Source organism: Thermomonospora sp. CIF 1 (assembly GCF_001896795.1).
Classification (GTDB): Bacteria; Actinomycetota; Actinomycetes; order Streptosporangiales; family Streptosporangiaceae; genus Thermomonospora; species Thermomonospora curvata.
This window is the reverse complement of record NZ_MOYN02000016.1, coordinates 1-111827: the sequence shown is the minus strand read 5'-3', so window position 1 is coordinate 111827 and position 111827 is coordinate 1. Positions and strand designations below refer to the sequence as shown.

The following is a 111827-nucleotide window of genomic DNA, read 5'->3' as shown; positions in this document are numbered from 1 at the left end:
CATGGGGCTGAAGAAGATCACGGCCGTCGTCGCGGCCGTCGCGCTGGCGGGCGCGGCCTGCTCGGGCGGGCCGCAGACCACCGCCAAGGAGGCCGCGGCGCGCGGCCAGGCCGCCGCCGGCGCCGCCCGCCCGCAGATCGACCCGGCCACGGTGCGCGCCAACGAGCTCGGCCTGGTGCCGGTGCTGATGTACCACCAGATCGTGCCCAAGCCCACCACGGTCTACGACCGCACCCCGGCCGACTTCCGCGCCGAGCTGGAGCGGCTGGCCAAAGAGGGCTATGTGCCGATCACCGCGGCCGAGCTGGCCAGTGGGCGGATCGACATCCCCGCCGGACGGCACCCGGTGGTGCTGACCTTCGACGACAGCACCATCAGCCAGTTCGCGCTGGGTCCCGACGGCAGGCCCAAGCCCGACACCGCGATCGGGATCCTGCTGGAGGTCTCCCGCCGCCATCCGGGATTCCGCCCGGTGGCGACCCTGTTCGTCAACGGCGCCCCGTTCAACGACGCGGACGGCCGGCGGACGCTGGGCTGGCTGCACCGCAACGGCTTTGAGATCGGCAACCACACCCTGACGCACCTCAATTTGGGCTCGGCGAGCGCCGCGCAGGTGCAGCGGGACATCGCCGCCAACCAGAAGGCCATCACCGAGGCGGTGCCCGGGCTGACCGTCCAGACGCTGGCGCTGCCGTTCGGCATCCACCCCAGGCGGCCGGAGCTGGCACGGCGCGGCGAGCACGGGGGGATCCGCTATGAGCACCGGGGCGTGTTCCTGGTGGGGTCCAACCCGTCGCCGTCCCCGTACGCGGCCGACTTCGATCCGCTGAACATCCCGCGGATCCGCTCGCAAGGCCCGCGCGGGGAGGACGCGGAGTTCGCCTCCAGCCGCTGGCTGGACAAGCTGGCCGCCGGGGGCGACCGCTACACCTCCGACGGCGACCCGTCCGTCATCTCCTATCCGCGGGGCTCGTCCGTGCAGATCGCCCCGGCCTGGCGGAAGATGGCCCGGCCCTACTGAAGGCCCGGCGGTGGTCCGCCGCCCCGGCCTCCGGGACGGCGGACCATTGCGGATCCGGCGACGGGACGCCCGGGTCAGCGTCCGCTCGCCCGCCGCCGGACCAGGGACACCCCGCCGGCCACGGCCGCGATCACCAGCGCCGCCAGGACGACCCACAGCCAGCCGCTGGAACCGCCGCCGCTCTGGGAGGCGGCGGGGCTCGCCGAGACCTCAGGGGTCGCCGGGGCCGTCTGGGCGGGCTCGGCGGAAGCGGTGGGCGTCTGCGGCGTGCCCTCGACGGTGAACTCGTAGGTGCCGGTGATCGGGTGGCCGTCCTGGGCGACCACCCGCCAGCTGACCGTGTAAGTCCCCGGCTCCAGCGTCCCTTCGATCGCCTGGATGACCTTCACGCCGTCGACCTGGGCCGACCCGCTCTGGTGCGTGGCGCCGCCGGCGTCGGTCACCACCACCCGCGGCACCATCACCTCGTCGTTGAAGGTCAGCACGATCTGCGAGGGCGGCGGCACCGTGGAGTCCTTGGCCGGCGAGGCCTCCTTGAGCGTGGTGTGGGCCTGCGCCGGGGCGGCCGCGACCAGCACGGCCGCCAGCGCGCAGAGAACCGCCACGACGACCCCGGCCGCGCCGCGACGGCGGGCGTCAGCACGCGTCATGAACATCACACAACCTCTTTCGTCCGGTTTCACCTGGTCAAAGCAGCGCGAACACCGAACGAGGAGGACTGCGCAGCCCCACCGAATGCCGCAGCAGCGCCGCCCGCACCCGCACGCACGGCGCCCGCCACCCGCCCACCACGGGCCGCCGCGGAAGCGGAGCCGCCTCCAGCAGGGCGAGCACGGCCCGCAGCGAGAACGCGGCGACCCGCCGCGCCAGCGCCCAGGCCAGGCGCTCCCCCCGCCACAGCCACCAGGCCGAGACCGCCGCCGCGACCAGGTGCGCCAGCGTCATCCCGGCGCCGCCCGACACCGTCTCCGGCACACCGCTTCCGTGCCCGGCATGCCCCGCGGCACCCCCGCACTGCACCGCCGCGAACAGCACGTGCAGCCCGAACTGCCCGCCCAGCAGCCCCGCCAGGATGGTCACCGCCGACCGCTCATGCCCCGCCAGCAGCCAGGCGACCCCGAGCACCCCCAGCCCGCCGATCCCGGCCGCCGCCCACGGCACCGCCTCCTGAGAGGCCCCGACGTGCCCGGCCACCGTCAAGGACACGCACACGGCCGCAAAGGACGAGGCGCGCAGCAACCGGCAGGGCGGGGGCATAGCCATGACGCTCCCATCATGCCACCGGCCTCCCCGCCCCCTCCCGACACCCGAAGTCCCCCGCTCCCCGTAACCGATGCGCAAGAACCCCTCCGGATGCGCTACTCTTTTCACGCGACGGCAGACAAGCCGCCGGGGCGATTAGCTCAGTGGGAGAGCGCTTCGTTCACACCGAAGAGGTCACTGGTTCGAACCCAGTATCGCCCACCAGCGCTTACGCAGCTCATCGAAGGTCTCGGAGTCAAGCTCCGGGGCCTTTTTCGATCTTGGAGGTCGTCCGGGGCCGTCGTCACGACGGTCACACGGACCGGCTTCGGGCGAAGACCGTGTTCATGGTCTCGGCGCCCTCGGTGATGACGGGCCCTGAGCCGATGGTGATGGATCTTCTCGGTCATGGGCCGCGCCGGCGTGGCCGATGAGGTCGGCGATGGTCTCCAGGGGCATGCCGCTGTCACTCACGATCGGCACGAACGAGTGACGGAGCTTGTGGGGCGTCCAGTTCTCGCCGACGCCCGCCTTACAGGTGATCACCCGGAACGCTCGCCGGACGTTTGCAGCGTCGAGAGGATCGCCGGTGCGGGTGCAGAAGACCAAGCCGCGACCCACCGGCTCCCCTCGCTTCGAGCCGCCGGCCGACCTTCCGGAACTGCCGGGGACGAACGGCGTTCAACGAGTTGCGCTCGCGTCCTTGAAACGCTGCTTCTCCGATAGCGGCGGTGCTCTGATAGTCACAGCGAGCAGGACTTGCGGAACTCGCGAAAGTACATCTTGCAAGACGGAGAGGATGTTCTTGCTCACCTTTGGCACTGAGTGCCATCATGGCCGGGCCGTTCACCGGGCGGCCTTTTTGCAGGTGTCCGCGCTGCTCTGAAAGGCTTTGCGGGTCGGCTTGCCCGGTCTGTATCGATGGGGAGGTAGTCCATGGGGCGTCTGGCGGGCAAGGTCGCCTTCATCACCGGGGCCGCGCGCGGGCAGGGGCGGGCCGAGGCCGTCCGGCTCGCCGCCGAGGGGGCCGACATCATCGCGATCGACCTCGTCGACAACCCCAGCCGGTACGTCAAGTACCCGGCGGCCACGCAGGCCGATCTGGACGAGACCGCCAAGCTGGTGGAGCAGCAGGGGCGGCGGGTGCTGGCCCGCAAGGCGGACGTGCGGAAGCTGGACGAGCTGGAGGCGGTGGTCCGGGAAGGGGTCGCTCAGTTCGGGCGGCTGGATGTGGTGGTGGCCAACGCCGGGATCGTCAACTACGGGCGCACCTGGGAGCTGGACGAGGAGCAGTGGCAGGACCTGATCGACATCAACCTCACGGGGGTGTGGAAGACGGTCAAGGCCACCGTGCCGGTGCTCCTTGAGCAGAAGCAGGGCGGGTCGGTCATCATCATCAGCTCGGTGGCGGGCCTGAAGGGGCTGCCCTTCCTGGCCCACTACGCCGCCGCCAAGCACGGGGTGGTGGGGCTGGCCAAGACGCTGGCCAACGAGCTGGCCGAGCACGACATCAGGGTCAACACGATCCACCCGCACGGGGTCCGCACGGGCATGACCGACGACTCGATGCGGGACTTTTTGGCCCAGTCGCCCATGCTCGCGCCCATCTACATGCCGGCCCTGCCCTACCAGATGGTCGAGCCCGAGGACATCGCCAACATGGTCGCCTTCCTGGCCTCCGACGAGAGCAAGTACATCACCGGCGCCCAGCTGCCCGTCGACCTGGGCGCTCTCAACCGGTGAGCCCTTCGTGACCGGGCGTCCGGAGAAGCCGGGAACGCCCGCCTCATCGCCTGCCAAGGCAGACGCACGCCCCCGTCCCGCCGGCGGACGGGGGCGTGGCGTTTCCTCCCCTTCAAAGAGCGCGCACCGGCGCGTGAGCGATGTGCGGTGCTCCCGTGGCACCAGGCGCCGATACCCGTGCCTTCCCAGGTCATCGCATCGCCCCTGACCGCAAGGATCCCGTCCCCGCGCTGCGGAGACGACGCGGCGAAAAGGTTCGGTGGTGCAGATCGCGGTGCGGCGGGCAGGGGCGTGGGTGTTTGATCGTGCTGTCGGAATGCGCGCGATGTGCGGAGGTGGGCCCATGGATGACGCCGCCGGGTCCGGTGCGACGTCCAAGCGGGTGCTGGAGGAGCTGGACCGCCAAGAGTGCCTGCGGCTGATCGCCCCGGGCGGGATCGGGCTGGTGGCCTTCGACGACGGGGAGGGACCGGCCCTCATCCCGGTCAACTACGTGCTGGACGGGGAGTCGGTGGTCTTCCACACCTCCCTGGGCGGGCGGCTGAACCGGAGCCTGACGGCGATGCCGCACGGAACGGGGCTGCGCATCGCCTTCGGCGTGGTGCGGATCGACGAGGCCGCGCGGGAGGGGTGGAGCGTGATGCTCCGCGGCGGTGCCCACCGCATGTCCGAGGAGGAGAGCGCGGCGGCCCCGCAGGTGGAGTCCTGGCCCGAGGGCGAGCGGGAGGCCCACTTCCGGCTGACCCCCACCAGCATCAGCGGCCGCCGCGTCCGCCGGCCCTGAACGAGCCGGCCGGCGTTGTGCGCGGCGCACGCCGCCGAGCGCCTCGCATTGGCGCCGTCACAGACGGTAGGCCGAAGTGTTGACTCACGGTGATCAGGCACGGACGCTGACTGCCGACCGGGGAGATCCGGCCCCGGCGGGGCAAGGGAGGCGCGCGTGCTGGTGCGAAGACTTCTCGCCGTGATGGCGGTGGCAGTGGTGGCGAGCGCGATGGCGGCGCCGCCGGGGCACGGTGCGACCCACCGGCACAGGCCGGTGATCTTCGTCCACGGCTTCAGCGGATCGGGCGGCCAGTTCGAAACGCAGGCCCGGCGGCTGACCGGCAACGGGTACCGGGCCGACCTGATCGAGGCCCACGAGTACGACTCGCTGTTCGAGGTCAACACCCCCGAGCAGGTCTATGCGGGGCTGGACCGGCGGATCGACCGGCTGCTGAAGAAGTCGGGGGCCGACAAGGTCGATCTGCTGGCGCACTCGCTGGGGACCGCCTTGATGCAGGCCTACCTGCGCAGCTCGCCGGAGCGGGCCGCCAAGGTCGCCCACTATGTCAACCTCGACGGGGCGACCTCGCCCGACCAGCCGGGCGGCGTGCCGACGCTGGCGGTATGGGGCGAGGGCTCGCCCGAACGGCGGATCGGCGGGGCAAAGAACGTCTACTTCCCCGACCAGGCCCACACCGAGGTCGTCACCTCGGCGAAGACCTTCGCGGCGTTCTTTGAGTTCTTCACCGGGCGGGCCCCGCGCACCACGGCGATCGTCCCGGAGGCGGTGGTGCGGCTGTCGGGACGCACGGTGCTGTTCCCCAGCAATGTGGGAGCCGACGGGGCGCGCATGGAGATCTTCGAGGTGGACCCGCGCACCGGTGCGCGCAAGACCCGCCGGCCGCTGGCGGCCTACCGGATCGGCCCGGACGGGCGGTGGGGTCCGTTCCTGGGACGCGGCGGCGCCCACTATGAATTCGCGGTGATCTGGGACGAGGGCACCGTGCACCACACCTACTTCCAGCCGTTCCGGCGTTCGGACGCCCTGGTCCGCGTGCTGACGAGCCGTCCGGGCGAGGGGGTCTCCGGCCGGGTGGAGACCGGTGACCGGCACGTCAGCCTGGTGATCAACCGGCAGCGGGAATGGTGGGGCGACCAGGGGGCGGGCGGCGACGCGCTGTGGATCAACGGCCGGCAGGTGCTGAACGCGGCCAACGCGCCGCGCACCAAGCGGGTGATCGGGATCTTCGCCTATGACGCCGGCCGCGACGGGGTCACCGATCTGAGCGCCCCGATCCCGTCCTTCTTCGAGCAGCCGTTCCTGACCGGCGTGGACGTGTTCATCCCGGCGAGCGCCGCGGGCCGGCCGATCCCGGTGGTCTCCCGGCCGCGCGGCGGCTCCGGCGCGCTGGATGTGCTGGTGGTGCCGGCCCTGCCGTCCAGCAAGCACCGGTTCACCGTGCAGTTCGACGACTACGTGGGCTGACCCGGGCCCGGGGCCGCAGGCGTCCCCTGCGGCCCCGGGCGGGGCGGTCAGCTGCCGGGGGCGGCGGCCCTTCTTGAGGTCGCTCAGGACGTCGCCGGAGCGGCAGGCTTCCAGGTCGCGTCCCGCGGGGGCGTTCTGCCACTCGGCCGGCGCACCCCGCGCCGGGCGGGCGCCGCACGATGATGCGGGCGCGGTAGGGGACGTCAGTCCTTGGTCCAGGGCGTGTAGTCGACGATGTTCCAGGGCAGCGTGAACTCGTAGATCACCAGGTAGGCGATGACCAGGGCGCCCACCAGCACGCCGCCGGCCACGCCCAGGATGGTGTTGCGCCGCCGGGCCCTGGGGTCCAGGGCCTTCTCCTTGGCCTTCTCGGCGGCCGCGCGGGCCCGGCGCAGCGCCCGCTTGGCCCAGGCGAACTCGGTGGCCAAGATGGCCAGGCCGACGATGATGCCCAGCATGCCCGGCCCGGGCGTGATCATCATCACCAGGCCGCCCAGCAGCACGGTCACCCCGACGGTGAAGACGCCGATCCGCCAGGTGGTGTTGAGCAGCCGGTTGCGGCGGATGTATTCGCGGAAGCGATGGAACCTGCCGGAGACGGCCCTGGTGGCGTCCTCCACGGCCGCTTCGGCTTCCTCGACGGCCTCTCCGACGGCTGCGGCGGTCTGATCCATCAGTTCCGATGCGCCCCGCCGCTTCTCGTCACGGTCCATCGCCACCTCGAACCCCATGCACTCTCCCCCGGCTGTCGCGGGTCGAATCGGTCCTGCCCCCGTCCGGAATGCTCATCAGCGTACTCACCGGGTACCGAGGAGCTTCGGCCCCCTGGAGTGTCCCCAAGGTCGATTCCGGACGACTCACCGGTAGGACGCCGAAGATCGGACCGAAGTTCGCCACTGAGCCGAATCTGATTCTTTGGCGGTGGCCGCATCGGGCCGCCGGGCGCGCCCCGGCAACCGGCGGGGCCTGAAACACGTTCACAGTGCGGGTCCACGGTGCGGCCATGGAGGGTCCCCAGCACGTCCCCATCGCCCATCTGCAGGGCGTTTGCCCAGGTCAAACCCGGTTTTCGGGGAAGTGATATAGATCACACAACCCCCTGGAGGTGGAATGTTCCCACAAGTTCCGGCAGTTACGCGTCATAGATCGCGGGGACATCCGTGGAAAGGGAGTTCAGCTCCGGTGGTTGCCCCGCGTGCTCGCGGGACCGACGTTCGAAGGATTGGCCATGGACAGCAGTAGGACCATCTCAGCCGAGCTTGGCCTCCGGCTCGTCGTTCCCGACCGCACGACCGTTCCGCTGCTCGCCGAGGTGGAGTACGCCACCGACGATCCGTACGCCATCCGGATGTCCTTTTACGTGGGCAACGACGAACCGGTGGAATGGATCTTCGCCCGCGAGTTGCTCACGGTCGGAATCGTGCGCCGGGTCGGGGACGGCGACGTGCAGGTCTGGCCCGCCGAGCCCGGCGGCGACCGCATCGTGCACATCGCGCTGTCCTCCCCCTTCGGCGACGCCCTGTTCGAGGTGCCGCTGCCGCCGCTGGCGGAATTCCTGCACCGCACCTACCGGGCGGTGCCGGCGGGCCGGGAGGCGGAGTTCATCGACATGGAGGCCGAGCTGGAGAACCTGCTGTGGCCGTCTTGACCGGGTGAAGGACGCCGCCGGGACCGTGCGTCCTCACTCGTCCAGCAGCGCGATCTGCCGCATCTTGTTCATCGCATCCAGCGCCGCCACCTTGTAGGACTCCGCCAGCGTGGGGTAGTTGAACACCGCGTCGACCAGGTAGTCCACCGTCCCGCCGCAGCCCATCACGGTCTGCCCGATGTGAACCAGCTCGGTGGCCCCGGTACCGAAGACGTGCACCCCCAGCAGGGAACGGTCCAGCGGCGACACCAGCAGCTTGAGCATCCCATAGGAATCGCCGATGATCTGCCCGCGCGCCAGCTCCCGGTAGCGCGCCACACCGACCTCGAAAGGGATCTTGGCGGCGGTCAGCTCGTCCTCGGTGTGCCCCACGAAGCTGATCTCGGGAATGGTGTAAATCCCGATGGGCTGCAGCTCGTGAATGCCCCCGGCCGGCTCCCCGCAGGCGTGGTGAGCGGCCAGCCGCCCCTGCTCCATCGACGTGGCGGCCAGCGAGGGGAAACCGATCACATCGCCTACGGCGTAGATGTGCGGGACGGCGGTGCGATAACAGTCGTCCACGGCGATCCGGCCGCGCTCGTCGGCGGTCAGCCCCGCGGCCTCCAGCCCCAGGTCGTCGGTCATGCCGTGCCGTCCGGCCGAGTACATCACGGTGTCGGCCGGGATGCGCTTGCCGCTTTCCAGGATGGTGATCGCGCCGCCCGGGCGCTTTTCCACCGCTTTGACGTTCTCCCCGAACCGGAAGGTCACCGCCAGGTCGCGCAGGTGGTATTTGAGCGCTTCCACGATCTCCAGATCGCAGAACTCCAGCATCCGCTCCCGCCGCTCCACCACCGTGACCTTGGTGCCCAGCGCGGCGAACATGGAGGCGTACTCGATGCCGATCACCCCGGCGCCGACCACCACCATGCTGTCGGGGATGCGTTTCAGGCGCAGGATGCCGTCGGAGTCGATGATGGTCTCATCGTCGAACTCCACGGACGCGGGCCGGGCCGGCCGGGTGCCGGTGGCGATGACGATCTTGTCGGCGGTCAGCTCGCGCCGCTGCCCGCCGCCGTCGGTGACCTCGACGGTGTGCGGGTCCAGGAAACGGGCGGTGCCGGTCACCACGGTGACGCGGTTGCGGGCCAGCTGGCTGCGGATCACGTCCACCTCGCGGCCGACCACATGCCGGGTGCGCATGCCCAGATCGGCGACGGTGATCTCCTCTTTGACCCGGTAGCTCTGGCCGTACAGCTCGCGCTGGTTGAGGCCGGTCAGGTACAGCACGGCCTCGCGGAGGGTTTTGGAGGGAATGGTGCCGGTGTTGATGCAGACACCGCCGATCATGTCCCGCCGGTCGACGATCGCCACCCGGCGACCGAGTTTGGCCGCGGCGATCGCCGCGCGCTGCCCACCGGGCCCGGACCCGATGACGAGGATGTCGAAGTCACGCACCCCTCAAGTGTCGCCATACCGGAATGAACACAGAAGAGATCGTCCGGAACGTGCCAAATCGGTGACCTTCCGGGCCGGCGCGGCGACCGGGCCGGTCAGGGGTCGGAGTGCTCGGCGGCGCGGGCGGCGAAGGTCTGCATGACCTTGGCGGTCACCGGGCCCGGCGCGGCCGGCAGCACGACGTCGTCGATGGCGGCGATCGGCTGCACGTCGCGGGTGGTGGAGGTCAAGAACGCCTCCGACACGGAGGTGAATTCCGACAGCGGCAGGTTCTCCTCCTCCCCGCCGCACCACTCCAGGACCAGCTCGCGGGTGACCCCGGCCAGGCAGCCGGACGACAGCGGCGGGGTGATCAGGCGGCCGTCGCGGACCACGAAGACGTTGGAGCCGGTGCCCTCGCACAGGTCGCCGGCCAGGTTCCCGAAGATCGCCTCGCCGCCGCCGCGCTTTTTGGCGTACGCCAGCGCGATCACGTTGTCGGCGTAGGAGACGGTCTTCAGCCCGGCCAGCGCGCCGTGCTCGTTGCGCCGCCACGGCACCACGCAGACCTTGGCGGTGGGCGGGAAGGGCTTCTGCTCGGCCGCGATGATGGTGGCGGTGGTCCCCTCGGCGCCGCGGTCGGAGCCCAGCGGGCCGGGTCCGCTGGTGTAGGTGATGCGGATCCGGGCCAGCGGCCAGTCGGGGGCGGCGGCCAGCACCTCGGCCACGCCGGCCCGCAACGCCTCGGCGTCCGGCTCCGGCAGGCCCAGCCCGGCCGCCGAGCGGGCCAGCCGCCGCAGGTGGCGGCTCAGCGCGAACGGCTCGCCGTGCACCGCCTTGACGGTCTCGAAGACCCCGTCGCCCACCAGCATCCCGTGGTCCCACACCGAGACCCGGGCGTCCTCAGGGTCGTGCAGCTTCCCGTTGACCCAGACCTTCACCTGCCGCCACCTCCAACAGCCGAGCCGCCTTCAGCTCGGTCTCGCGCCACTCCCGGACGGGCTCAGAGCCCCACGTTATGCCCGCGCCGGTGCCGAACTTCAGCAGGCCCTCCTCCGCCCAGAAGGTGCGGATGCCCACCGCCAGGGCGCCTCGCCGGGCGTCGGCGTCCACCCAGCCGACGGCACCACAGTACGGGCCGCGGGGCACGGGTTCGAGTTTCTCCAGCAGGGTCAGCGCGCTGGATTTGGGGGCGCCGGTGACCGAGCCGGGCGGGAAGGTCGCCGCGATCAGCTCCGGCCAGCCGGCGCCCGGCCGCAGGCGCGCCCGCACCGTGGACACCAGGTGCACCAGCCCCGGGTGCTCCTCGGTGGCGCACAGCGCCGGCACCTGGACCGAACCGATCTCGGCCACCCGCCCCAGGTCGTTGCGGACCAGGTCGACGATCATCACGTTCTCGGCGCGGTCCTTGGGCAGCAGGTCGGCGCGGGTGCGCCCGGTCCCCTTGATCGGCCGGGACTCCACCACCCGCCCGTCGCGCGACAGGTACAGCTCGGGCGAGGCGCAGGCGATCTGGACGCCGGGCGCCCGCAGCGTCATCGCATACGGTGCGGGGTTGCCGCGGGCCAGCAGCGCGCCCAGCCCGGCGATGTCGGCGCCGGCCGGCAGCGGGGCCGACAGCACCCGGCACAAGTTGGCCTGGTAGACGATCCCGTCGGCGATGGCCTCCCGGATGGCCTGCACGCCCGCCACATAGCCGTCCCGGTCCAGCGAGCTGCGCCACTCCCCCGGCGGCCGCCAGGGGGCGCGCGGCAGCGGCGCCGGCCGCACCCGGGAGAAGCGGATGCACGTGACCTTGCCTTCGTAGGTCACCACCACCGCCCACCAGCCGCGGGAGTCCAGCGCCGCCGGATCGTCGGTCAGGTCGGCGAGGCCGGTGGCCAGCAGCCCTCCGACGTGGGCGAAAGCCTCCTGCATGCCCCAAGTGTCCCGCTGCGGCGCGCCGGCGCCGCAGCCGGGCCGCGCAAACCGGTTTGGGATCGGGCCGTAAGTTCGCTAATCTTTTCTGCGTCACCGAGCGGAGGCCCGCGGGGCGGCCGCAAGGGACGTGCGGACGTGGCTCAGTTGGTAGAGCATCACCTTGCCAAGGTGAGGGTCGCGGGTTCGAATCCCGTCGTCCGCTCTGAGAGGCCACACACCGCGGCCTCCCTCGGTGGAGTGGCCGAGAGGCGAGGCAACGGCCTGCAAAGCCGTGTACACGGGTTCAAATCCCGTCTCCACCTCTGAGGGCGATTAGCTCAGTGGGAGAGCGCTTCCCTGACACGGAAGAGGCCACTGGTTCAATTCCAGTATCGCCCACGGAGCGGGTGAACCCGCTCGCCGGCCCAGGTCGGCTCCCGGCCCCGCGGCGTTCGCGCGGGGCGTCCTCCGGGTTTCTGAGGTGCACGGTTCCGCCCATTCCCATACGGGACGGGCGTGAGGTTTCCAGATCTTGAGAGGTTCGGGGCCTGGGCGGGCCCGTCGTCGATCGCTCAAGCCGCCGGGTTCTGTGACGGCGCTCGCCGTGCCGTCCCGGAGCGCTCTGAAATCGGTGCAACCCGTGGGGACATCTCCGGTTTCTTGACCTTTCAGGGCCGGGCTTGAGGCTCTGCGGCTTTTCTTCTTGGCCACTCTTGTCTTCATTCTGAAGATTTCTGAGACCTTGGGATGTTCTGTACGGAGAGTGAACGCAGGGCGCCAAAACAGGGCGTTGGCCGGGAAGATTCACTTTTGCGATGGGCGGGTATGAAGATCGTCTGAGGAGATGTTTCCGAGGCGATCTTCCGCCCGGAACCCGGCGGGACGGCCACGCCGGGACCGAAGACCCGGCAGGGGTTTTCGGTGGAGCCGCGGCGGCCCGTGGTGGTGCATATTGGAGAGGGCGCCGCGCGGGCTGAACGGGCTTGGGAAGCGCTTTGGGTTCTCTTCACGGGCGCCTTATGCCCGCTAAGGGACACTTGCTGTGGATTCCTGGGACGTTGGTCCTTCAGGGTCCTCCGGTGAAAGTAGGAGAATGGGTTCCATGTTGATGGAAACGTGGCTTGCCGCCCTTGCCAGCAGCGGTGCCGACGCATCGGCACACGTCGGTGCGGATGGCCGGGTCACCATCGCGATCCGGGGGGAGATGGACCTGGCCAGCGCCGGGTCCTTGTACCGGCGGGCGCGTGCCGCGCTCAGCGAGGCGGACGGGGACGTGCGGGTCGACCTCGGTGGGGTGACCTTCTGCGACGCTCAGGGGCTGAGCGTCCTGGTCCGCATCGCCAACGACGCCCAGCGGCAGGGCGGGCGGGTCCTGCTGGAGCGGGTGCCGCCGAACGTGGCGCGGCTGCTGCGGATCACGGGGCTGGACCGCAGGTTCCCGATGAGCGCGGGCGCTCCGTCCATTCCCGAACCGCTCGGCTGAGAAAGCCGGCGGCTCTTTGGTCTTCTTGCATCGTCGATACGTCCGGAGGTCCGCCGCGAGAAAACCGGCTCCCAGCGGCGAGGCGGCCCGCACGCCGAAGGCCGGTGCCGGCGGTCTCCCCACCGGGTGAGCCCACCGCTGAAAGAGGTGTCCCGACTATCGGCGCGCGGCGTGCCGGCTGTTCGGGGCGCGGCGTCCATGGCGTCGGCGGGTGGTCGACGCTCACCCGGTTTTTTGATCTTCCCGTCGTCTGCGGCCCTCGAGGGCGGCATTCGTTGATCATTGCCCATGCGCACCTTGCGGGCGGGGCGGCGGATTGCGCATTTCGCCTCCGCCGCTCTCTTTTCACCACGCCGTCATTCACAGGACGAGACGGGGAGGCTCCTGCCCCGGCGGCTGAGGCCCGGTGCGAAAGGGTTCACCGGAGGTCTTCCGGCACGCCGTGATCGTTTCCGGCGTGCCGGAGGCGGCGAATCCGCTTCGCCTATTCGACGCCCCGTCTCCCCGGCAGGGGCGTCCATACGGTGGCCCGGGACGGCGCGGAGCCGCCGAGACCCCGCGTCCAGAACCTTGAGTGACCAGGGCGCCGGCCGGAGATCAGCGGCGGGGGCCGACCACGGCGACCGGGCAGGCGGCGTGGTGGATGACGCCGTGGCTGACCGAGCCGAGCAGGACGCCGCCCAGCGGGCTGTGCCCCCGGGCCCCGACCACCAGCAGGTCGGCGCGGCGGGAGGCGTCGACCAGGGCCTGCACCGGGTGCTCGCGCACCACCTCCTGGACGACGTGGACGCTCTGGTAGCGCTCCTGCCAGCGGTCCACGATCTCCTGCAGCTGAGCGCGCAGGCCCTGCTCCAGCCGGCTCGCCTCGTCCCGGTCGCCGGCCGCCAGCAGCAGCTCGGCGAGCTGGAAGGCGTACCGCACCCGCAGCCGGGCGCCGCGCAGGGACGCCTCGTCGAAGGCGTAGGCGAGCAGCTCGTCGTTGTCCCGCCCGTACAGGTCCACTCCGGCGACGATCTCGCCGTGGACGGGGTCGGGGGTGCCGCGCACGATGACCACCGGCCCCTGGGCGTGGCCGGCGACCCGCAGGCCGGTGGAGCCGAGCAGCAGGGAGGCGAAACCGCCGTGCCCGCGGTTGCCCAGCACCATGGTGAACGCCTCCTTGGCCTGCTCCAGCAGCACCACCCGGGGCAAGCCGCGTTCCAGCCGGGTGGTGACCGTCAGGTCGGGGTGGAGGTCGCGCGCCAGCTTCTCGGCCTCGGCCAGCACCTGGCGGCCGGCGTCGACCTGGTGGTCGGGCACGTCCTGCGGCCGGGGGCCGGGCAGGGGGTAATCCCGGGGGACCTCCTGGAGCACGTGCACGATCCGCAGCGGCAGCCGGCGGCGCGCCGCCTCGTCGGCCGCCCAGCGCACGGCCGCTTCCGCCTGGGGAGAGCCGTCGGTGCCGACGGCGATGGCGGGCAGGGACACGGTCATGGTCGTCCTCCTTCGGTCCGCAAGGACTCATCCGCAAGGTCGGTGCGGACGCGCGGCCGGGCGCCGGGCGGGCGCGGCAGGCGGCGGTCTGCCGTGCCAGGCCGCGCCCGCCCGATCGGGTTCGCCGGCGCCGTGCCGCTGCCCTCAGCCTCCGCCCGCCCGCGGCGGCGGGTCAGGGCCGATGGTCCCGGCCCGGCCGGACGGAGGACCCCTGCCGGGCGGTTCAGGAGGCGGGGACGACCACCACCGGGCAGCGGGAGTGGTGCAGCACCGCGTGGTTGACCCGGCCCAGCGCCATGCCGCCGGGCAGGCCGTGCCTGCGGCGCGCGCCGACCACCACCAGGGCGGCGTCTTGCGAGGCGGCCACCAGGGCGGCCGCGGCCTTGCCCTCCACCGGCCGGCGCTCGACGGTCAGGTCGGGGTACCGGCTGGTCCATCCGGCCAGCGCCTCCGCCAGGTGCATCTGCTCGCCGACGCGCTGGCGGGGCGAGCCGTAGCCGGTGCCGATGGCGTGCAGGGCGATCAGGGCGGCGCCGCGCCGGTCGGCCTCGGCGAAGGCCCAGCCGATCGCGTGCTCGGCGGAGCGGCCCTTGTCCACCCCGAGCACGATGCGCCCGGGAGCCTGCTCGGGATCGGGTGCGCTCTCGGGGACGACCATGATCGGGCAGGTGGCGCGCGAGGCCACGAACAAGCCCACCGAGCCGAGCAGCAGCCCTTCGAAACCGCCGCTGCCGCGGGCGCCCACGACGATCAGCGAGGCGTTCTCCCCGGCCTTCACCAGGGCCTGGACGGGGTCTTCGGCCGGCAGTTCGGTCTCGACCCGGCAGCCGGGCCGGCGCCGCCGGGCGCGCTCGGCGGCCCGCTCGAGCCATCCGGTGCGCTCGGCCTTGAGCGCGGTGCGGGCCTCCTCGGTCAGCGCCCCGTCCCATGCCAGCAGGCGCGAGGCGTGCACCAGCCGCAGCGGCGCGCCCAGCAGGCGGGCCTCCTCCACCGCCCAGTCCAGCGCCCGCAGGCTGCGGGCCGAGCCGTCGATCCCCACGATGACCGGCGCTTTCATCGCGCACCTCCCCCTGCCGGCGGCCGGCGCCGCCGGCTCCTCGCACCGCCACGGTATGCCCGGGTCACGGCGGGCACATGAGTCCAAGGTCCCGGTGCCGCGGAGTCGGGACGGAGGGTCCCCGGTGCGGGGACTTTCGCCCCTGATCCTGCCCGTTGCCCGGTTTTTACCGTCGAGGCAGCGGACTGAGGGAGGACGCCATGAAGGGTCGCAGAGTCCAGGAGCTGATGACCGAGAACGTCGTCAGCGTCCGTGCCGAGACCCCGTTCGTCGAGATCGTCGAGCTGATCGAAGAGCACCGCATCGACGCGGTCCCGGTGGTCGACGCCGACCGGCGCGTCATCGGCATCGTCAGTGAGAGCGACCTGCTGCACAAGCAGGAGTTCGGCGGCCCCCGGCGCACGCCCTCCGGTCTGCTGGGCGCCCTGCGGCGCCGCCGGGCGCAGGCCAAGGCCGGTGCGGTGAACGCCCGGGGTCTGATGACCACGCCGGTCATCACCGTCTCCCCGCAGGCCACCGCGGCCGAGGCGGCGCGCATCATGGCCCGCCACAAGGTCGACCAGCTGCCGGTGACCGACGACGACGGCCGCCTGGTGGGCATCGTGGCCCGCTCGGATGTGCTGCGCGTCTTCCTGCGCTCGGACGAGGAGATCCGCGAGGACGTGGTGGAGCAGGTCATCGTCCGGACGCTGTGGCAGGACCCCTCCACGGTCCAGGTGCGGGTGCACGACGGCGTCGTCCATCTCAGCGGGCGGGTGGAGACCAAGAGCCTGATCCCGATCCTCACCCGCTTCGTCGCCGAGGTCGACGGGGTGGTGGACGTGACCGAGGAGCTGACCTACGAGTTCGACGACAGCGGGCGCGTGCCCATCCCGCGGGCCTGACGAGCCCTAGGCGGGGTACGGCAGCACGCCCAGGCGGTGCAGCAGTCTCCGTCCCAGCGGGATCCGCAGGGCGGCGTCGCGGTCGTCGCCGACGTCGATGTTGAGGGCGAAGGTCCAGATCCGGCCGTCGCGTTCGACCCAGCCGACCCACCAGCCGATGCCGGGGTCGCCGGCCGTGCCCCAGCCGGTCTTGGCGAACAACGCGTAGTCCGCGGTGCGTTCGACGCGCAGCAGGTCGCGGACGAGGCGCTGGTGGCGGCGGGAGGCCGGCAGCCGCCCGGTGGCCAGGCGCGCCAGGAAGCCGGTCTGTTCGAGCGCCGAGATCGCCAGCGGCCCGTCCAGCCAGAAGCGGTCGAGCGCCGTGCCGGTCTGCCGGTTGCCGTAGCCGAGCCGCCGCAGCCAGTGCCGTTCCCGTGCCAGGCCGATCCGGCGGGCCAGGGTTTGGAACACCGGCACGTTGGAGGCCGCGATCGCCTCGCGCAAGGTCATGTCCCGTTCCCATTCGGGACGGGGCTGGGGCCGTCCCCCGTAGGGGATCACCTCCTCGGCGTCTGCGACCGCGCCCGTCTCCAGGGCGATCAGGCTGTGGGGGATCTTGAAGGTGGAGGCGGGCACGTAGCGGCGGGCGGCACGTTCGCGGCCGACCACGGTGGTGCGGCCGCTTTCCGCCTCCATCAGCACGAACGTTCCGGTGACGGAGGCCTGGCGGAAGACCTCCAGCAGATCGTCGCGGACCTGCGGGGACGCCGGCCGGCTGTGCGGCGCGGTCGCGGTGGTGCTCTGCGCGGCCCGCGGCGGGGTGGCGGGGGCCGCGCAGGCGGCGCCGAGGAGCGTCAGCGCGGTGAGGACGGCGGCGATCCGCCCGGTCCGCGGACGCCGGGGGGCCGGTGCGGGACGGTGAGGTGGCATGGCCGAAGCTCCTGTCGCCGGTGACGGGCCGGGGCGGCCCTTGCGTGCTGCAGGGTTCATCCTCGCGGCATCCGGGCGGCGGTGACCGGCGACGCCGCGGCCGGATCCGGACCCGGGTACCCCCTGGGGTATATTGGCAGACATGCGGATGAACGAGGCCCTGGTCGGTGATGCGCTGACCCGGCTCAAGCGCGCCCAGGGGCAGCTGGCGGCGGTGGTGGCGATGATCGAGCAGGGCGAGGAGTGCGAGAAGGTCCTCACCCAGCTGGCCGCGGTCTCCAAGGCGCTGGACCGGGCCGGCTTCAAGCTGGTGGCCTCCGGGCTGCGCCACTGCCAGGCGGCCCGCGAGCGCGGCGAACCGGCCCCGATGAGCGAAGAGGAGCTGGAGAGGCTCTTTTTGGCCCTGGCCTGACGGCCGCCGCCCCGGCCGGAGCCCAGCCGGGGCTTTTACGCGAGCTTTACATACCCCCGGGTGTATAGCCCCTCCCCCCGGTCACATTCCGGCCGAGGCGGCGGCATGTCCCCTAGATACCCCCCGGGGTATACGAGAGGTGATCGACGATGGAGGTCCTGTCCTTCCGCACCCCCGGCCTGGGAGACAGCACCCACCTGCTGATCCACGAGGGGATCGGGGTGCTGGTCGACCCCCAGCGCGACATCGACCGCTTCCTGGAGGCGGCGGCCGAGCGGGACGTGACGCTGCGCTTTGTGGCCGACACCCATCTGCACAACGACTACCTGTCGGGCGCGGCGCAGGCCGCCGCCCGCACCGGCGCCGAGCTGGTGCTGCCCGCCGGGGCGGCCCCGGCCTACCCCTGCACCCCCGCCTTCCACATGGAGGACCTCAAGGCCGAGGGGGGCCTGGTGCTGCGCCCGCTGCACACCCCCGGCCACACCCCCGAGCACACCAGCTACCTGGTGCTGGTGGAGGGGGAACCGGTGGCGGTGTGCTCCGGCGGCAGCCTGCTGGTGGCCGCCGCCGGGCGCCCCGACCTGCTGGGCCCCGAACGCGCCGGGACGCTGGCCCGCCTGCAGTACCGCTCCCTGCACCGCCTGGCGGGCCTGCCGCGGAACGTGCTGCTGCTGCCCACCCACGGGGAGGGCTCGCTGTGCACCTCCGGCGGGGCCGGCCGGTACGTGTCCACCATCGGCGAGGAAGTGGACTCCAACCCCCTGCTGGCCCTGGCGTCCGCCGAGGAGTTCACCGAGCGGATGCTGGCCCGGCCCCTGCCGATCCCGGCCTTTTACCGGCACATGGGACCGGCCAACCTGCGCGGCGCGCCGCCCATGCCGCCGCTGGAGGTTCCCGCGCTGCAGGCCGCCGACCTGGCCGGCCTGCCGCCTGAGGTGCAGGTGGTCGACATGCGGCCGCGGCGGGCGATGGCGGCCGGGTTCGTGCCCGGCTCCACGGGCATCGAGCTGGGCGAGGACTTCGGCCTGTGGGCGGGCTGGCTGCTGCCCCACGGCGCGCCGATCGTGCTGATCGCCGAGCCCGGCCAGGACGTGGCCGAGGCCGTCACCCAGCTGGCCCGCATCGGCTTCGACCGGGTGCGCGGCGTGGTCACCGACCTGACCGGTTCGCGCACCGCCCGTTTCGAGATCGCCGGGCTGCGGCTCTTTGCCGCGCTGGCCCGCCTGCCCGGCGCGCAGGTGCTGGACGTGCGGACCCCCGCCGAGCGCGAGGAGGTCGCGCTGCCCGGCGCGATCTGGCGTTTCCTGCCCGACCTGGTGGAGCAAGGCGTGCCCGAGGACCTGGACCCGGCCCGTCCGGTGCTGGTGGCCTGCGCCTCCGGCCGCCGCTCCACCATCGCGGCGACCGTGCTGCACCGGGCCGGGTTCGCCCCGGTGGTGCTGTCGGGCGCCGGAGTGACCGAACTGGCGGCCCTGGCCGCCCTTCCCGGCTCCGGCCGGAGGTAGCCCGGCCGGTTCCTTCCCCCTCGTTCCAAGCGACAGAAAGGTGATCTGCTTGTCCGTGATCGACGTGACCGCCGCCCGGGAACTGATCGCCGCGAACCCCGACGTGCTGCTGGTGGACGTGCGCACCCCCGGCGAGTTCGCCGGCGTGCACATCCCCGGCGCCGTCAACCTGCCCCTGGACCAGGTGGAGGCCCACCTGGAGCGGATCGTCAAGGATGCCGGGGGCCGCATGATCCTCATCTGCCGGTCCGGGGCCCGCGCCGAGCGGTGCCGGCGCACGCTCCAGACGGCCGGGGTGCACGACGCCCTGGTGCTGGAGGGCGGCATGAACGCCTGGATCGCCGCGGGCGGCCCGGTGGTGCGCGGCCGCCCCCGCTGGGACCTGGAGCGGCAGGTCCGCCTGACGGCCGGGGGGATCGTGGCCGCCTCCATCGCGGCGTCGCTGCTGTGGCCGCCGGCCCGCTTCGTCGCCGGGCTCGTCGGCGTCGGGCTGGTGGTCGCCGCGATCACCGACACCTGTGCGCTGGGAATGCTGCTGGCCAAGCTCCCCTACAACCGTCCCGCCCAGGCCGGCGGCGGCCACGAGGGTCTGGAGCGGCCGGCCGGGGCGGAGCGATGAGCGGTGCGCTGCTGCTCACCCTGGCCGCCGCGGTCGCCATCGGGCTGGCCCTGGGCGGCCTGGGCGGCGGCGGGTCCATCCTGACCGTGCCCGTGCTGGTGTACCTGGCCGGGGCCGACCCCCGGCAGGCCATCGCCATGTCGCTGGTGGTGGTCGGCGTCACCTCGGCCGTCGCGCTCGTCCCGCACGCCCGCGCCGGGAACGTGCGCTGGTCCACCGGGCTGCTGTTCGGCGCGGCGGGCATGGCCGGCGCCTACGCCGGCGGGTGGCTGGCGCAGTTCGTCCCCGAAAGGGTGCTGCTGGCGGGGTTCGCGGTCATGATGCTGGTCACCGCGGCGGCGATGCTGGGCCTGTGCTGCGCGGCCCGGTCGCCGGCCCCAGAGCGCGCCGAAGGCCGCCGGCCCTGGCCGAAGATCCTCGCCGAGGGCGCCGCCGTCGGGCTGGTCACCGGGCTGGTCGGGGCGGGCGGCGGGTTCTTGGTGGTGCCCGCGCTGGCGCTGCTGGGCGGGCTGCCCATGCCCGCGGCGGTGGGCACCTCGCTGCTGGTCATCGCGCTGAAGTCGGGCGCGGCGCTGGCGGGGTACCTGCATTCGACCACCGTCGACTGGCCGCTGGCCCTGGCCGTCACCGCCCTGGCGGTGGCCGGCAGCCTGGCCGGGGCCAAAATCGCCCGCGCCGTCCCGCCGGGAGCGCTGCGCAAGGGCTTCGGCTGGTTCGTGGTGGTCATGGGCGTCGGCGTGCTGGCCTCCCAGATCGCCGCCGCGGCCTGACCGGCGCCGCCTTGAGGAGCGGACGCGGTCTACAGGGCGGGGGCGTCCCAGATGGGGAACCAGCGCGTCAGGTCGGATTCGACCGGCAGCTCGCCTTCCAGGCGGGCGCGGATGCGCAGCTCCAGCTCATTGTCGCGGGTGTGCGGGCCGGTCTGCGCGAACGGGTAGAAGGTGCCGCGTTTGAACAGGTAGACCAGGCCCGCCCGGCGGCTCCCATCGGGCCGGTGCAGCCCGATGACGGTGCACAGCAGGCTGGGGCCGAAGCCGAAGCCCTGCAGGGTGGAGTTGACCGCGTGCAGGTCGGTGACCAGGTCGGCCGGGTCGTCCGGGGAACGGTGCAGGACGATCCAGTCATAGCCGTAGGAGTCGCGGAGGCAGGTGGCGGGCTCCTCCCCATGGTCGGCGTCGACCAATGCGATGGCCTCCTCGCGGGCCTGGGCGGCCAGGGCGCCCTCGGCGGTCTTGAAGCAGACCCCGCCGGTTCCGGTGGGCTCCAGCCCGAGCGAGGCCTGCAGCGCGACCAGGGCCGAGGGCACCGCGAACAGCACGTCCAAATTGGCCTCGACCGGTTTGGTGCGGCCCAGCAGCGCGTCCCAAAAGCCCATCAGCGGCCCGCCTCCTCGATCTCGCGGGAGAGCCGCGCCAGCTGGGCGATGCGGCGCTCCAGCGGCGGATGGGTCATCAGCAGCGCCGCCGGCCCCGCCCGGGAGGTGATCGCCGGGGCGAAGAAGAAGGCGTTGAACGCCGAGGCGGCCCGCAGGTCCCGGTCGGGGATGCGGGACATGTCGCCGCTGATGCGGGTCAGCGCCGCGGCCAGCGCGGAGGGACGCCCGGTCAGCATGGCGCCGGCCCGGTCGGCGGCCAGTTCCCGGTACCGCGACAGGGCACGGGTCAGCAGGAAGCTGATCGCATACACCGCCGCCGACACCAGCAGCACCACCGCGACCACCGGGAAGCCCTGCTGGTCGCGTCCGCGTCCGCCGCCGAAGAGGCCGGAGTAGAAGGCAAAGCGCGTCATCAGCCCGGCCAGCACGCCCAGGAACGAGGCGACCGTCATCACCGCCACGTCCCGGTGCGCCACGTGCGACAGCTCGTGGGCCAGCACGCCCTCCATCTCCCGGGCGTCCAGGCGCCGCATCAGCCCGGTGGTCACGCACACCACGGCGTTCTTGCGGTTGCGGCCGGTGGCGAAGGCGTTGGGCAGGTCGGTGTCGGCGATGGCCACACGGGGCTTGGGCATGTCGGCGGTGGCGCACAACCGGTCGATCAGGCCGTGCAGCTCGGGCGCCTGGCGCGGGGTGACCTGGCGGGCGCCCAGCGCGGCCAGGGCGATCTTGTCGGAGAACCAGTACTGCGCCAGCAGCAGCCCGCCGGCGATCAGCATCACCGCCAGCGCCGATTTCAGCCACGCGACCAGGGCGGCCACGAACAGCACGTACACCAGCCCCAGCAGGAAGACCGTCCACACCATCCGGACGGTCAGTCCCCTGTCGGGCCTGAAACGCGTGCGCACCGTCGTCCTCCCCGGCTTGTGCCCGGCGCCTTCCCCTGCCCGGTTCCCCGATCGGCGGGGTTCATGTCGCGGGCGCCGCGCCGCTCCCCCTCCAGAGCGCGGCCGCCGCCCGCCCGGGACCGGCCGGTCAGCCCGCGATGAGGCCGCGGTCGCCCAGCAGCCCGGCGACCTCCTCCAGCGCGGTCGCCCGGTCGGGCAGGATCATGTCGGAGGTGACGAACGCCTCGGTGGGCACCGGCGTGCCCAGCACCCGCACCGCGTTCAGCAGCCTCCGCAGCGCGATCGCGCACCCCTTGCGGTCGCCGGCGCGGACCGCGGCGTTCAGCTCGGCGTCCAGCGCGTTCAGCCGTGTCAGCTCGCCGTCGGGCACGTCGTATTGCCGCTCCCCCAGAATCCGGATGATCATCGCCCCACCTTCCGCGGACCGGGACTGCCCCCGTTGCCCTCATGCTGGCCGCCCCCCGGAGCGGCAGAGCAGGGTCAGAGGTCCCAACCGGTGGGGCGAAAGACCGTCCGCCGCGCCTTTCGGCACGCCGTTCCCGCAGACCGGGACGGGGATGTCACCGCCGGGAGCGAGAGCACGCCCGGCATCGGGTTCCCCGCCCCGCCTCAAGGCCCGGGCATGGCAAAGGCTCACCGGGACGGCGGGCGGGTCCGCTTCAGCGGGCCTCGACGAGCTCGGCGAGGCGGTCGTAGCTTTCCTCGACGCCTTCCCGCATGCCGGAGGCGGCCATGCCGTCGCGGTCCTCCACGGACTGGTAGACGGCGACGGTGATCAGTTCGGTCCCGCCGCCCGCGGTCCGCCGGAAGGTCGCCGTCTCCAGGGAGACGTGGCCGGGCAGGCCCTCCCACTCGAAGGTCTGCACGATGCGGTGAGGGGCCCGCACTTCGTGGAAGACGCCGTGGAAGCCGTGCTCCCGGTCTTCTGCGCGGTGGACGTACCGCCACGAGCCGCCCGGCTCGGGGGTCCAGCGGTCGATGGCCGTCTCGTATTCGCGCGGCCCCAGCCAGCGCGCCACGAGCCGCGGGTCGGTGAAGGCCTCGAACACCGCCTCCGGGGGTGCGTCGAAGACCCGCTTCATGACGATGTCCTGCCTGCCTGGTTCGATGATGAACTCGGTCTTCACGGTCCGGCTCCTTTTCTCGGGCATCCCATAGCGTTGGGATCTCCCACGTGAGCCGGTCGAACCAGCGGATTTCATGGCGCTCGGCCCGGCGGTGCCGCGGGAAGGGCCGGGGCCTGTTCAGCGCGCGCGGTCGGAGACCGGCCATACGTACGGCAGATCGTCGGGCACCCCGGGAAAGAGCGGCCCGTAATACGCCGGGTCCTTGCGCAGCAGGGACGACTGGTGGCTGCGGTGGAAGGCCGGGTCGCCCAGCCAGGGCGGCAGTTCCCCGGCCTCCGCCAGTTCCCGCTGGCTGCGCACCTCGGTGACGCCGGTGGCCGCGGCCAGCTCGGCACGCAGCGTGGCGGCGCAGGTGTCGGCCCGTCCCTGCGCGCACCACCTGCGGCAGATCTCCAGCCCGTAGCGGACGAGCGCCTCCTCATAGCCGGCCCACATCCGCACCGCCGGATGCCGCCGCCAGCCGTAGCCGGGGACGGTCAGGCCCCGCAGCACCTGGATCGTCTCCACTCGCTGCTTGCCCAGCCGCCGGGCGTCCAGCACCACGGCGGTGGCGGCGAAATCGGCATGCGGCAGGAATGTCTGCACGGCGCCGGCCTCAGCGTTCCCCGTGTCCCACCCCTCCATTGTCCGGCATGTCCTCTTCCCAGGTCAGGGTGGAGTTCCAGGGCCGGCGGCGCAGCCTGCGCCCCCGCCGCCCCGGGCGGGAAAGAATCCGGGCGAGCACCGAGAGTGATCGCTCTTTACCGAATCGTAGCCCGAGGGAGTTGCCCGTTCGCCAGGTGGCCGCCCCGGCCGGGACGGTAGAAATGATCAATGCCGGGCGTCCCCGGTCGACCACCCCATGCCACGAACGGAGCCTTCTGCCGTCATGCGCAAGCGCACGCTGCTGCGACCCCTCCTCGTCCTCGCCGGCCTGGTCGGCGCCGGAACGCTGGTGCCCCTGGCGATCTCCCAGGCCGCGGCGGTCGAGCACACCGAGACCTACCGGTACGGCTCACATGCGCGGCAGGCCCTGGACGCCTACTGGAACACCCCCAAGGAGGGCACCCAGCCGGGAATCGTCATCGTCCACGGCGGCTACTGGAACTCCGGGCGGCGCACCGACTGGAAGTCCACCGCCGAGTGGTACGCCCAGCGCGGCTTCGCGGTCTTCGCCGTCGACCACCGTTACAACACCGACGCCCCGTGGCCGGCCCCCCGCGACGACCTCTACCAGGCCATCACCTGGATCAAAAGCCACGCCGGCACCTTCCGGCTGGACCGGGACCGGATCGCGGTGATCGGTTCGCAGGCCGGGGGGCATCTGGCCACCCAGGCCGGAACCCACGCCGGCGAGGCGGCCCGGGTCCGCGCCGTGGTCGGGCTGTCGGCGGTCGTCTCCCCCGAGCGCGCCTACCGCGAGGCGCAATCGGCCACCGACGCCGCCCGCCGCGCCCTGCGCGACCAGAGCCTGATCCTGGCCGGCTGCACGCCTCTGAGCGGGGAGCGCTACTGCCTGAACCGCTTCCGCGACATGGACTCCGCCGCCCACGCCGGCGCCGGCGACCCGCCCATGCTGCTGATCCACTCCAGCGGCGACGCCGTCCCGGCCTCGCACGGCGAGTCCCTCAAACAGTCCCTGGCCGCCGCCGGGGTGCACGATGTGACGGTACGGACCGTGCCGGGATCGGCCAGCGGCGGATCCCTGCTGTCGGCCTCCCCCGAGCTGCGGACGCAGATCCTCGAGTGGATCCGCTCCCGCACCGGGGCGCGCAGCGTCCCCTCCCCGCAGGCCCCGTCCGCCGGCCGGGAGGCACTCGCGCACGCCGAACGCGTCCCTTCCAGCAGAACCGACGACGACGGCGCCCTCATCGCCGCCCGGACGCCGGTCACCGGACGGGTGGAGCGCACCTTCAGTTACGGCCCGCACCGGCGGCACAAGATCACCGCCTACTTCACCCGGAGCAAGACCCCGCGGCCGGCCGTCGTCCTCATCCACGGCGGCTACTGGTATGAGGGGGACAAGTCGTCCTACGCCGGTTTCGCCCGCCAGCTCGCCGACAAGGGCTATGCGGCCTTCGCCATCAACTACCGGCTCAACACCCAGGCCAGATGGGCGGCCCAGCGCAGGGACGTCCTCACGGCCCTGCGCTGGGTGAGGTCCCGGGCCGCCCGCTTCGCCGTCGACCCCGCCCGCATCGTGGTGGTCGGCAACTCCGCCGGCGGGCACCTGGCCTCCATCGCCGGAACCCACTCCACCAGCGCCCGCCTCGTCAAGGCGGTGGCCGCCACCTCCCCCGTCGCCAACCCCTACCGCGCCTACCTGGACGGGCAGAAACCGAACGCCAGCGCGCAAAAGCGCAAGCTCCGCGACGCCGCCGTCCTGCTGGCCGGCTGCACCCCGAACCGCAACCGCCCCGCCTGCTGGCGGCGCTGGGTCGACATGGTCAGCTTCCAGCACGTCTCCAGCGGCGACGCCCCCATGTTCCTGGTGCACTCCAAGCGCGACTTCGTCCCGCCCGTGCACAGCGCCCAGCTCTGCCGGCACCTGCGCGCCCGCTCGGTCAAGTGCACGCGGCTCACCGTGGCGGGCAACGCCCACGGTATGGCGGTGCTCTCCAAACCCGCGGTCCGCAACCGGCTGCTCAAGTGGATCAAGGCGAACGCCTGAACCGTCTTCGGCGGCGGGCGGTCCGGCACGGGCCGCCCGCCTTCTGCCGTTTCAACCGCTGAGCCTGCGCAACAGCGGCTCCACGAACCACAGCCACAGCGCCAGCAGCGCCGTCGCCACGGCGGTGAGCGTCGGCAGCACCCCGTCGAACAGGTAATCGAGCACCAGGAGCGTGGAGGCCGTCATCGCCACCGCCAGCGCCAGCGCGCCCATCCAACCGTAGAGGTTGGAGCGGTGGACGAGCGTCTCCTTCATGCCCCGGCGGAACAGGATCCGATGCTGAACCCCCGGAGCGATGAAGAACATCGAGGCGACGGCCGCCGCCACCAGCGACACGTAATACAGCCAGCGGTCCGTCTGGGACACCTTGGCGAACCCCGGGGAGAACGGCACGGTCAGCAGGAACGCGAACAGCACCTGCACTCCCGTGACGGCGACCCGCAGCCCCTGAAGGAGCTCCACGAAGTTGCGGTCGGCGCGTTCGGCGGGACTCTCCGGGCCCGAGGTGGATCTGGCCGGGGGTCTTTCAGATGCCATCTTCCTTCCCTACCTCCCCCATGGCGAGGCAAACGCGATCACCCCCCGACCTCGCCGGGTGCGCATTCAGGCGCGGATTCCGCTACAGTTACCTGTGCACGCACCGGGCAGCGCCCGGAGCAACAGGCGGACGTGGCTCAGTTGGTAGAGCATCACCTTGCCAAGGTGAGGGTCGCGGGTTCGAATCCCGTCGTCCGCTCTGAGGGGCCACGCACCGCGGCCTCCAACGGTGGAGTGGCCGAGAGGCGAGGCAACGGCCTGCAAAGCCGTGTACACGGGTTCAAATCCCGTCTCCACCTCTGAGGGCGATTAGCTCAGTGGGAGAGCGCTTCCCTGACACGGAAGAGGTCACTGGTTCAATTCCAGTATCGCCCACTCGGACCTGGGACCAGTGTGGTCGGCGACTTCGGTCGCCTTCCCCGCTGGTCCTCGTTTGTGTTGGCCCGGGGGGCGACCCCCGGACCCCCGGTGTGGGGGCTCTGCCCCCACGCCCCCGGTTTCTGCAGGGCTCCCGTTGCTTTTGATTTTGACAGGGGTGTGAGGTTGGGAGCTCTGAGTCTCCGTCGTTGGTCACACGTCCACGGTCGCTGTGCAGTGCCAGCCGTTTGGGGTCTTGGTGACGTGCAAGTCGGCTCGGGAGACCGCTTTGGGGACGGCTCCGAGGGTGGGGAGGCGGGTGGTGTCGGTCATGGTGCATCTCGCCTGAGAGCCGTGCAGGGTGATCGATAGCGGTAGTTCGGCGTGGGCGTCCATTCGGTAGATGAGTTCCTCCAGGAGCGACAGCAGCAGGTTTTCCGGGTCGTTGTTTTCCAGGGGGAACTCGCGGACGGCGGTGGGCTTGGCGTGGGAGAGGTCGGTGAAGCTCTCCACCATGGCGCGGGCGGCCTCGGTGAGGCATTCCTGCAGGGTGGGCGCCCACGCTTCGATGCGCATGTCCGCGGTGTGCGGCAGGGTGCGGTGGCCGGCGGCGGGTGTGCCGTCGGGGTTGCGTGGAGCGGGCTGACCGGTTCGGTCGGGTGAGGAAGCCACGCGTCCTCCCTTTTGGGCTTGTGCTTTCGTGCCGGTTTCCTTGGCCGGGTTCTGGCGGCCGGTGGTTTCGGTTTCGCGGAGACCTCTGCCCGTGGGCGGGCGGGGGTCACGTGCCGCTGGAGCGCCGGGAGGGGGCAGGAGGCCGGTGAAGGGGTGTCTTCGGGGTCATCGGTGGGGCTTGGGCGGGTAGGGGGGTCGTGTCCGGTCCGGTGACGGGCCTTGGAGAGCCGATGAGACGGCTTGCGGAGACGCCTCTGGCTGGTGATGGGGATGCGGATCGTCCGGGAGAGTCCATACCGGGTGCGGATCGAGCGGGAAGGGGACATGCGCGTGCCGGGGGTGGTGTTCGCCTCCCGCGCGCTGCTGCCGGATCCGGTCACCGACCGGTCTCTGCTGCAGGTCGTCAACGTGGCGACGCTGCCCGGCATCGTGGTCGCCTCGTTTGCGATGCCGGACGTGCACTGGGGGTACGGGTTCCCGATCGGGGGCGTGGCGGCCACCGACGTCGACGCCGGAGGCGTGGTGTCGCCGGGGGGCGTCGGTTTCGACATCTCCTGCGGGGTGCGGCTGCTGGCCGCCGGCCTGGAGCGGGCGGAGCTGAGCGGGCGGGTGCTCCAGAAGCTGATGGACGAGCTGGGGCGGGCCGTTCCGCGCGGGCTGGGGCGGCGGGCCGTCTGGCCGCTGGCCGGGCGGGCGCAGCTGGAACGGGTGCTGGCCGGTGGTTCCCGGTACGCGGTCGAACAGGGGCACGGCACGCCGCGCGACCTGGAGCGGTGCGAGGACGGGGGCGCGGTGGGCGGGGCCGATGCCGCCGCGGTGAGCGCGCGGGCGATGGAACGCGGGCTGGGGCAGCTGGGCAGCCTGGGGTCGGGCAACCACTTTCTGGAGGTGCAGGCGGTCTCGGAAGTCCACGACGAGATCGCCGCCAAGGCGTTCGGGCTCGGTCCCGGCCAGATCTGCGTGATGATCCACAGCGGGTCCCGCGGGCTGGGGCACCAGATCTGCACCGACCATGTGCGGGCGATGGAGAAGGCGATGCGGCGCCATTCCATCAGCGTTCCGGACCGGCAGCTGGCCTGCGCCCCGGCCGGCTCCCCGGAAGGGCGGGCCTACCTGGCCGCGATGGCCGCCGCCGCCAACTACGGGCGCGCCAACCGCCAGCTGCTCACCGAAGCCGCCCGTCGGGCCTTCCGCGGCGTCTGCGGGACGGATCTGGAGCTGGTCTACGACGTCTCGCACAACCTCGCCAAGATCGAAACGCATCGGGTCGACGGGACGGCGCGGCGATTGTGCGTGCACCGCAAGGGCGCCACCTTGGCCCTGCCGCCCCGGCACCCGGACCTGCCGGAGGACCTGGCCGACGTCGGGCAGCCCGTGCTCATCCCCGGCAGCATGGGAACCGCCTCCTACGTGCTGGCCGGGGTGGCGGCCAACCCGGCGTTCAACTCCACCTGCCACGGCGCGGGCCGGCTGCACAGCCGTCACCAGGCGGCCAAGGCGGTGAGCGGGCGGGAGCTGCGCGACCGGCTGGAGGGCGCGGGCATCGCGGTACGCGGCGCCTCCTGGCGAGGCCTGGCCGAGGAGACCCCGGAGGCCTACAAGGACGTCGATGCGGTCGTCGCCGCCGCCGAAGGGGCCGGGCTGTGCCGGACGGTGGCCCGTCTGGTGCCGCTGGGAGTCGTCAAGGGCTGACGGGCGGCCTCCTTTCAGCGGGGTGCACCACGGCGACGGTGCAGGGGGCCAGCTGGAGCATGGCCAGGGTCGTCCCGCCCAGGATCTGCGGGTGCAGGCCGCGGACGCCCCGGTCCCCCACCACCAGCAGGTCGGCTCCCTTGGCCGCCGCCAAGAGGGCCTGGCGGGGTTCCTCCTCCACCAGCGAGTTGCGGACGTCGACCTGGGGGTAGCGGTCCGCCCAGGGGGCCACGGCGCGCCGCAGCCTGGTGCAGCACAGCCGTTCCAGCCTGTCCCGGTCGGCGAACAAGGTGATCTCGATGTCGGCCATTCCGCCGGGCTCCCAGTAGCCGTACAGGGCCTCCAGGGTCCAGCCGCGCAGCGCGGCCTCTTCGAAGGCGAACTCCAAGGCGGCGTCGGCGCCGGCGGAGCCGTCCACGCCGACCACCACGCGGCCCTCGGTGCCGCCGCCGGGATCCCGGACGACCATGGCGGGGCCGTGGGCGCGGGCCGGGACCTGCAGGGCCGCGGACCCCATGGACAGCTCGTCCCGCTCGCGGGAGCCGATCACGATCAGCCCGTCGCCGGCCTCGCGCAGCAGCGCCGAGGAGGCCGGGCCGTCGGTCAGGACCGGGCGCACCCGCAGGCCGGGGGCCAGGCTCTCGGCGATGTCGACGCCGCGCTGCAGCAGATGTTCGCCCGTCCGCCGGACGATGGCGACGCCCCCGAGGTCGACATGGCCGGCCGGGTAGGGCCAGTGCCAGGCATGGCAGACCGTCAGCGGCAGCCCGCGGGACCGGGCCTCCGCCACGGCCCAGCGCAACGCCAGCTCGCTCCCCCTGGTGCCGTCATAACCGACGAGCACATGCCCGTGAACGGCCATCTCTCCCCCCGGCGGGGCACATCCCCCTTCAGCGGGGGCCGAATCATCGGAGCCCAACGGCGGCTCCCCCGGTGACCAAGGTCCCTAGGGGCGCGGCTGCAAAAAGAGAAGTCTGAAAAGCGCAAGGAAGCCCAGGCCCCGTGGGGGCACGGCGCAGGGAGTCGGCAATGAGCAGGCAGATCACCACCGGTCTCTCCCCTCCGTCGGCGGAGTCCCTGGAGCGGCGCATCGCGGCGCTGGAGGCCGCCGTCGCCGCCCTGACCGAGACCGTGACGCTCCTGGTCCGGGGCCGAGCGCACGCCCTCGACCAGGACGCGCGGGGAGAGGGAGACCTGTTCCCGCCCGCGGCCGGGCCGGATCTGCGTTCTGGGATCTGACCCGTCCGGCCCCTGTCAGCCCGGCCCACCCGAGGAGATTGCGTTGACCGACCGTACCGGACCGCTGCCGGAGATCCGCTTTTCGACCTCCAAGCACGTTTCCCGACACGACGTGGAGCGGGCGCGCGAGGTCTTCACCCGCGTGCTGGCCCACGCCCCCGAGCCGGTGCTGGCGGTCCAGGTGACGCTGAGCGTGCTCACCGATCCCGCCGCGAAGAACCCTTCGATGGCCTCCATCCGGGTCGACCTCAACGGCCGTCCGGTGAACGCGCACGCCGCGGCGCCCGCCATGGGCCAGGCCATCGCGATGACCGGGGACCGGCTGCGCATCCGCCTGGAGCGCATGGCCCGTCACTGGGAGGCGCGCCGGGACCGGGCCTTGCGTTCGCTCCCCCGCCAGGCTCAAAGCGCATGACGGGGGCCGCCGGCCCCGGTGGCGGCGGGGGACGCCGGGGCTGGGAGCCCACGCGCCGGGCCGCGGCGCGGGCTCAGCACTCGGGTGAGCAGATGCGGCGGGACATGGCCTGCAGCAAGAGCCTGCCGGCGTCCTCGGGAGTGCGGGCGATCTGCACCAGGCCGCCGGTGGCCTCGGTGAGGGCGCGCAGCTCGGGGACCGACACGTCGGGGCCGTAGCCCTGGATGATGAGCTGGACCGGGCGGTTGGGGTCGTGCTCGCGGCGCAACGCCGCCACGGTCTGCGCCAGGGTGGGGCCGTCGGCGTCCTGGTTGCGGCCGTCGGTGAAGACCAGCACGGTGTTGACCATCTCGGGTTTGTAGCCCTCCCGCATCCGGCGGACGGCCGCCAGCACCGACTCGTGCAGCCCGGTGCGCCCCTTGCGCTCGGCCCGGATGCGGCCCAGCTCCGACAAGATCAGCTGGCGGCGGGTGACCGAGCCGACCCGCTCGCCCAGCGGCCCCACCGGGACCACCTCGCGCCAGTCCCGCCCGCCCTCCAGGTCGGTGGAGAACAGCCAGATGCCCAGCTCACTGTCGTCGGGCAGCAGCGGCAGCCCGCTTTGGGCGACGCGGGCGGTGGCCTGCAGCCGGCTCAGGCCGGGGGCGACCCGCCGCCGCATGGAGCCGGAGACGTCGAACAGCACCAGCATCCGCGTGCTCAAGGTCAGCTTGGACCAGGTCTGCATCAGATCCCGCACGGCCTGCGGCGGCGGAGCGGGCAGCCGGCGGGGCGGGTCCAGCCTGACCCCGGTGAACGGGCCGAAGTGCGGGACGTTGCGGCCATCGGGGCCGCGGAACCCGGCCCGGCGCAGCTCGGCGGCGGCGACCGGGCTGCGCAGTGCCCGCTCCAGCGCCCGGGCCGCCTCCAGCCGGGCGGCCTCGCCGGTGGTCATGGCGAACGGGTAGTCCAGCGACAGCGTGCCCTCGCGCGGGTAGAGGGCGATGATCCGTTCGGCCGGGCGGTTGCCGTTGTGGGAGAAGATCGCCTGTTCGGGGACCAGCAGCACGGGGTGGCGCTTGCGCTCCCGGCCGTCCAGCGACCGGAACTCCGCCTCCACCGAGGGAACGGTGTTCTCGCGCACGGCGCGCACCAGCGCGGTGAAGATCTCCTGCCGCCCGGACCGGCCGGTCAGCAGCCGGTCGGCCACGACCAGGGCGCTCATCCCGGTGGCGCTGCGGGTGGGGTCGGGCACCTGCGGGCGCACCAGGCCGGGCGGCACCGCCGAGGCGCCGCCCGGGACGCCGGGGACGGCGCCGAGCAGCAGGTTCCAGGAGGGGTCGGCGGTGACGCCGCGGTTTCTCAGCTCGTCCACCAGCCCCTGCGGCAGGCCCAGCACGACCGGGCTGTAGGCCAGCGGGCCGTGGCTGACCTGCAGCGGGCCGATCCGCTCCGGTGAGGTGTTCACCAGGGACGTCCACAGCGAGGAGTCGGGGATCCACACATCCGGCCGCTGCAGGGAGCCGGAGGCGCCCTGGCCGGACAGCAGCACCGCTATCGCGGCCGGGTCGACGGGGCGCACGAGGGCGTGCACGCAGGTGTCCTGGGCCTCGTTGAAGCGGTCGATCGCCCTGGTGAGGGCGGGAGCGATGTCGGGGGCCGCGGCGACGGTCAGCGGCCCGCCCGCGCCCTCGCCGCGGCAGCCGGCCGCGTTCAGCACCGTGCGGCAGCCGATGGCCACCGCCAGCGCGGCGGCGAGGAGCGCCACACCGGTGCGCAGGCCCGGCCGTGGGATGCGGCGCCGGGGCGGCGCGGCCGCGCGCCCGAAGATGTCACCAGAGCCGGTTCCGCCCACGGATGCCTCGTTTCTGGACGCCCCGATCCCATGACGACATCGTGCGGTCGCCGCACCGAATTAGAGAGAACATTCCGACAGATGTCAAGGAAGGGAAAGTTTTCGGCACAGCCGGGCTTTCCCAGCCCCAGATCGTGTGGAATGAAAGGCCATCCCGGCCCCGAAGGAGCCCACCGCCGGGCGCTTTCGGCGGCGTTCGGGCGTACGGTGGTGGCGTGCGAGCGTGGAGTGTGACGGCTCCGGGCCCCATGGCCTCCGGGCCGCTGCGTCTGATCGAGACCGACGTGCCCGAGCCCGGAGCGGGCGAGCTGCTGCTGCGGGTGCGGGCCTGCGGGGTGTGCCGCACCGATCTGCACGTGGCCGAGGGAGATCTGCCGGTCCGCCTGCCGGGCGTCACGCCCGGCCACGAGATCGTGGGTGAGGTGGTGGCGGCCGGGCCGGGCTGCCTGCACTCCCCCGGCGACCGGGTGGGCGTGGCCTGGCTGCGGCACACCTGCGGCCGGTGCGCCTACTGCCGGCGCGGCGCGGAGAACCTGTGCCCGCACTCGCGGTACACCGGCTGGGATGCGCACGGCGGGTACGCCGACTACGCCGTCGCCCCCGACGCCTACGTCTATGACCTGCCCGCCGGGCGCGACGACCGGGAAGTGGCGCCGCTGCTGTGCGCCGGGATCATCGGCTACCGGGCGCTGCGCCGGGCCGAGCTGCCGCCGGGCGGACGGCTGGGGATCTGGGGGTTCGGCGGGTCGGCCCACCTGACCGCCCAGATCGCCCTGGCCCAGGGCGCCGAGGTCTACGTCTTCACCCGTTCCCCGGCCGCCCGCAAGCTGGCGCTGGAGCTGGGCGCCGCCTGGGCGGGCGACTCCTTCGATCCCTCTCCCGAGCCGCTGGATTCGGCCATCGTGTTCGCCCCGGCCGGGGAGCTGGTGCCCGCCGCGCTGGAGCGGCTGGACCGGGGCGGCACGCTGGCCATCGCCGGGATCCATCTGACGGACGTGCCGGCGCTGAACTACCAGCGGCACTTGTTCCAGGAGCGGCAGGTGCGGTCGGTGACCTCCAACACCCGGGCCGATGGCCAGGAGTTCCTGCGCCTGGCCGGGCGGCTGCCGATCCGGGTCGCCACCGTCGGCTATGACCTGGCCGACGCCGACCGGGCGCTGGCCGACCTGGCCGCCGACAAGGTCAACGGGGCCGCGGTGCTGCTGCCCGGCTGATCCCGCCGGGGCTCTCCCGCCCGCCGCGTGGACGGCCTGCAGGCCCCGGCCGGGCGAGGACCGTCCATCCGGCGGCAGGCCGCACGGCGTGTCCCGCTGGCCGCAGGTGCGGTGGCGCGGCCCGCTCGGCCGGGGAAGGCCGGCCGCGTCCCTCCGGCCCGGGGGGAGCTCAGATCTCCAGCAGGGTTTTGCCGACGGTGGCGCGGGACTCGAGGGCGGCGTGGGCGTCGGCCGCCCTCTCCAGCGGGAAGCGCTGGCCGATCACCGGGCGCAGCCGTCCGGCGGCGGCCTCGGCGAGGGCGTGCTCGGTGGACAGGCGTATCTCCTCGGGGGTGGGGTTCAGCGACAGCAGGGCGATGCCGCGTTCGCGGGCGGTCTGCTCGGGGACGGCGGTCCACTCGCCGCCGGCCCGCCCGTAGCGGAGCATCCGGGCTCCCTGCCCGCCGGTGGCGGCGAGCAGGTCGAAGGCGGCCCGCCCGACGGCGCCGCCGACCCCGTCGAAGACCACGTCCACCCCGCCGACGGCGGCGCGGACCTGCTGCGTCCAGGACGGGTCGCGGTAGTCGACCGCCACCTCGGCGCCCAGCTCGCGGGCCAGCGCGCCTTTGCGCCCGCCGCCGGCCGCCGCCACCACGCGGGCGCCGGCGGCCCGCGCCAGCTGGACCAGCAGCGTGCCCACCCCGCCGGCGGCGGCCTCCACCAGCACCCGCTCCCCGGGACGCGGCGCGACCGCCCGCATCAGCATGACCGCGGTGCGGCCGTCGGCCAGCAGCGCCGTGGCGGCGTCCAGCTCCAGTCCCGGCGGCACCGGGAAGACCCCGGCGGCGTCCACGGCGACCCGCTCGGCGTAGCCGCCCGAGCCTCCGGTGCTGGTGACGACCTTCCTGCCGACCAGGGCGGGGTCGGCGCCCGGCCCCACGGCGGTGATCACACCGCCCACCCCGTTGCCCAAGATCACCGGCGGTTCGAGGCGGAACGGGCCCTCGGCGCCGGCCCGGATCTGCGTCTCCACGAACGTGACGCCGGCGAAGGCCACGTCCACCAGCGCCTGACCGGGGCCGGGCACCGGTTCCGGCGCCTGCCCGGCGACCAGCGCCTGGGGGCCGCCGAACTCCTTCAGCCACACCGCACGCATCGGCCGTCCCTTCCGTGAGCGGATCTCGCCCGACCAGGGTGCGACCTCAAGCGCACTTGAGGTCAACCCGGATTCCGGCCGGAACGTCCCCGCAGGCGCTAGCCTCGGCCGGGTGCGGGAGCTGATCACCGACCGGCTGGTTCTGGAGCCGTGGCGCGAGCGCCACGCCGCGGAACTGGTGCGGCTGTCGGCCGACGAACGGGTGATGCGCCATATCGGCACCGGCGTGTGGACGGCCGGGTACGCGGCGCGGCGGCATGTGCGGGCGCTGCGGCACTGGGCCGAGCACGGCTTCGGCTGGCGGGCCGTGCTGTCCCGGCAGGACCGGGCGTTCCTGGGGCTGGTGTCGCTGATCCGGCTCGGCACCCCGGTGGAGGGGGTCGCCGAGCCGGCGCTGGAGATCGGCTGGTGGGTGGACCCGCGGGTCTGGGGGCGGGGCATCGCCACCGAGGCCGCCGCGGCGATGCTGTGCGAGGCGTTCTGCCGGCTCGGCGCCGAGAGCGTGGTGGCCCGCTACCAGGCCGCCAATCTCGGCTCCGCCCGGGTCACCGCCAAGATCGGCATGTCCCCGTTCCGGGAGAGCACCGACCCGCAGGGAAGGCCGATGCGGATCTGCGTCATCAGCAGGGACGATCACCGGCGCGCTTGCCCGCGGGCCGATGCGGCAAGCGGCCGGGGGTGAGCCTTTTCGGCACGCGGTTTTCGCAGGTTGCGACGGGCGCGCCGGAGCCGGGAACCCTCGAGGTCCTCCCGGTCACCGGCGCCCGAGGTCGCATGCCGAAACGGCTCGGCGAGCCGGCCTCTCACCGAGCGGGCGGGACGTGCGGCCTATGCGTCGGAGGTCTTGCGCGCCCGGCTGGTGCGCCGCCGGTTCTCCTTCTTGATCGCCTGGATGAGCTCGTCCTTGGACATCCTGGAACGCCCGTGGATGCCCAGGCTCTTGGCCACCTCGTACAGGTGCTGTTTGCTGGCGTTGGCGTCCACTCCCTCGGCGGTGGGCGCCCGGTGCGAACGAGGAGTGGCGGCCTGCTCATCGGAGGGGCCTTTGACCTTGCCGGCGCCCTTCTTGCCGCCCTTGGGCAGCCACCGGTCGCCGACTTTCTCGAAGGCGCGTTTGAGGGCGCTGAAGGCCGTCTGGTGGGCGCGTCTGCCCTCGCCGTACTCCTCGACGGCCGCGTCGTGGGCCTTGACCCAAGTCCGCTGGGCCTTTTGCGGGGAGCGCCGTACCGTCGCGGGAAGTTCCTCACGGCCGGGCATCTGCCTCTCCCTTCCTCGCTCCGCTGCGGCACTTCCCTACCCGGGCGGGAGGCGGTCAACCGGCCGCAGGCCACCGAAATGCGCGGAAGGGACGCGGAAGGGACGAGGCCCCTGCTTCAGGAGGCGGCGTCGTAGGCGCGGACGGCGGCGACCAGGTCCGCCGCCAGATGGGGGTCGCGGGCGGCGATGAAGGACACCGGATGCCGGTGCATGGAACGCCGCACGCCCAGCGGCTCACCGTCGAAGTCCACCACATGGCCGCCGAAGGACTCCACCAGGAACATGCCGCCGCACACATCCAGCAGGGCGGCGTCCCGGCAGACCATCGCATCCAGCGCCCCGGAGGCGACCAGGGCCAGGTCCATCGCCGGCGCCCACAGGTTCACCAGCCGTTTGCAACGCGGGCTCATCCAGCCGGTGAAGCCCTGGCCCCAGCGGCGCCCTTCTTCGGCGTACCCGGTGACCAGGGACACCGTCGCGCGGCGCAGCGGCACCTCATAGCAGGGGGACGCCGGCGGGCTGGTGCGGCCGTCGCCGGTGGCGGAAAAGAACCGGTCGGTGACCGGGTCGGCGATCACGGCCAGCACCGGGACGTCGCCGTGGAAGAGGGTGATGGCCACCGCGCAGTGGGCGATGCCGTAGCCGAAGTTGTTGGTGCCGTCCAGCGGGTCGACCGCCCACAGGAACTCCTCGGCCTCCCAGGTGCCGTGCCCGCCCTCCTCGGCGACGATCCCATAGTGGGGGAAGGCCTCCCGCAGCGACTCCACGATCACCTTCTGGGCGATGACGTCGGCGGTCAGCTGGACGTCGTGAGGGCCTTTGTACTCGTTGATGAGGCGCTGCCCGAACTGGCCGCGGATCGCCTCGCCCGCCGCCCGCGCGGCCTCCTCGGCCGCCGCGAGCTGGGCAGTCCAGGTGGTGAGGAACTCCTTGGTCAGATTCATTCCAGGCCCTCCCTGTCCCGGCCGGCCCGCGCCCGGCTCCGCCTTATTCGATATTCCTCGGCGATGATGCTCGGCGCCAGTGCTCCCACCACTGTGACCACAAGTGTGGTCGCCCCGGCCAGCACCTTGTCACGGCCGGATTCGGACTGCAGACCCCGCAGCACCCCCAGCTGGCCCAGCACCAGCAGCGCCACGGTGACGGTCAGCAGCGCCAGCCACACCGTCGTCAGCCTGCGGCGCCACACGTGCCCGGGGCGTTCGGCCGCCGCGCGGCGGCCGATCATCCCGCCCGACAGCCAGGACAGCGTGCGCAGCTCGGCGTCGCGGTGGGCGGACAGGACCAGGGGGGCCAGGTTCCGGGCGCCGGAGTCCAGGACGGTCCGCAGCGCGTAGACCGCGCCGTGCACCGCCCAGATGGGGGTGATGTCGGGGGCGGTCAGCGTGGAGCGCCAGCCGCCGCCGGGCCGTTCCAGCCGCAGCAGCTGCAGCGTGCCGGTCAGCACCACCGGGTGGCTGAGGTCATAGCCGCACTCGCAGAGGGCGGCCAGCACCCAGGGGGTGGCGAAATGCCGGAAGTCCATGCGGGCGAAGCGCCGGGAGTCCACCAGCGAGGTGAAGGAGGTGGACTCCCACGGTTCGGGCCGGTCGGGGCTGAAGGCGCCCAGCAGGTACTCACAGCCGGTGGTGATCACATGGTCGGTGACCGGCACGCCCGCCTGGCGCAGCGCCAGCAGCGCGGCGGCGGCATAGGCGGGCGAGGAGGAGACGGTCTCATCGGCGGCGGGCGCGGTGGCGCCCCAGCCGCCGTCCGGGCACTGGGCGTCGCGCAGCCACTGCACGCCGCGGGCGACGGCGTCCCGCTCCCCGTACAGGGCGAGGATGCGCACCGCCGAGGCGGTGGCGAAGACCAGCGACTGCTGGCCGGGCACGTCGGCCGAGGCCCAGCCGCCGTCGGGGCGCTGCCGCTCCCGCAGCCAGGCCAGCCCGCGCCGGACCGCCTCCTCGCTTTCCGGCCGGTGGCCGGCCTCGTGGAAGGCCCACAGGCAGGCGCAGGTGCTCTCGGTGATGGAGGTGTCGCTGTCGGAGCCGATCAGCGCCCGCCGGATCTGCCAGCCGCCGTCGTCGTTCTGCAGGGCGCGCAGGGTCTGCAGCGCCCGTTCCGCCAGTTCGCCGCCGGCGCGGGCGTGCAGGCAGGTCAGGATGCCGTTGGCGGTGGACAGGGTGCCCAGGGTGTCGGTGCCCAGATACTGCTCCCAGCCCCAGTGGCCGGCCTCCTCGGCGCGGTGCCGGGCCAGGAAGGCCACCGCGGTGCGCATCGAGCGCTCGATCCGGCGGCCCAGGTCGGGGGCGCAGCGGACGGCCTCATGCCAGTGCCGGGCGGTCTCCAGGTGCTCGCCGTGCTGCAGGTCGCGGCGGCGGGCGCGGGCCTCACCGACCGGCAGCAGGCGCAGGCGGGAGCCGTCCGGCACCGTCCGCAGCACGGCGGTGACGACCAGGCGCACCGCGGTGCCGCTCTCGTCGGCGGCCAGCAGCCCGATGTAGGTGATGTCCAGGTCCAGCTGCCGCCGGGCCAGCTCACGGACCAGCGCGCCGAGTTCGCCGCGGTGGTGGGGGCCGCCCGGCCGGTCGAGGATCAGGCTCGGGCAGGTCAGCCGGCCCTGCTCGTCGTGGACCGCCAGGTGCTCCCCGGAGGCGTCCAGCAGCAGCAGGTCGACGCGGGCCGTATCGACGTCCGGACGCTGCTGCGGGCGCCCCTGGGGCTTGCGAAGGTCGATCATCGCACCGCCCGGGAGGCGGCCGCCGCGTACCGCCGCCCCGGTGAGGGCCGCCGGCGGAGGTTCGCCTCGTACAGGCCGCCGCGGGCCAGGAACTTGGCCCGGCTCACGGTGACCTGGGAGAGGGCGCGGTGCACGCCGACCCGCAGGATCGGCTCGCTGTAGCGGTACCCGCCCGGCTCCACCGCGTCAAAGAACCGCCCGGCCGGGTCGACCATCGCGTAACTGCCGGTCATGGCGTCGTTGTCCTCGGGGATCAGCGCAATTCCCGCCAGCTCCACATGGAGATGGCGGGAAATGAAGGATTCGAACTGTTCGGGGGTTATCAGCAGCGGGTCCACCTTACGCGAGTTCTGGCCCTCCACCGGAAGCACTTGGAAGACCTTCCAGCGTTCCGGGCCCGCGGCGACGATGAAGCCGCTCAGATCCTCCCGCCAATTGCGGGAGGTCACCACCGTGTTCACCTTCAGCCGGAATCCCCGCTGCCGGATCCGGCGGCACAGCGCCAGATAGCCGGCCTCGTCCATCACCCGGCCCGCCGTGGCGCGCCCCAGCGACCGCAGTGTCCGGGGGCGCAGGCTGTCGATGCTGACGGTGATCCACTCCAGCGTCCCGGCCAGCCGGTCCAGCATCGCCTCATCCAGCAGGCTGCCGTTGGTGACCAGCGCCGTGGTCACCCCCAGATCGCAGGCCAGCTCGACCAGGTCGGGCAGCCAGGGGCACAGCAGCGGCTCTCCCCCGGCGAAGGTGATCTTCGAAAATCCCGCCTCGGCCAGCAGCCGCACCACCCGCTCGGCGTCCCGGCGGTCCAGGTGCCCCTGCGGCAGCACCGTCCGCCGCACATCGCGGAAGGTCGCGAAACAAAACAGGCAGCTCATGTTGCACGGCTGCCAGAGGTGGAAGTTGACGGTCTCGACCGGTACCTGCGGGGAGTTGGCCATGACCATCGATGAGCCCTTCGGCTGACGGCGGTGCGGCGGAGGGCGACCACGCCTGCAGCACATGGTAAACAGCCGGCCACGCACAAGCGAGCAAGTTCAGCCATTTATGCTCATCTGAGTAATATTACCGCTTCACTCCTCTGGCATTACGTCTTGACCGGTACGTCACGGCTCTGAAAAAGCGCCGTATGCCGCTGAACTTTTTTCAACACGTGCTCTCCGGCGGCTGAGACGGGAGCCCCGATGGCGCACGGTGCCGTGCCACCGCAGGTCACGGCCTCCTCCCCGGCGGCGACGCCCCGTCCCGAGCCGCGAAAAGGGCGTGTTGCAAAGGTTCACCGGACATCCGGGGTCCGCCGGCCGCCGGGCGGGACGGGCCGCTCGCGGGGACGGGTGCGTGAGCGCGTCCAGTCCGGGCATGCTCCCTGCGTGATCGGAGCGCATGTCCTAGTCGGCTACTCCCCCGACCCCGGGGGACGCGAGGCGCTGGAGTACGCCCGGGCCATCGCGGCGCTGACCGGCGGGCGGCTGACCGTCGCCGTGGTGTACCCGCCCGGCCGGGCGGGGGCGGCCGCCGAGGCCGGCGCGACGCTGGAACAGGCCGCCGCCCTGCTGGGAGAGGAACCGGCCGACTATGCGGTGCAGGAGAGCCGGGGCGTGGGACGCGGCCTGTCGGTGCTGGCCGGCAAGGCCGGCGCCGACCTGATCGTCATCGGCTCGGCCGCCGGCGGCGCCCACGGTCACATCGGCATCGGCAGCGCCGCCGACCATCTGCTGCACGCATCCTCCGAGGCGGTGCTGCTCGTCCCGGCCGGCTACTCCCCGGCCGAGCGCCCGCAGCGGCTCACCGTCGCCTACGTGCGCCGCCCGCAGTGCGATGAGGCGGTCCAGCGGGCCGCCGTGGCCGCCGCACGGCTGCAGATCCCGCTGCGGCTGCTCACCTTGTCGCTGGGGGATGCCGACCCCGGGCAGCTGCGCGACGACCTGGCCCTGGCCGTCCCGCTGGCGGCCGAGGCGGGGGGCCTGGAGCCGGCCGCGGTGCAGACCGAGCTGGCCGAGGCCGACGATGTGGCCGCTGCGATGGCCCGCACCGACTGGGCGGAGGGCGAGCTGCTGATCTGCGCGAGCAGCGAGGACTCCGCGGTGCACCGCGTCTTCCTGGGCGAGATGGCCCTGAAGGTGCTGCGCGCCTCCCCCTGCCCGGTCGCCGTGCTTCCCCGCGGACGCGACTGATCCGCCTTCCACCGCCATCCCCGCTTCCTGCCTGGGTAAATGGGGCGGCTAGGCTGAGGGCGATGGAGGAGCTGATCATCCCGTGCCGGTTCAACGGGCCGCCGGACTCCGGCCACGGCGGTTATGTGGCGGGCCGGCTGGCCGCCGGATGGGGACCGCAGGCGGTGGGCGAGGGCGTCACGGTGATCCTGCGCAGCCCTCCGCCGCTGGAGACGCCGCTGCGCGTCCGCGGCGACGGCGAATGGCTGCGGCTGTATCACGGCGAGCAGCCGGTGGCCGAGGCGCGGCCCGGCCGCATCGAGACCCCGCCGATCCCGGCGGTGCCGTATGAAAAAGCGCTGGCGGCCGCGGACGGATACCGCGGGGCGGGCAACGACACCCCCTACGGGATGTGCTTCGCCTGCGGCCCCCGCAGGCCGGACGGGCTGCGCCTGGCCCCCGGGCCGGTCGCCGAGGACACGGTGGCCGCGGCATGGATCCCCGACGAGTCGCTGCCCTTCGGCCCCGAACTGGTGTGGGCGGCGCTGGACTGCCCCGGCGGCTGGACCACCGACCTGATGGCGCGGCCCGCCCTGCTGGGCACGATGACCGCCCGGGTCACCGGCCTGCCCGCCGCCGGTGAACGCTGCGTGGCCATGGGCCGTCTGCTGCGCCGCGAGGGCCGCAAGTTCTTCACCGCCACCGCGCTGTACGGCGAAGACGGCCGCCTGCTCGGCCAGGCCGACCAGATCTGGGTGGAGCTCACCCCGCGCTGAGCCCGCAAGGTCACGACCAGTCCGGGTGGCCGACGGCGGGCGGGCCGACCGGACGGGCCCGTGCCTGGCCGGCGTCCACGGGCATGGCCCAGATCTGGGGGGTGGCCACCGGGCCGCGCACGAAGGCCAGCCATTTGCCGTCCGGTGACCAGCTGGGGTCCATGTCGTGGGCGGGGCCGGTGGTGAGCCTGCGGTAACCGGTGCCGTCGGCGCGGATCACCGCGATGTCGTGGCCGTGGCCCGCTTCGTTCATCACGGTGAAGGCCAGCCACCGGCCGTCGGGGGACCAGATGGGGTCGTTGGCGCCGTGGGGGGCGACCCGGCGGGTGGTGACCTGCCGCCAGCGGCGCTGCGGGTCGGCCGGATCCAGCCAGTACAGCTGCTGGGAGCCGTCCCGTCTGCTCCAGAAGGCGAGCTTGCCGTCCCGGGACCAGGTGGGGTCGTCTTTGACGCTGCGGTCGTCGGTGAGCTGCTCGACGCTCCCGTCGCTCAAGTCGATCACGCTCAGCTGCGCCCGCCCGCCGGTCCTGGTCATGGCCGCCAGGGAGGCGCCGTCGGGCGACCAGGCGACCCGGCTGCGGCCGTTGATGCCGTCCGCTTTGCGTTCGGCCCCGCCGCCGTCGGGGTTCACCACCCACACCTCCGAGGTCGCGCCGCCGCTCCAGCGGGTGAAGGCGATCCGGTCCCGCCGCGGCGACCACTGCGGCAGGACGTCACAGCCCTCTCCCTCCAGCAGCGGCCGGGCGGCCCGCGCGCCGGGGGTCAGCAGCCCCACGGCGGCGTGGCACTCCCGGGGCCAGCCGCCCGCCCGGTCGATGCGGACCAGCATCACATCCGCCGGCGGGCCGGAGGCGGCGGCACCCCGGCCCCGGTCATCGCCCAAGGACTGCAGCGCGACGGCCGCGCCCGCGGCGACGGCCACGACACCGGCGACGGCCGCCAGCAGTCCCTTGCGCAGCCGGCGCCGTCCCTTCCCGCCGGGCCCGGCCGGCGGTTCGGGGACGGCCGCCGTCGGCTCCCCCGGGGCGGAAGGGGCCGGCTGTGTTCCCGCAGCGGGCGCGAGGGCGCCCACCGGTGCGGGCGGCTCGGCAGGACGGGCGGGGCCGCTTCCAGGAGCCGGCGGGCCCACGGTCGCGGCGGGTGCGTCCGGCGCGGCCAGGCCCCCGGTCCACGTCCGGTTCAGCGCGGTGGTCGCGGCGGCCTCGCCGCCGCCTCCGGTCAGGGACAGCAGCAGCTCCCGCGCGGTGGGGCGCAGCGCGGGGTCTTTCTGCAGCGCCCGGCGCACCAGGGTCGCCAGCGGCTCGGGCAGCGGGCCGATCTCGGGTTCGGCGTGCACCACCCGGGCCGCCATGAGCTGGAAGTCGCCCACCCCGAACGGGTGATAGGCGCTGCCGGCGAAGGCCACCAGGCAGCCCCAGGCGAACACGTCGGCCGCCGCCGTGACGGGCTTGTTGAGGATCTGCTCGGGGGCGATCCAGCCGGGGCTGCCGACCACCTGCCCGGTCCGGGTGTGGCCGGTGGCCGCATCCAGCGCCCGGGCGATGCCGAAGTCGATCACCCGGGGGCCGGAGATGGACAGCAGCACGTTGCCGGGCTTGAGGTCGCGGTGCACCAGCCCGGCGGAGTGGATGGCCACCAGCGCGGCGGCCACGCCCACCGCGACGCCGTTGAGCAGGCCGGGCGACAGCGCGCCGTGCTCGGCCACGTGCTCCTGCAGGGAGGGGCCTTCGATGTACTCGGTGACCAGGTAGGGACGCCCGCCCTCCGCGCCGTGGCCGAGCACCTGGGCGGTGCAGAAGGAGGCCACCTTCTGCGCGTTGGCCACCTCGTCGCGGAAGCGGGCCGCGAACGCCGGGTCGCCGGCCAGCTCGGCACGCACCACCTTCACCGCCACCGGCCGCCCGTCCCGGCCGCGGCCCAGGTAGACCGCGCCCATGCCGCCCTCGCCGAGCTTGGCCTCCAGCGGGTACTCCCCGATCCGCCGCGGATCGCCGGGGCCCAGAGAACCCGCCGCCCGTGCTCTGCCGTGCCGGCTGTCCAAGGTCGCTCCACTCTCTTGCGGGCCCGCAAGAGCCCGCGCGTCCATCACCCGGCCCGCGGCACGGGCGGGCCCGGCGGCCGCGGCCGTCTGCTCAGATCGCTTCAAGCCTCATCTGACATGACAGCGGAAATGTCGTCTGATCGGTAGATGTGCCCGCCGCGTCCTTGGTTCGCCGGGATCTTCAAGCGGAGTCGCCGGTGATGGCGTCCAGACGGCGCAAGATCACGCCCTCCCGCAGCGCCCACGGGCAGATCTCCAGTTCGGGCAGCCCGAACAGGTCCATGGCCGCGTCCGCCACCACCGCCCCGGCGGGCAGCTGCGGGGCGCGGTTCGCGGAGACGCCGGGCAGCGCGGCGCGTTCCCGGGAGGTCATCCGCGCCAGCTTCTCGCTCCACTGGATCAGGTCCTCATGCCGCAGCACCCGCTTGACCAGGGGGCCTTCGGCCGAGGGGGCGGCCCCGGCGATGCGGGCCAGCTGCCGGAAGGTCTTGGAGGTGGCCACCGCGTGGTCGGGCGGCCCATAGCGGGCCACCTCGCCGACCCGGCTGGCGATCTCGGCCCGTACGTAGCGGCGCAGCTCGCGCAGCCGGCCCGGGCGCGGCGGGTCGCCGCCGAGCATGTCGCGGGTCAGCCGGCCGGCCCCCAGCGGCAGCGAGATCGCCACGTCGGGGGCCTCGTCGATGCCGGAGGCGATCTCCAGCGAGCCGCCGCCGATGTCGACCACCAGCAGCCGCCCCGACGACCAGCCGTACCAGCGGCGGACCGCCAGGAAGGTCAGGCGGGCCTCCTCCTCGCCGGACAGCACCCGCACTCCCACGCCGGTCTCGGCGTTGATGCGGGCCAGCACCTCTTCGCCGTTGTCGGCCTCGCGCACCGCGGAGGTGGCGAAGGCCAGCAGCTCCTGCACGCCCTTGTCCTCGGCGATCCGCAGGGCGTCCCGGACGAAGGCCAGCAGCCGCCGCTCGCCCTCCTCGGTGACCCGGCCGCCGCTGATGTAGGCGGCCAGCTGCATCTCCTCCTTGTGGGAGTAGGCCGGCAACGGCCGGGCGCCCCGGTGCGCGTCCACCACGAGCAGATGCACCGTGTTCGAGCCCACGTCCAATACGCCGAGTCGCATATCGTCGACGCTATCGGACGATCGCGGGTGGGAAGTTTCGCCCGCCGGTCTCAATCAACGCACCCGAGCGACATTTCGATCGCTCCTCGGCGATCAACGGGCGGGTCAGACCGTGGTGCCGAGCCCGCCGTCCACGGGGATGACCGCGCCGGTGACGTAGGCGCCGGCCCGGCTGGACAGGTAGATCGCCACCCCGGCCATGTCGTCGGGGCGCCCGATGCGCCGCAGCGGGGCCGCCGCGGCGATCTCCTTGCCGAAGGCCTCCAGCGTGGCGGCCATCATCTTGGACTCGAACGGGCCGGGCGCCACGGCGTTGACGGTGATGCCGCGGGGCCCCAGTTCGCGGGCCAGCACCCGGGTCATGTGGTGCAGCCCGGCCTTGCTGGCCGAGTAGGAGTAGGTGGGCAGCAGGGGGACGTGCAGCCCGTCGATGCTGCCGACGTTGATGACGCGGGCCGGGTCGTCGGCGGTGGCGGCGGCCTCCAGCATGGGCAGGAAGGCGCGGGTGAGGAAGAACGGCGCCTTGAGGTTGAGGTTGAGCACCTTGTCCCAGGCGAAGGCCGGGAACTCCTCCAGCGGCGCGCCCCAGGTGGCGCCGGCGTTGTTGATCAGGATGTGCACGGCCTGCTCGGCCTCGCCGACCTCCCGGGCCAGCCGCAGGCACTCCTCTTCGGTGGACAGGTCGGCGGGGATGGCGTTGACCTGGCCGTATTGCGACAGCTCCTCAGCGGCCCGGGCGCAGGCGTCGGCTTTGCGGGAGCTGATGTGCACGCGCGCCCCGGCCTGCAGCAGGCCGCGCGCCATCATCAGCCCGATGCCCCGGGTCCCGCCGGTGACGACGGCGACCTTGCCGGACAGGTCGAACAGCTCCACGGTTTCCTCCCGACTCGTTGCGTCCGAGCCTTTCCGCCCGCGGCCCTGCGCCTGGGGGGACGGGAGCCGCAGCGGCGCCCCGGCGCCGTGACGTCCGCCTGTGAACTGCGAAGACGGCGTGACGGAAAGGTTCACCGCCCGGCATTCTGCCCGAACGGCAGCAGAGAGGGTGCATGGGGAGGACCCGGTGGCTTTCGAGCCGGGACGTCCCATGGCCGGGAGCGGGGACGGCGCCCCCGCTCCCGGCCATGGGTCGCGTCGCGTGCTCTAGCCGGTGAGCCCGGCCGTGGGAGCCGGCGCCTCCTGCGCGGGTTCGTCCGGGGACGGCACAGCGGAGGTCGGGGGCACGTGGCGCAGCAGGATCACGGCCAGCGCGGCGGCGCCGGCGGTCAGCACCGCGGCCGCCGCGGCGGCGGCGTGCAGGCCGTCGGTGAAGGCGGCGCGGGCGCCCTCCAGCAGGGCCGCCGCCAGATCGCCGTCCAGGCCGCCGGCGACCGCGGTGGCGCCGCCCAGTGTCTCGGCGGCCTGGTCGGCGGCCTGATCGGGGACGCCGCCGGGCGGGTCGATGCGCAGCCGGTAGACGACGGTGGCGATGCCGCCGAAGACCGCCAGCCCGAGCGCGCCGCCGAATTCCTGGGAGGTCTCCGACAGCGCCGAGGCCGCGCCCGCCCGCTCCGGCGGCGCCGCGGTGACGATCATGTCGGTGCCCAGCACCGCCAGCGGGGAAAAGCCCAGGTCGAACAGGGTCATCCCGGTCACCAGCAGCATCAGGCCGCGCTGGGTGCCGGTGCCGGTCAGCAGGGCCAGCCCCAGCGCGCTCACCGCCAGCCCGGCCGCGATCAGCAGGCCGGGGCGGATGCGGCGGGCCAGCAGGGGCGCCGCCATGAAGCCGGCGATGACCGCGATCGACGGCGGCAGCGTCCACAGCCCCGCCTGCAGCGGGCTCAGTCCCAGCACCAGCTGCAGGTACTGGGCGGTCAGCAGGGAAAGGCCGGGCCCGATCAGCATGACCAGCGTCAGCAGGCCCAGCGAGCCGCCGAAGCGGCGCCGGCCCAGCAGCCCAAGGTCCAGCATCGGGTCCTCGAGGCGGCGCTGCCGGCGCACGAACGCCCACGTCAGCACCGCTCCCACCGCCATGATCGCCGCCGGCGCCGGGCTGAGGCCGTAGGCCGCGATCTCCTTGAGCCCGTAGACCAGCGCGATGACTCCGGTCAGCGACAGCAGCACGCTGGGCGGGTCGACGCGTCCGGGGGCGGGGTCGCGCGACTCCGGCAGCAGCAGCGGCCCCAGCAGTGTCAGCAGCGCCATCACCGGCACGCCGAGCAGGAAGACCGAGCCCCACCAGAAGTACTCCAGCAGCACCCCGCCGACCACCGGGCCGATCACCATGCCGCCGCTGAAGCCCGTCATCCACAGGCTGATGGCGCGGGTGCGCTGGGCCGGGTCGCGGAACATGTTGCGGATCAGCGACAGCGTGGAGGGCATCAGCGTGGCGCCGGCCACGCCCAGCGCCGCCCGGGCCACGATCAGCAGTTCGGCGTTGGGGGCGTAGGCGGCCAGCGCCGAGGCCGGCCCGAAGGCGGCACCGCCGATCAGCAGCAGCCGGCGGCGGCCGATCCGGTCGCCCAGCGCCCCCATGGTGATCAGGAAGCCGGCGATCAGGAAGCCGTAGACGTCGTTGATCCACAGCAGTTGCGTACTGCTGGGGCGCAGGTCGGCGCTGAGCCCGGGTTGGGCCAGATGCAGCACGCTGACGTCGATGCTGATCAGCAGGGTGGGCAGGACCAGCACGGCCAGACCGGCCCACTCCCGCCGCCCCGCCCGGGAGGGCATGTCGTCGCTCATGCCCTGGACGGTAAAACCTCAACCAAAGTTGAGGGCAACTGTTTTTCCGCCCGGGCCGTCAGGCGGGCCCGGGCCGGGCGGGCAATGCGGCGCGGTAGGCCTCCAGCCGCCGCACCAGTTCCTCGGGACGGGCCAGCGCGGGCATGTGCCCGCCGGGCATCTCATCGGGGACGATCCCCAGCCGCTCCCGGACGACCCTGCGCTGGAAGCCGGCCGGGAAAAGCCGGTCGTCGCGGCACAGCAGGAACCGGGTGGGCACCTGGGGCCAGGCCGCCAGGGGCCAGGGCTCCCGGAACGGCGTCGCGGACTGCTCAAGACCGTCCTTCATCGCCTCGGCCGCCACCTGCGGCGGCACGTCGTGGAAGAACACATCCATCGGATCGAGTTCCTCACCGAGGACGCGGCCTTGGCGTTCGGCCAGTTCCCGCATGGCGCGCTCCTGCCCGGTGCGGGCCCACCACTGGCCGCCGGACTCCCCCGCCCTGGGGACCATGGCGGCCACCAGCACCATCAGCTCGACGGGCACCCGCGTGCAGACCAGGGGGGCGATGAACCCGCCCATCGAGTGGGCCACCACGATCAGGTCCCGCCGGTCGCCGACGGCCTCCACCACGACGTCGGTGTACTCGGCGAGCCCGGCGGAGTCGTCCCGGGCGGGCAGGTCGGGGGCGACCACGTCATGCCCCAGCGCCCGCAGCATGGGAACGACGCGGTGCCAGTACCAGGATCGGCCCCCCGCACCGGGGATCAGCACGTAGCAGGCCACGGATCAGCCCTCCCGCCCGGCCGGCCGCCTCCGGCGGGCAGTCCTGGAGGCCCGGATTCCCGCCCCGGAGGGACGGACCGTGATCCGCGCCGTCTCCGGCGGCCGCGCCTTGCCCTGCGGCGGCATCGCCTTCACAGTCATACTCCTAAACTAGGAGTGACTACTCCTGAAAAACAAGCAAAGTGAGGCGGCATGCCGGTGAACCGCAGCTACGGCGACCCGTGCGGGATCGCCCGCGCCCTCGATGTGGTCGGGGAACGCTGGGCGCTGCTGGTGGTGCGCGAGCTGCTGCTGGGCCCCAAGCGTTTTTCCGACCTGCACCGGGGGCTGCCCGGCGCCAGCCAGAACGTCTTGTCGCACCGGCTGCGCGAGCTGACCGACAAGGGCGTGGTGCGGCGGCGCCGGCTCGGCCCGCCCGCCGGCGCCTGGGTCTATGAGCTGACCGACTGGGGCCGCGACCTGGAGCCGGTGCTGCTGGCCCTGGCCCGCTGGGGCGGCCGCGCCCCGCTGACCACCGACGGCGAGCTGAGCACCGACGCGCTGCTCATCGCCCTGCGGACGGTGTTCGACGCCCGCGCCGCCGGCGACCTGAACGCCGTGCTCGCCCTGCGGCTGGGCGGGGAGGAGTTCGGGGTCGAGATCGGCCAAGGGCGCATCGCCATCAGCCGCGGCGCCCCCGCCGCCCCCGCCGCCGTCCTGGAGACCGATGCGGCCACCCTCAGGTCCCTGACGTTCCTGGGCCGCCCGCTCGGCGCCGCGCTCACGGCGGGCCGGGTGCGGCTCGCCGGGGACCGCGGACTGGTCGAACGCTTCCTGACGCTGTTCCCGCGTCCCTCCCCCGCCCCCGGCCGGCCGGCGTGAGGCCCGGTGCCGCGCGCACGCCGGGCACCGGCCGCAGATCCGCCGATCTTCCCTCGCAACGCTCGACGACGGCACATACTGGTGCAGGTCACGCGCCGCCTCGGCAGGCTCCCCGCCCACGCTCGGCCCGGTGGTCCCCGGTCGCCGCGAGCACGAGCGACCGGACGGCGGCGCGCAGCCACGGGCGGGGCACGACGGGGAAGGCTACGGGGAAGACGAGCAGTGAGCACGACCTTGTTCCTGGTCCGGCACGGTGAGACGGTCTGGCACGCCGAGAACCGCTATGCGGGGACCAGCGACGTGGAGCTGACCCAGCGGGGCCGCGACCAGGCCCGGCGGCTGGCGGCCTGGGCGGGCGGGGCCGGTCTGGAGGCGGTGTGGGCCTCGCCGCTGCGCCGGGCGCGGGCCACCGCCGAGCCCGCCGCGCGGGCGTTGGGCCTGCCGGTCAGCGTGGAGGCCGATCTCAGCGAGGTCTGCTTCGGCGCCGCCGAGGGCCGCACCCTGGCGGAGCTGCCGCCCGAGCAGGTCGCCGCCTTCCGCGCCGACCCGGTGGCCGGGGCGTTCCCGGGCGCGGAGGACCCGCGGCGGGCCGCCCGGCGGGGCGTGGCCGCGCTGCACCGCATCGCCGAGCGCCATCCCGGCGGCCGGGTGCTGGTGGTGGCGCACAACACGCTGCTGCGGCTGGTGCTGTGCACGCTGCTGGGCGTCCCGCTGGCCCGCTACCGCACCGCCTTCCCCCAGCTGCGCAACTGCGCGCCGACGGAGATCGTGCTGAGCGGGGCCGGGGCGGGGCTGCTGGCGCTGAACACTCCGCTGCCCTGACCGGGGCCGGGGGGCGGGCTAGCCGAACGCGCCCTCGTGCCTGAGCAGCAGGGCGTAGGCGGCGACGGTGGAGTCGTCGGTGATGCGGCCGGCGTCCACCAGCTCCCAGAACTCCTCGCGGGAGAACCACCGCTGCCGCATGTCCTGTTCCTCGTGCTCGCGGGCGTGCGGGCCGGGCACCAGGTCGGTGGCCAAGAAGACGTTGAAGCCCTGGCCGCTGGTGCCGTGCGAGCAGTGCAAAAAGCCCAGGTGTTCCAGCCGCCCGGCGCGCAGCCCGGTCTCCTCGGCCAGCTCGGTGCGGGCCAGCAGCTCCGGGTCGCAGTCCACGCCGCCGGGAAGGCTGCCCTGGGGGAAGTTCCAGGTGCGCCGCCCGATCGGGTAACGGTATTCCTCCACCATGTGGAATCCGCCCTTTTCCGCCGGGATCACCAGCGCGAAATCGGGCTTTTCTACTACACCGTATATTCCGGACGAACCGTCGGGGCGTTCGATACGGTCCTCGCGCACCGTCATCCACGGATTTCGGTACACGACCCGGGAATCCAGCCGCCTGATGACCTGCCCGCCGTCCCGAGCCATGTCACCCTCCCGATCCATAGCGGTAGACGAGTTCGTGCCGGTCGCCCACCACCACCCGGTGGGTGACCTCCACGATGCGGCCGTCGGCGTCGTAGCCGCGCCGCCACAGCGTCAGCACCGGCTGATCGGCGGAGATCTGCAGCACCTCGCACTCGTCGGGACGCGGCAGCCGGCAGGTGACGGTCTCCTCGAACAGCAGCCGGTAGCCGAGTTCCTCCAGCCGGGAGTACAGCCCGCCCGGTCCGGTGTCCACCCGGCGCAGCACCGGGAGCCGCTCCACCACGTCCATGATCACCCAGGTGGTGGCGGTCTGCACCGGCGGCTCCCCCACCGTGCCCTGCACGCGGGCGCGCTGCAGCAAAGGGGTGCCGACCGGGACGGCCAGCCACCGCGCCAAGGTGGCGTCGGCGGTGACCTCCTCGACGGTGGTGTGGGTGAACGGCTCGCGGCCCTCGTTGCTGGCCGAGACGTGAAAACCCCGCCAGCGGCCCACCTGGCGGGTGATGTCGCTGGCCGTGCGCCGCACCGGCCCGGTGGGGCGGACCTGGGTGCCGGTCCCCGGGTGCACCACCGCCAGGCCTTGGTCGGCCAGCATGCGCACGGCCCGGCGCACCGTGGAGCGGTCGGCGGCGAACTCCCCGGCCAGTTCGCGTTCGGACGGCAGCCAGGAGCCGGGCTCCAGTTCGCCCTCGATGATCCGGGCGGCCAGCACGCTGGCGATCGCCTGCGCCTTGGCGGGTGGTCTCGGCATTGGGACGTGACCTCCCAAGCTCGGGCATGGCGGGGCAGGGCTCTTTACAACAACCATAACCCGACCATTGATCAATCCCGGCTGTCCCGAATACCGCAGTTTCGGAGAAGTTGCGCGATTCCATGGACGGCCGTTTCTTGGTAGGTCTACCTTAGACCTACCGTAGACCGACCAAAGGGGGATGATCACCCTGGGCCGGCAGACTTTCCAGCGCCCTTCGCTGTTTTCGTGGACGGTGGTCGTCGATCACGACGATCGCCGCCGGGTGGGAGCCTGCGGGGTCTGCGACGACCGGCTGCGGGCGATGCGGCATCTGGGAGAGGCGCTGCTGGAGGCGCCGATCGATGCGGTAGGGCTGGTGCACCGGGTCACGGTCGGCGTGGCCAAGCTCGGCTACCTGTACCACGGGCTGATCGCCCGGGGCCGGCTGAACCCGGCGACCGGAACGGTCGACTGGCTGGAGGCCGGCTGCCCGCCGTGGGCGTGGGGCCGCATGGACGCGCTGGTCAAGGCGGTGACCGGCAAGCCCGGCGAGATCCCGCCGCCGGAGGCCGTGGCGCTGGGCCTGGCCGACCCGGACCCCGGGCGCTTCCTCCTCGACGGGCGCTGAGCGTCCCTCCTGCGCGGGCCTCCTCCAGCACGCCGGGCCCGCGGCCGCCCACGGCGGGCGAGCCGCACCGGGCGAACGGAACCGCCGCCGCACAAGGTCCCGTGTGAACGGCGCCGATCCGGGCACGGTCGGCCAAAAAAGAGGGGGACCCATGAAGCTGCACGACACCGGCGGTATCAAAAGCGCGCTGAACGACCTGGACTTCCCGGCGGCCAAGGAGCAGATCGTCGAGCACGCCCGGCGGCGGGGCGTGGGACGCGACGCCGATCAGGCGCTGTCGGCGCTGCCCCGGGGCGAGTACGCCAGCCTGCGGGAGGTGCTGCGGTCGGTGCCGCTGGACCCGGCCCCGGGACGCTCGGAGACCGAGCGCACCGCCCAGCGCCGCCGCGCCAAGCCGGGGCTGGCCGAGCACGAGCGTCCCGCACGGCCGTCGCCGATCGAAGACGAACTGCGCCGCAGGCCCTGACCGGGTGCCCGGCCGCCTCAGGTGGCCAGCAGGTCCAAGGCGACGGCCGCGGTCCACGACTGGGCGCGGGCGCCCAGCGGCTCGCCGGTGAAGGGGTGGTAGTACTCGGCGAACAGGCCGTCGGCGAGCTGGTCGATGGCGGCCTCGCGGAGCATGTGCGCGGCCTCCTGCTCACCGGAGCGTTCCAAGCCCCAGATCAGCAGCCAGGTCATCGGCGGCCACTGCGGGCCCCGCCAGTAGCGCACCGGGTCGAAGTCCGGGGAGGCGGGGCTGGTGCTGGGCGGCAGGGCGTGCACGAAGCCCGGGTGCCCGCACCAGTCGGCCGACATCAGCCTCTCCACCAGGGCGCGCCGGCGGGCCGCATCCAGCCCGCCGGACACCAGCGGGGCGAACCCGGCGATGGTCGGCGTGCGCACCACCGTCCCGTCGCGCAGGTCCACATCGGCGGCGAACCCGCTCTCGTCGCAGGTCCCCAGCACACCGCGGCGGAACCGGTCGGCATACCCGATCAGCTCATCGGCCCCGGGCAGGCCCAGCTCGTCGGCGACGGTGGCCAGCTCCTCGTTGGCGGCCACGAACAGCGCGCTGGTCAGCACATCGCCCATGCGGAAGCTCAGCGTGCGGTGCGCCCGCTCGTCGTCATAGCGCGCCCGGCGCAGCTCCTCCACCAGCCACTGGTACTTGGTGTAGTCGGCGTCGGAGGGGCGCTGCGCGGCGGCCCCGCCCAGGGCGCTGAGGGCGTGCAGGTCGGCCCGGCGGAACGGGACGAACCCCGGCGCCGGGATCACCGCCGCGTACGGGGCGTCCCAGCGGGGGGAGTTGTCCAGCCCGCTCTCCCAGCCGTGGTAGATGGTCACCAGCCCGCGCTCCTCGGGGTCGCGGCGGGTGGCCAGGTAGCGGTGCCAGGCCAGCAGCGCCGGCCACATCGCCCTGATCCGCTCGACGACCTCCTGGCGCTCGCCGGCCGCGGCGATGCGGGCGGCGTCCAGGATGCGGCGGACCGCCACGCCGTGCACCGGGGGCTGGATCAGCCCGCTGGTGGCCACGTGCCCGGGGGCGTCCGGGCAGACCTCCCGGCAGGCCCAGCGCCGCGGGCCGGGCTCATAGCCGGTCTCATCGTCGGTGAAGACGATGTGCGGCACCATGCCGGTGCGCCACTGCGCCGACAGCAGCGTCTCCAGCTCGGTCAGCGCGCGCCGGGTGGACACCCGGGCCAGGCCCATGGCGATGAACGCGGCGTCCCAGCTCCACATGTGGGGGTACAGGTGAGGCGCGGCGACCGTCAGCCGCCCTCGGTCGTTGCCGGCCAGGACGTAGGCCGCCCGTGCGGCGGTCTGGCTGCGCGTCAGTTTCGCGGCGGGCGCCGATATGGGGTGCGTCGCGCTCACTGTGAACCTTCCCCAGCCGGGCCCTTCCCGCCGTGCGCCCCGCCGGGCCGTGGCGCGGGCGGAGCGGCCGCCGGAAAAGGTCCCATGCTCATGGTCGTCCCAGGTGCTAGAAGGTATGTCTCTAGACCTTATACGTCCATAGGGTTCCCGGGGGCGGCGTTCCGATGCAACAAGTGCATGTGACCGCGACGAAACATTCGCGTAACACATCGGCCGCCGGCGGGACGCGGCCCGCCCGCCGCGCGCCCGCCGCACGTCCGGGAAGATGAGCCGCATGCGGATCGCGCTGTTCGTCACCTGCCTCAACGACACGCTGTTCCCCGGCACCGGCAAGGCGGTCGTGCGGCTGCTGCGACGACTGGGCTGCCGGGTGGACTTCCCGGCCGCCCAGACCTGCTGCGGCCAGATGCACCTCAACACCGGCTACCGCGAGCAGGCCGCGGCCCTGGCGCGCGGCTTCGCCGACGCCTTCGCCGGCCATGAGGCGGTGGTGACGCCGTCGGCCTCGTGCGCGGCGATGGTGCGCGACTGGCATCCCCGGCTGCTCGCCACGGACGCCCCCGCCGTCCCCAAGGTCTATGAGCTGACCGAATTCCTGGTGGACGTGCTCGGCGTCACCGACGTGGGCGCGCGTTTCCCGCACCGGGTGGCCTACCACCCCACCTGCCACTCGCTGCGCATGCTGAAGGTCGGCGACCGTCCGCTGCGGCTGCTGCGCGCGGTGCGCGACCTGGAACTGGTCGAACCGGAGAACGCCGCCGAGTGCTGCGGCTTCGGCGGGACCTTCGCGCTGAAGAACGCCGCGGTGTCGGCGGCCATGGGCGCCGACAAGGCCGCCGCCGTCCGCGCCTGCGGCGCGGAGGTGGTGTGCGCGCTCGACAACTCCTGCCTGATGCACATCGGCGGGACGCTGACGCGCACCGGCCCGCCGATACGAACCGTCCACCTGGCCGAGATCCTCGCCTCCGCACCAGAGGAGCCCTCATGAGCAGGCCGCCCGGGAGCATGCCGACCTACCTGGGCATGCCGTCCTTCCCCAAGGCCGCCGAAGACGCCGTCGCCGACGCCCGGCTGCGCGGCAACCTCGCCCACGCCACCGGCACCATCCGCCGGCGCCGCCAGGCCGCCGTCGCCGAGCTGGCCGACTGGGCAGAGCTGCGCGAGACCGCCCGGCGCATCAAGGACCACACCCTGCGCCACCTGGACCACTACCTGCGGATGCTGGAGGAGCGGGTCACCGCGGCCGGCGGCAGGGTGCACTGGGCCCGCGACGCCGCCGAGGCCAACCGGATCGTCACCGAGCTGGTGCGCGCCACCGGGCACACCGAGGTCGTCAAGGTCAAGTCGATGGCCACCCAGGAGATCGGGCTGAACGAGGCCCTGGCCGAGGCGGGCATCGCCGCCCATGAGACCGACCTGGCCGAGCTGATCGTGCAGCTGGGCGAGGACCGTCCCTCCCACATCCTGGTCCCGGCCATCCACCGCAACCGCGGCGAGATCCGCGACATCTTCCGCCGCCGCATGCCGGACGCGCCCGCCGGCCTGTCCGACGACCCCGCCGAGCTGGCCGAGGCCGCCCGCCGGCACCTGCGCGCCAAGTTCCTGTCGGCCAAGGTCGCCGTCAGCGGCGTCAACTTCGCCATCGCCGAGACCGGGACGCTGGTGGTGCTGGAGTCAGAAGGCAACGGCCGGATGTGCCTGACGCTGCCGCAGACGCTGATCTCGGTGATGGGCATCGAGAAGGTACTGCCGACCTGGCGGGATCTGGAGGTGTTCCTGCAGCTGCTGCCCCGCTCCTCCACCGCCGAGCGGATGAACCCCTACACCAGCACCTGGACCGGCGTCACCCCCGGCGACGGGCCGCGCGAGTTCCACCTGGTGCTGCTGGACAACGGCCGCACCGCCACGCTGGCCGACCCGGTCGGACGCCAGGCGCTGCGCTGCATCCGCTGCTCGGCCTGCCTGAACGTGTGCCCGGTCTACGCCCGCGCCGGCGGCCACGCCTACGGCTCCCCCTACCCGGGGCCGATCGGGGCGATCCTGTCCCCGCAGATCCGCGGGATCGGCTCACCGGTGGACGCCTCCCTGCCGTACGCCTCTTCTTTGTGCGGGGCGTGCCTGGAGGTCTGCCCGGTGGCGATCGACATTCCCGAGGTGCTGGTCCACCTGCGCGCCAAGGCCGTGGCGGAGGGGCCCCGCCACCGGCTGGCCGACGCCGCGATGACGGCCGCGGCGTGGACGCTGCGCTCCCCCCGCCGCCTGGCCCTGGCCCAGCGCGCCGCGTCCGCCGGCCGCCTGCTGGCGCGGCGCGGCCGGATCCGCCGCCTGCCCGGCCCGCTGCGGGCCTGGACCGAGGCCCGGGACGCGCCGGCTCCCCCCGCCGAGTCGTTCCGCACCTGGTGGAAGCGCACCGACGGAGGCTCCCGATGACCGGGCCGGCAGGCGATGCACGCGCCGAGATCCTCGGCAGGATCGAACGAGCCCTCGGGGCGCGCAAGGTGCCGGCCGAACGGGACTACGCCGGCATCGAGCGTCCCTACCTGCGCCGGCACCACGACGAAGGAGTGCTGGAGCTGTTCGCCGAACGCGTCGCCCACTACCGGGCCACCGTCCACCGCGTTACGGCGGCCGGCCTGCCCGGGGCGCTCGATGCGGCGCTGACCGGCTCCCGCTACGCGATCCCCGCCGACCTGCCCGCGGCGTGGCTCGGCGCCATCCCCTCCGGCCGCCTGGTCCCCGACCCGGACACAGCGGAGCTGGACGCCCTGGACGGCGTCCTCACCGGCTGCGCGGTGGCCATCGCCGAGACCGGCACGATCGTGCTGGACCACGGGCCGCGGCAGGGGCGGCGCGCCCTCAGCCTCGTCCCCGACCGCCACCTGATCGTGGTCACCGCCGATCAGGTCGTCGCCGACGTCCCCGAGGCGCTGGAGCGGCTGGACCCGGCCCGGCCCCTGACGTTCGTCTCCGGGCCGTCGGCCACCAGCGACATCGAGCTGAACCGGGTCGAGGGCGTGCACGGCCCCCGCGTCCTGGAGGTCTTCCTGGTCGCACCCGAACCGGCGGGAGGCCGTGTCGTGTGACACAAGTCGCGCACCCCCAGCGATCTACCGTTGGCGGCGAGTGAACGGTGCGGTGGCCCGTCCATCGGTAATGTGACGATCAAATCCTCACGGGTTGCGGGCCGACGCATAATCATGGCGTATCGACCGCCTGTCGCATTGGGGTGTGGACAGTGAGAGGTCGTGCGAACCGGAATCAGGGCCGACATTCCGGCCCTTCCGGGCTCACGCCGCTGGTGGGACGGCGTGACATTCTGCGTACCCTCGATCAGGCGCTGGACGCCACGGCAGGCGGCGCGTTCCGGTTCGTGGCCATGGAAGGCGAACCGGGGGCCGGCAAGACCCGGCTGCTGATGGAACTGGCGGAGGCGGCACGGGCCCGCAAGCTGCCCGCGCTGGCCGGCCGGGCGGCCGAGTTCGAACAGGACATGCCGTTCGGGGCGGTCATCGACGCCCTGGACGACCATCTGGAAGAGCACCGGCCCGACCTCGGCGCGGGGGCGATGCGGCTGCTGGGGACGGTGTTCCCGGCGATGTCCCTGGCGACGTCCCCGGCGGGCGAGGCGGACCTGGCCGACCTGACCGGCCTGGCCCGCTACCGGCTGCACCGGACGATACGGCGGCTGCTGGAGGAGCTGGCCGGCCCCGGTGGGCTGGTGGTGATCCTCGACGATGTGCACTGGGCCGACGACGCCTCCATCGAGCTGCTGGACCACCTGGTGCGCCACCCGCCGCGGGCGCGGGTGCTGGTGGCGGTGGCCTACCGGCCCGCCCAGGCCGCGCCCCGGCTGGCCACGCTGGTGGAGACCGCCGCCGGGCACGGGGTGCGCGTCCCGGTGGGGCCGCTGAGCGAGGCGGAGGCCGCCGAGTTCCTCGGACCGCACGTCAGCGCCGCCCGGCGGGCGGCGCTGTATGCCGCCAGCGGCGGCAACCCCTTCTACCTGGAGGCGCTGGCCCGCATGGACGGCGGCCCCGCCGAGACGGTCGGCGCCCACGCCCCCGACGGGGCGCTGCCGGCCTCCGGCGAGCTGCCGCCGACGGTGCAGGCGGCGCTGCAGGCCGAGCTGAGCGGGCTGCCGGCGCAGGCGCTGCTGGTGGCGCAGGCGGCGGCGGTGGCCGCCGACGAGTTCGAACCGGCGCTGGCGGCGGCCGCCGCCGAGGTGCCCGAGAGCACCGCCCTGCGGGCGGTGGACGAGCTGGCCGCCCGCGACGTGGTGCGCCCGGCCCCCGGCGGCCGGTTCCGCTTCCGCCACCCGCTGGTGCGGCACGCCACCTACGAGTCGGCGGCGGCCGGCTGGCGGGTGGGCGTGCACGCCCGCGTCGCCGACCACCTGGCCCGCCTGGGCGTGCCGGCGACGGTGCGGGCCCGCCACGTGGAACGCTCGGGCCGCTTCGGCGACCCCGAGGCCATCGCCACCTTGATCGAGGCCGCCCGCACGGTGGCCCCGCACGCGCCCGGCACCGCCGCGCACTGGCTCAAGGCCGCCTTGAAACTGATGCCCGACAGCGACGAGCGGCGCCTGATGCTGCTCGGCGAGCTGGCCAAGATGCAGGCCGTCAGCGGCCAGCTGGCCGAGGGCCGGCAGACCGCCCGCCAGGTGCTGCAGCTGCTGCCGCCCGACGCGCTGCCGCTGCGGGCCCGCGCCACCCGGCTGTGCGCCATGATGGAGCGGCTGCTGGGCCGCCCCCAGGAGGCCCGCGGCATCCTGCTGGCCGAGCTGCGTGCCATGCCCGACCCCCGCTCGGCCCCGGCGGTGATGCTGCGGCTGCGCCTGGTGGCCGAGAGCCTGATGCGCGGCGACTTCCGCGCCGCCCAGGCCGTGCTGGACCTGGTGCCCGACACCGCCGAGGACTGGGAGCCCAGTTTGACGGTGGCGGTGGCGGCGCTGCGCCCGATGCCCGCCTACGCGGGCGACCTCATCGACGACGCCCTGCGCCACATCGCGCACGCCGACCGCGTCACCGCCGCCGCCCCCGATGAGCACCTGGCCGAATGGCTGGACGCCGTCACCTGGCTGTGCTGGACGGAGCTGTTCATCGGCCGCCACCGCGACGCGCTGGCCCGCTTCGACCGGGTCCTGAAGGTGGCGCGCTCCACCGGGCAGAGCTACATCGTGCCCACCGCGCTGGCCGGGCAGGCCCGCGCCTACACCATGGTGGGCCGGCTGGCCGAGGCCGCCACCGCCGCCGAGGAGGCCGCCGCCGTCGCCGACATGCTGCGCTCCGACCAGCTGACGGTCTTCGCCCTCACCCAGCGCTGCCTGATCGCCGCCTGGACCGGGGACGAGGAGGACGCCCTGGCCTGGGGGCGGGAGGCGGTGCGCGTCAGCGGCACCAGCAGCGAATGGTGGAGCCGGCAGGCCCGCTACGCCCAGGCCATGGCCCTGGTGTCCCGCGGGGACACCGCCGCCGGCGCCGAGCTGCTGCGCGAGGTGTGCACCGACAGCGAGGACACCGCCGCCCTCGACCAGAGCACCCGGCTGCGGGCCTGCGAGACGCTGGCCGACCTGGCCGCCGCCCAAGGCGCGGCCGCCGAGGCCGCCCGCTGGGCCGAGCTGACCGCCCAGACCGCCCACCCGCAACTGGAGACCAACCTGGCGCTGGCCGACCTGGCCCGCGCGCACGCGCTGCGCCCCACCGACCCGGCCGCCGCCGCCGAGCACGCCCACCGGGCCGCCGAGGTGCTGCAGGACGCCGGGCACCTGCTGGACGCCGGACGCGCCCGCCTGCGCGCCGGCACCGCCCACGCCGACGCCGGCGACCGCGCCAAGGCCCGGGAGCAGCTGCGCGCCGCCGCCGAGATCTTCCGCCGCGCCGGCGCCCGCCCGCTGCACGCCCTGGCCCTGCGCGAGCAGCGGCGGAGCGGGATACGGGTGCCCTCCGGCGGCGGGCGCGGCAGCGGTCCCGGCGGGCTGTCCCCCCGGGAGCTGGAGGTGGCCCGCCTGGTGATGGAGGGCTGCACCAACCAGCAGATCGCCGAGCGGCTGTTTTTGAGCATCCGCACCGTGGAGACCCACCTGTCGAACATCTTCGCCAAGCTCGGCGTCGGCTCCCGGGTCGCCATGGTCAGCGCCCTCAGCAAATTGGAGGGCTTCACCTCCGAGTGACCCCGGCTTTCGCCGAGGTCCCAAAGCCGCGGTTCCCAAAGCCCTACCCTGATCCCCCGTGCCTACGGGAAGGGCGGCGTACGTATCCGTGGCATCCGCCCGGACAAGTCAGGGTTTGCCACGATGCGGCACGCACGCCCGGGACGAGATAGTCGATCCGTCGCCCGGTCTCACACCCCGCCGGGCACGCCCCCTGGAGGATGCCCATGAACAGCCCCATCCCGCGTTTCACATACGCGGGCGTGAAGGACGCGCACATCTCCGTGCACCCCTTCACGACCGAGGACGGGCTGGGCCTGAGCCTGACCCGTTTCCACCGAGCCGACTGCGACGACGTCGTGCTGGTGATCCACGGGCTGACCCTCTCCAGCGACATGTTCATCATGCCCGAGCACCGCAACCTGGTGACCCACCTGCTGGATGAGGGCTTCACCGACGTGTGGGCGCTCGACTTCCGGATGAGCAACCGGTTCACCTACAACCTGGAGACTCACCGGTTCACCCTGGACCACTGCGCCCGCTACGACCACCCGGCCGCGATGGCCGAGCTGCGCCGGCACATCGGCGACCGGCGGGTGCACGTGATCGCGCACTGCCTGGGGTCGGTGACGTTCATGATGAGCCTGTACGGGGGCGTCGTGAACGACATCGCCAGCGTGGTCTGCAACAGCGTGGCGCTGACCCCGCGGGTGCCGCGGTGGTCCCGCTACAAGCTGGCCTACGGACCGGCCCTGTCCGAGTACGTGCTGGGCCTGTCCTTCCTGGACCCCCGGTTCGGCGACGCGCCGGTGCTGACCCGGGGCTGGATGCTGTCGCGGGTGACGTCGCTGTTCCACAACGAGTGCGACGTGCGCCCCTGCCACATGCTCAGCTTCATGTGGGGCAGCGGCAAACCGGCGCTCTATGGGCACCACAACCTGGACGATGCCACCCACCGTCGCATCGCCGACCTTTGCGGGGGCGTCGGCGTGCACTACTACCGGCACGTCCACAAGATGGTGAAGGCCGGCAGGGCGGTCAAATACGACCGAAGCGACCGGAGCATGGCCGTCCTGCCGGACGACTACCTGGCCTACGCCGCCGATGTCCGCACCCCGGTGCTGCTGCTGACCGGCGACCGCAACAAGGTCTTCGCCGACTCCAACATCGTCTGCCACTCCGTGCTGGACGATGCCGCCCCGGGCCTGCACGAGCTGGACATGCTGCCCGGCTACGGCCACATGGACCCGTTCTTGGGCAAGAACGCCCACGTCGACGTCTTCCCCAAGATCGCCGACTTCCTCAAGCGGAAGGCGGCCTGACGATGGCGACCGAGGTGAAGGTGAGCGAGCACGTCGACGCCGTGGTCGTCGGCTCCGGCTTCGGCGGATCGGTGGCCGCCTACCGGCTGGCCGAGGCGGGCCGGTCGGTGGTGCTGCTGGAGCGGGGCCAGCCGTTCCCGCCCGGCAGCTTCCCCCGTTCCCCCGCCGAGATGAGCCGGGCCTTCTGGGACCCGCGCGAGGGCCTGTACGGCATGTACGACGTGTGGAGCTTCGCCGGCTGCGACTCGGTGGTCTCCAGCGGGCTGGGCGGCGGCTCCCTGATCTACGCCAACGTGCTGCTGCGCAAGGACGAACGCTGGTTCATCCACGAGCGCCGCACCCCAGGCGGCGGCTATGAGCCCTGGCCGGTCTCCCGGGCCGAGCTGGACCCCCACTACGACGCGGTCGAGCGGATGCTGGGGGCCACCCCCTACCCGCTCCACCACCCGGCCTACGCCGACACCCCCAAGACCCACGCCATGCAGGACGCCGCGGCCGAGCTGGGGCTGGACTGGTTCCTGCCGCCGCTGGCGGTCAGCTTCGCCCCCTCCCCCGGCGCCGAGCCGGGCATCGGGCTGCCGATCGTCGAACCGGAGTACGGCAACCTGCACGGGGCGCCGCGCCGCACCTGCCGGCTGTGCGCCGAGTGCGACATCGGCTGCAACGACGGCGCCAAGAACAGCCTGGACTTCACCTACCTGTCGGCGGCCCGCCACCACGGGGCCGACCTGCGCACCTGCTGCGAGGTCACCGCGATCCGACCGCGGCCGGGCGGCGGCTATGAGGTCGACTACGTCCGCCACGACCCCGCCGTCAAGGCCCGCCGCACCAAGCCCCACACCATCGGCTGCGACCGCCTGATCCTGGCCGCCGGCACCTACGGCACCACCTACCTGCTGCTGCGCTCGCGGGAGAATCTGCCGGGGCTGAGCCCGGCGCTGGGCACCCGGTTCTGCGGCAACGGCGACCTGCTGACCTTCCTGACCCGCGCCAAGGACCGCGACCGGGTGCGGCTGCTGGACGCCAGCCGCGGCACGGTGATCACCAGCGCGATCCGGCTGCCCGACGAGGCCGACGGCGATCCGGCCGCCCGCGGCCTGCGCGGCGCCTACATCGAGGACGGCGGCTACCCCGACTTCGTCAACTGGATGGTCGAGGGCGCCGACTTCGGCGACCAGATCGCCCGCGCGGTGCGCTTCCTGTGGGAGCGGTTCGTCGACTTCTTCTCGGGTGCTCCCGACACCAACCTGTCGGCCGAGCTGAGCGAGCTGATCGGGGACGGGGCGCTGTCGATCAGCTCGCTGCCGCTGCTGGGCATGGGCCGCGACACCCCGGACGGAGTGCTGCGGCTGCGCGGCGACCGGCTGGAGGCCACCTGGACCGCCAAGACCAGCGAGGTGCACTTCGAGCGGCTCCGCAAGATCATGCAGCGGATCGCCGACGTGCTGGGCGCCGACTACGCCGACAACCCCATCTGGTTCCGCAAGCGGGTCATCACCGTCCACCCGCTGGGCGGCGCGCCGATGGGACGGCACCCGGGCGAGGGGGTGTGCGACCCGTACGGGCAGGTGTTCGGGCATCCGGGCCTGTACATCGCCGACGGCGCCGCACTGCCCGGGCCGGTGGGCGCCAATCCCGCGCTGACCATCGCGGCGTTGGCCGACCGGATGTGCACCCGACTGCTCGAAACGGGGGCCGGGCCGGTCGCGACGGGGGCCGCGACCGGCTCGACGGGCGCCGGGTCACCCGCCGGGCCGCCGCGGGCGGGCGCCACGTCCCTGTCGTTCACCGAGGAGATGAAAGGGTCCTGGACGCCGGGGACGGCCGACCCGCGCGCCGGCGAGCGGGGGGACGGCCGCCGGCCGCTGGCCTTCCGGCTGACCATCACCGCCGCCGACGTGGACCGGTTCCTGGCCGAGCCGGAGCATCTGGCCGAGGCGACGGGCTGGATCGAATCCCCGGCGCTGGGCGGCCGCCGGCCGGTGACGCGGGGGCATTTCAACCTGTTCCTGGCCACCGGCGACCCGGACCGGCGGACGATGCGCTACCGGCTGCACTTCACCGACGACCGGGACCGTCCGCTGACCCTGGTGGGCTGGAAGGACGTCCGGCCGGGCCCGCCCACCCGGATCTGGGCCGACACCTCCACCCTGTATGCGCGGATCCTGCAGGGGCATGTGGACGAAGGGCAGGAGGAGACGGCTCCTGTGGTGGGCGCGGGCGTGCTGCGCATCCGGCCGGCCGACTTCGCCGAGCAGCTGACCACCTTCCGCACCAGCGGCCCCGGCGGGCTGGCCGCGCTGGTCCGCTTCGGCCGTTTCTTCGCCGGCGAACTGTGGGAGGTGTACGGACCGGACCGGTGATGCCCGGTCCCCTGATCGTGGGGCGCGAAGGAACTGCGGGGTGCCTTCGCGCCCCACCCGTTTTTCACAGCAACCGGGCGCGGTGGCGGGCCAGGGCCAGCGCCGGATAGCAGTCGCCGGGCGGGCGCCGCTCCTCCTCCAGGGCCGCGGTCAGCCGCGCGGCCGCCGCCTGCCGGGTGAGCGGCTGCAGGAGGCACAGCTCGGCCTGCGCCGCCTTGCGGGCCTCGGCCAGCAGGCCCGGCACGTCCCCGATCACGACGATCTCGCTCGGCTCGCCCTGCTGCAGCCGCACGGCCAGGGCGTGGTGGGGGCCGGAGCGTTCCGGGTCGTAGCGGAACTCGCACACCAGGCGATCGCCGTCCAGCGGGCCTTCCTGGATGAGCCAGATGGGCCCCGGGGCGACCTTGCCGAGCGCCTCGGCCCACGGCGGAAGCGGCAGGCCCGGCAGGGCCGCGGCGGCCCGGCCGGCCGCGCGGCGCGCCCACTGCGGGCCGATCGCGGCGATCGCCCGCAGGAACGCCCGCGTCCCGGCGGTGGCGGCCCGGTGCAGTTCGACGATCAGATCCCCCATGGCCATCCGGTGCCCGGCCCGGTGCGGAGCGGCCGCCTCCAGCGCGCCCAGCTGGGCCGAGGTCCACAGCTCGGCGCGCAGCGGATCGGGCAGGCCGGGCAGTTCATCGGCCGCCCGCACGTATGCCCGGTACACCTCGTGCAGCGCCGGCAGCGCAAGGGCGGGCCCGGTCCTGCCATCGCGTTCGGTTCGCACCGGCACAGGCTACTTGCCTCGGCGCCGCGCGGCGGAAGGCGGCGTCGGGCGCCCCCGACCGCCCAACGCCTTTACAATGTAGATTATTAATCGCGGAGCGGGACGGTCAGCAGCGTGCGGCCGTCGTCGGTGCGGACCTCAAAGCGCTCGATCTCGGCGGGGCGCATGGCCACCCCGCCCTGGACCGTCAGCGGCTCCGGGGAGCCGGGCACCCCGTACCCCTTGGGCGGCACGGACCAGCCGACGGCCACCTCGGCCCGCCCTCCTGAGCCGACCGCCAGCAGCTCGCACCGCAGCGGCCCGCGGACCCCGCCCAGCCGCAGCGCGACCCGCGCCCCCCACTGGCGGGGCTCCCAGGCGACCACCGCCTTGACCCCACTGCCGGAGTCGGTGGCCTCCTTGCGCCGTTCCCCGGCCAGCAGCGCCTGGGCGCCGTCGGCCGCCGGCGGGGGCGCCGCCGCCACCGGCACCTGTGCGCTCCCGGGACGTTCGGCCGTCGGGCCGCCGCCCAGGGCCACGCCCGTGCCGACCCCGCCCGCCAGCAGGACGATGCCCGCGGCGGCGCCGAGCAGCGCGCGCAAGCGGCGTTGCCGCCGCGCCAGCTCGGCCCGGCGCCGCACCAGGTCGGTGACGATCGCCGCATCGGTGGCGGGGGTCTGCGGCAGGGTCTCCAGCAGCGGCACCCCGTCCAGCGCCTCGGCGACGCCGCGCAGCTCCGCCAGTTCCGCATGGCAGCGGGCGCAGGTGGCCAGGTGCGCCTGGAAGGCGCGGCGGTCCGGCTCCTCCAGCAGGCCCAGCGCGTAGGCGCCGACGTCGGTGTGCCGGATCCGGCTCACAGGGCCGCCCCTCTTTCCTCCAGGGCGACCCGCAGCGCCCGCAGGGCGTAGTAGACCCGGGACTTGACCGTGCCCACGGGGATGCCCAGCGCCTTGGCGGCCTCGTTGACCGTCCGGTCGCGAAAGAACGTCTCGTTGAGGATCTCCCGGTGCGCCGGGGACAGCGACCGCAGCGCCTCGGAGACGACTACCGAACGCAGCAGGTCCTCCAACCCGTCGGGGGCGTGCAGGTTCTCCAGTGGTCCCTCCCCGGCCTCCTGGGGGCGGGCGTTCTTGCGGCGCTGGTCGTCGATGACGATCCGGCGGGCCACGGTGGCCAGCCACGGCAGCAGCGAGGCGGCCTCGGCGTCGAGCCGGTGGGCGCTGCGCCAGGCGCGGATCATGGTCTCCTGCACCACGTCCTCGGCCCAGTGCCGGTCGCCGCCGGTCAGCCGCAGCACCAGCGACAGCAGCGGCCGCCCGTACACCCGGTACAGCTCGGTCACGATCACCTGGTCGTCCACCGCGGCCGCGGAGCGGGGGCCGCGGAACCAGCTCCAGCGGCCGCCGGAGGCGCGCTCGCGGGCGCGCGGCGGCCGTGCGGAGGTCTTGGAGGAGGAGGCGGACGAGGAGATCGCGGGGGTTCGTTGCGCCATGAGTGGGTCTCCGGTGCGGGACGGGGCCGTTGTCGGTGCCGTCAAGGCGAGACCGGCCTCATTCGCCAGAGCCACTGCGCTCGAGGCCTTCGGCATACCCGCTGGAGCCGCCGCCGGTGTTCCCACCGCCATTGTTACCACCCTCGCCGTTGCATGTCTGCACCTTCCCGCCATCGAATGCCCCGGGACGGCGGCGCGGCGGGCGTCGCCCCAGCGGCGGCCGCCGGCTTCCGTCGGCCCCGGTCGAGCAGCCGCCGTCCCGCCCCCTGCGCTCTCCCCTCCTGTGGGAGCAGGGGCCACGGCGCGCTTCCCGGGGCCGTATCCCCTTCTCGGATCGCCATGACGTCACCCTCCTGCCGTGCCGCCCATGTCGGCAGGAGGTACGCGGACGGGCCGCAGAAGGGTTCAGCGCCGGGCGAGGGCCTGCGGGAGGGCTCACAGAACACCGGCCCTTCCCTACGGAAGGGATCAGACGGGACTTAGTCCCCTAAAACCTGCTAACTGGTTCGCTATACCGACCTAACCCCGGGATCCTCGGCACTGCTCCTGCGTCCAATCGGCATCAGCTCTCTCACCGGGAAAGGAAGGTGGGCGGCCCTTCCGGAAAACGGATCCGCCGGCACTCCTTGGCTCCTGGAGCGGAACACGGGCGGCGCGCCCGGATTCGCCGACGCGATCGAAAGAGGGCCACACATGAACACGCTGGCTGACAACCTGGCTGAGAACCCGACCGGAAAGCGGCTCATGGAACGGGCGGAGCAAGGCGATCTGCTGGTCTACCGGCTGCTGGTGGCCGTCGACATCCAGGGCTACAGCAAGCGCGACGCCCGTGAGCAGCTGCTCGCCCAGCAGGACCTGTCGGACCTGCTGGATGAGGCGGCGGCCGGCGCCGGGCTGAACCGGAGCACCTGGGGCAAGCAGGTCGGCGGGGACGGCGAGCTGGCCCTGCTGCCCGGCGGCACCGACCTGGCCGCGGTGGTGGGGGACTTCCCGCTGCTGCTGGCGGCCGGATTGCGGGCGCTCAACCGCGAGCGGTCCGGACGGCCGCGGCTGCGGGTGCGGCTGGCGGTGCACCACGGCACGCTGACCGCCGGCCCGTTCGGTCCCGCCGGCGACGCCCCGGTGGTGGTGCAGCGGCTGCTGGACGCCGCCCCGCTGCGGCGGCTGCTGCACGACGACCCCGACCGGGACCTGGCGTACGCGGTGTCGGCCTCGCTGTATGAGGACGTGGTGCGCAGCGGGTTCACCCGCCTGGAACCGCGTGACTTCCGGGCCGTGCGCATCACCGCCAAAGGCACCGACTACCGCGGCCACATCCATGTCGGCGACCCGGCCGCCTTCGCCGACCTGGGGGAACTGCAGGCCCTGCCGACGTCGGCCCCTCCCCCGGCGGTGCGGTGACCGGGAAGGCCGGCGAGGGCTCGCGGGTTGGCGTTTGGTGACGGCATCAGCCGCACCACCGACTCTTCCGGGAGGCCGGCCATGACCGACACCGCCGCGCTGCGCGCGCTGCTGTCCGAGCGCGAGCTGGGAGTGCTCGCCACGATCAGGCGCAACGGGCGCCCCCAGCTGTCCACCGTCGTCTACCACTACGACCCGGGCCGGGAGCTGATCCGCATCTCGGTCACCGCGGACCGGGCCAAGACCCGCAACCTGGCCCGCGATCCGCGGGCCAGTCTGCATGTGAGCGCCGCGGACGGCTGGTCGTGGGCGGTGGCCGAGGGCACCGCGGAGCTGTCACCGGTGGCCGCCGACCCGCAGGACGCCACGGTGGCGGAGCTGATCGACCTGTACCGGGCCATCCGGGGCGAGCATCCCGACTGGGACGACTACCGCCGGGCCATGGTCGCCGAGCGCCGCCTGGTGGTCCGCCTGCACGTGGAACGCCTCTACGGGCAGCCCCCGGCGTCCTGAGCGGGCGCCGCGTCAGCGGCGGGGCTTGGCATGGCGGGTGGGCTCGGCGGTGGCGGGGTCCTCCGGCCAGGGGTGGCGGGGGTAGCGCCCGCGCAGCTCGGCCCGGACCGCCCGGTAGCCCTCCCGCCAGAACGAGGCCAGGTCGCCGGTGACGGCGGCGGGCCGGCCGGCCGGGGACAGCAGGTGCACCACCAGCGGCACCCGGCCGCCGGCCAGGCGGGGCGCCTGCCGCCAGCCGAACAGCTCCTGCAGCTTGACCGCCAGGACGGGCTGCTCGCCGCGGTAGTCGATGCGGATCCGCGAGCCGGAGGGCACGGTGATGCGCTCGGGCGCCATCTCCTCCAGCCGGGCGGCGCACTCCCAGGGCAGCATGTCGCGCAGCACGGCGCTCAGGTCCACGCCGGCCAGGTCGGCGCGGCGGCGCAGGCCGTGCAGCCGCTTGGCCACCTCCTCCAGCACGGCGGCGTCGCCGACGTCCGGCCAGGGGTCGCCCAGGGCGCGGCGGCAGAAGGCCAGCCGCTCGCGCAGCGCCACCGCCTGGGGAGTCCAGTTCAGCAGTGAGAGGCCCTCCCGCCGCAGGCCCTCGGCCAGCGCCTCGGCCACCTGGGCGGGGTCGGGGTCGGCCAGCGGGACGGCGGCCAGCTCGATGGCGCCGAGCCGGCGGATCCGGCGGGCGCGCACGTCCCCGTCCCGCCAGGCGACCTCCTCGGTCTCGGTCAGCAGGGGCGCGGCGGCCACGGCCGCGACCTCAGCGTCGATGGCCGCCGCCAGCCGGATGCGGGCCGAGGCCGCCGCCGGGGGCCGGTCGGCGACGGCGATCGCCAGCCAGCGGGCGTTCTCCAGGTGGGAGCCGGCGGCGAGCTCGGCCCCGGTCCCGGAGGCCATCACATAGCGGCCCGCTCCCCTGGCCTTGGCCACCCGTTCGGGGAAGGCCAGCGCGACCACCGTCCCGAGGGCGGTCTCGTCCGTGCCCGCATCCCCGCGCTCTTGCCCGTCTGCGCCGCCGGTGTCCTCGCCGGGCCCGGTGAGCACCCGCAGCAGGCGGCGGGTCTCGCGGCGCCAGCGGTCGGTGTAGGCGGCGTCCCGCCGGCCGGTGCGCGCCGCCCGCAGCAGGTCGGCCAGGTCGTCACCGGCCCAGGCGGGCGGCGGTTCCGACAGCAGCGCCACCGCTTCGGCGGCGCCGCGCCGTCCCACCAGGGGCGCGCCGTCCAGCAGGGCCCGGGCCAGCCGGGGGTGGACGCCGGCGTGCACCATCCGGCGGCCCCGGTCGGTGACCCGCCCATCGGCGTCGAGCGCGCCGATCGCCTGCAGGGCGGCGCGGGCGGCCTGCAGCGCGGCCCGCGGCGGCGGGTCCGGCAGGGCCAGGCCCGTGGCGTCCGGGTCGCCCCAGCAGGCGATCTGCAGGGCGAAGGCGGTCAGGTCGGCCAGCTCGATCTCCGGGCGCGGCCGGTCGGGCAGCCGCCGGTGCTCGGCGGCGCTCCAGCACCGGTACACCACGCCCGGTCCCTGCCGTCCCGCCCGCCCGGCCCGTTGCTCGGCCGCCGCCTTGGAGACGCGGACGGTGGTCAGCGCGCCCAGGCCGCGGGCGTGGTCGGTGCGGGGCTCGCGGGCCAGGCCGGAGTCGACCACGATCCGCACGCCCGGCACGGTCAGGCTGGACTCGGCCACGGCGGTCGCCAGCACCACCCGCCGCCGCGTCCCGCCGGCCAGCACCGCCTCCTGGTCCCGTGCCGTCGCCCGGCCGTGCAAGGTCAGCAGCTCCGCCTGTGGCGCAAGGTCCTCCAGCAGGGCGGCGACACGGGCGATCTCGCCGACGCCGGGCAGGAAGCACAACAGGTCGCCGTCGCGTTCGGCCAGGGCGCGCCGGATCGTGGCGGCCACGTGCTCCAGCAGCTGGGCGGCCACGCGCATGCCGTGCGGGGGCGGCAGGGGGCGCGGCGGCGGCGCCCAGACCACCTCCACCGGGTGCAGTTCGGCGGCGGCCGTCACCACCGGGCCGCCCAGCAGCCTGGCCCACGGCTCGGCCTCGGCGGTGGCCGAGGCCGCCACCAGGCGCAGGTCGGGCCGCAACGCCGCGCGCACATCCAGCAGGAACGCCAGTGCGGTGTCGGCGTCCAGGTGACGCTCATGGCACTCATCCAGCAGCACCGCGTCGACGCCGGCCAGCTCGGGGTCGCGCTGCAGCCGCCGCAGCAGCACCCCGGTGGTCACCACCTCCACCGACGAGCCCGGCCGGTGCTCGCCGCGGACCGCGAACCCCACCCGGCGGCCCACCTGCTCCCCCAGCATCCAGGCCATGCGGCGGGCCGCCGCCCGCACCGCGGGCCGGCGCGGCTCGACGACCAGCACCCGGCTCCGCCGCGGGGAGGCCGGGCCCGCCTCCCCGGCCAGGGCGAGCGGCACCAGTGTGGTCTTGCCGGTGCCGGGCGGCGCCACCAGCACCGCCGTCCCGTGCTCGTGCAGCGCCGCCCGCAGGGCGGGGATCGCCGTGCGGACGGGCAGCGCCTGCCACCGGGCCGTCAGCCGGTCGTGCTGGTCGTGCATGTCCTCAGTCAACACCGAACCGCCGCGACGCGGGCGCCGCGGGGCTCGGGGGTGCCGCGGCGCCACACCATGAAATATGCCGGGAAACTTTCCCTGAAATGTGCAGTGAAACTTGCACGGACAATTTCTACTGTACTTTCACGAGTCTATCCAAGGCATTCTCGCGCTCTTCCGGCGCCCTCGCCGAAGAAAATTCGCAATACCCCCCATCAAGGCGATGATCTTACGCGTCGCTTGCTTTAGCGGCTCACTTCCGTAACCGGGGGGTGGGGTTATGACAATGACCAGGGCGTGCCGGATAATAGTTATATAGCCGCTGGTGTGACGGAGGTAACACATGTTTGGCAGCTCAATCTACACTCGAGGTAGAGAGGCCTTCACCGGCGGTTCGCCCCAGGCGGTGTACGAGGAGCTGTGGCTTCGCGGACGCAAGTCCAGATTGCGCAGCTGCGCCATTACCGCGGCCGTTGCGCTAATCGTCGGCGGATACGTCGTCTCCCCGCTGTTCGGTGTGGTGCTGGGGGTCATCGCCGGCGGCGGCCGCGCTTTGCAGTTCTACCGGGCCTACTGGGCCGCCGGCGTCTGGCGGCGGGGCCTGCGCGGCGAGGAGCGCATGGCCAAGATCCTGCGCTGGACGCTGGAGCGGCGCGGCTACCGCGTGCTGCACCAGCGCCTGGTGCCCGGCCACGGCAACCTCGACCAGCTGCTCATCGGGCCGCACGGCGTCTGGATGCTGGACAACCAGGCCTGGCACCCCGACACCGTGCTGAGCGAATACGGCGGGAAGCTGTTCCTGGACGACCGGACCCCCTCGCAGCTGGTCAAGCGGCTCACCGGAACCGCCGCCGAGGTCTCCCGGGTGCTTTCTGAGCGGCTCGGGATCGACGTCCCCGTGCAGCCGGTGCTGGTGGTGCACGGCGGCAGGGTCCGCGGCCGTCGCTTCGTCGCCGACGGCATCGTGGTGCTGGGGCCGTGGGAGCTGCTGCGCTGGACCTCCCGGCACCCCAACGCCGAGCTGTCCCCCAAGCAGGTGGAGAACATCCTGCGCACGGCGGTCTACAACCTGCCCATCGGGGGCCGCACCATGCCCGATTCCCAGCCCGGCTCCGTGCCCGACGCCGCCTGAACCGTCCCTCCGTCCCGGCGCGCCACTGAATCGCCGTCCCCGCCCGGATCCGGGCCGCGGTGACGGCCGCACAGACCCGCGGACTTCCGCTCGGCCACGGGCAAACCCGACCCCCGCCGTGGTCACGCGGAAGTCCGCGTCCCTTTCCGCCCGGTGTGCCACAGCCAGGCCAGCCCGATCACCGGCAGCACCAGCGGCACGAACCCATAGCCGCGTCCGTAGGCCGACCACACCGTCTCATCGGGGAAGGACTCGGCGTCCACCAGGGAGAAGGTGCCGATCACCAGCACCCCGGCCAGTTCCAGCGAGCAGGCGGCCGCCGCGACCCGCCGCGACAGGCGGCCGCCCAGCGCCAGCGCCACGGTGGCCAGCACGTAGACGATCGCGGCCAGCGCCGACAGCAGGTAGGCCAGCGGCGCCTCGTCGAAGCGGGTGGCGATCTGCACGCCCGCCCGTGCCCCGGCGGCCAGCGCGAACACCCCGTATACGGCGACCAGCAGCCGTCCGGGCCCGCCGCCGGTGCGGGCGGCCGGCCCGGCCTCGCGTGAGGCGGCCGGGGCGGCGTCTGCGGGATCGGTGGGAGTAACGGGTTCAGGCAACGGTTCCGTTCCAGATCTGGTTCATGCGGGCGATCATCACTGCGACCGACAGGCCGGCGACCACCAGGACGGCCGGACCCCAGCGGGAGCGTTCCAGCAGACCCCAAAAGGCCCCGGCCGGGGGGATGAGCAGGATGCCCAGCAGGTAGCCGACGAAGGTGGCGCTCCCGTCGGGGCCCTCGCCGCCGGCCACCTTGATCAGGCCCAGCACCGCCTGGACCACCAGCAGCGCCTCCACGACCGCGAGCCCGGCCAGGTGCAGCCGGTCCATCGGACGGTTCCGCACCGTGGTCAGCAGGCTGTAGGCGGCCACCACGAGAGCCGCCACGACGATCACGGTCCCCAGGGGCTCGGTCATGGCCCTTGAGACTACTACCGCCTGTAGAGCATCCCGGCCCGGGTCGCGGGACCGCCCGGAAGAACCGCCCGCCTCGGCCGGCGCATGGAATCATGATCGGTGTGCGGAACCTGGAGTCGCTCATCTTGACCCGGCACGGCGAGAGCCTCGCCAACCTCGCCCAGCAACAGGCCCACCAGGCCCTCCAGGATCCGCCCGAAGAGATCGACGTCTGCGACCGGGACGCCGATGTGCCGCTGACCGAGCGGGGGCGGCGGCAGGCCGCCGCACTCGGCCGCCGGCTGGCGGCGCTGCCCGCCCACGAGCGGCCCACCGTCGCCGTCTCCTCGCCGTACCTGCGGGCGCTGGAGACCGCGCGCATCGCGCTGGCCGAAATGGACTCCCCTCCCCCGCTGCTGGTGGACGAGCGGCTGCGGGACCGGGAGACGGGCGTGCTGTACCGGCTGACCCCGCACGGCGTGCGGGTGCGCCACCCCCGGGAGGCCGAGCGGCGCGAGCGGCTCGGCGAGTTCTACTACCGGCCCCCCTGCGGGGAGTCCTGGACGGACGTGGTCTTGCGGCTGCGCAGCGCCTACCGGGACATCGACACCGACCATGCGGGCGGCCGGGTGCTGGTGGTGGCCCACGACGTGGTGGTGCTGCTGACCCGCTACATCGTCGAGGGGCTGACCGAGCAGCGGGTCCTGGAGCTCGCACGGACCCAGGTCGCCAACTGCTCCTTCAGCCGCTGGGTCCGCCGGGACGGACGGCTGCATCCGGCCGAGTACGGCGACACCGCGCACCTGGCCGGGCCGTCCGCCGGGCCGGGCCGCGGCCCGGCGGGCTGAGGCCTTACTCCACGCGGTTCCACGCGCCGTCTCCGCAGGCCGCACGCGAGCGCGCCGCGTTCGGGGACGATGCCGCAGAGGGGAGCGGGCGCTCTCTCCGCTGTTCGGGACGCCCGCTTGGGCGAAGGCCCGCTCACGGAGCGGCGGCCGCTCAGCCCTCGGCCAGCAGCCGGCGGGCGCGGGAGAGCGCCGCCGCGCGGCGGGGCTCGCCGGGCGGCAAGATCGCCGCCAGCCGCTGCTGCACCTCCAGGTCGTCCCGGCCGGCGGGGGTCTGCGCATAGATCCACAGGGCGTCGGGGCCGCCGCGGCTCAGCAGCTGGCGGCGCAGCCGGGCGGCCAGCTCGGCGCGTTCGGCGCGCAGCGCCGGGGACTCCGAACACGGCAGCAGCTCGCCGCGGTACAGCCGGGCCGCCTGCAGCAGGTCCTCCCCGCGCCCGGCCGACAGCAGCCGGCGCAGGGTCAGAAAGTCGGCGTCCAGCTCGCATTCCAGCCGGTAAGGCTTGGCCGCCAGCAGCTCGCCGAGCCGGCCGCGCAGCCGGTGGATCTCCGCCCGGACGGTCACCGGGTTGCCCTCGTCCCCGTACAGCAGCGCCGACAGCCGGTCGGCGTCCAGGCCGCGGGGGTGCAGCGCCAGCAGGGTGAGGATCTCGGCGTGCCGGCGGGTCAGGTGCAGCGGGCGGCCGTCCAGCAGGGCGTGCGGCGGGTCGCCCAGCATCGACAAGGTCAGCAGGGGGCGTTCGCCCTCGCGCCGGGCGGGCCGGGGCACCCGCAGCAGGAAGACCTCGCCCAGCGCCTCGGCCACCGCCGGGCACCCGTCCGGCAGCCGCAGCCGCCGCCCGTCCTGGGGAAGCGGCAGGCGCAGCCCGCGCCAGTCCTCCACCTCGGCGGCCAGCACCCGCCCGGTCTCGGTGACCAGCGCGACACCGCCGCCCGGCCCGCGCAGATGCCGCAGGTAACGCTCGCGCAGCAGCTCGTCGCGGACCTGCATGTCCAGCTCCAGCCGGGACTCGGCGAGCCGGGCCAGCGCGCCGACCAGTGCCAGGGCGCTGGGGTGCAGGGCGTGGGCGACGGCGCTGAGGTCGATGCAGCCCACCACCCGCCCGGTGTCGGGGTCGGTCACCGGGGCCGCCGCGCACGACCAGCCGTGCAGCACCCGCGCCACGTGCTCGGCGGAGTGCACGTACTCGGGGCGGCCCTCCGCCAGCGCGATGCCGATGCCGTTGGTGCCGATCGACCCCTCCGACCAGCAGAACCCTTCGGCCAGGCCGATCCGGGCGGCGGCGCGGCGCAACCGCGGCGGGCCGTGGCTCCACAGCACGTGCCCCTCGGCGTCGGAGATCACCATCAGCTGGGCCGACTCCTCGGCGACCCGGTCCAGCAGGCCGCGCAGCATCGGCAGGTGCCGGCTCAGGGGGTGGGCGGCGCGGGCGTCGGCCAGCACGTCGGAGTCGAAGACCAGCGGGGCCGCCGGGATGTCGGCGTCGACGCCGGCCGCACGGGAGCGGCGCCAGGAGTCGCCGATCACCGCCCGCGGGGCGGGCCCGTCCTCCCCGTCGTCCTCTCCGCCGGCGACGGCCTCGTGGGCGCCGGCCAGGGCACGGGCGACCTCACGGGGATCCCGGCAGGCATGCGGCGGTACCACGGGTCGTTCGGGCATGTGGTTCTCCTCCGCCCGGCGCATCGCCCGATGCGGGCGATCCCCATCGTGCTCCGGGCATGGTCGGTCACGAGCATGAGTCAAGCGATTACTGGACGCAACCGGTTCCTGGAAACTCGTCCTCGAAATCCAGCCGGAGAAGCACCAGGGAAGTGCAACGTGCATGCAACGTTGCACCGCTTACCGTACGGAGCCAGGGGGGAGGCCGTGCCGGGACCCGTCTTCCACCGGGTCCCGCCCCGCCGCCACGGACGCCTCGGGAACCGTCCCGGGCAGAGGGGGACGTCCGTGGCGGCGGGGGCGCGGCCGCTCGCCGGTGGCCTCGCTGCAAGGGGGAGATACCCAGGTGTTGTGCCCGACCTGCCGGAGCGTCCGGCCCGCGCTGAGCCCTGCGGAGTACACCCCCGACCGGGCCTACCTCATCACCCGGCACGGACTGTGCGTCTGCTCTCCCGACCGGCGGCGCCCGCCGCGCGACCCGCGGCAGGCCGCTCCCGCGCACCGGGATCCCGCGGAAACCCGCTGACGACGTTTTCGCGTTCCAGGGAACCGCCTGCCATCCATATCCGTCTCAAGAGCGTTCGCCTAGGGTTGTTGGGAAAACTGCCAGTCGCCCTCGGTTCACCCTCGAGACACCTGGAGCGCCCATGCCCCTTTCCCTGTCCGGCCTGGCCCGGCGCGCGACCGGCGAGTTCGATCGGCTGCTGGCGGCCCTCGCCCGGCAGGGGCAGGAACTGCTGTCGCCCGGCCGGGAGCAACGCGCCGAGATCGTGCGGCTGAGGGCGGCGCTGGCGGTGCAGTCCGAGCGCGCCGAGCGGCTGGAGCGCGCGCTGGCCGAGCAGTCGGCGGCGCTGAGCGCGGTGAGCCGGCAGCTGGCGGCGCTCGTCGCCCAGCTCAACGAGCAGCTGCTGCCGGGCATCGACGAGCGCATCCACGAGACCGAACGGGACCTGGCCCGCCTGGCCACCCGGCTGCTGCGCGCCGACCAGGAGGCCGCCCGCCGGCACAGCCGGCTGGAGACCGCCGAGCAGCGCATCGCCGATCTGCGGGAACGGACCGGGCGGCTGGAGCAGCGCACCGCGATATGGCGGGAGCTGCAGGCCGATGTGGCCCGGCTGGGCGAGGACCTGGACGCGCTGCGCTCCTGCGCCGCGCTGCAGGCCGGCGAGCACCGGGCGGCCGAACAGGAGCAGGCTTGATCTCCCGGGCGCACGACCCCGCCGAGCGCGGTTTCGCCAGCGACAACCACGCCGGCGTCCACCCGGAGGTGCTGACCGCGCTGGCCGTCGCCAACGAGGGGCACCAGCCCTCCTACGGCGCCGACGTCTACACCGCGCGGATGCAGGAGGTCTTCCGCCGCCACTTCGGCGAGCAGGCCCAGGCCTACCCGGTCTTCAACGGCACCGGCGCCAACGTGGTGGCGTTGCAGGCGATGACCGACCGCTGGTCGGCGGTGATCTGCGCCGACGGCTCCCACATCCACACCGACGAGTGCGGCGCCCCCGAACGGGTGGCCGGCCTCAAGCTGCTGCCCGTGCCCGCCCCGGACGGCAAGCTGACCCCCGAGCTGATCGACCGGCAGGCCTGGGGGTGGGGCGATGAGCACCGCGCCCAGCCCAAGGTCGTCTCCCTCACCCAGGCGACCGAGCTGGGCACCTGCTACACCGCCGAGGAGATCGCACAGATCTGCGCCCACGCCCATGCCCGCGGGATGGCGGTGCACATGGACGGCGCCCGCCTGGCCAATGCCGCCGCCTCGCTGGGAGTGCCGCTGCGGGCGCTCACCACCGATGCGGGGGTGGACGTGCTGTCGTTCGGCGGCACCAAGAACGGGCTGCTGGCCGGCGAGGCGATCGTGGTGCTCAATCCCGAGGCGGTGCGCGGCATGGTGTTCCTGCGCAAGGCGGCCATGCAGCTGGCCTCCAAGATGCGGTTCATCTCCGCGCAGTTCCTGGCGCTGCTGGAGGGCGACCTGTGGCTGCGCAACGCCGCCCACGCCAACGCCATGGCCCGCCGGCTGGCCGCGGCGGCCGGCCGCGTGCCGGGCGTGCGGATCGTGCGGCCGGTGCAGGCCAATGCGGTGTTCGCGGTCATCCCCAAGGACGTGGCCGAGCGGCTGCGCAAGCGGTTCTTCTTCTACACCTGGGACGAGCGCACCGGCGAGGTGCGCTGGATGTGCTCCTTCGACACCACCGAGCAGGACGTGGACGCCTTCGCCGCGGCTTTGGCCGAGGAGATGTCCGCCCGCTAGGCCCGATGCGGCGGCGGTGCCGCCGCGCCTTCCCATCTCCGCAGGTCAAGACGGGTGCATCGCGACCAGGGGCGCCGTCGGGCCTCCTCCCCGGCGTTCAAGGGCACGCGCCCGAAGCAGGCGCGATTTCGGCCCTCCGTTCTCTGCGAGCGCAGAACGAAAGCACCATGGTCAAAAAACAGCGCCCCCCTTTTCGGGCAGTCATTTTCAGGCGGGGCCGGGCGACCGCAAGAGAACGCAAGCGGCCGGAGAATTGACCGCGGCGGACAAGTGACGGCTGGTTTGCAGCGTTCTCACAACAAAGGATTGTGTGGGGGATCACAATCGCGCCGTTCGGCGTTACATTGTCCCCACCGGCCGGCGGGTCAGGGAGCGGGATGACCGGCCGTGCCGTCGAGCCGTCATGCGTCCAGGCCCGGTATCCGGGCGTGCCGACCCCAAGAAGGCAGATGACACTCAGACCCCGCCCTGATCACCGTCCCCTCCCCCAGCAGCCCGGCCGTGCCGCCCGCCGTCGCGGCCACCATCGGGGACTGCGCAGACGCCGGGTCAGCCGGATGGCCGCGGCCCTCAGCGCGGCGCTGGGAATGGCGACGGCGGCGGGACTGATCGTGGTGCTGCGCTCGGTCGAAGGCCCCAGCCGCCCGATGGCCAACGTCGACCACGGCTCCTCCCTGCTGCAGGAGGTGCCCATCCCCGCCACGGGGCGTCCCGTCACCGTGACCACCGCCGAGGGCCATCGCTACACCGTCGCGGCGGTGCGCGGCGCCGTCGATCCGGCTCCCCTGCCGGGGGTGCAGGTGCCGCCGCCCGGCAAGGGGTACGCCTTCATCGACTACGTGCTGACCAACCCCCAGCACCACCCGATCCTGCTGGACTTCCCGCCGTATGTGTTCCTGCGGCGCTCGGTGGTGCCGCCGGACTTCGCCTCCCGCTGCGTGAAGCGGATCGGGGCGCCGCCGGAGCTGTGCGACCCGCCCGGACGGTCGCAGGTGATCGCACGGCTGCGCGGCTCGGCGGACCTGATACGGCAGGACGCCGACACCTATCTGGCGCCCGGCGCCTCCTACCTGGTGCGCGCCATGGCCGACCCGCCGGTGCCGGACTCGGCGGACCACCGGGACATGGGCCTGTTCATCTGGGAGGTGCGCTTCACCGGGGACCGGCGCTCCCGCCATGCCCCCTTCCCCGGCGAGGACTCCCGTACCGGCTGAGCCCTCTCCCCCGCCCACCGAACGGGTGGGCGTGGCGGGAGTGGAGCGTCACGTCGCCCAGGCCCGGCCCGAGGCCGCCGCCCGGGTGGCGACGGCGCAGCGGAAACGGGAGGCCGCCGAGCAGTGAGCCGAGCAGGCCCGCCAGGAGGCCGAGCGGGAGGCGCGGGCGAATGAGCGCGCACGGGAGATCTTCGCCCGGCGGGGCAAGAAGCACGCCCTGGCGCGGGCGCTTCGGGCACTGGGGATGACCATCGAGCTCACCGGCGATAAGGACGTGGCCCGCCGCCACTGCACCGAGGCGCTGAATCTGTTCGAACGGCTCGGCCTGGCGCAGCCCGCGCAGGAGTGCCGTGGCCGCCTCTCCGGCCTCGCCCCCCTGACCTGGCGGGCGTTCCGCGCCGTCGGAGGGACGCCGCGGAGCGTCTGCGGCGGGGCCGGGACGGTCAGCGGGTCCGCCCGGCGGCGCCGGACAGGGCCGCGGCGGCCATGGCGTGCAGCAGCCCGGCCATGGCCTGCCGGTCCAGTTCGCCCGCGCTGTGGGGGGTGGAGTTGAGCAGGCCGAAGGCGGCGTGGACGGCGGCGCGGGCGTGCGCTTCGCCGATGCCGCCCGCGTGCAGGCGGCGCAGGACGCCGACCCACTGCTCGACATAGGCCCGCTGGAGGCGGCGGATCTGGTGGCGCTGCGGTTCGGGCACGTTGTCCAGCTCGCGCTCATGGACGGTGATCAGCGCCGGGTTGTCCAGGGCGAAGTCGATGTGCCAGCGCAGCAGCGCGTCCAACGCCGCGGCGGGGTCGGGCAGGGCGGCCCGGCGGGTCCCCTCCTCCAGCAGGCGGCGGCTGATGTCCAGCAGCATCTCCGCCAGCACCGCGTCCTTGCCGCGGAAGTGCCGGTACAGGGCGGGCCCGGTGAGGCCGACCGCGCGGCCCAGCTCGCCGATGGACACGCCGTGGTAGCCGTGGCGGGCGAACAGCTCGGCCGCCGCCTGCAGGATCTCGGCGCGGCGGGTGGGCGCCCCGGTGGCCTCCGTCATGGGAGGGAGTCTAGACGACCGCTGTTAACGTTCATTAACATCGCCGTTGTTAACGTTCATTAACCGTAGGGGGCGGACATGACCGGAACGGTGCTGCGCAGCCGGGTGGACGCCACCGGCGCGTCGTTCGCCCGCAACGCCGCCCGCAATCGGGCGCTGGCGGCCGAACTGCGCGAGCATCTGGCGCGCGCCGCGCTCGGCGGCCCCGAACGCGCCCGCAAAAAGCACACCGAGCGCGGCAAACTGCTGCCCCGCGACCGGGTGAACGCCCTGCTGGACCCCGGCTCGCCGTTTTTGGAGCTGTCCCCGCTGGCGGCGCACGGCATGTACGACGACCAGGCGCCGGGCGCGGGCATCATCACCGGGATCGGCCGCGTCCGCGGGCGCGAGTGCGTGATCGTCGCCAACGACGCCACCGTCAAGGGCGGCACCTACTACCCGATGACGGTCAAAAAGCACCTGCGCGCCCAGGAGGTGGCGCTGCACAACCGGCTGCCGTGCATCTACCTGGTGGACTCCGGCGGGGCGTTCCTGCCCCGCCAGGACGAGGTGTTCCCCGACCGCGACCACTTCGGCCGGATCTTCTACAACCAGGCCACCATGTCGGCCCGCGGCATCCCGCAGATCGCCGCGGTGCTGGGCTCGTGCACCGCCGGCGGGGCGTACGTGCCGGCGATGAGCGACGAGGCGGTGATCGTGCGCGGCCAGGGCACCATCTTCCTGGGCGGCCCGCCGCTGGTGAAGGCGGCCACCGGGGAGGTGGTGACCGCCGAGGAGCTGGGCGGCGGGGAGCTGCACGCCCGCACCTCCGGGGTCACCGACCACCTGGCCGACAACGACGAGCACGCGCTGGCGATCGTCCGCGACATCGTCGCCACGCTGGGGCCGCGGCCGCCGGCGCCCTGGCAGGTGACGCCGGTGGAGGAGCCGCGGGCCGACCCCGCCGAGCTGTACGGGGTGGTGCCGCCGGACCCGCGCACCCCCTACGACGTGCGCGAGGTGATCGCCCGCATCGTCGACGGCAGCCGCTTCGCCGAGTTCAAGGCCGAGTACGGCACCACGCTGGTGACCGGGTTCGCCCGCATCCACGGCCACCCGGTGGGGATCGTGGCCAACAACGGCATCCTGTTCTCCGAGTCGGCCCTCAAGGGCGCCCACTTCATCCAGCTGTGCGACCAGCGGCAGATCCCGCTGGTGTTCCTGCAGAACATCACCGGGTTCATGGTGGGCCGCCAGTACGAGGCGGGCGGCATCGCCAAGCACGGCGCCAAGATGGTCACCGCCGTCGCCTGCGCCCGGGTGCCCAAGTTCACCGTGGTGATCGGCGGCTCGTTCGGGGCGGGCAACTACGCGATGTGCGGCCGGGCGTTCTCGCCGCGTTTTCTGTGGATGTGGCCGAACGCGCGGATCTCGGTGATGGGCGGCGAGCAGGCGGCCTCGGTGCTGGCCACCATCCGCCGCGACCAGCTCGGCGACGCCTGGAGCGCCGAGGCCGAAGAGGAGTTCAAGGCGCCGATCCGCGAGCAGTACGAACGGCAGGGCAACCCCTACTACTCCACGGCCCGGCTGTGGGACGACGGGGTGATCGACCCGCTGGACACCCGCCGGGTGCTGGGGCTGGCGCTGTCGGTGGCCGCCAACGCGCCGCTGGAACCGGTGGGCTATGGCGTGTTCCGGATGTGAGGGCCGCATGTTTTCAACCGTTCTGATCGCCAACCGCGGTGAGATCGCCGTCCGCGTCATCCGCACGCTGCGGCGGCTGGGCGTGCGCGCGGTGGCGGTGCACACCGACCCCGACGCCGGCGCCCGGCATGTGCGGGAGGCCGACGAGGCGGTGCGCATCCCCGGCTACCTGGACATCGCCTCGGTGATCGAGGCGGCCCGCCGCTGCGGCGCGCAGGCGGTCCACCCCGGCTATGGGTTCCTGGCCGAAAGCGCCGCCTTCGCCGCCGCCTGCGCCGAGGCCGGCCTGGTGTTCATCGGCCCGCCGCCGGAGGCGATCGAGGCGATGGGCGACAAGATCCGCGCCAAGCGCACGGTGGCGGCGGCGGGCGTGCCGGTGGTGCCCGGCCGCCACGAGGCGGGCCTGTCGGACGCGCAGCTGGCCGAGGCGGCGCTGGAGGTGGGGCTGCCGGTGCTGCTCAAACCGTCGGCGGGCGGCGGCGGCAAGGGCATGCGCCTGGTGCGCGAGCCGGCGCACCTTCACGAGGCCATCGCCGCCGCCCGGCGCGAGGCGCGCGGGGCCTTCGGCGACGACGCGCTGCTGGTGGAGCGGTTCATCGACAACCCCCGGCACATCGAGATCCAGGTCTTCGCCGACGCCTTCGGCAACGTCGTCCACCTGGGCGAGCGCGAGTGCAGCCTGCAGCGCCGCCACCAGAAGATCGTCGAGGAGGCGCCCTCCCCGCTGCTGGATGAGGCCACCCGCGAGCAGATGGGCGCCGCCGCCGTGGCCGCCGCCCGCGCGGTCGGCTATGTCGGCGCCGGGACGGTGGAGTACATCGTCTCCGCCGACCGGCCAAAGGAGTACTACTTCCTGGAGATGAACACCCGGCTGCAGGTCGAGCACCCGGTCACCGAGCTGGTCACCGGGTGGGACCTGGTGGAGCTGCAGCTTCGGGTGGCCGCCGGGGAGGCGCTGCCGTTCACCCAGGACCAGGTGCGGCTGAACGGCCACGCCGTCGAGGCCCGTATCTACGCCGAGGACCCGGCGCGCGGCTTCCTGCCCACCGGCGGGCGGGTGCTGGCCTGGCGCGAGCCGGACGGCCCCGGCGTGCGGGTGGACTCCGGCATCGCCGCCGGCGATGAGGTCTCCAGCGCCTACGACCCGATGCTGGCCAAGGTCATCGCCTGGGGCGAGGACCGGACCGCCGCCCTGCGCCGCCTGGATGGGGCGCTGGCCGGCTGCACCCTGCTGGGGGTGACCTCCAACATCTCCTTTCTGCGGACGCTGCTGGCCCACCCGGACGTGGCGGCCGGACGGCTGGACACCGGCCTGGTGGAGCGGGAGCTTTCCGCCGCGGCCCCGCAACTGCCCGCCGAGGTGCCGGCCGCCGCGGCGCTGGAGCGGATGCTGGCGCTGGAGACCGCAGACGGCGACCCGTGGGCGATCCCGGACGGCTGGCGGCTGAGCGGCGCCGCCTGGACCCCGTGGGTCATCACCCCCGCCGGGGGCGCGCCCGTGGAGGTCCGCGTCCGCGGCCGGGCCCACGACGCCGAGGTCTCCATCGACGGGGCCGACCCGGTGCCCGCCGCACTGGCCCGCGATGGGGACGCGCTGCGCCTGACCTTCGGCGGGCGCACGACCCGTTACGCCTTCGCCCGCGACGGCCGGGTGCTGTGGCTGGGCCGCGACGGGCACGCCTGGGCGCTGGCCGAGCACGTGCGCACCGAGCAGGCCGGGGCGGCGGCCGCCGCCTCCGACGGCGTGGTGCGCAGCCCGATGCCGGGCACGGTGCTGGCGGTCAAGGCCGCCGAAGGCGAGCGCGTCACCGCCGGGCAGCCGCTGCTGGTGGTGGAGGCCATGAAGATGGAGCACACCGTCACCGCCCCGGTGGACGGCGTGGTGGCGCGCCTGCCCGTCCGCGCCGGCGCCCGCGTCGCCCTCGATGAGGTGCTCGCCGAGATCACCCCGCAGGAGGAGCAATGAGCGCGTTCCGCATGCCGGGCCTGCCGGAGCGGGTGACGATCTACGAGGTCGGCCCGCGCGACGGGCTGCAGAACGAGAAGACGATCGTGCCGGTCGCCGACAAGGCCGCCTTCATCGCCCGCCTGGCCGCCGCCGGGCTGCGCACCGTGGAGGCGACCAGCTTCGTCCACCCCAAGTGGGTGCCGCAGCTGGCCGACGCCGAGGAACTGCTGGCCGTCATGGAGCGGGCCGAGGGCGTGCGCTACCCGGTGCTGGTGCCCAACGAACGCGGCCTGGACCGGGCGCTGCGGGCGGGCGTCACCCACATCGCCGTGTTCGCCAGCGCCACCGAGTCCTTTGCCCGCCGCAACCTCAACCGCACGGTGGCCGAGTCGCTGGCGATGTTCGCCCCGGTCGTCACCCGGGCCAAGGAGAACGGCCTGTGGGTGCGGGCGTATGTGTCGATGTGCTTCGGCGACCCCTGGGAGGGGGAGGTGCCGATCGAGCAGGTGGTCTCGGTGGCCGTCCGGCTGATGGAGCTGGGGTGCGATGAGCTGAGCCTGGGCGACACCATCGGGGTCGGCACCCCCGGGCATGTCACCGCGCTGATCGGGGCGCTGGGCGAGGCCGGCATCGGCGCCCAGAGGCTGGCGGTGCACTTCCACGACACCTACGGCCAGGCCCTGGCCAACACGCTGGCCGCGCTGCGCTGCGGGGTGACCACGGTGGACTCCTCGGCCGGCGGCATCGGCGGCTGCCCGTACGCCGAAAGCGCCACCGGCAACCTGGCCACCGAGGACCTGGTCTGGATGCTGCACGGGCTGGGCATCCAGACCGGCGTCGACCTGCCCGCCCTGGCCGCCACCAGTCGCTGGATGGCGACCCGGCTGGGCCGTCCCAGCCCGTCCCGCGTCGTCCAGGCGCTGCCGGTGGAGGAGGAGCAATGATCGACTTCACGCTGACCGAGGAGCAGCGGGAGCTGCGCGCCTCGGTGGAGCGCTTCGCCCGCCAGGAGGTGGCCCCGGTGATCGGGGACCTGTACGAGCGGGGCGAGTTCCCCTACCAGATCGTCGCCAAGATGGGCGAGATGGGGCTGTTCGGGCTGCCGTTCCCCGAGGAGTACGGCGGCATGGGCGGGGACTACTTCGCCTTGTGCCTGGCGCTGGAGGAGCTGGCCCGGGTGGACTCCTCGGTGGCGATCACACTGGAGGCGGCGGTGTCGCTGGGCGCCATGCCGATCTACCGGTTCGGCACCGAGGAGCAGAAACGGCGGTGGCTGCCGCAGCTGTGCTCCGGGGAGCGCCTGGCGGCGTTCGGGCTGACCGAGCCGGGCGGCGGCTCGGACGTGCCCGGCGGGATGCGCACCACCGCCCGCCTGGAGGACGGCCACTGGGTGATCAACGGGTCCAAGGCGTTCATCACCAACTCCGGCACCGACATCACCGCCTTCACCACGGTGGCCGCGCTGACCGGGGAGCGGGAGATCTCCACGATCCTGGTGCCCAACGGCACGCCCGGCTTCACCGTGGGCCGCAAGTACTCCAAGGTCGGCTGGGCGGCCTCCGACACCCGGGAGCTGTCCTTTGCCGACGTGCGGGTGCCGCAGGAGAACCTGGTCGGCGAGCGCGGCCGCGGCTACGCCCAGTTCCTGCAGATCCTGGACGAGGGCCGGATCGCGATCGCGGCGCTGTCGGTGGGGCTGGCCCAGGGCTGCGTGGACGAGTGCCTGCGCTATGTGCGCCAGCGGCAGGCGTTCGGCCGGGCCATCGGCGAGTACCAGGCCATCCAGTTCAAGATCGCCGACATGGAGGCGCGCACCCACACCGCCCGGCTGGCCTACTACGCGGCGGCGGCCAAGATGCTGGCCGGCGAGCCGTTCAAGAAGGAGGCCGCCATCGCCAAGCTGACCGCCTCCAACGCGGCGATGGACAACGCCCGGGAGGCCACCCAGATCTTCGGGGGCTATGGGTTCATGAACGAGTTCCCGGTGGGCCGGTTCTACCGGGACGCCAAGATCCTGGAGATCGGCGAGGGGACCTCAGAGGTGCAGCGCATGCTCATCGCCCGTTCCCTGGGACTCAGCTCACACTGATATTCGTTAGGGCCTTTCGTCCCTTTCGGGATAAATTTGCGCGCGTGCAAGTAACGAGCCCCTTTCAGCACGGTTCGGCCCCCGGTGAGACGCCGGGGGCCGCTCCGTCCGTCCCGGACACCGGCGAGGGCTCGTCCTCCTCGGTGGAGCTGCTCGCCGAGAACCTGGAGAGCCTGCTCACCTACCTGATGCGGACCGCCGAAGGCGACATCCTCGGCGAGCTGAAGACGCTGGACCTGTCGCTGTCGCAGGCCCGCACCCTGTTCCTGGTGGAACGCGCCTCACGCGCCCTGGCCGTCCACGAACTGGCGGCCGAGCTGGGACTGTCCATGGCGGCGGCCGGACGCGCCGCCGAGGCCCTGGTCCGCCACGGCCTGGCCGTCCGGCGCTCAGACGCCGGCGACCGGCGGATCAAGCGCATCGCGATCACCGCCGCCGGGCGCGAACTGCTCTGCCGGCTGCACGCGGCACGGCACGCCGACCTGCGGCGGTTCGCCGCGACGCTGACCGAGGAGGAGCGCATGGGGCTGGTGAAGGCGCTGGCCCCCGTTCTGGCGCGCCCGGAGATCCGGGCCCTGACGATTGGACCTCTCTGTTGAAACCTTCCGCTCCCTCGGAGGTGGCCGCGCCGGCCGGCGGCCCGCCCGGCTCCGACCGGCTGGATCGCTCCGTCTGGGTGACCGCCGGCGTGGTGGTGCTGGGCGCGATCATGTCGATCCTCGACGCGACCGTGGTCAACATCGCCATCCCGGTGCTGACCGAGGAATTCGCAACGACCCTGGCGAAGATCCAGTGGGTCATCACCGGCTACACCCTGGCGCTGGCCACCGTGATCCCGGTGACCGGCTGGGCGTGCGCCCGCTACGGCACCAAGCGGCTGTACATGACCTCGCTGACGCTGTTCGTGCTCGGCTCGGCGCTGGCCGGCCTGGCCTGGTCGGCCGAGTCGCTGATCGCCTTCCGGGTGCTGCAGGGCCTGGGCGGCGGAATGATCATGCCGGCGGGCATGACCATCCTCACCCAGAAGGCCGGGCCGCAGCGGGTCGGCAAGGTGATGAGCGTGGTCGGCATCCCGATGCTGCTGGGCCCGATCAGCGGCCCGATCCTGGGCGGCTGGCTGGTGGACCTGGACGCCTGGCGGTGGATCTTCTTCATCAACGTCCCGATCGGCGCCATCGCGCTGCTGCTGTCCTGGCGGGTGCTGGAGCGGGACGTGCCCAAGCCGGCCGAGCGGCTGGATGTGCCGGGACTGCTGTTCCTGTCCCCCGGCCTGGCCTCGCTGATCTACGGGCTGGCCACCGGCTCGGAGAAGGGCTCCTTCACCTCCGCCACGGTGATCGTCACCACCGCGGTGGGCGCCCTGCTGGTGATCGCGTTCGTGGTGCGCGCGCTCATGGCCGCCAACCCGCTGATCGACCTGCGGCTGTTCAAGCGCCGCTCGATGGCCGCCGCGGCGCTGACCATGCTGCTGTTCAGCATCGCCTTCTTCGGCGCGATGCTGCTGCTGCCGCTGTACTTCCAGATCGTGCGCGGCGAGACCGCCCTCAACACCGGCCTGCTGCTGATCCCGCAGGGCATCGGATCGATGCTCACCATGCCGATCGGCGGCATGCTCACCGACCGGATCGGCCCGGGCCGGGTGGTCACGGTCGGGTTGCCGATCATCCTGGCGGGGGCGTTCGGGCTCACCCAGGTCACCGCCGACACCTCGTATGTGACGCTGGGCGTCATCTTCTTCGTGCTGGGCCTGGGCATGGGGCTGACCATGATGCCGACGATGTCGGCGGCGATGCAGACCCTCGTCCACGACGAGGTGCCGCGGGCCAGCACCGCGATGAACATCATCCAGCAGGTGGCCGGGTCCATCGGCACCGCCGCCATCTCGGTGATCTTGACCAATGAGCTGAAGGACCGCATCCCCGGCAGCGGCGGGCTGGGCGAGGCCCCCTCCGCCGCCGAGGTCCCGCCGCAGGTGCTGGCCAAGCTGCAGACGCTGATGGCCGAGTCGTTCGCCGCCTCCTTCTGGTGGGCGCTGGCCCTGATGACGGTGGCGCTGATCCCGGCGCTGTTCCTGCCGCGCCGCAAGCCCGACGGCGGCCGGGTGCCGAACGCGATGCCGATGCACTGACCTTTCGGTGAGGGCTGAGGTTCACGCGGCCGGTGATCTTGTCACCGGCCGCTTTCTCAGCTTTAGGGTGAGGATGTGACGGAACTGCAAGCGGTGTCCTGGACCGGGGACGCGCTGCGGCTGATCGACCAGACCCTGCTGCCGCACCGGCTGGAGCACCTGGAGATCCGCGAGGTGGACGCCCTGGTGGACGCCATCGTGCGGCTGGCGGTGCGGGGCGCCCCGGCGCTGGGCGTGGCGGGCGCCTACGGGGTCGCGCTGGCCATGCTCCAGGCCGAGCGGGAGGGCTGGGACCGGGCGAGGCTGGAGGCGGCGCTGGAGCGGATCCGCACCGCCCGGCCGACCGCGGTCAATCTGGCCGGCGGGGTGGACCGGGTCCGCCCGCTCGTCGACGCGGGCCTGGCGGCGGTGCTGGAAGAGGCCGGCCGGGTGCTGGAGGAGGACGTGGCGGCCAACCGCGCGATCGGCGTCCACGGCGCGCAGTGGATCTGCGCCCGCGTCCCGCGGCGTCCCCTGCGGATCCTGACGCACTGCAACACCGGCGCGCTGGCCACCGCCGGGTGGGGCACCGCGCTGGGCGTGGTGCGGGAGCTGCACGCCCGCGGCCTGGTGGAGGTGGTGTACGCCGACGAGACCCGGCCGCTGCTGCAGGGGTCCCGCCTGACGGCCTGGGAGCTGGCGCACGAGGGCATCCCCCACTACGTGCTGGCCGACGGGGCCGCCGCCGGCACCATCCTGCGGGGCCTGGTGGACGTGGCGATCATCGGGGCCGACCGCATCGCCGCCAACGGCGATACGGCCAACAAGATCGGCTCTGTGGGGGTGGCGCTGGCCTGCGCGGACGCGGGGGTGCCGTTCGTGGTGGCGGCGCCGTGGAGCACGGTGGACCTGGCCACCGCGACCGGGGCGGACATCCCCATCGAGTCGCGCGCCGAAGAGGAGGTGCTGTGCTGGCAGGGCGTGCGGGTCGCCCCGGAGGGCTCGCGCGGCCTCAACCCGGCCTTCGATGTGACCCCGGCCCGCCTGATCGACGCGCTGGTCACCGAGCGGGGGGTGCTGGAGCCCGCCCACGGCCGCACGCCCGCCCGGCCCGGCGGCCGGGAGGCCCTCTGAAAGCCCGGCGGGTCACATCCGGCGCAGGACGTCGGCGATGATGTCGGGCGTGCGCCGGTCCGGCTCGGCGTCCACGCACAGTCGGTCCATCACCTTCTGGTAGCGCTCCACTTCGGCGGGCTTGTCGATGTACAGGGCGCCGGTGAGCTGCTCCAGGTAGACGATGTCGGGCACTCCCGGCTCGGCGAAGCGCAGCAGGGTGAAGGCCCCGCCGGCCGCGGCGTGCCCGCCGGCCGAAAACGGCACCACCTGCACGGTGACCGTGGGCATCGAGCAGATCTCGGCCAGGTGGCGCAGCTGCGCGCGCATCACCGCGCGCCCGCCGACCGGGCGGACCAGCACCGCCTCGTCCATCACCACCCACAGGTGGGGCGGGTCGGGGCGGGTGAGCAGCTCGCGGCGGCGCATGCGCAGCTCCACGCGCCGCTGCAGCTCGCGCTCATCGGCCGAGGGATGGCCCAGCCGGATGGCCGCGCGGGCGTAGTCGGCGGTCTGCAGCAGCGCGGGGACGAACTGCAGCTGGTATTCGCGGATCCGCGCGGCGTCCTGCTCCAGCCCCAGGTAGGTCTCGAACCACTGCGGCAGCACATCGCCGTACTGGTGCCACCAGCCGGGCCGGTTGGCCTGCTCGACCAGCTCCAGCAGGGTCTGACGGCGCTCGCCGGTCACCCCGTAGGCGTCCAGCAGGTCGGCCACGTCGCGCGCCTTGAAGCTCACCTTGCCCAGCTCCAGCCGGCTGATCTTGGACTCCGACCCGCGGATGAGATCGCCGGCCTGGGCGCGGGACAGCCCCGCCTCCTCGCGGAGCCGGCGCAGCTGGCCGCCCAACACGATGCGCAAGACGGTGGGCCCGCTGGCCGGCGTCTTGCGGTTGTACTCGGGTTCCGGTTGGGCAGGTCCAGCAAATGTCATCTGTCACCCCCACTGGGCTCGGACCGGCAAGTATCTCACCAACCGGCCGGGTCGCACAGCCCTTCCGCAGATGCGGTCTGTTCGCCGGTTCCCGGTGCCGGGCCGGCGGGGTGGGCGCCGGGCGCGCCACCTGGCGGCGAACGGGGAGTCGAGGTGACGCGCCCGGCAGAGGATCAGGCGATCAGATGGTCGAAGTCGCCGTCCTTGGCGCCCCCGACGAAGGCCTCGATCTCCTCCCTGGTGTAGACCAGCACCGGCCCCTGCGGGTAGCGGGAGTTCCGGACGGCGATCTCCCCGCTGGGGAGCTGAGCCATCTCGACGCAGTTGCCGCTCGGGTTGCTTCGCCGGCTCTTCAGCCAGACCAGCTTCTGACCGCCGGATTCCAGTGCTGCGAGGTCATCCATCCTCTTGCCCCCTTAAAGCAGAGCCCCACCCGCGCCCTACTGTACTGAATGCACGTGCATTCGTTCTTGCAGACGCGCTTGCACCTGCACAACAAGGGGAGCAAGATAGCGAACACAGGCCACCGACAGCCTTGGGGTTTCGCGATGATCCTTGACCAGGCAGACGACACCACCACCGACACCCTGGCCCGGGACGGGCGGCGGCATTGGTGGCTGTCGGCTCTGGACGACTCCTCCCATTCGCCCGGTCACTGGCCCACGCCGCCGGCGGGCAGCCCGCGGACCGCGCGGATCGTGCTGCGCACCGAGGCCGCCTCGCCCAAAGCGGCCCGTGACTTCACCGCGCGCACGCTCGCCGAATGGGAGCTGTCCGATTCGGCCGATGACGTGACCATGGTCGTCTCCGAGCTGGTCACCAACGCGGTCCGCTACGGACTGGACGGGCTGCCGCCGAGCGCGCAGCTGTGCCCGGTGCAGCTGGCGCTGTTCCGCCACCCGCACCGGCTGGTGGTGGTGGTGACCGACCCCAGCGAGCACATCCCCCGGATCGCCGAGGCCGGCGCCGACCGTTTCAGCGAAAGCGGCCGGGGGCTGCTGGTGGTGCAGGCGCTCAGCAACGCGTGGGGATGGGCTCCGCTGTCCACCGGTGGCAAGGCCGTGTGGGCCGCCTTCGACCTGCGCCGGCGGCGCACCCTCTGACGGCCGGGCCGCGCAGTCCGCACCGCACGGGAGCCGGTGCGGGACGCCGACGGGTCAGCGGGCCGAGGGCGGATCCAGATGGCGGGGTTCCTCCAGCACGGTGAGGAACTCCCGGGCCCAGCGGTCCACGTCGTGCTCGATGACCCGCCGGCGCATCTGGCGCATCCGGCGGGCCTGCTCGGCGGGCTCGGCCCGCAGCGCCTGGAGCATGGTGCTCTTGAGGCCGTTGATGTCGTAGGGGTTGACCAGGTAGGCCCGCTTGAGCTCGTCGGCGGCCCCGGCGAACTCGCTGAGCACCAGGGCGCCGCGGTGGTCGGCCCGGCAGGCCACGTACTCCTTGGCGACCAGGTTCATGCCGTCCCGCAGCGGCGTGACCACCATGACGTCGGCCGCCAGGTACAGCGCGGCCAGCTCGTCGCGGCTGTAGGAGGTGTGCAGGTAGTGGATCACCGGCACGCCCAGTTCCGAGTGCTGGCCGTTGATCCGCCCGACCTGCTGCTCGATGGCGTCGCGCAGCCGCCGGTACTCGGCGACCCGCTCCCGGCTGGGCGTGGCGATCTGCACGAACGTCGCCTCCCCGGGCTTGAGGTCGCCGTCGCGGAACAGCTCCCCGAAGGCCTGCAGCCGCTGGGCGATGCCCTTGGTGTAGTCCAGCCGGTCCACCCCCAGCAGGATCTTGGCGCCGCCCAGGTCGGCGCGGATCTCCTCGGCGCGCCGCCGCACCGCCGGGTCGTTCACCAGCCTCTCCAGCTCGCGCACGTCCACGGAGATGGGGAAGGCGGCGGCGCGCACCACCCGGTCGCCGACGAAGGCCAGCTGCCCGCTGGTGCGCCCGTCCAGCAGCCGCCGGGCCAGGCGCAGGAAGTTGGAGGCCGCCCCGGGCCGCTGAAAGCCCACCAGGTCGGCGCCCAGCAGCCCTTCGATGATCTGCCGCCGCCAGGGCAGCTGCCAAAACAGCTCCAGCGGCGGGAAGGGGATGTGCAGGAAGAAGCCGATCTTCAGGTCCGGCCGCAGCTCGCGGAGCATGGCGGGCACCAGCTGCAGGTGGTAGTCCTGCACCCACACCACCGCGCCGTCGGCGGCGACCTCGGCGGCGGTCTCGGCGAAGCGCCGGTTGACCCGGACGTAGACCTCCCACAGCTTGCGCTCATAGACCGGCGGGGCGATCACATCGTGGTACAGCGGCCATAGGGTGGAGTTGGAAAAGCCCTCGTAGTAGCGCTCGACCTCCAGGGCCGACAGCGGCACCGGCACCAGGTCCATGCCGTCGGCCTGGAACGGCTCCAGCTCCTCGTCGGCGGCGCCCGACCAGCCGACCCACACCCCCTCGCGGGACCGCATCACCGGCGCGATCGCGGTCACCAGGCCACCGGGGCTGCGGCGCCAGGAGGGCCGGCCGTCCTCGCCGTTGACCCGGTCCACCGGGAGCCGGTTGGCCACCACCACGAACTCGCTGCGGTCCGTCACGCCAATCCTCCCTGCCCTGATTTCATGATCAGATGCCCCGGAACCGGCGTTCGAATCCATCCCGGGCCGTGCACTCGATCACCCCTGCCGCCGCTCGGCCGCCGCGGCTCGTTGCGGGGCCGGTCCGGGCCGCGGATGCGGGCGGGTCGCACGGCCGTCGCCGGGGCATGGTCGTCTGACGGACGCACCGACGCCGCTGTCGATGTCTCGTGCCCAGACCGCACATGCTCACACGGTTTCTTCTAATACAAGGAGATAAATACCATGTTCGGTGATTTTGGAGGAATTGTCCGCCTGCTCCCCCGGCACGTGGCGCGTCCGGCCACCGTCGAGGAGGTCGCGGCGGTGCTGCGGGAGGCCGACGGCCCGGTGGTGCCGCGCGGCTGCGGCCACTCCACCTACGGGCAGGCCCAGTGCGACGGCGGCGTGCTGCTGGACCTGCGGGGGCTGTGCGCCGTCCGGGAAGTGGGGCGCGGGCGGGCGGTGGTGGAGGCCGGGGCGACCTGGCGGCAGGTCCTGGAGGCCACCTTGCCGCACGGGCTCACTCCCCCGGTGCTCACCGACTACCTGGATGTGACCGTGGGCGGGACGCTGTCGGCCGGCGGCATCGGCGGCGCCTCGCTGCGCCACGGGCTCCAGGCCGACCAGGTGCTGTCCCTGGACGTGGTCACCCCGCAGGGGAGGCTGGTGCACTGCTCGCCCCGGCGCAACCGGGCGCTCTTCGACGCGGTGCGCGGCGGGCTGGGACGGCACGGGGTGATCGTGCGGGCCGCGCTGCGGCTGGTCCCGGCGCCCCCGTTCGTCCGCTCCCATCGGCTGCTGTACGCCACCGCGGGGGCGCTGCTGGACGCCCAGCGGCGGATCCCCGCCGACCACGTCTCCGGGCAGGCCAAGCACGATCCGGTCTGGCGGTATGAGCTGACGGCGGTGCGCTATGGGCCGGGGCCGGACATCCCCGGCGCCGTCGAGGTCGAGGAGCTGTCCTACGCCGAGTTCGCCGACCGGATGCGCCCGGACGTGACCGAGCTGATCCGGATCGGCGAGTGGGAACGCCCCCACCCCTGGGGCATCGTGCTGCTGCCGTCCCGCCGCGCCGCCGAGGTCATCGAGGCCACGCTCGCCGAGACCTCCCCCGCCGACCTCGGGCTCAGCGGGGTGGTGCTGATCAGCCCGCTGACCGTCCGCCACGTCCCGGCGCTGGGCGCGCCCGGGGACGCGGTGATGCTGGCGATGCTGCGCACCGCCTCGCCGGGGGCCGCCTCACCGGAGGCGATGCTGGAGGCCAACCGGCGGCTGCTGGCGCGGGCGAAAGCGGTGGGCGGCATCCGCTATCCGATCGACGCCGTCCCCGACTTTTCGACGGCCGGTGATCGAGAAGCGGCCTCAAATGGTGCAGGATGAGCCGACCGCGATGGCGATTCCGTTCGGCGACGCTTTTCAGCGCATCGTTTCCGCAGGCCGAGGCGGAACTCCGGGCCGGAACGTCCAGCCCTCAGGCGAGGTACCGGAAAAGGCCGGATGCGGTCAGGCCTCGGCTTTCGCGGAGGAGTCAGGCCGCGGAAAATCTCGATTCGGCGGCGCGCCGGGCGTTCGATCCCCCTGCCGGCCGGTTTTTCTCTAATCTCGTGGCGATCCCCCCGTTTTCCTCATCATCCAGTAAGGAGTCCCACCTCGTGACCGCAGACGAGCAGGAGCAGGCACCCCCCGGCGTCGATGTGACCCAGCCGAGTTTCGCCCGGGTCTACGACTACTTCCTGGGCGGCAAGGACAACTACGCCGTGGACCGTCAGGTCGCCGACATGGTCATGGAACTGGTGCCCGAGGCTCCGGTGGTGGCCCAGGGCAACCGCGTGGCCATCGAGCGGGCCGTGCGGTATCTGGCGGGCGAGGCGGGCATCGACCAGTTCATCGACATCGGCTCGGGCCTGCCGACCGCCAGCAACGTGCACGAGTTCGCCAAGGCGGCCAACCCCAACGCCCGCGTGGTCTACGTCGACAACGACCCGATCGTGCTGGCGCACGGCCGCGCCCTGCTGACCGAGAGCGGTGTGGCCACCTTCATCCAGGGCGACCTGTATGAGCCGGAGAAGATCTTCTCCGACCCGGCGCTGCTGGAGCTGATCGACCTCAAGCGCCCGGTGGGCATCATCCTGGCGGCGATCATCCACCACGTCCCCGACGAGCGGGACCCCAAGGCGGTGGTGCGCCGGCTGCACGACTTCGTGGCGCCGGGCAGCTACTTCATGCTCACCCACCTGCACGACTCCGGCGACGACCCGCGGGTGGCCGAGGCCAAGAAGATCCTGCAGACCGGGCTGGGCGGCTCCTACTTCCGCAGCCGCGAGCAGATCACCGGCTTCCTGGACGGCCTGACCCTGCTGGAGCCGGGCGTGGTGCACGTGACCGAGTGGCGCCCCAACGGCCCGCCCGGGCCGCTGGAGCACCCGCTGCACACCCAGATGGTCGCCGGCCTGGCGCGCAAGGACTCCTGAACCGGGCGCCGTGCTCCGAATCCCCGGCGCGCCGGGGATTCGGAGCACGGCCGGGCGGCTAGCGCTCCTCGACCGGGACGTAGTGGCGCTCGCCGGGCCCCAGGTACACCTGGCGGGGCCGGCCGATCTTGGTGGTGGGGTCGGACATCATCTCCCGCCACTGGGCGATCCAGCCGGGCAGCCGTCCCAGGGCGAACAACACGGTGAAGGCGTTGGTGGGAAAGCCCAGCGCCTTGTAGATGACGCCGGTGTAGAAGTCGACGTTCGGGTAGAGCTTGCGCTCGATGAAGTAGTCGTCGGCCAGCGCCACCTCCTCCAGCCGCATGGCGATGTCCAGCAGCGGGTCGGACTTGCCCAGCCGCTCCAGCACCCTGGTGGTGGCCTTCTTGATCACCGCGGCGCGCGGGTCGTAGTTGCGGTAGACGCGGTGCCCGAAGCCCATCAGCCGCAGGCCGGGCTCTTTGCTCTTGACCCGGCGCACGAAGGCCTTCACATCGCCGCCCTCGGCGTGGATGCGCTCCAGCATCTCCAGCACCGCCTGGTTGGCGCCGCCGTGCAGCGGCCCCCACAGCGCGTTGACCGCCGCCGAGACGGACGAGAACAGGTTGGCGTGGCTGGAGCCCACCAGGCGGACCGTGGAGGTCGAGCAGTTCTGCTCGTGGTCGGCGTGCAGGATGAACAGCATGTCCAGCACCTCGGCGGCCACCGGGTCCACCTCATAGGGGGTGGTGGGCACGCCGAACGACATGCGCAGGAAGTTCTCCACGTACGACAGGGAGTTGTCCGGGTACAGCAGCGGCTGGCCAATGGAGGTCTTGTAGGCGTAAGCGGCGATGGTGGGCAGCTTGGAGATCAGCCGAATGCTGGAGATGTCGACCTGCTCGGGGTCGAAGGGGTCCAGGCTGTCCTGGTAGAAGGTGGACAGCGCGCTGACCGCCGCCGACAGCACCGCCATGGGGTGGGCGTCGCGGGGGAACCCGGCGAAGAAGTTCTTGAAGTCCTCATGCAGCATCGTGTGGTTCTTCACCCGGTCGGTGAAGTTCTGCAACTGCTCGGCGGTCGGCAGTTCCCCGTAGATCAGCAGGTAGGCGACCTCCAGGAAGGAGGACTTTTCGGCCAGCTCCTCGATCGGGTAGCCGCGGTAGCGCAGGATCCCGGCCTCCCCGTCGATGTAGGTGATCGAGGAGGTGCAGGAGGCGGTGTTGACGAAACCGGGGTCCAAGGTGACGTAGCCGGTCTGCTTGAGCAGATCGCCGATGTTCAGGCCACCGGGTCCTTCGGTCGCCTCCGTCACCTTCAGGGACATCCGCCCGCCCGGGTGCTCGAGCTCGATGCCGGACATGCGTCCTCCTCCATGTCGCCGTGTTGCGCGCATTCACGTTTTCGGCCGGGGTCTTCCGGCAAGTGAAGATCTGCTCGCCTGGTGTGGCGCGATCCTCCCCTTCTGCGACCTTAGCGATACCCCATCGGCGTGTCGCAAAGAGAGATCGCTTCGGGACCGGCGTGTCCGCGCAGCGGCGCCGAATGTTGATCATTTCGCTGCCCGCGGGGCGGCGGCAGCGGACCGGCGCCCGCCGATCGCCCGCGGCATGCGCCGCGCTCACCGCACAAGGGCCGGCAAGAAGGAGATGGAAGGACGAATACCGCGATCCGGGAGGGAGCAGGCAATGCGAGTTCCGCGGTGATTCATTAGGCTGCAGGAGTGTCTCGTTCAGATGAACGGGAGCCTGTCCCCGATTGGCTGGTAGTCCCTTGCACGAGGAAGCACTGGCACCCACACCCGCGGCGGACGCCGAGCCGGCGAAGGTGATCAACTATCCCCGCCGGGGCGGCCCCACCGTGCTGCGCCTGCTGCTGGGCGGGCATCTGCGGGAGCTGCGCGAGAAGGCCGGCATCTCGGCCGAGGACGCCGGTTACGCCATCCGCGGCTCGCATTCCAAGATCAGCCGGATGGAGAACGGCCGGGTCAGTTTCAAGCAGCGAGACGTGGCCGATCTGCTCACCCTCTACGGGGTGACCGACGAGCGGGACCGCGAGGCGATCTTGGCGCTGGCGCGGGAGGCCAACAGTCCCGGCTGGTGGCACCGCTACGGCGATGTGCTGCCGGACTGGTTCCAGGCCTACCTGGGGCTGGAGGAGGCGGCCTCGCTGATCCGGGTCTATGAGGTGCACTTCGTCCCCGGCCTGCTGCAGACCCCCGACTACGCCCGCGCCGTCACCCGGCTCGGCCACCCCGGGGCCGACGCGGAGGAGGTCGAGCGCCGGGTGAGCCTGCGGATGGCCCGGCAGAAGCGGCTGCTGGACCCCGACGCCCCGGCGCTGTGGGCGGTGGTCGACGAGACCGCGCTGCACCGGGTGGTCGGCGGGGCGGAGGTGATGCGCGAGCAGATCCGGCACCTGATCGAACTGGCCGAACGTCCCAACATCACCTTGCAGGTGGTGCCGCTGAAGGCCGTCTCCAACCCCGCCTCCGGCGGCCCGTTCACCATCTTGCGCTTCGCCGAGCCGTTCCTGTCGGACGTGGTCTACCTGGAGCATCTGACCAGCGCGCTCTACCTGGACAAGCCCAGCGACGTGGAGGCCTACCTGCGGGCCATGAACAGCCTGTGCGTGAGCGCCTGCCAGCCGACCGAGAGCCTGCGGTTGCTGCGCCAGATCCTGGACGAGCACTGAGCCTTTTCAAGCATGCGGCCTCGCAGGTCACGGCATCGTCCCCGGCTTCCGGGCTCCCGTTCGACCTGCGGCGATGGCGTGTTGACAAGGGTTCACCGAGCGGTGCCGGCCAGGGTGCGCGCACACCTGCAGACCCCTGTTCCCGGTGTCGCGGGCCGTGTGGTGGAAAGGCTTCGGTACGCCCGTCGCCGCGTGTTCAAGTCCGCTGCGGTGCAGCGGTGTGAAATAGGTTCGGCCTGAGCGCGGCGAAACACGCGGCACAAAAACCGAACGAACGAAAGGAAACCGACCACATGGCCACAATCCGCACCGCCAACGCCCACTGGGAAGGGCCGCTGATGGGCGGGCAGGGCACGGTCTCCCTGGACTCCTCCGGCCTGGGGACCTTCGAGGTCACCTGGCCTTCTCGCGCCGAGAAGCCGGACGGCAGAACCAGCCCCGAGGAACTGATCGCCGCCGCCCATTCCACCTGTTTTTCCATGGCGCTCTCCCACGGCCTGGCCGGGGCGGGCACCCCGCCGGAGAGCATCGACACCCGGGCCGATGTGACCTTCCAGCCCGGTGAGGGCATCACCGGCATCCATCTGACCGTCCGCGCCAAGGTCCCCGGCCTGTCGGCGGAGGAGTTCCAGCGGGCCGCCGAGACGGCCAAGGCCAACTGCCCGGTCAGCAAGGCCCTGGCCGGCACCGGCATCACCTTGGATGCGACCTTGATCTGAGAGCTCGATCCGGCCCCGCTTTCGAGCGCCGCCCGCCCGGAGGGCTCCGGGCGGGGCGGTTCGGCCCGCGGGCTTGGGGACGTTCGTCCCTGGCGGCCGGGTCCCACCGAGATGATCATGCATGGGACGTCTGTCGTCAGGTTGTTCGTTCGTGCCCATCGGCCGTCTTGGCCCATGACCCTCGGGATCGACCATGCCTTCCTCGCTGACCGTGCCCGACCGGTTTCCCGCCGCCGCGGACGCCCCGCGCCGCAGGATCCAGCGGCTGCGTTCCGCCGAGTCGCTGCGGCTGGCGGGCACCAGCCCGCTGGGCAGGCTCGTGTTCAACCTCTATGGGGTGCCGACGATCCGGCCGGTGAACCACATCGTCGAGGGCGAGGACATCATCTTCCGCACCCACGGCGACTCGGCCGTGGTGGAGGCGCTCGGCACCGGTGAGATGCTGGTCGCCTACGAGGTGGACCACTTCGATCTGGATGCCCGGCTGGGCTGGAGCGTGGTGATCAACGGGACCGCCCGCCGGGTGCTGGACGTCCGGGAGGCCGCCCGCTATCTGGCGCTGACCGATCCTTGGCTCGACAACGGCCGGGACAAGAACTACGTGATCCGGATCCGCCCGAAGCTGGTGTTCGGTTTCCAGGTGGTCCCCGACGAGGAGTGAGCCTCTTCAACGGGCCCGCTGAGCGCCACCGATGACACGCGAGGGCGCCCGCCGCAAGCGGCGGGCGCCCTCGGTCTCTTGGGGAGTCAGGCGCTCGGCCCAGGGGTCAGGAGGAGTCCCCCGCGGACGCCTCCACCTCCTTGGCGCCTGTGGCGGCCAGTGGCGGGTGGTGCAGGTCGAAGGCGGGCCGCTCGGAGCGGATGCGGGGGATGGCGGTGAAGTTGTGCCGCGGCGGCGGGCAGGAGGTGGCCCACTCCAGGGAGCCGCAGTAGCCCCACGGGTCGTCCTCCTCGACCTTCTTGCCGTTCCGCCAGGTGATCCAGACGTTCCACAGGAACGGCAGGGTGGAGACGCTCAGCAGGAACGCCCCGACCGTGGAGATCATGTTGAGCGCGGCGAACTCATCGGGGTAGTCGGCGTACCGGCGCGGGTAGCCCTCCACGCCCAGCCAGTGCTGCACCAGGAAGGTGGCATGGAAGCCGATGAACAGCGTCCAGAAGTGGATCTTGGCCCAGCCCTCCGACAGCTTCTTGCCGGTCCACTTGGGCCACCAGAAGTAGAAGCCGGCGAACATGGCGAACACCACGGTGCCGAACAGCGTGTAGTGGAAGTGGGCGACCACGAAGTAGCTGTCGCTGAGGTGGAAGTCCATCGGCGGCGCGGCCAGCATCACCCCGGTGAGCCCGCCGAACAGGAACGTCACCAGGAAGCCGACGGAGAACAGCATGGGCGACTCGAAGGTGAGCTGCCCTCGCCACATGGTGCCGACCCAGTTGAAGAACTTGATGCCGGTGGGCACGGCGATCATGAAGGTCAGGAAGGAGAAGAACGGCAGCAGCACCTGGCCGGTGGTGTACATGTGGTGCGCCCACACCGCCAGCGACAGACCGGCGATCGCCAAGGTGGCGCCGACCATGCCGATGTAGCCGAAGATGGGCTTGCGGCTGAAGGCCGGGATGATCTCGGAGATGATCCCGAAGAACGGCAGCGCCAGCACGTAAACCTCGGGGTGCCCGAAGAACCAGAACAGGTGCTGGAAGAGGATCGCCCCGCCGATCTCCGGGTCGAAGATGTGGGCACCGAGCTTGCGGTCGGCCTCCATGGCGATCAGCACCGCCGCCAGCGGCGGGAACACCGCGAGCACCAGGATGCTGACCAGCAGGATGTTCCAGGTGAAGATGGGCAGGCGGAACATCGTCATGCCGGGCGCCCGCATGCACAGGATCGTGGTGATGAAGTTGACCGCGGCCAGGATGGTGCTGAAGCCGCCCAGGGTCAGCCCCAGGATGCCCAGGTCGGCGCCGATGCCGGGGCTGTAGACCTCGTTCGACAGCGGCGGGTACATGTACCAGCCGAAGCTGGGCGCCCCGCCGGGGGTCAGGAACGAGGCCGCGGCGATCAGCCCGCCGAACAGGAACAGGTAGTACCCGAGCATGTTCAGCCGGGGGAAGGCCACGTCCGGCGCGCCGATCTGCAGCGGCACCAGCACGTTGGCGAAGCCGACGAACAGCGGGGTGGCGAACAGCAGCAGCATGACCAGGCCGTGCATGGTGAAGGCCTGGTTGTACTGCTCGTTGGAGATGAACTGCAGGCCGGGCTCGGCCAGCTCGGCGCGCACCACCAACGCCAGCAACCCGCCAATGAGGAAGAAGACGTAGGAGGTGATCAGATACATGTAACCGATCACTTTGTGATCGGTGGATGTCAGCCAGCTGACAATGATCGAGCCCTTGCGGGTTCGGTCCTGCGCGACGGCGGCGGCGGGCGCCGGCGCCGGGCTGGTCAGTGTCATGTCCTACTCCAGCTTTCCGATGGTTCACATCGCCGGCGTCCGGGGGCGGCCCGCCTGGCGGGCGGGCCGCGCCCCGGAGGCCGGCGACGGAGGGGGCCGGGACGCCTGCGGCGTCCCGGGGAGCCGGGCGATCGCAGTGAGAGTGCCGGCGGATCGCCGATCGCCCGGCTCACGTCCGGTGCGGTCCAGGGGCGGTGGAAAGCGCCCTGCGGGCCGGGCGGCTGAGGGGGCGGAGGCCGCCCGGCCCTGACAGGGCGGGTCTGGCAGCGTCATGGCCGGTAGCAGGTCAGGCGATCCGTTTGGCGGCGATCCGGGCGGGGTCGGGCCAGCGCACGTCGCGAGCCAGGCGGAGCCGCTCCATGATGCGGATCAGGCGGGCGCTGGGGTCGAGCTGGCCGCGCAGCACCCCGTGCCGGGCGCTGGTGGCCTCGGCGTGGTGCAGGTTGTGCCAGGACTCGCCGAAGGACGGCAGCGCCAGCCACCACACGTTGGTGGAGCGGTCGCGGGTTTTGAACTGCTGCTTGCCGAACACGTGGCAGACGGAGTTGACCGCCCAGGTCACCTGGTGGACCAGGCCGATGCGCACCAGGCCGCCCCAGAAGAAGGCGGTCAGCGCCCCCTGCCAGGACCACGACCACAGGCTGCCCACCGCCGCCGGCAGCAGCAGCGACAGCGCCACCCACAGCGGGAACAGCCGGGACATCCACATCACGTCCCGGTCGGCCAGCATGTCGGGGGCGTAGCGGCGGCGGGAGGTCCGCTCACGGTCGAACATCCAGCCCATGTGGGCGTGCAGCAGCCCGCGGGCCAGGCCGAGGGGGGAGCGGCCGTACTTCCAGGGCGAGTGGGGGTCGCCCTCGCGGTCGGAGTACTGGTGGTGCTTGCGGTGGTCGGCGACCCAGCGGACGATCGGGCCTTCCAGCGCCATGCTGCCGGCGATGCCCAGCGCTATCCGCACCGGGCGCGGCGCCTTGAAGGACCCGTGGGTGAAGTGGCGGTGGTAGCCGACGGTGATGCCGAACCCGGTGATCACATACAGCACGGCGGCGATCACCACGTCCCGCCAGCTCAGCCCCCACCCCCAGGCCACCGGGACGGCGGCGCACAGCGCCAGCAGCGGGGCGGCGATGAACACCCCCACCAGGGCCCGCTCCCAGGGGGCCTGGACCTCCGCTTCAAGAGGCCCCACCGGCTGGGGCGCGTGCAGGTTCTCCAGCGGGGCGCTCTCGGTCTCGCGACTGCTTGCGGCCGGGGTCACGAGTGATTCCTTCGGATGACTTCAAGAGGGGAACGCACTCATACAGACCACCGGTCCGCGGGTGGGCCGGGGTAGGGCATATGGCCCGATGAATTAGGGACTTTAGTCCCTCGCCGCGCCCCGGCCGGCCGTCGCGGGCCGCAGGTCCCCCGGATCAGGGACTTTGGTCCCTGGCGCCGGCCGGCCCGCTCGGCAGAATGAGCTTCGTCCCTGTCCGTGACACTGGCGGACGGCCGGGCCGGCGCACGGGTCGGCCGGCGGTGCGCGTGCGGCCTGCGGGCCGCCGGGACGGCGCGCTCGTCTCCCTCCTCCCGGGTAGCACTCCCCCGATCGTGGACGCGACCCGGTGCCACCGGCGAGTTCGGCGCCCGGCGGCCCGCAGGCCGGATCATGCTCACCTCATTGCGCGCGCCGCCGGTCGCCCGCCGGCACCGGCGAGGACGCGGAGCGAAAAGCGGCCGGCCGCCTCAGGGACCGGAGGGGCGCCGCAGCGGGGCGGCCAGTTCGTGGTAGCCGAACACCGGCCCGTTGCGGCAGGCCAGCAGCACCGGCCGGTCGGCGGGGCCGACCCGGCAGCGTCCGCAGACGGCGTCGGTGCAGCGGATGAGCGAGTGCGCCGCCATCTGGATCCGCTGCGGCGGCAATCCGCGGCGGGCCAGGGCCTGCGCGGTCTCCAGCATCATCTCCAGCGGCCCGGCCAGCAGCGCCGTGGCGTCCGGGGGCGGGGCGGGACGGTCCTGGGCGGCGCACGCCATGGTCAGCCGGGAACCGGTGGCGATGGTGACGTCCATGCCCCGCGCCACCCACAGGTCGGCGTCGGCGTGCAGCGCGAGCGTCCGCGGGTTCCGGCCGCCCGCCCACACCTGGACGCGGGCGTAGCGGGCGGTGCCCGACAGCACCTGTTCCAGCACCGGCCGCAGCGCCACCAGCCCGGTCTCCCAGGCCACCAGCAGCAGCGTCCGCCCGACGGCCGGCTCCAGGTCCCAGCCGGTGCCGAAGGGGCCGCGCACTCCCAGCAGCGTGCCGGGTTCTCCCAGCGGCGGCCCGGCGCAGGGCACCCGCAGCGTGGTCACCTCCAGCCCGGCCGAGCCGTTGCCGGCGATGGCGGGGATCCGCACGCCGGCGGGGGTCTGCAGCACCCAGTACTGTCCCGGCAGGGCCTGTGGGACGGCCTCGCCCGGCTGCACCGGTTCCAGGACGAGCGTCACCATGCCGGTGGCGAGGGGGTAGCGGGCCAGCACCCGATACGGCCGGGCCCTCATCGCCTGTGCGCGGACCCGTTCGTCACCCGGCATGCCCCTGGCCCTCCCACAAAGTCGCCGCTCAAGCCTGGCCCAAGGCGTCCTTGCCGGACCAGGGACCAAAGTCCCGAATCGGCCTGTCCCTTTTCACCGGCCGACCGGCAAGATCATCCCCATTTCCCGGCGTCTCACACGCCGGGTGCGCAAGCGCCGTGGTTTTCCGGGCCGGATTCGGAGCCAAAGGTCAGCCCGCCACCCGGGTGCGGGCCTTGGCCAGGTATCCGGCCAGGTGCTCGGCGGGGTCGCCGGCCACCGGCTGCAGCTTGCGCGTCAGCAGCGCGGCGTCCCCGGGCGGCAGGTGCAGCAGCGGGCGCCGCAGCCGCACGCTCCAGGACCGCGGGTCGGGGAAGGCCGCCAAGCGCTCCACCAGGGGCTGCAGTTCCACTCCGCTCCCCCAGGGCGCCAGCGTCTCGATCCGCAGCCGGCAGCCGCGGGGGAAGGACCGCTCGCCGAAGACCACCGGCTCCTCCAGCGCGACGACCGGGGAGGTCACCACCGCCCGGGCGATCACCCGTCCGCGGTCTCGCGTGGGGTTCCCGAACGCGCCGCGCGTGGCGTACACCAGCAGGACGTCCCCTTCGGCGAGCCGGTCCACCTCGGCGCGGGCGGTCGGGGGGAAGGCCATCCGCTGCTCGCTCAGCACCCACGCGATGGCGTCCCGGTCTCCCAGGATCAGCAGGTAGTTCTCACTCACGACGCCACCGTAGCGGCAAGCGGCACGGCGGTGGATCTTCAGCGGGCGCAGGGTGCCTGGGGCCGAGTCCCGGCGGCGGGTCCAGGACCGTCCGGTAGGGGCGGCCGGTGGCGGCGGCCGCGGCCATCGCGTCGTAGGCCGCCATGACCAGGTCCCTGGTGCGGTAGGAGCCGCAGGCGGCCTCGTCCTTGCGTTTCACGATGGGGAAGGACGCCAGGATGTGCTCGGCGTCGTCGCGGCCGATGCCGTACAGGTGCAGGAACGCCGCGTCCAGCTCGGCCCGCAGCAGGCGGCGCCGGGCGGCGTCCCAGCGGAACGGCGGCCCGTCATCGCCCAGGTCGCGGGCGAAGGGGGCCATGTCCCAGGCCGTGTAGACCAGTTCCAGCACCCGGCGTTCCGCCCAGACGTGGAAGGCGGTGGCGGGGTCGGCGGCGAACGGCTCGCAGAACCGCTGCGGCGACGGCACCGGGAACTGCTCGACGTAGAAGTAGTTGAGGTTGGTGCCGCCGATCTTCTGGCGGGCGCAGTAGTCGAACACCAGCGACGACAGGCAGGCCAGCAGGGCGGGGCGGAGCCGGTGGCGGGCGGTGCCGATGAGGGGGACGGCGTTGCCCACGGCGACGGGGGGCAGCGCGCAGGCCAGGAAGGTCCGCTCGTTGGTGGGGCTGGTGACGTTGGAGAAGCCCAGCAGCCACGGCGGCAGGTCGCCGGGGAGGTCGGCGGCGTGCACCCAGTAGGCGGGCTGGGCGAACCGTGCGGGGTCGGCCCATTCCTTCTCGGTCAGGCGGACGGGCCGGTGCCTGCGTTTGGCGGCGGTGTCGCTGCAGGCCACATCCGCGGCGCGGTGCTGGTAGAGGTCGGCCATCACCCCTTGGTAGAGGGGCACCATGACCTCTTCGCCGCGCACATAGCAGTTGCCCTCCCGCCGCCAGGGGCCGCCTTCTTGGGCGGGGTCCTCCAGGCGGTCGCGGGTCCAGAACAGGTGCGCGTCGTTGGACATGTCGAACATCCGCCGGAACGACAGCCCCCACGGGTCGCCGCCTGGGCCGCGCAGCACCGGGACGCGCCGGTAGATCTCCAGCACCAGTTGCGCGTCCCGGCGTCCGCGAAAGGACGGGCAGGTGCCGGTGTTGGGGTTGAGCAGGGCGATCTGGCCGGGGGTGAGGGAAAACCGCCGCCGCGGGTCCTGGGCCTGGGCGGGGTCGTGCAGGAAGAAGGCGAACTGCGCGGCCGGTTCGCGGCGGTCTGGGCCGGCCAGGGTCAGCAGGGTGAAGCGGAAGCGGCTATCGACGTCGCGGAACAGGCGGCGGCGGTTTTCGAAGTCCAGCAGCGAGACCAGCGAGCCGCTTTCCACCACGTCCCGGAAGAAGCGGCGGGTGGTGGCGTCGGTGGCGATGCCGGTGGGGACGATGAGGCCCATCCTGCCGCGGGGGTTCAGCAGCGAGCGGCCCGCTTCGGCGAAGACGGCGTAGGTGTTGAGGTCGCCGTGTCCGGTCAGCGGGTAGCGTCCGCAGGCGCGCAGGAAGTGGGCGGTTCCCTCGGCCTGCCGGCGGGCGCGGGTGAAGGCGGCGTGCAGCGCGGGGTTCCGTTCCGGCAGGGCGGCGATCAGGCGGCGGCGGGCGGCGGCGTCGGGGGCGGCGGCGATCTGCTCGTCGCGGGCGGCGAAGAACTCCCGTTCGTGCAGTTTGACGCGCTCCCAGGGCGGGTTGCCCAGCACGCAGGCGAAACCGCCGGCGCCCGCCTCGCCGGTGAAGATCTGCGGGAATTCCAGGGGCCAGTGGAAGAAGCGGTACCGGGCGGTGATCTCCTCCAGTTCGGCGCGGGTGCGCGGGGCGAGGCGCCGCAGGTCGCCGTGCAGGGTCGCGGTGGTGATGGCCGGCGGGGCGGTGGGGGTCTTGGGCCAGACGAAGGCCGCGCACCAGGCGTCGGCGTGCGTCTTGGTCCAGGCGCGCAGGGGCGGGTGGTTGCGGCGTTCTGCCCTGTTGCGGGCGCGCAGGGCGGCGGTCAGGGCGCGGTCGTCCTCCTCCAGCGGCCGGAAGGCCGCGTCGGGGATGCCGCCGGCCAGCAGGGCGGGGGTGGCGCCGAGCAGGGCGTTGCCGACTTTGATGCGCTCGTCCCACGAGCGCAGCGGCCGGCCGGGCTCGCCGGTCTCCAGCCAGAGCGCGACCTTGGCCAGCTCGACCGCCAGCGGGTCGAGGTCCACGCCGTACACGCAGGTGGTGAGGGTCTCGCGCAGGGCCCGCCGCAGCGCCGCGGGGGGCGGCTGCGGGTCGCCGGTGCGGACGAAGGCCAGGCGGCGGGCGATCCGGCCCGCGGCGGCGACCAGGAAGCGGCCGCTGCCGCAGGCCGGGTCGCAGACGGTCAGCGCCAGCAGGGCGCGTTCCTGTTCGCGGCGGGTGCGGCCGGTTTTGACGGCCTCGTCCAGCAGCGGGTCCAGCGCCGAGTCCAGCAGGCAGTCGACCAGGGCGGGGGGCGTGTAGTAGGAGCCGCCGCTTTTGCGTCCGGTGCCGGCCGGCAGCAGGACGAACGCCCGCCGCCGGGCCGCACTCTGCCGGCACGGCCGGTGTTCCAGCAGGGACTCGTGCAGCGCGCCCAGTTCCGCGACGTCCAGGCGGCAAAAGTCGATGGGCCGGGGGCGGGCGGGGCGTCCGTGCCGGATCTGGGACAGCGCCCGGACCGCCGCGCACAGGTCGGCGTCGTCCAGTTCGGTGTCCTCCAGGACCCGGTCGGCGTCGGTGCGGGCGAAGATGCCGCCGAGGGCGGGCAGTGCCAGCTCCGGCAGTCCGTCGTGGCCGCCGAGGCCGTCGATGACGGTGCGCAGCGACCGCCACAGCCGGCCGTGCCCGCCGCCCGCTTCGGCGGCCCGGCGGCGCAGCACGGCTGTGGAGTGGTGCGCAAGGTAGCGTTCCCGGGCCTGCTCGGGTGCGTCCGGGTCGAGCAGCATGCCGCGGTCTTCGGCCAGAAACAGCACCAGCAGCCGCTGGACGGTCCACAGCAGTGCCCGGTGAAGGTCCTGCGGGCTGTGGCGGTCCAGGAGGCCGGCGTTGGCCGGGTGCCGCAGCAGCCCGGTGCCCAGTGTCTCGACGGCCTTGCGGGCGCCGCCGCGCAGCCGGTGCCAGGGAGGGTCCTGGGGGTCCTCCGGTCCGTGGGGCCGGCTCATCGGTCGGGGCGCTCCTTGCAGGCGCGGGTGCGGCCAGCGGTGTGGAGCCTAGTACGCGCCCTGACCGCGCCGCCAGCCCGGCGCCCCGGGCCGTCACGTGTGGGGCTGCGGCGGGGCCAGCATCCGGTCGATGACGATGTGCAGGATGTCGCGGAAGAACTTCATGGCGTCCGGGTCATCGGCCTTGATCATGCCGCGTCCTCCCGGGGCCAGGATGCCCGTGCTCAGGAACCCGGAGACGCACCACAGCACGATTCCCAGCAGCCCGTAGGGGCCGATGTCGTCGGGCACCGCGCTCCGGATCTTGGGGGCGGCCAGGCGCAGCAGGGGCCGCAGGTAGAGGTCTTCGATCTCCGGGACGTCCGAGGCGTCCGACACCCACCGGTGCGTCCACAGCGCCAGGAAGTCCGGGTGCTCGGCGTAGAAGTCCAGGTAGGCGTCGGTGAACCGGTGAACCGCGTCGCGTCCGGGTTCGGCCTCCGCCAATGCCGCCCGTACCGCGGCGTATTTCTCCTCGCAGCCGCGGTTGATGACCTGCAGATAAAGTTCGCGCTTGCCCCCGGTCAGCTCGACCACCGTCGCGGTGGGGACGCCCAGCGCGTCGGCGACGAGGTCCAGGGTGGTCATGTCATAGCCCAGCCCCGCGAACAGCCGCGTGGCGACCTGGTGGACCTGTTCGAGTGTGACTGCCTCCGGCATGCACATCACCTTAAGCGGGTATTCAGCTCTCTTCGGCGAAAAAACGGCATTTTTGGATCGATCATTTGCAAAATTCAGGTCAATCCATCGCCGGCGCATCGGCGCCGCACGCCGTGCAATTCTCCCAGGCAGATGCAGTAACGGTCGCCGAGTGGAGTTTTAGGTCAAAAGACCGTATTGATCCGGTCAAGGTCACGTTGCCCCGGTGCGGTGCGGCGGGCCAGAGTTGATCTTGCGTTCCGATGTGCGCATCGAGCCGATGGAGCCTTCGATGACCGAGATCAACACCGACGTCCCGCACTCCGCCCGGGTCTACGACTACTGGCTGGGCGGCAAGGACAACTACGAGGCCGACCGGGCGCTCGGGGACGCCATGGTGGCGGCCATCCCCACACTGCCCGCCATGGCCCGGGCCAACCGCGCGTTCATGGAACGCGCGGTGCGCCACCTGGCCGGCGAGGGCATCACCCAGTTCCTCGACATCGGCACCGGCATCCCCACCTCCCCCAACCTGCACGAGATCGCCCAGTCGATCGAGCCGGCCTCCCGGGTGGTCTACGTCGACAACGACCCGCTGGTGCTGGCCCACGCCCGCGCCCTGCTGGCCGGACACCCGGAGGGCAAGACCGCCTACATCCACGCCGACCTGACCGAGCCGCGCTCCATCCTGGACCACCCGTCGTTGGCCGAGACGCTGGACCTGGACCGGCCGGTGGCGCTGATGCTGGTGGCGATCCTGATGTACTTCACCGACGAGCAGAACCCGCGCGCCATGGTCGCCGAGCTGATGGACGCCCTGCCCTCCGGCAGCCGCCTGGTCATCTCCCACCCCACCGCCGACTTCGACCCCGACAGCGTGGCCCAGGCCGTCGAGGCCGCCACCTCCGCCGGCATCACCCTGGTGCCGCGCACCCGCGCCCAGGTGGAGGACCTGTTCGCCGGCCACGAGATCCTCGACCCCGGGGTGGTCCCGCTGGCCACCTGGCGCCCGGTCGAGCCGCCGGCCGACCCGCACGCGGTCTACTACTACGGCGGCATCGCCCGCAAACGCTGACCGGCCCGGCCCTGCGCCTGACCGCCGTGCGGTCTCGTGCAGCACGTGACCTGGGAGGCCGAAGCCAAACCATCGGCGATCACAACGCCTCCCCGCCCCGGTTTGGGGAACGGCACGGGAAAAGCTCAGCGACCTTGCTTCGGAGCGATATGCGGGTGGGGTGCTCGGTGCGCACCCCGCCCGCAGGGCGTCAGGGGCGGCCGGGCAGCCGCCGGATGATGAGGGGCGGTCCGGGTCGAGCAATTGCTCCTCGAACACTATGGACGCCCGGCCAAGGACTTCATCTTCGGAAAAACGACATAACCTTCTACGCGCTGCCCCGATTTGAGATCGGCGAACTCGAGCGAAGCGGAACCGGCCCGCTCATGCTTCGTGCCATCTGCTTCCACCAGGAAGAAGCCACCAGGACCGATATGAAACGAATTCCCCTCGTGGCTCTTCACCTCGATACGAAATCCGATCTCATCGGACCTCCTTACGAATGCCGACTCTCCTTCACTCCCCCTTTCCCATACGGTGGGGAACCGTCGAAGGACGGGGAGCACCCTCTGGCCATCGGCAAACGCAAGCTCAAGAAAGTCGCCCTGCGCCACCCATAGGGGCCGAGGTCGCCCACGAGGCGCACATGCGCCCTGCGCCACCCATAGGGGCCGAGGTCGCCCACGAGGCGCACATGCTCTGCCACCACCACGGGCTGGCCAATCCGGTACACGCCTGGCTGCTGGGCGAGCTGCTGCACTACCTGCGTCAAAGAAACGCCGGCCGCCACGGCTTCCAGGACATGGGACCGGCCTGGGTCCCGGTGCGCAACGCCGTCACCGCCGGCGCTCTGCGGATCGGCGACAAACGCGCCCTGCAGGTCGCCGAAAGCTGGGAGAAACCGATCCGCCAGCCATGCCTGAGCTGGGGGTGAACGTGGCCCCGGTCGTGCGGAAACGACGCACCGACGATGCGGCCGTCCGCCGGATGCAGACCGTGGCGTCCCTGGCCGAAAAAGGACGGATGGGTGCCGACATCCGCATCCCCACCGCCCCCAACCCCATCCGGATCGAGGCCGATCTGCGCACCGGGCAGATCGAAACCACCGTCGAGGTCCCGGCCGCCGAACGCGCCCGCCCCCTGTCTCGCGTGCAGTGGCTGCTGCGCCGGCTGGCCGAGGCCCCGCCGGAGTTGCGCATCGAGGCGCTCACCCCCGGATGTAACACCGGCCCCTGCGAACTGCTCGGCGCCTCCCGGACCGAACCCGGCCTGCTCGTCCCCGACGAGGGAAACATCTCCTCCTTCCGCCTCACCCTCGCCACCGGCATGGGCTCCAAACGCGGAGCCGAAGAAACCGGATTCATCCGCAGCGTCGACATCGCCATGGACCGCTTCCAGCAGACAGTCCTGCGGGCATTCAAGATCACCGCCGCTGCGGGCGCCTGAGGTTCTTCCGGCGAGATGAGGCGGCGGCCGCACCGTGCCGCCTCCCATCAGGGCGAAGGCACCGCCCGGCCCGCTCGTGGACGGCTCGCGCACCGCCCGGCCCGCCCCGGTGAGCCCGGAGCGGCTGCCGTCGTTCAAGCGCCTGCCCGGCCCGCCGCCCCGCACCGGCCGCCGAGGCGACCCGGCCGGCTCGAAAGCCTTCCCGGCTTCGCTGTCCGGGGTGACCGCAGGCGTCCTCGCCCCGGACGAGCCGTCGCCGCTTCGGCCTCCTGCCATTCGGCTGCCGCGAGCGGACCGCGCCCCTGTTCATCACCGGGCATCGCCCGGCCGGCGGGTGCAGGACCGCCGAGTGCTATGCCGCGGTCTTCGGTATCGACGCCGTGAACGTACCGGAATGCGCCCGAATCGGCCGAGGAGGGGACTGAGCACGAAAATCACCGCGAAATCTTCCTCGGCCATCCCTTTCCGCAAGCGCCATGCGGCGTTTCATGACGTAGAGAGCCAGACGGTAAATACACACCGCCACGACCCGATATTCCCTGAACCATCATCCAAAAATACCCCATTCAAGGCATCGCCGGATCATTTACTCAAACAAAATTCACCCTTGGTTGCCAATTGCACTGTTCCCCCATAGCGTCAGGAACGTCATACGCTACCCGAAAGCACCACAAGGAGGCGGAGGATGGAGACGAGATGGCGTAAGGCCACCCGGAAAAGCATTGCCGCAGCGGCGTTAATGCTGCTCACGCTGGGGGTGTTCCCGAACGGCAAGGCGGTGGCCGATGTCCAGCAGCAAAGGCGCCTAGAGGGCACCATCACGGTCACGACCAACGACTATGAGACGTTCGGCTCCGACCAGCGCTGCAGCCACACGGTCCGGATGTCGATCGTCGTCAGCCCCAGCACCAGGGGATTCCGCACCACGACGACATGCGGTGGCGAAATCCGCACAGAGCTCCTCCACTACTACCGAACCGACGCCCGGGGCGTCATCTCGGTGTGGGGGACCGTCTACTTCTACGAGGGCGACTCGGTGAACACCAACGACCTGGACGGCACCACGACCTACTCGTTCCAGATCCAGCCGGGCTGGCGGGTCACGCGCAACGTGCACGTCTGGAACGTCGCCGAGAACGAGCGCCGGGACTGGTCGACGATCAGATTCGACGTGGCCAACAGGGCCGTCTAAGTAACCTGGCTCTCTGATTCCTCACGCGCCATTACCGCCCGTCGCGGCATGTGCTGAGGTCTCCTCATATGCCCGCGGGCGGTAATGCCATGCTCTCGTCTCCTTTCACCGGCCACCGGACGACGGTCATGCTCACGGCGCCGGCCGAGCTTGGAGCCACCAGTCGGACAATCCCGCTTGAGGTTCTTCCAACATCCTGCGGCCGGTGCCTCAAAGAGCCGCTTCAGTGAGCACCGGTTCGGTGAGCGGGCGGCGATCTGCAGGCCCGACGGCGGCACCCGCCAGGTCGCGCGCCAGGCGGGTGATCTGGGCGCGCAGTTGCGGAATGGGGACGTCCAGGTTGAGGGCGGTCTCGGTGAGCTGGATGTCCTCGGCTCCTGAGATCCGGTGGGTCTGCGGGGCGTTCGGGCCTTGGGCGTAGACCAGGTAGCCGCGCCGGGTCTGGAAGGCGGTGCAATAGGCGAGCACCTGGTAGAGGTGCTCCTGCCGTTTGCTGAGCTCCTTTTGGAAGGTGTACTTGGCGTCCAGGACGGCGCCGGGCGGGCCGGCCGGGGTGTAGTAGACCAGGTCGGGTTTGAGCTGGATGCGCCGGTCGTGGTCGAGGTGGCGGCTTTCGTCCTGGAGTTCGGTCCGTCCGCCGTAAGGGCGCAGCGCCTCTTGCAGCGCCCGGGTGAGGAAGTCCTCGAAGACCTTCCACATCGTCAGCAGCAGGCCGTCCACCCGCACCACGGTGCCGTCCTCGTGCTCATAAGAGCCGGAGCGCAAGATGAGTTCGGCCAGGCGGAGGGCGGTGCGGTAGCGGGCGTTGAGACGGGAGGGGGTCCAGCGCGGCAGCAGCGTCCCGTGGGTGTGCGGGCGCACGCCGTCCAGCCGCAGGATCAGCCGCCGCAGCATCGAGCGGGTGGCGGGGTGCACCCCGGGCAGGCACAGCA

At 72.8% G+C, this 111827-nt stretch carries 105 protein-coding genes and 7 tRNA genes (1 of these 112 running past the window's edge); 60 read left to right on the top strand and 52 right to left on the bottom strand.

Translation table 11 applies throughout. From position 1 onward, the window contains the following. Positions 1–1021, top strand: the 3' portion of a protein-coding gene (locus BUE48_RS10210; protein WP_286989708.1) for a polysaccharide deacetylase family protein. The gene continues 5 nt to the left of window position 1, outside the view; only the last 1021 of its 1026 coding nucleotides appear in the window; the start codon falls outside the window, past its left edge; its stop codon occupies positions 1019–1021. A gap of 74 nt (positions 1022–1095) precedes the next feature. On the opposite strand, the gene BUE48_RS10205 is transcribed toward BUE48_RS10210, so the two are convergent. Then, positions 1096–1671, bottom strand: coding sequence for a copper resistance CopC family protein (locus BUE48_RS10205; protein WP_286989707.1), 576 nt, complete (start codon positions 1669–1671; stop codon positions 1096–1098). A gap of 37 nt (positions 1672–1708) precedes the next feature. Further along, complete coding sequence (locus BUE48_RS10200; RefSeq protein ID WP_286989706.1) at positions 1709–2284, bottom strand: MFS transporter; 576 nt, start codon at positions 2282–2284, stop codon at positions 1709–1711. A gap of 129 nt (positions 2285–2413) precedes the next feature. On the opposite strand from BUE48_RS10200, the gene BUE48_RS10195 reads away from it, so the two are divergent. After that, a tRNA-Val gene (locus BUE48_RS10195) sits at positions 2414–2488 on the top strand. A gap of 120 nt (positions 2489–2608) precedes the next feature. Here the strand turns inward: BUE48_RS10195 and BUE48_RS24495 are convergent. After that, complete coding sequence (locus BUE48_RS24495) at positions 2609–2884, bottom strand: tyrosine-type recombinase/integrase (RefSeq protein ID WP_353745285.1); 276 nt, start codon at positions 2882–2884, stop codon at positions 2609–2611. Positions 2885–3199: 315 nt separating this feature from the next. Here BUE48_RS24495 and BUE48_RS10190 point away from each other — a divergent pair, with 315 nt between their 5' ends. From BUE48_RS10190 to BUE48_RS10180, 3 genes are all read left to right on the top strand, one after another. After that, a complete protein-coding gene (locus BUE48_RS10190) occupies positions 3200–4006 on the top strand; it encodes a mycofactocin-coupled SDR family oxidoreductase (RefSeq protein WP_012852403.1) in 807 nt (268 codons plus the stop codon). Between the two features lie 343 nt (positions 4007–4349). Beyond that, positions 4350–4790 (top strand): pyridoxamine 5'-phosphate oxidase family protein, encoded by a 441-nt coding sequence (locus tag BUE48_RS10185; protein WP_286989705.1) that lies wholly within the window; start codon positions 4350–4352, stop codon positions 4788–4790. Between the two features lie 156 nt (positions 4791–4946). After that, positions 4947–6257, top strand: coding sequence for an alpha/beta fold hydrolase (locus BUE48_RS10180; RefSeq protein WP_012852401.1), 1311 nt, complete (start codon positions 4947–4949; stop codon positions 6255–6257). A gap of 203 nt (positions 6258–6460) precedes the next feature. On the opposite strand, the gene BUE48_RS10175 is transcribed toward BUE48_RS10180, so the two are convergent. Next, positions 6461–6988, bottom strand: coding sequence for a PGPGW domain-containing protein (locus tag BUE48_RS10175; RefSeq protein ID WP_012852400.1), 528 nt, complete (start codon positions 6986–6988; stop codon positions 6461–6463). 497 nt (positions 6989–7485) lie between these two features. Here BUE48_RS10175 and BUE48_RS10170 point away from each other — a divergent pair, with 497 nt between their 5' ends. Further along, positions 7486–7905, top strand: coding sequence for an SsgA family sporulation/cell division regulator (locus tag BUE48_RS10170; protein ID WP_012852399.1), 420 nt, complete (start codon positions 7486–7488; stop codon positions 7903–7905). 33 nt (positions 7906–7938) lie between these two features. Here the strand turns inward: BUE48_RS10170 and sthA are convergent, their stop codons facing one another. From sthA to BUE48_RS10155, 3 genes are all read right to left on the bottom strand, one after another. Next, positions 7939–9342 (bottom strand): Si-specific NAD(P)(+) transhydrogenase, encoded by a 1404-nt coding sequence (sthA, locus tag BUE48_RS10165; protein WP_012852398.1) that lies wholly within the window; start codon positions 9340–9342, stop codon positions 7939–7941. Positions 9343–9437: 95 nt separating this feature from the next. Further along, positions 9438–10262: an aminotransferase class IV gene (locus tag BUE48_RS10160; RefSeq protein ID WP_012852397.1), complete on the bottom strand. Its 825-nt coding sequence runs from the start codon at positions 10260–10262 to the stop codon at positions 9438–9440. Then, complete coding sequence (locus tag BUE48_RS10155) at positions 10225–11238, bottom strand: chorismate-binding protein (protein ID WP_012852396.1); 1014 nt, start codon at positions 11236–11238, stop codon at positions 10225–10227. The genes BUE48_RS10160 and BUE48_RS10155 overlap by 38 nt, the downstream gene beginning before the upstream one ends. Before the next feature lie 132 nt (positions 11239–11370). Here BUE48_RS10155 and BUE48_RS10150 point away from each other — a divergent pair. The 4 genes from BUE48_RS10150 (at position 11371) to BUE48_RS10135 (ending at position 12703) form a co-directional block, all read left to right on the top strand. Beyond that, positions 11371–11443 (top strand) — tRNA-Gly (locus tag BUE48_RS10150). Between the two features lie 29 nt (positions 11444–11472). Further along, a tRNA-Cys gene (locus BUE48_RS10145) sits at positions 11473–11543 on the top strand. 4 nt (positions 11544–11547) lie between these two features. Beyond that, positions 11548–11619 (top strand) — tRNA-Val (locus tag BUE48_RS10140). A 694-nt stretch (positions 11620–12313) separates the two neighbouring features. Next, positions 12314–12703, top strand: coding sequence for an STAS domain-containing protein (locus tag BUE48_RS10135; RefSeq protein WP_052305479.1), 390 nt, complete (start codon positions 12314–12316; stop codon positions 12701–12703). A 597-nt stretch (positions 12704–13300) separates the two neighbouring features. Here the strand turns inward: BUE48_RS10135 and BUE48_RS10130 are convergent. Both BUE48_RS10130 and BUE48_RS10125 read right to left on the bottom strand, forming a co-directional pair. Continuing rightward, on the bottom strand, positions 13301–14176 hold the full coding sequence (locus tag BUE48_RS10130) for a universal stress protein (protein WP_012852394.1): 876 nt from the start codon (positions 14174–14176) through the stop codon (positions 13301–13303). 223 nt (positions 14177–14399) lie between these two features. Then, positions 14400–15233 carry a universal stress protein gene (locus tag BUE48_RS10125; protein ID WP_286989704.1) on the bottom strand — a complete coding sequence of 278 codons (834 nt, stop codon included), beginning with the start codon at positions 15231–15233 and terminating at the stop codon, positions 14400–14402. 200 nt (positions 15234–15433) lie between these two features. Between BUE48_RS10125 and BUE48_RS10120 the strand changes: the two genes are divergently transcribed. Next, entirely contained in the window at positions 15434–16117 is a 684-nt protein-coding gene (locus BUE48_RS10120) for a CBS domain-containing protein (RefSeq protein WP_012852392.1), read from the top strand. Between the two features lie 6 nt (positions 16118–16123). Here BUE48_RS10120 and blaOXA read toward each other — a convergent pair whose 3' ends face one another. Next, the gene (gene blaOXA, locus BUE48_RS10115) at positions 16124–17026 is read right to left on the bottom strand and encodes a class D beta-lactamase (protein ID WP_286989703.1); all 903 of its coding nucleotides are present in this window, start codon (positions 17024–17026) and stop codon (positions 16124–16126) included. Between the two features lie 142 nt (positions 17027–17168). Here blaOXA and BUE48_RS10110 point away from each other — a divergent pair, with 142 nt between their 5' ends. From BUE48_RS10110 to BUE48_RS10095, 4 genes are all read left to right on the top strand, one after another. Beyond that, a complete protein-coding gene (locus BUE48_RS10110; RefSeq protein WP_012852390.1) occupies positions 17169–17438 on the top strand; it encodes a metal-sensitive transcriptional regulator in 270 nt (89 codons plus the stop codon). A gap of 149 nt (positions 17439–17587) precedes the next feature. Continuing rightward, positions 17588–18943 carry an MBL fold metallo-hydrolase gene (locus tag BUE48_RS10105; RefSeq protein WP_012852389.1) on the top strand — a complete coding sequence of 452 codons (1356 nt, stop codon included), beginning with the start codon at positions 17588–17590 and terminating at the stop codon, positions 18941–18943. A 49-nt stretch (positions 18944–18992) separates the two neighbouring features. Beyond that, entirely contained in the window at positions 18993–19562 is a 570-nt protein-coding gene (locus BUE48_RS10100) for a rhodanese-like domain-containing protein (protein ID WP_012852388.1), read from the top strand. Beyond that, positions 19559–20332, top strand: a complete 774-nt coding sequence (locus BUE48_RS10095; protein ID WP_012852387.1) for a sulfite exporter TauE/SafE family protein — start codon at positions 19559–19561, stop codon at positions 20330–20332. The genes BUE48_RS10100 and BUE48_RS10095 overlap by 4 nt, the downstream gene beginning before the upstream one ends. A 29-nt stretch (positions 20333–20361) precedes the next feature. Here BUE48_RS10095 and pspAB read toward each other — a convergent pair whose 3' ends face one another. From pspAB to BUE48_RS10070, 5 genes are all read right to left on the bottom strand, one after another. Beyond that, the gene (pspAB, locus tag BUE48_RS10090; RefSeq protein ID WP_012852386.1) at positions 20362–20937 is read right to left on the bottom strand and encodes a PspA-associated protein PspAB; all 576 of its coding nucleotides are present in this window, start codon (positions 20935–20937) and stop codon (positions 20362–20364) included. Continuing rightward, on the bottom strand, positions 20937–21845 hold the full coding sequence (htpX, locus tag BUE48_RS10085) for a zinc metalloprotease HtpX (protein WP_012852385.1): 909 nt from the start codon (positions 21843–21845) through the stop codon (positions 20937–20939). The genes pspAB and htpX overlap by 1 nt, the downstream gene beginning before the upstream one ends. Positions 21846–21972: 127 nt before the next feature. Continuing rightward, complete coding sequence (gene pspAA / locus BUE48_RS10080; protein WP_012852384.1) at positions 21973–22251, bottom strand: PspA-associated protein PspAA; 279 nt, start codon at positions 22249–22251, stop codon at positions 21973–21975. Positions 22252–22504: 253 nt separating this feature from the next. Further along, positions 22505–22972 (bottom strand): SRPBCC family protein, encoded by a 468-nt coding sequence (locus tag BUE48_RS10075; protein WP_286989702.1) that lies wholly within the window; start codon positions 22970–22972, stop codon positions 22505–22507. Positions 22973–23089: 117 nt separating this feature from the next. After that, on the bottom strand, positions 23090–23557 hold the full coding sequence (locus BUE48_RS10070; protein ID WP_012852382.1) for an MSMEG_6728 family protein: 468 nt from the start codon (positions 23555–23557) through the stop codon (positions 23090–23092). 283 nt (positions 23558–23840) lie between these two features. On the opposite strand from BUE48_RS10070, the gene BUE48_RS10065 reads away from it, so the two are divergent. Next, positions 23841–25622: an alpha/beta hydrolase gene (locus tag BUE48_RS10065; protein WP_286989701.1), complete on the top strand. Its 1782-nt coding sequence runs from the start codon at positions 23841–23843 to the stop codon at positions 25620–25622. Between the two features lie 51 nt (positions 25623–25673). On the opposite strand, the gene BUE48_RS10060 is transcribed toward BUE48_RS10065, so the two are convergent. After that, positions 25674–26159: a DUF6328 family protein gene (locus BUE48_RS10060; RefSeq protein ID WP_286989700.1), complete on the bottom strand. Its 486-nt coding sequence runs from the start codon at positions 26157–26159 to the stop codon at positions 25674–25676. Between the two features lie 126 nt (positions 26160–26285). On the opposite strand from BUE48_RS10060, the gene BUE48_RS10055 reads away from it, so the two are divergent. The 3 genes from BUE48_RS10055 (at position 26286) to BUE48_RS10045 (ending at position 26534) form a co-directional block, all read left to right on the top strand. Further along, positions 26286–26358: transfer RNA gene (locus BUE48_RS10055), tRNA-Gly, on the top strand. A 29-nt stretch (positions 26359–26387) separates the two neighbouring features. After that, positions 26388–26458 (top strand) — tRNA-Cys (locus BUE48_RS10050). 4 nt (positions 26459–26462) lie between these two features. Continuing rightward, positions 26463–26534: transfer RNA gene (locus tag BUE48_RS10045), tRNA-Val, on the top strand. 195 nt (positions 26535–26729) lie between these two features. On the opposite strand, the gene BUE48_RS10040 is transcribed toward BUE48_RS10045, so the two are convergent. Further along, positions 26730–27188 (bottom strand): archease, encoded by a 459-nt coding sequence (locus BUE48_RS10040; RefSeq protein ID WP_012852379.1) that lies wholly within the window; start codon positions 27186–27188, stop codon positions 26730–26732. A 240-nt stretch (positions 27189–27428) separates the two neighbouring features. Here BUE48_RS10040 and BUE48_RS10035 point away from each other — a divergent pair, with 240 nt between their 5' ends. Next, complete coding sequence (locus BUE48_RS10035) at positions 27429–28880, top strand: RtcB family protein (protein ID WP_286989699.1); 1452 nt, start codon at positions 27429–27431, stop codon at positions 28878–28880. Here the strand turns inward: BUE48_RS10035 and BUE48_RS10030 are convergent. Next, positions 28870–29742 (bottom strand): universal stress protein, encoded by an 873-nt coding sequence (locus BUE48_RS10030; protein ID WP_012852377.1) that lies wholly within the window; start codon positions 29740–29742, stop codon positions 28870–28872. The two genes, BUE48_RS10035 and BUE48_RS10030, sit on opposite strands and share 11 nt — an antisense overlap. A 167-nt stretch (positions 29743–29909) precedes the next feature. On the opposite strand from BUE48_RS10030, the gene BUE48_RS10025 reads away from it, so the two are divergent. Both BUE48_RS10025 and BUE48_RS10020 read left to right on the top strand, forming a co-directional pair. After that, positions 29910–30119: a hypothetical protein gene (locus BUE48_RS10025; RefSeq protein WP_012852376.1), complete on the top strand. Its 210-nt coding sequence runs from the start codon at positions 29910–29912 to the stop codon at positions 30117–30119. A 43-nt stretch (positions 30120–30162) separates the two neighbouring features. Next, positions 30163–30534, top strand: a complete 372-nt coding sequence (locus BUE48_RS10020) for a hypothetical protein (RefSeq protein WP_012852375.1) — start codon at positions 30163–30165, stop codon at positions 30532–30534. A 73-nt stretch (positions 30535–30607) separates the two neighbouring features. On the opposite strand, the gene BUE48_RS10015 is transcribed toward BUE48_RS10020, so the two are convergent. Next, positions 30608–32368, bottom strand: coding sequence for a substrate-binding and VWA domain-containing protein (locus BUE48_RS10015; RefSeq protein ID WP_012852374.1), 1761 nt, complete (start codon positions 32366–32368; stop codon positions 30608–30610). A 215-nt stretch (positions 32369–32583) separates the two neighbouring features. Here BUE48_RS10015 and BUE48_RS10010 point away from each other — a divergent pair, with 215 nt between their 5' ends. Next, positions 32584–33582, top strand: coding sequence for a zinc-dependent alcohol dehydrogenase family protein (locus BUE48_RS10010; protein ID WP_012852373.1), 999 nt, complete (start codon positions 32584–32586; stop codon positions 33580–33582). A gap of 169 nt (positions 33583–33751) precedes the next feature. Here the strand turns inward: BUE48_RS10010 and BUE48_RS10005 are convergent, their stop codons facing one another. After that, positions 33752–34717, bottom strand: a complete 966-nt coding sequence (locus BUE48_RS10005; RefSeq protein ID WP_286989698.1) for a zinc-binding dehydrogenase — start codon at positions 34715–34717, stop codon at positions 33752–33754. A gap of 112 nt (positions 34718–34829) precedes the next feature. Between BUE48_RS10005 and BUE48_RS10000 the strand changes: the two genes are divergently transcribed. Beyond that, on the top strand, positions 34830–35399 hold the full coding sequence (locus BUE48_RS10000) for a GNAT family N-acetyltransferase (protein ID WP_012852371.1): 570 nt from the start codon (positions 34830–34832) through the stop codon (positions 35397–35399). 146 nt (positions 35400–35545) lie between these two features. Here BUE48_RS10000 and BUE48_RS09995 read toward each other — a convergent pair whose 3' ends face one another. The 4 genes from BUE48_RS09995 to BUE48_RS09980 all read right to left on the bottom strand — a co-directional run bounded on the left by BUE48_RS09995 (position 35546) and on the right by BUE48_RS09980 (position 39640). Then, on the bottom strand, positions 35546–35974 hold the full coding sequence (locus BUE48_RS09995; protein WP_012852370.1) for a ChaB family protein: 429 nt from the start codon (positions 35972–35974) through the stop codon (positions 35546–35548). Between the two features lie 116 nt (positions 35975–36090). Beyond that, positions 36091–36918 (bottom strand): inositol monophosphatase family protein, encoded by an 828-nt coding sequence (locus BUE48_RS09990; protein ID WP_012852369.1) that lies wholly within the window; start codon positions 36916–36918, stop codon positions 36091–36093. After that, entirely contained in the window at positions 36915–38696 is a 1782-nt protein-coding gene (locus BUE48_RS09985) for a prenyltransferase/squalene oxidase repeat-containing protein (RefSeq protein WP_286989697.1), read from the bottom strand. The genes BUE48_RS09990 and BUE48_RS09985 overlap by 4 nt, the downstream gene beginning before the upstream one ends. After that, complete coding sequence (locus tag BUE48_RS09980; protein ID WP_012852367.1) at positions 38693–39640, bottom strand: viperin family antiviral radical SAM protein; 948 nt, start codon at positions 39638–39640, stop codon at positions 38693–38695. The genes BUE48_RS09985 and BUE48_RS09980 overlap by 4 nt, the downstream gene beginning before the upstream one ends. 423 nt (positions 39641–40063) lie before the next feature. On the opposite strand from BUE48_RS09980, the gene BUE48_RS09975 reads away from it, so the two are divergent. After that, positions 40064–40867, top strand: a complete 804-nt coding sequence (locus tag BUE48_RS09975) for a universal stress protein (protein ID WP_286989696.1) — start codon at positions 40064–40066, stop codon at positions 40865–40867. A gap of 62 nt (positions 40868–40929) precedes the next feature. Continuing rightward, complete coding sequence (locus BUE48_RS09970; RefSeq protein ID WP_286989695.1) at positions 40930–41622, top strand: hypothetical protein; 693 nt, start codon at positions 40930–40932, stop codon at positions 41620–41622. A gap of 10 nt (positions 41623–41632) precedes the next feature. Here BUE48_RS09970 and BUE48_RS09965 read toward each other — a convergent pair whose 3' ends face one another. From BUE48_RS09965 to BUE48_RS09945, 5 genes are all read right to left on the bottom strand, one after another. Beyond that, positions 41633–43708: a protein kinase domain-containing protein gene (locus BUE48_RS09965; protein WP_502694602.1), complete on the bottom strand. Its 2076-nt coding sequence runs from the start codon at positions 43706–43708 to the stop codon at positions 41633–41635. Between the two features lie 136 nt (positions 43709–43844). Continuing rightward, positions 43845–44780 carry a Ppx/GppA family phosphatase gene (locus tag BUE48_RS09960; protein ID WP_012852363.1) on the bottom strand — a complete coding sequence of 312 codons (936 nt, stop codon included), beginning with the start codon at positions 44778–44780 and terminating at the stop codon, positions 43845–43847. A gap of 105 nt (positions 44781–44885) precedes the next feature. Continuing rightward, entirely contained in the window at positions 44886–45653 is a 768-nt protein-coding gene (locus BUE48_RS09955; RefSeq protein WP_012852362.1) for an SDR family oxidoreductase, read from the bottom strand. A gap of 267 nt (positions 45654–45920) precedes the next feature. After that, the gene (locus BUE48_RS09950; protein ID WP_148232980.1) at positions 45921–47498 is read right to left on the bottom strand and encodes an MFS transporter; all 1578 of its coding nucleotides are present in this window, start codon (positions 47496–47498) and stop codon (positions 45921–45923) included. A gap of 58 nt (positions 47499–47556) precedes the next feature. Beyond that, positions 47557–48264 (bottom strand): alpha/beta fold hydrolase, encoded by a 708-nt coding sequence (locus BUE48_RS09945; protein WP_012852360.1) that lies wholly within the window; start codon positions 48262–48264, stop codon positions 47557–47559. Positions 48265–48456: 192 nt separating this feature from the next. Between BUE48_RS09945 and BUE48_RS09940 the strand changes: the two genes are divergently transcribed. Together BUE48_RS09940 and BUE48_RS09935 are read left to right on the top strand one after the other, a co-directional pair. After that, positions 48457–49125: a winged helix-turn-helix transcriptional regulator gene (locus BUE48_RS09940; RefSeq protein WP_012852359.1), complete on the top strand. Its 669-nt coding sequence runs from the start codon at positions 48457–48459 to the stop codon at positions 49123–49125. Between the two features lie 222 nt (positions 49126–49347). Continuing rightward, positions 49348–49947, top strand: coding sequence for a histidine phosphatase family protein (locus BUE48_RS09935; protein WP_012852358.1), 600 nt, complete (start codon positions 49348–49350; stop codon positions 49945–49947). An 18-nt stretch (positions 49948–49965) separates the two neighbouring features. Here the strand turns inward: BUE48_RS09935 and BUE48_RS09930 are convergent, their stop codons facing one another. Both BUE48_RS09930 and BUE48_RS09925 read right to left on the bottom strand, forming a co-directional pair. Next, entirely contained in the window at positions 49966–50526 is a 561-nt protein-coding gene (locus BUE48_RS09930; RefSeq protein WP_012852357.1) for an NUDIX domain-containing protein, read from the bottom strand. A 1-nt stretch (position 50527) separates the two neighbouring features. After that, positions 50528–51277 carry a GntR family transcriptional regulator gene (locus tag BUE48_RS09925; RefSeq protein WP_012852356.1) on the bottom strand — a complete coding sequence of 250 codons (750 nt, stop codon included), beginning with the start codon at positions 51275–51277 and terminating at the stop codon, positions 50528–50530. Positions 51278–51458: 181 nt separating this feature from the next. On the opposite strand from BUE48_RS09925, the gene BUE48_RS09920 reads away from it, so the two are divergent. Next, positions 51459–51887, top strand: a complete 429-nt coding sequence (locus BUE48_RS09920; RefSeq protein WP_012852355.1) for a hypothetical protein — start codon at positions 51459–51461, stop codon at positions 51885–51887. A 151-nt stretch (positions 51888–52038) separates the two neighbouring features. Further along, on the top strand, positions 52039–52353 hold the full coding sequence (locus BUE48_RS09915; protein WP_012852354.1) for a DUF2795 domain-containing protein: 315 nt from the start codon (positions 52039–52041) through the stop codon (positions 52351–52353). A gap of 17 nt (positions 52354–52370) precedes the next feature. On the opposite strand, the gene ggh is transcribed toward BUE48_RS09915, so the two are convergent. Beyond that, on the bottom strand, positions 52371–53741 hold the full coding sequence (ggh, locus tag BUE48_RS09910) for a glucosylglycerate hydrolase (protein WP_012852353.1): 1371 nt from the start codon (positions 53739–53741) through the stop codon (positions 52371–52373). A 274-nt stretch (positions 53742–54015) separates the two neighbouring features. Here ggh and BUE48_RS09905 point away from each other — a divergent pair, with 274 nt between their 5' ends. The 6 genes from BUE48_RS09905 (at position 54016) to BUE48_RS09880 (ending at position 63574) form a co-directional block, all read left to right on the top strand. Beyond that, positions 54016–54729: a (Fe-S)-binding protein gene (locus BUE48_RS09905; RefSeq protein ID WP_286989693.1), complete on the top strand. Its 714-nt coding sequence runs from the start codon at positions 54016–54018 to the stop codon at positions 54727–54729. Further along, positions 54726–56171 carry a LutB/LldF family L-lactate oxidation iron-sulfur protein gene (locus BUE48_RS09900; RefSeq protein ID WP_286989692.1) on the top strand — a complete coding sequence of 482 codons (1446 nt, stop codon included), beginning with the start codon at positions 54726–54728 and terminating at the stop codon, positions 56169–56171. The genes BUE48_RS09905 and BUE48_RS09900 overlap by 4 nt, the downstream gene beginning before the upstream one ends. Next, positions 56168–56824, top strand: a complete 657-nt coding sequence (locus BUE48_RS09895; protein ID WP_286989691.1) for a LutC/YkgG family protein — start codon at positions 56168–56170, stop codon at positions 56822–56824. Before BUE48_RS09900 ends, BUE48_RS09895 begins: the two co-directional genes overlap by 4 nt. A gap of 215 nt (positions 56825–57039) precedes the next feature. Continuing rightward, entirely contained in the window at positions 57040–59910 is a 2871-nt protein-coding gene (locus tag BUE48_RS09890; protein ID WP_286989690.1) for a helix-turn-helix transcriptional regulator, read from the top strand. A gap of 206 nt (positions 59911–60116) precedes the next feature. Then, complete coding sequence (locus tag BUE48_RS09885) at positions 60117–61211, top strand: alpha/beta fold hydrolase (protein WP_012852348.1); 1095 nt, start codon at positions 60117–60119, stop codon at positions 61209–61211. A 2-nt stretch (positions 61212–61213) separates the two neighbouring features. Beyond that, positions 61214–63574 carry a GMC oxidoreductase gene (locus tag BUE48_RS09880; RefSeq protein WP_012852347.1) on the top strand — a complete coding sequence of 787 codons (2361 nt, stop codon included), beginning with the start codon at positions 61214–61216 and terminating at the stop codon, positions 63572–63574. A 64-nt stretch (positions 63575–63638) separates the two neighbouring features. Here BUE48_RS09880 and BUE48_RS09875 read toward each other — a convergent pair whose 3' ends face one another. From BUE48_RS09875 to BUE48_RS09865, 3 genes are all read right to left on the bottom strand, one after another. Beyond that, complete coding sequence (locus BUE48_RS09875; RefSeq protein ID WP_286989689.1) at positions 63639–64340, bottom strand: hypothetical protein; 702 nt, start codon at positions 64338–64340, stop codon at positions 63639–63641. A gap of 86 nt (positions 64341–64426) precedes the next feature. Then, positions 64427–65176, bottom strand: a complete 750-nt coding sequence (locus BUE48_RS09870) for an anti-sigma factor family protein (protein ID WP_012852345.1) — start codon at positions 65174–65176, stop codon at positions 64427–64429. Continuing rightward, on the bottom strand, positions 65173–65811 hold the full coding sequence (locus BUE48_RS09865; RefSeq protein WP_012852344.1) for a sigma-70 family RNA polymerase sigma factor: 639 nt from the start codon (positions 65809–65811) through the stop codon (positions 65173–65175). The genes BUE48_RS09870 and BUE48_RS09865 overlap by 4 nt, the downstream gene beginning before the upstream one ends. 693 nt (positions 65812–66504) lie before the next feature. On the opposite strand from BUE48_RS09865, the gene BUE48_RS09860 reads away from it, so the two are divergent. Together BUE48_RS09860 and BUE48_RS09855 are read left to right on the top strand one after the other, a co-directional pair. Continuing rightward, positions 66505–67212: a nucleotidyl cyclase domain-containing protein gene (locus BUE48_RS09860; protein ID WP_012852343.1), complete on the top strand. Its 708-nt coding sequence runs from the start codon at positions 66505–66507 to the stop codon at positions 67210–67212. A gap of 81 nt (positions 67213–67293) precedes the next feature. Continuing rightward, a complete protein-coding gene (locus BUE48_RS09855) occupies positions 67294–67725 on the top strand; it encodes a PPOX class F420-dependent oxidoreductase (protein ID WP_012852342.1) in 432 nt (143 codons plus the stop codon). Between the two features lie 12 nt (positions 67726–67737). On the opposite strand, the gene hrpB is transcribed toward BUE48_RS09855, so the two are convergent. Next, a complete protein-coding gene (hrpB, locus tag BUE48_RS09850; protein WP_286989688.1) occupies positions 67738–70269 on the bottom strand; it encodes an ATP-dependent helicase HrpB in 2532 nt (843 codons plus the stop codon). 337 nt (positions 70270–70606) lie between these two features. Between hrpB and BUE48_RS09845 the strand changes: the two genes are divergently transcribed. Then, positions 70607–71395, top strand: a complete 789-nt coding sequence (locus BUE48_RS09845) for a nuclease-related domain-containing protein (RefSeq protein ID WP_286989687.1) — start codon at positions 70607–70609, stop codon at positions 71393–71395. Between the two features lie 122 nt (positions 71396–71517). On the opposite strand, the gene BUE48_RS09840 is transcribed toward BUE48_RS09845, so the two are convergent. Then, positions 71518–71994, bottom strand: coding sequence for a hypothetical protein (locus BUE48_RS09840; RefSeq protein WP_012852339.1), 477 nt, complete (start codon positions 71992–71994; stop codon positions 71518–71520). Beyond that, the gene (locus BUE48_RS09835; protein ID WP_012852338.1) at positions 71987–72352 is read right to left on the bottom strand and encodes a hypothetical protein; all 366 of its coding nucleotides are present in this window, start codon (positions 72350–72352) and stop codon (positions 71987–71989) included. The genes BUE48_RS09840 and BUE48_RS09835 overlap by 8 nt, the downstream gene beginning before the upstream one ends. A gap of 92 nt (positions 72353–72444) precedes the next feature. Here BUE48_RS09835 and BUE48_RS09830 point away from each other — a divergent pair, with 92 nt between their 5' ends. Beyond that, positions 72445–73179: a histidine phosphatase family protein gene (locus BUE48_RS09830; RefSeq protein ID WP_286989686.1), complete on the top strand. Its 735-nt coding sequence runs from the start codon at positions 72445–72447 to the stop codon at positions 73177–73179. A gap of 151 nt (positions 73180–73330) precedes the next feature. Here the strand turns inward: BUE48_RS09830 and BUE48_RS09825 are convergent, their stop codons facing one another. Then, positions 73331–74836, bottom strand: a complete 1506-nt coding sequence (locus tag BUE48_RS09825; protein WP_286989685.1) for a helix-turn-helix domain-containing protein — start codon at positions 74834–74836, stop codon at positions 73331–73333. 647 nt (positions 74837–75483) lie between these two features. On the opposite strand from BUE48_RS09825, the gene BUE48_RS09820 reads away from it, so the two are divergent. From BUE48_RS09820 to BUE48_RS09810, 3 genes are all read left to right on the top strand, one after another. Further along, on the top strand, positions 75484–76035 hold the full coding sequence (locus BUE48_RS09820; protein WP_012852334.1) for a hypothetical protein: 552 nt from the start codon (positions 75484–75486) through the stop codon (positions 76033–76035). Then, a complete protein-coding gene (locus BUE48_RS09815; protein ID WP_012852333.1) occupies positions 76032–77087 on the top strand; it encodes a threonine aldolase family protein in 1056 nt (351 codons plus the stop codon). The genes BUE48_RS09820 and BUE48_RS09815 overlap by 4 nt, the downstream gene beginning before the upstream one ends. Before the next feature lie 449 nt (positions 77088–77536). Next, positions 77537–78301: a hypothetical protein gene (locus BUE48_RS09810; protein ID WP_286989684.1), complete on the top strand. Its 765-nt coding sequence runs from the start codon at positions 77537–77539 to the stop codon at positions 78299–78301. Positions 78302–78744: 443 nt separating this feature from the next. On the opposite strand, the gene BUE48_RS09805 is transcribed toward BUE48_RS09810, so the two are convergent. Beyond that, entirely contained in the window at positions 78745–79332 is a 588-nt protein-coding gene (locus BUE48_RS09805) for an SACE_7040 family transcriptional regulator (protein WP_012852329.1), read from the bottom strand. Positions 79333–79410: 78 nt separating this feature from the next. On the opposite strand from BUE48_RS09805, the gene BUE48_RS09800 reads away from it, so the two are divergent. The 7 genes from BUE48_RS09800 to mtnA all read left to right on the top strand — a co-directional run bounded on the left by BUE48_RS09800 (position 79411) and on the right by mtnA (position 88293). Then, a complete protein-coding gene (locus tag BUE48_RS09800) occupies positions 79411–81015 on the top strand; it encodes a carboxyl transferase domain-containing protein (RefSeq protein ID WP_012852328.1) in 1605 nt (534 codons plus the stop codon). Positions 81016–81022: 7 nt separating this feature from the next. Continuing rightward, a complete protein-coding gene (locus tag BUE48_RS09795) occupies positions 81023–82981 on the top strand; it encodes an acetyl/propionyl/methylcrotonyl-CoA carboxylase subunit alpha (RefSeq protein WP_012852327.1) in 1959 nt (652 codons plus the stop codon). Continuing rightward, a complete protein-coding gene (locus BUE48_RS09790) occupies positions 82978–83907 on the top strand; it encodes a hydroxymethylglutaryl-CoA lyase (protein ID WP_012852326.1) in 930 nt (309 codons plus the stop codon). Before BUE48_RS09795 ends, BUE48_RS09790 begins: the two co-directional genes overlap by 4 nt. Beyond that, complete coding sequence (locus BUE48_RS09785; protein WP_012852325.1) at positions 83904–85052, top strand: acyl-CoA dehydrogenase family protein; 1149 nt, start codon at positions 83904–83906, stop codon at positions 85050–85052. Before BUE48_RS09790 ends, BUE48_RS09785 begins: the two co-directional genes overlap by 4 nt. Positions 85053–85096: 44 nt before the next feature. Next, positions 85097–85651 carry a MarR family winged helix-turn-helix transcriptional regulator gene (locus BUE48_RS09780; protein WP_286989683.1) on the top strand — a complete coding sequence of 185 codons (555 nt, stop codon included), beginning with the start codon at positions 85097–85099 and terminating at the stop codon, positions 85649–85651. Between the two features lie 20 nt (positions 85652–85671). After that, positions 85672–87180: a DHA2 family efflux MFS transporter permease subunit gene (locus BUE48_RS09775; RefSeq protein WP_286989682.1), complete on the top strand. Its 1509-nt coding sequence runs from the start codon at positions 85672–85674 to the stop codon at positions 87178–87180. A gap of 75 nt (positions 87181–87255) precedes the next feature. Beyond that, positions 87256–88293 (top strand): S-methyl-5-thioribose-1-phosphate isomerase, encoded by a 1038-nt coding sequence (gene mtnA, locus BUE48_RS09770; protein ID WP_012852322.1) that lies wholly within the window; start codon positions 87256–87258, stop codon positions 88291–88293. Between the two features lie 12 nt (positions 88294–88305). Here mtnA and BUE48_RS09765 read toward each other — a convergent pair whose 3' ends face one another. Both BUE48_RS09765 and BUE48_RS09760 read right to left on the bottom strand, forming a co-directional pair. Next, positions 88306–89205 (bottom strand): Sco1979 family transcriptional regulator, encoded by a 900-nt coding sequence (locus BUE48_RS09765; RefSeq protein ID WP_286989681.1) that lies wholly within the window; start codon positions 89203–89205, stop codon positions 88306–88308. A gap of 173 nt (positions 89206–89378) precedes the next feature. Beyond that, positions 89379–89609, bottom strand: coding sequence for a DUF397 domain-containing protein (locus tag BUE48_RS09760; protein ID WP_012852320.1), 231 nt, complete (start codon positions 89607–89609; stop codon positions 89379–89381). Between the two features lie 144 nt (positions 89610–89753). On the opposite strand from BUE48_RS09760, the gene BUE48_RS09755 reads away from it, so the two are divergent. Beyond that, the gene (locus tag BUE48_RS09755) at positions 89754–90308 is read left to right on the top strand and encodes an ATP-binding protein (RefSeq protein WP_083789823.1); all 555 of its coding nucleotides are present in this window, start codon (positions 89754–89756) and stop codon (positions 90306–90308) included. A 54-nt stretch (positions 90309–90362) separates the two neighbouring features. On the opposite strand, the gene BUE48_RS09750 is transcribed toward BUE48_RS09755, so the two are convergent. After that, complete coding sequence (locus tag BUE48_RS09750; RefSeq protein ID WP_012852318.1) at positions 90363–91775, bottom strand: alpha,alpha-trehalose-phosphate synthase (UDP-forming); 1413 nt, start codon at positions 91773–91775, stop codon at positions 90363–90365. A gap of 264 nt (positions 91776–92039) precedes the next feature. Between BUE48_RS09750 and BUE48_RS09745 the strand changes: the two genes are divergently transcribed. Continuing rightward, positions 92040–93176 (top strand): FAD-binding protein, encoded by a 1137-nt coding sequence (locus BUE48_RS09745; RefSeq protein WP_286989680.1) that lies wholly within the window; start codon positions 92040–92042, stop codon positions 93174–93176. 272 nt (positions 93177–93448) lie between these two features. Then, the gene (locus tag BUE48_RS09740; RefSeq protein ID WP_012852316.1) at positions 93449–94267 is read left to right on the top strand and encodes an SAM-dependent methyltransferase; all 819 of its coding nucleotides are present in this window, start codon (positions 93449–93451) and stop codon (positions 94265–94267) included. Positions 94268–94325: 58 nt separating this feature from the next. Here BUE48_RS09740 and BUE48_RS09735 read toward each other — a convergent pair whose 3' ends face one another. Then, complete coding sequence (locus tag BUE48_RS09735) at positions 94326–95609, bottom strand: citrate synthase (RefSeq protein ID WP_012852315.1); 1284 nt, start codon at positions 95607–95609, stop codon at positions 94326–94328. A gap of 464 nt (positions 95610–96073) precedes the next feature. Between BUE48_RS09735 and BUE48_RS09730 the strand changes: the two genes are divergently transcribed. The 3 genes from BUE48_RS09730 to BUE48_RS09720 all read left to right on the top strand — a co-directional run bounded on the left by BUE48_RS09730 (position 96074) and on the right by BUE48_RS09720 (position 98320). Then, entirely contained in the window at positions 96074–96940 is an 867-nt protein-coding gene (locus tag BUE48_RS09730) for a Sco1979 family transcriptional regulator (RefSeq protein WP_012852314.1), read from the top strand. A gap of 293 nt (positions 96941–97233) precedes the next feature. After that, a complete protein-coding gene (locus BUE48_RS09725; RefSeq protein ID WP_012852313.1) occupies positions 97234–97659 on the top strand; it encodes an OsmC family protein in 426 nt (141 codons plus the stop codon). Positions 97660–97852: 193 nt separating this feature from the next. After that, complete coding sequence (locus BUE48_RS09720; protein WP_012852312.1) at positions 97853–98320, top strand: pyridoxamine 5'-phosphate oxidase family protein; 468 nt, start codon at positions 97853–97855, stop codon at positions 98318–98320. Between the two features lie 106 nt (positions 98321–98426). On the opposite strand, the gene ctaD is transcribed toward BUE48_RS09720, so the two are convergent. From ctaD to BUE48_RS09690, 6 genes are all read right to left on the bottom strand, one after another. Then, a complete protein-coding gene (gene ctaD / locus BUE48_RS09715) occupies positions 98427–100112 on the bottom strand; it encodes an aa3-type cytochrome oxidase subunit I (protein ID WP_286989679.1) in 1686 nt (561 codons plus the stop codon). Between the two features lie 286 nt (positions 100113–100398). Continuing rightward, positions 100399–101370, bottom strand: coding sequence for an acyl-CoA desaturase (locus tag BUE48_RS09710; protein ID WP_286989678.1), 972 nt, complete (start codon positions 101368–101370; stop codon positions 100399–100401). Between the two features lie 467 nt (positions 101371–101837). Further along, positions 101838–102665, bottom strand: a complete 828-nt coding sequence (locus tag BUE48_RS09705; RefSeq protein ID WP_012852309.1) for a ferredoxin reductase domain-containing protein — start codon at positions 102663–102665, stop codon at positions 101838–101840. A 190-nt stretch (positions 102666–102855) separates the two neighbouring features. Next, positions 102856–103365 (bottom strand): hypothetical protein, encoded by a 510-nt coding sequence (locus BUE48_RS09700; protein ID WP_012852308.1) that lies wholly within the window; start codon positions 103363–103365, stop codon positions 102856–102858. Continuing rightward, complete coding sequence (locus BUE48_RS09695) at positions 103358–106525, bottom strand: Eco57I restriction-modification methylase domain-containing protein (protein WP_286989677.1); 3168 nt, start codon at positions 106523–106525, stop codon at positions 103358–103360. Before BUE48_RS09695 ends, BUE48_RS09700 begins: the two co-directional genes overlap by 8 nt. A 93-nt stretch (positions 106526–106618) precedes the next feature. After that, a complete protein-coding gene (locus tag BUE48_RS09690; protein WP_286989676.1) occupies positions 106619–107224 on the bottom strand; it encodes a TetR/AcrR family transcriptional regulator in 606 nt (201 codons plus the stop codon). A 271-nt stretch (positions 107225–107495) separates the two neighbouring features. On the opposite strand from BUE48_RS09690, the gene BUE48_RS09685 reads away from it, so the two are divergent. Further along, the gene (locus tag BUE48_RS09685; RefSeq protein ID WP_286989675.1) at positions 107496–108278 is read left to right on the top strand and encodes an SAM-dependent methyltransferase; all 783 of its coding nucleotides are present in this window, start codon (positions 107496–107498) and stop codon (positions 108276–108278) included. Positions 108279–108535: 257 nt separating this feature from the next. On the opposite strand, the gene BUE48_RS09680 is transcribed toward BUE48_RS09685, so the two are convergent. Then, entirely contained in the window at positions 108536–108871 is a 336-nt protein-coding gene (locus tag BUE48_RS09680) for a hypothetical protein (RefSeq protein ID WP_286989674.1), read from the bottom strand. Positions 108872–108903: 32 nt separating this feature from the next. Between BUE48_RS09680 and BUE48_RS09675 the strand changes: the two genes are divergently transcribed. The 3 genes from BUE48_RS09675 to BUE48_RS09665 all read left to right on the top strand — a co-directional run bounded on the left by BUE48_RS09675 (position 108904) and on the right by BUE48_RS09665 (position 110895). After that, positions 108904–109191 carry a hypothetical protein gene (locus BUE48_RS09675; RefSeq protein ID WP_286989673.1) on the top strand — a complete coding sequence of 96 codons (288 nt, stop codon included), beginning with the start codon at positions 108904–108906 and terminating at the stop codon, positions 109189–109191. Beyond that, on the top strand, positions 109173–109703 hold the full coding sequence (locus tag BUE48_RS09670) for a hypothetical protein (RefSeq protein ID WP_286989672.1): 531 nt from the start codon (positions 109173–109175) through the stop codon (positions 109701–109703). The genes BUE48_RS09675 and BUE48_RS09670 overlap by 19 nt, the downstream gene beginning before the upstream one ends. Before the next feature lie 739 nt (positions 109704–110442). After that, positions 110443–110895: a hypothetical protein gene (locus BUE48_RS09665; RefSeq protein ID WP_286989671.1), complete on the top strand. Its 453-nt coding sequence runs from the start codon at positions 110443–110445 to the stop codon at positions 110893–110895. A 210-nt stretch (positions 110896–111105) separates the two neighbouring features. On the opposite strand, the gene BUE48_RS09660 is transcribed toward BUE48_RS09665, so the two are convergent. Next, a partial coding sequence (locus BUE48_RS09660) for a 5-methylcytosine restriction system specificity protein McrC (RefSeq protein ID WP_286989670.1) occupies positions 111106–111827 on the bottom strand: 722 nt, incomplete at its 5' end.

Coding starts and splice junctions, on each gene's coding strand:
- BUE48_RS10205 (WP_286989707.1), bottom strand. CDS start 1,671: ATGACGCGTGCTGACGCCCGCCGTCGCGGCGCGGCCGGGGTCGTCGTG.
- BUE48_RS10200 (WP_286989706.1), bottom strand. CDS start 2,284: ATGGCTATGCCCCCGCCCTGCCGGTTGCTGCGCGCCTCGTCCTTTGCG.
- BUE48_RS10190 (WP_012852403.1), top strand. CDS start 3,200: ATGGGGCGTCTGGCGGGCAAGGTCGCCTTCATCACCGGGGCCGCGCGC.
- BUE48_RS10185 (WP_286989705.1), top strand. CDS start 4,350: ATGGATGACGCCGCCGGGTCCGGTGCGACGTCCAAGCGGGTGCTGGAG.
- BUE48_RS10175 (WP_012852400.1), bottom strand. CDS start 6,988: ATGGGGTTCGAGGTGGCGATGGACCGTGACGAGAAGCGGCGGGGCGCA.
- BUE48_RS10170 (WP_012852399.1), top strand. CDS start 7,486: ATGGACAGCAGTAGGACCATCTCAGCCGAGCTTGGCCTCCGGCTCGTC.
- BUE48_RS10155 (WP_012852396.1), bottom strand. CDS start 11,238: ATGCAGGAGGCTTTCGCCCACGTCGGAGGGCTGCTGGCCACCGGCCTC.
- BUE48_RS10135 (WP_052305479.1), top strand. CDS start 12,314: ATGGGTTCCATGTTGATGGAAACGTGGCTTGCCGCCCTTGCCAGCAGC.
- BUE48_RS10130 (WP_012852394.1), bottom strand. CDS start 14,176: ATGACCGTGTCCCTGCCCGCCATCGCCGTCGGCACCGACGGCTCTCCC.
- BUE48_RS10125 (WP_286989704.1), bottom strand. CDS start 15,233: ATGAAAGCGCCGGTCATCGTGGGGATCGACGGCTCGGCCCGCAGCCTG.
- BUE48_RS10120 (WP_012852392.1), top strand. CDS start 15,434: ATGAAGGGTCGCAGAGTCCAGGAGCTGATGACCGAGAACGTCGTCAGC.
- blaOXA (WP_286989703.1), bottom strand. CDS start 17,026: ATGCCACCTCACCGTCCCGCACCGGCCCCCCGGCGTCCGCGGACCGGG.
- BUE48_RS10110 (WP_012852390.1), top strand. CDS start 17,169: ATGCGGATGAACGAGGCCCTGGTCGGTGATGCGCTGACCCGGCTCAAG.
- BUE48_RS10105 (WP_012852389.1), top strand. CDS start 17,588: ATGGAGGTCCTGTCCTTCCGCACCCCCGGCCTGGGAGACAGCACCCAC.
- BUE48_RS10095 (WP_012852387.1), top strand. CDS start 19,559: ATGAGCGGTGCGCTGCTGCTCACCCTGGCCGCCGCGGTCGCCATCGGG.
- pspAB (WP_012852386.1), bottom strand. CDS start 20,937: ATGGGCTTTTGGGACGCGCTGCTGGGCCGCACCAAACCGGTCGAGGCC.
- pspAA (WP_012852384.1), bottom strand. CDS start 22,251: ATGATCATCCGGATTCTGGGGGAGCGGCAATACGACGTGCCCGACGGC.
- BUE48_RS10065 (WP_286989701.1), top strand. CDS start 23,841: ATGCGCAAGCGCACGCTGCTGCGACCCCTCCTCGTCCTCGCCGGCCTG.
- BUE48_RS10060 (WP_286989700.1), bottom strand. CDS start 26,159: ATGGCATCTGAAAGACCCCCGGCCAGATCCACCTCGGGCCCGGAGAGT.
- BUE48_RS10030 (WP_012852377.1), bottom strand. CDS start 29,742: ATGGCCGTTCACGGGCATGTGCTCGTCGGTTATGACGGCACCAGGGGG.
- BUE48_RS10025 (WP_012852376.1), top strand. CDS start 29,910: ATGAGCAGGCAGATCACCACCGGTCTCTCCCCTCCGTCGGCGGAGTCC.
- BUE48_RS10005 (WP_286989698.1), bottom strand. CDS start 34,717: ATGCGTGCGGTGTGGCTGAAGGAGTTCGGCGGCCCCCAGGCGCTGGTC.
- BUE48_RS09995 (WP_012852370.1), bottom strand. CDS start 35,974: ATGCCCGGCCGTGAGGAACTTCCCGCGACGGTACGGCGCTCCCCGCAA.
- BUE48_RS09990 (WP_012852369.1), bottom strand. CDS start 36,918: ATGAATCTGACCAAGGAGTTCCTCACCACCTGGACTGCCCAGCTCGCG.
- BUE48_RS09985 (WP_286989697.1), bottom strand. CDS start 38,696: ATGATCGACCTTCGCAAGCCCCAGGGGCGCCCGCAGCAGCGTCCGGAC.
- BUE48_RS09980 (WP_012852367.1), bottom strand. CDS start 39,640: ATGGTCATGGCCAACTCCCCGCAGGTACCGGTCGAGACCGTCAACTTC.
- BUE48_RS09970 (WP_286989695.1), top strand. CDS start 40,930: ATGGAGGAGCTGATCATCCCGTGCCGGTTCAACGGGCCGCCGGACTCC.
- BUE48_RS09965 (WP_502694602.1), bottom strand. CDS start 43,708: ATGGACGCGCGGGCTCTTGCGGGCCCGCAAGAGAGTGGAGCGACCTTG.
- BUE48_RS09960 (WP_012852363.1), bottom strand. CDS start 44,780: ATGCGACTCGGCGTATTGGACGTGGGCTCGAACACGGTGCATCTGCTC.
- BUE48_RS09950 (WP_148232980.1), bottom strand. CDS start 47,498: ATGAGCGACGACATGCCCTCCCGGGCGGGGCGGCGGGAGTGGGCCGGT.
- BUE48_RS09940 (WP_012852359.1), top strand. CDS start 48,457: ATGCCGGTGAACCGCAGCTACGGCGACCCGTGCGGGATCGCCCGCGCC.
- BUE48_RS09930 (WP_012852357.1), bottom strand. CDS start 50,526: ATGGCTCGGGACGGCGGGCAGGTCATCAGGCGGCTGGATTCCCGGGTC.
- BUE48_RS09925 (WP_012852356.1), bottom strand. CDS start 51,277: ATGCCGAGACCACCCGCCAAGGCGCAGGCGATCGCCAGCGTGCTGGCC.
- BUE48_RS09920 (WP_012852355.1), top strand. CDS start 51,459: ATGATCACCCTGGGCCGGCAGACTTTCCAGCGCCCTTCGCTGTTTTCG.
- BUE48_RS09915 (WP_012852354.1), top strand. CDS start 52,039: ATGAAGCTGCACGACACCGGCGGTATCAAAAGCGCGCTGAACGACCTG.
- BUE48_RS09905 (WP_286989693.1), top strand. CDS start 54,016: ATGCGGATCGCGCTGTTCGTCACCTGCCTCAACGACACGCTGTTCCCC.
- BUE48_RS09900 (WP_286989692.1), top strand. CDS start 54,726: ATGAGCAGGCCGCCCGGGAGCATGCCGACCTACCTGGGCATGCCGTCC.
- BUE48_RS09895 (WP_286989691.1), top strand. CDS start 56,168: ATGACCGGGCCGGCAGGCGATGCACGCGCCGAGATCCTCGGCAGGATC.
- BUE48_RS09885 (WP_012852348.1), top strand. CDS start 60,117: ATGAACAGCCCCATCCCGCGTTTCACATACGCGGGCGTGAAGGACGCG.
- BUE48_RS09880 (WP_012852347.1), top strand. CDS start 61,214: ATGGCGACCGAGGTGAAGGTGAGCGAGCACGTCGACGCCGTGGTCGTC.
- BUE48_RS09865 (WP_012852344.1), bottom strand. CDS start 65,811: ATGGCGCAACGAACCCCCGCGATCTCCTCGTCCGCCTCCTCCTCCAAG.
- BUE48_RS09860 (WP_012852343.1), top strand. CDS start 66,505: ATGAACACGCTGGCTGACAACCTGGCTGAGAACCCGACCGGAAAGCGG.
- BUE48_RS09855 (WP_012852342.1), top strand. CDS start 67,294: ATGACCGACACCGCCGCGCTGCGCGCGCTGCTGTCCGAGCGCGAGCTG.
- hrpB (WP_286989688.1), bottom strand. CDS start 70,269: ATGCACGACCAGCACGACCGGCTGACGGCCCGGTGGCAGGCGCTGCCC.
- BUE48_RS09845 (WP_286989687.1), top strand. CDS start 70,607: ATGTTTGGCAGCTCAATCTACACTCGAGGTAGAGAGGCCTTCACCGGC.
- BUE48_RS09835 (WP_012852338.1), bottom strand. CDS start 72,352: ATGACCGAGCCCCTGGGGACCGTGATCGTCGTGGCGGCTCTCGTGGTG.
- BUE48_RS09830 (WP_286989686.1), top strand. CDS start 72,445: ATGATCGGTGTGCGGAACCTGGAGTCGCTCATCTTGACCCGGCACGGC.
- BUE48_RS09825 (WP_286989685.1), bottom strand. CDS start 74,836: ATGCCCGAACGACCCGTGGTACCGCCGCATGCCTGCCGGGATCCCCGT.
- BUE48_RS09820 (WP_012852334.1), top strand. CDS start 75,484: ATGCCCCTTTCCCTGTCCGGCCTGGCCCGGCGCGCGACCGGCGAGTTC.
- BUE48_RS09810 (WP_286989684.1), top strand. CDS start 77,537: ATGACACTCAGACCCCGCCCTGATCACCGTCCCCTCCCCCAGCAGCCC.
- BUE48_RS09805 (WP_012852329.1), bottom strand. CDS start 79,332: ATGACGGAGGCCACCGGGGCGCCCACCCGCCGCGCCGAGATCCTGCAG.
- BUE48_RS09800 (WP_012852328.1), top strand. CDS start 79,411: ATGACCGGAACGGTGCTGCGCAGCCGGGTGGACGCCACCGGCGCGTCG.
- BUE48_RS09795 (WP_012852327.1), top strand. CDS start 81,023: ATGTTTTCAACCGTTCTGATCGCCAACCGCGGTGAGATCGCCGTCCGC.
- BUE48_RS09790 (WP_012852326.1), top strand. CDS start 82,978: ATGAGCGCGTTCCGCATGCCGGGCCTGCCGGAGCGGGTGACGATCTAC.
- BUE48_RS09785 (WP_012852325.1), top strand. CDS start 83,904: ATGATCGACTTCACGCTGACCGAGGAGCAGCGGGAGCTGCGCGCCTCG.
- BUE48_RS09765 (WP_286989681.1), bottom strand. CDS start 89,205: ATGACATTTGCTGGACCTGCCCAACCGGAACCCGAGTACAACCGCAAG.
- BUE48_RS09760 (WP_012852320.1), bottom strand. CDS start 89,609: ATGGATGACCTCGCAGCACTGGAATCCGGCGGTCAGAAGCTGGTCTGG.
- BUE48_RS09755 (WP_083789823.1), top strand. CDS start 89,754: ATGATCCTTGACCAGGCAGACGACACCACCACCGACACCCTGGCCCGG.
- BUE48_RS09745 (WP_286989680.1), top strand. CDS start 92,040: ATGTTCGGTGATTTTGGAGGAATTGTCCGCCTGCTCCCCCGGCACGTG.
- BUE48_RS09735 (WP_012852315.1), bottom strand. CDS start 95,609: ATGTCCGGCATCGAGCTCGAGCACCCGGGCGGGCGGATGTCCCTGAAG.
- BUE48_RS09725 (WP_012852313.1), top strand. CDS start 97,234: ATGGCCACAATCCGCACCGCCAACGCCCACTGGGAAGGGCCGCTGATG.
- BUE48_RS09720 (WP_012852312.1), top strand. CDS start 97,853: ATGCCTTCCTCGCTGACCGTGCCCGACCGGTTTCCCGCCGCCGCGGAC.
- ctaD (WP_286989679.1), bottom strand. CDS start 100,112: ATGACACTGACCAGCCCGGCGCCGGCGCCCGCCGCCGCCGTCGCGCAG.
- BUE48_RS09705 (WP_012852309.1), bottom strand. CDS start 102,665: ATGCCGGGTGACGAACGGGTCCGCGCACAGGCGATGAGGGCCCGGCCG.
- BUE48_RS09695 (WP_286989677.1), bottom strand. CDS start 106,525: ATGAGCCGGCCCCACGGACCGGAGGACCCCCAGGACCCTCCCTGGCAC.
- BUE48_RS09690 (WP_286989676.1), bottom strand. CDS start 107,224: ATGCCGGAGGCAGTCACACTCGAACAGGTCCACCAGGTCGCCACGCGG.
- BUE48_RS09685 (WP_286989675.1), top strand. CDS start 107,496: ATGACCGAGATCAACACCGACGTCCCGCACTCCGCCCGGGTCTACGAC.
- BUE48_RS09675 (WP_286989673.1), top strand. CDS start 108,904: ATGCGCCCTGCGCCACCCATAGGGGCCGAGGTCGCCCACGAGGCGCAC.
- BUE48_RS09670 (WP_286989672.1), top strand. CDS start 109,173: ATGCCTGAGCTGGGGGTGAACGTGGCCCCGGTCGTGCGGAAACGACGC.
- BUE48_RS09665 (WP_286989671.1), top strand. CDS start 110,443: ATGCTGCTCACGCTGGGGGTGTTCCCGAACGGCAAGGCGGTGGCCGAT.